Origin of the sequence: Amycolatopsis sp. WAC 01416 (assembly GCF_003947485.1) — a bacterium.
Classification (GTDB): Bacteria; Actinomycetota; Actinomycetes; order Mycobacteriales; family Pseudonocardiaceae; genus Amycolatopsis.
Genome location: NZ_QHHX01000018.1, coordinates 1 through 97,668, shown reverse-complemented (window position 1 = coordinate 97,668; position 97,668 = coordinate 1). Strand labels below are relative to the sequence as shown.

Genomic DNA, 97,668 nt, shown 5'->3' with positions numbered 1-97,668 from the left:
CACCGCTCCGCCGAATTCTCCGAAATCGACCACATCACCACCTGGGCCCGCAACGGCGGCACCGACCACCACAACTGCCACGCCACCTGCAAAATCCACAACCTCCTCAAAGAAGAACCCGGCTGGACCACCGAACCCACCGGCAACGGCGGCATGACCATCACCACCCCCACCGGCCGCACCTACACCACCACACCCGAACCACTCCACCACCCACGACCCGAACCAGAAGACGACACCCCACCCTTCTGAAGAGGGGTAAGGCAAAGGTGGTGTGATCGAGTCGGTGGCGTGAGTGGGGTCGCCAAGGAGACTGGCGCGCTCTTGACCATCCTTAAGGGACACCTGTCAGGCAACAGTGTCCCTTAAGGATGGTCAAGGCGCGGCCGGCTCCCGTGGCCAATCCAGAGCCACGCCACGACGGCCTCCTGCCTCCCTTGAAGCCATCGAAGGAGGCCTTCATTTGTGTGCCTACGTCTGACCTGCGGGTTGGCGGGTGGGTCGTGAGGTGATGTCACCACCAGGTCGATGGACGTCGCGCGTGATTGAAGGCGGAACTCGCGTGTTTAAACGCGGAACTCGCGTGATTGGAGGCCGATCTCGCCCGTGACCGGGTCCGCCGTGAGTTCCGCTTCCAATCACGCGAGTTCCGCGTCCAATCACGCGTGTCACGCCTAAGGCCACACGACGACCAAGGGGGGATCTCAGAGCGCGAGCCCCGAGTAGTGAGTAAGCAAATGCGGTGCCCCAAGAAGCCCTTCATCGGAGGCTCAGCTACACCATCTTTGCCTTACCAGTCAATAAAGCATGCCGCCCGACTTCGACGAAGGCTCCTCAGGAGGCGCCTTCGTGGCTCAGTCATGGCCATAGCGGCTTCGTCCACTTTGGAGCTCGCAATGAGTGCGGAACAAGCTGGCCGCCACGTTGCGCTGCGCTCGCGGCGGCATCACACTCCCCCGGCTTCGGTTGACACCCAGGCAGGTCACCACCCGCAAGGAGCCCGGCCTCGCCCCACGAAATCACTCGACCCGTGCGGCGATCTCCCGCGCGCAGGCCAAGGCTTCGTTCACTCCAGTGTCCACTTCGAAGTCGTAAACCACGCCTCGATGCACGACTTCGGCCTGCGCCTCCGCCATCCCCGTGACCCGATCCCCACGCGCCATCTCCCGCCCGGCGGCCACGACGCCGTCACACCGGACCCCGACCCACAGGACGGCGAGTCCGTCCAACGCGTCACGCCACCGCTGCTGCGACGCGGCCCCACCGAGGAACGCGTCGTCGATGATGACCCGGGCCCCGGCCCGGACCATTGCCGCGACACCGGTCATCCACGCGTTCTCGAGCCGCCGGAAACCGGATCCGACACTCACCCCACCGTCCGCGGCGAAGCCGATCCCGTCGTCCACCGTGGACGGCATGGCGTCGATCAAGGTATCCACGCCGAGGGTGAGCCATGGATCCGGCAACACCGCCTGCAGGCATCTGGCGATCCCGGACTTACCCGAACTGGAGCCGCCGTTCAGCACGATCACTGTCGTCACGCGAACACCTTAGACACCGGCAGGCGAGCCACGTCCGGGAATTCGGATACATCGGACGTCCACGGCAAAGGGCAGTATCCACCCAATTCTGAAATTCGCACGGAACTCGCTTTTCCCAAGGCCACCCGGACGGCCCAATACTTTCCTCGCAACGCCTACCGACTTCGGTAGGTTACAAAAACCCTTACCGCCGCCTAACTTGGTGAAACCGTTTCAACTCGAAGCGAACTCCCCGACGCAGGCCGAAGGGCGTATTCATGCGTATGTCCAAAATCGTCGCAACGGTGGCGAGCGCCGCCGCGGCGCTGACCCTTGCCGCCACCCCCGCCGCGAACGCGGGCCAGGACATCATCGGCGGCGGCACCGTGAGTTCCGCGCCGTGGGGCGCCCAGATCTACTGGGACGACGCCACCGCGTTCGGCGGCTTCAACTGCTCCGGCACGATCATCGCCCCGCAGTGGGTCCTCACCGCGAAGCACTGCCTCAACAAGCCCGGCATGCACGTCAAGGTCGGCGACGTCAACCTGAACCAGGGCACCGAGGCCGACGTCGACCAGCAGAAGGCGGCCCCGAGCGGCGACATCGCTCTGCTGCACCTCACCACCGCGGTCAGCGCGACGTACATGAAACTCGGCACCGCGAACCCGGCCAACGGCACCACGAACCAGATCTACGGCTGGGGGCGCACGCAGGGCGACAACCCGCCGTCGAGCGTCCTGAAGACGGCCAACGTCCGCATCACCGGCACCAGTAGCGACGCGTATGGCGGACAGGCCATCGCCAGCGTCGGCGTCAACGGTTCGGCCTGGCACGGCGACTCCGGCGGCCCGCAGCTTTCGAACGGCGTCCAGGTCGGTGTCTGCTCGACCGGCAGCAACTCCGGCACGAACCCGCAGGGCACCCAGAACTACGCCAGCGTCGCGGCGAGCCGCGACTGGATCCGCACCACCGCGGGAGTCTGACACCACTACGCGGCCGAGCCGGTCGCGAGTGGCGTTCCGGGTTCTATTTGAGGAGAAAGGCAAAGGTGTCGGGTCGCGGGGATTCGCTCGCGGACGCGGGGCGACCGTGTCGCGAAAGCCACTTTCGGGACCTCAGGCGTCGCGAAAGTGGCTTTCGCGACCCGCCACCTTGGCCTCCCCCCTCAATAACCGTCCCTACCACTCACGACCATCTCGCGTTCCCCTCGCTTGCCCGCCAGATCTCCGTTGCCTTGGCGCTCTCCTCCGCGGAGGCGCACGGCTTCGAGTTCGTCGGTCTCCGCCAGAAAGCGCCCGACCATCCAAAGTGGACACCGGCGCGCTCCCGCCCGGCTCACCCGAAACCAGCTGATCCCGAAGGAAGTCCCGACTGGACTTCGCGGAGGCTCACCGCAGCTGATGCATCGGCCGCCTCGTCCGGAGCGAAAGCGCCGACCCGGCGGCCACGACGGCGATGATCCCCGCGCCCGCGACCAGCGTCCAGAAATCGGGGTGCACGATGGACTGCCCGCGCTGAGCCTGCCAGGTGAGCAGCACCAGCAGCCCCGCGAAGCCCACCGAAGCGGTCCGGACCAGATTCCGCCGCACGAACTCCGATTCGAGCACCGGATACCGCCTGGCGAGCTTGAGCAGCCCGAAAGCGACCAGCGGCAGCACCTGGATCGCGTGGATGCCGAAGAAATGCGGGATCCGCAGGTCCCCGCCCACGGTGCTCCAGCCCAGCACCGGCAACCCCGGGCCGCCGTCGGGCACGCCGACCGCGTGGGCACCGACGATCGACGGCCGTTCGCCGGAGCGGAACTGGGTCAGCTGCTGTTCGTTCGGCCCGAACATCAGCAGCGCGATCCCGATGCCGGCGACGGACAACGCGGCGCCCGCACGCAACGCGGAGTTCATCGCCCGGTCGGGAAGACGTTGGAACAGCAGGAGAACCGCGATGGCCGCCGTCGCTCCCCATCCGGCGAAGGCACCGTTCGCGACCATGTTGTTGATCCACTGGTCGGCCGGGGTCGCCTGGTTGAAGTGGAGTGTCCTGCCGCGGACGATGACCTGCCAGAACAGCAGCGCCATGTCCATGCCAAGGCCGACCGCGAACACCGTCCCGAGCCACCAGCCGAGCCGTTTGCCCCGCGTGAGCTGCCCGATCAGCCAGGCAAGGGTCACCGCGTAGAGCCCCACGGAAATCGTGAACTTGAGCGGTTTGAGCCAGATGGGTGCGTTGACGAGGCTGCGATCGTCGAAAACGAGACCGCCGAGCGCGATCACCCCGAGCACCGCCATCGCCGCCGCCAAGATCATCAGCGGCCGATGCAGTACCGTCCTGGAACCCTTGTCCACCATGGATTCGAGGGTGCCGGGAGGCGCCGGTCCGGGCACTGGAGTACTCCCCCTGATCGATGGTGGGGAAGGCCCTACCGACGACCTGTGGGTAATAGTGCCGTCACCGCGACCGGCAGTTGTGCCGTTTGACCGGACTCCCCTGTTTTCTAGCGTGTCCTTCACAAGAGCAGACAGGGCGTCCCCTGGTGCTCACCGGGATTTCCAGCGAGATGAGAGGAGGTGGCCCATCAATGACCGGTACGGGATATCAGGCAGACGCAGCTGCGATGGCGCGCGCCGTCCAGGGGTTCGAGGAAACCGCGTCGAACGCCAAGACCACGATGGCCAGCTTGGAGAGCGAGCTGACCCAGACCCTGCACAACTACAAGGGTGACCAGGCGGTCGCGTTCTGGGATCTGCAGCGCCGTCTGCAGGAGAAGATGACCATCGCCGTGAACGAGCTCAACACGATGTCGCGCCTCGTGCACGAGAGCAACCGGAACTACAACTCGGGTGACGAGCAGGTCCGGGAAAGCCTGACCGGGGTCAGTGGAACCGTCGACCAGACCGTGTTCCACCGGCTCAACCCCTGATCCGCGAGAGGACCACCAATCATGGCTGACGTCGTCGAAATCAACTTCGCCGCGCTGCAGCACAGCTCGGCCTCGCTGGCCGCCAAGGCCAAGGCGCTCACGTCCCAGCTCGAACAGCTGCACACGAACCTGCAGCCGATCACCCAGACCTGGTACGCCTCCGGCAGCTCCGCCGGTGAAGCGGCCCGTGCGTCTGAAACCCGCCTGCGCCAGGCCACCGCGGACATCGTGGCGATCATCGCGCAGTTCGGTGGCAAGGTCGGCGACGCCCACGATCTCCAGCACAGCCTGGAGAACCGCAACCAGGGCCTGTTCGCCGGCTGATCCCCATCCGTCGGCCGGCCGGTGCTTTCACCCCCTCGGCACCGGCCGGCCGGCTTTGCGCGTTGTCGTCCCCTTGTCGGCGTGGCCGTTCACGAGAGAGCCGGGATCAATGCAAGACCAGTCGTACTACGTCCATCTGGAATCGCTGAAGGACTTCGTGCGGGAACTGGAGACCCAGATCCACGCGATGTCCAAGCCGAACGACTTCCTGCTGACCCTGAGCGAACAGCCGCTGCTGTTCGGCGAGTTCGGGGAGGCGGGTTCACTCAACAAGGCGCACCAGGCGGCCGTCGCCGAGATGCAGGGGCTGCTGGACCAGGTCAAGGGCGCGATCACCTTCGCGCAGGACGTCACCACGACCGTCGCCGACGGCTACGCGGCGGCCGACGATTCGGTGGCGGGCGACATGAACCACTCGAGTCAGCAGACCGGGTTGCTCGATCCGCTGCTCAACGTCCTCGGGGGTGTGCTGGGCGGTAACAGCGGCTCGAACGGCGGGGGGAACAAGGGATGACCGAGACCGCGCACACGAACTTCGCCGCGTACTCGCATCAGCAGCTCTACGCGATGCTGCAGTCGGGCGATCCGAACACGGCGCGTCACGCGGCCCACAAATGGCAGTCCACCGGCTCCGGCCTGTTCGAACAGGCCGAGAACCTGACCGGTGAGCTGAAGGACTTCTCCGGCAGCTGGACCGGCGGCGCCGCCGACAAGTACCACACGATGATCACCGACCTGGTCGGCGGCATCCGCAAGGTCGCCCAGACCGCGCACGCGATGAACAACCTCCTCGAAGACGCGGCGGACGCGCTGGTGAAGGCCAAGAAGGAGATGCCGCCGCCGGTAGCGGTGCCCGACGTCGCGCCCGCCGACCTCGCGCTGGCCGTCAATCCGCCGCTGCTGCCGCCGGATTCGTCGCAGGCGACGATCATCAACGCCGCGCAGCAACGGCAGCAGGCCATCGCGAACGTCGAAGCGCAGCAGCAGGCCGCGGGCGCGGCCAGCGCGGCGCACGGCAAGGCGATCGTGGTGATGACCCAGCTCGCGGGCGAGTACTCGACGGCGGAAGAGTCCATTCCGGCCTCGCCGAACGCCGTCACCCCGCCGCCGGTCACCGGTGGCGGCACCGCCCCTGGTGGCTCGGTCGGCAACAACATCGGCGGAACACCCGGTGTGGGTGTCGTGCCGGGCGACAACACGCATCCGCTGCCTTCGGACGGTTCCACGCCGCCCACCACCGGCCAGCCGGGCCAGGTCCCCAAGTCGAACCCGCTGTTCGGCGACATGTTCACCGCCGGTCTCGCCGCGGCCTCGGCCGCCGCGTTCGGCCGGTTCGGCTCGATCATGCCGCGGGTGCCGGGCTGGGCCAACGGCAAGAACCCCAAGGACGAGAAGAAGGACGGCGAGCTCGGCGGTGGCGGCGCCGGTGGGGCGGGCGCGACCGCGGGCGGGGCCGGTGGCGGCATCCCGATCGGCGGTGGCGGCGCGCCTTCGCTGGACGGCGGCGCGATCGGTGGCGGCGGGGTCTCAGGTCCCGGCGAGGTGCCGGCCGCGTTCTCCGGTCTGGCGGGCGACGGCGGCTCGGGCAGCGCGATGAGCGGGCTCGCCGGCGGGGCCGCCGGTGCGGCGGGCGCGGCGGCGGCCAAGGGCGCGATGCCGATGATGCCCATGATGCCGATGGGCATGGGCGCGGGCGGCGACATGGGTTCCGGACGGCGCATCCCGCCGTGGCTCGTGGAGACCGAGAACGTCTGGGGTCAGTCGTCCCCGGTCGCTCCCGCCGTACTCGGCGAAGAACCCGAACAGTACTGATCTTTTCCGACCAGGAGAGGCGGCTCGGTGATGGCATCCAGTGCGGGCGGTTACCGAGTCGCCCCCACCAGGCTCGAAGCGGCGGCGGCGGAACTCGAACAGCGTGCCGGCGTGCTCAAGACCGCGCAGACCGCGCTGGCGGGTGAGAACGTCCCCGCCGCCGCGTTCGGCCAGGTTTCCGCTTCCGGCGCGGCATCGGCGACGTACACCAAGACGATCAAGGACGTCGCGGGCAAACTCGACGGCCGGATCACCAAGGCGACGGTGATCCATCAAGGACTCACGTCCGCGGCGGGCGGTTACCGGCGCGCCGACGTCCAGGTCGCCGCTTCGTACCGGGCGCTCATGCCGGAGAACCCGTTGCCCAAGGCGGGGAATCCGGCGGGCGTCGGCGGCGCGGCCGACACCGGAACCTGGGCGACCGCGATCGCCGAGAACCGCACGAAGGTCACCGACGCGCTGACCTCCGAACGCGAGCGGCTCGCGAATCTCCTGGCACACGGCGGAAAAGCCGACGACATCGCGAACGCGCGCACCCGGATCGCGTTGTACGAGGACATCCTCGCCAACGACCGGCAGATCCTGCGGTTCGATCCTTCCGGCAACGGGCGGATCGCCGAACTGGTCGGCCGGATCGAACCGGGCACCCGCAACGTCGGGTTGTTCGTCCCCGGCGTCAACACCTCGTTCGACAACTTCCAGAGCTACGCCGACCTGGGCAAGAGCCTGGTCGCCGCGGACGCCACCGGGCGGACCGCGATGGTGGTCTGGGCCGACGGGGTCTTCCCGCAGAACGTCATCACCGAAGGGCCTGCCGCGCATTACGCGCAGACCATGGCGCCCGATCTCAAGGCGTTCGGCGACGAACTGCGCGGCCAGATCGACAGCCACGCCGGCCCGGGTGTCGTGGTCACCGCCGTCGGGCACAGCTACGGCGGCGCGACCGTGGGGCTCGCGGAGCAGCTCGGGCTCAGGGCCGATCAGGTGCTGCACGTCGAGTCCGCGGGTATGGGCCACGGGATCTGGAACCCGGACGACCTCCCGGCCAGCCAGGCCGGTGTGCAGCGATACTCCATGACGGCCCCCTTCGACCCGATCGTGGTCGCGCAGGGCAACGCGGGCCTCTTCGAATGGCTCGGCGCCGGGCACGGAGCAGACCCCGACCGCTTCCCCGGCGTCGTCGAACTGGAAACCGGCCGCGACGCGAACGGCGACCTGCAGTGGGGCTTCGACTCCCACAGCGGTGTTCTCAAGCCGGGTTCCGATTCGTGGAACAACATCTACGGTGTGATCACCGGCGGCGCGGTCACGCACGAAGGCTTCACCGGCGGCTCGCTGCGCGAGATGGCCATCGAAGGCGTGGGACGAGGCTTGTGAAGGGTTTGTCATGATCACCACGAACACCGCGCTCGACCCGCTGGCCGAGGACTTGGCTGCGGTCATCGACGGCGTCGCGGGCACCTTCGGCACCGCCGCGGAGCGCACCGTGGAAGGCGAACTGGACTGCGACCCGACTCAGCCGGGCCGGTCGCTGTGCTGGCAGTACGGCCTCCGTGTGGACGACGCGTCCGACGCGGTCCGCACCCTCGTCGACGTCGTCCTGCCCCTGATGGAAAACCAGGGCTGGCGGACACGCGACCGCAGCAACCCGCGTGAGCTGATCGCGCAGTTCAGCCGCGACGGCGCCGACTTCAACGTGCATGTCTCCCGCGTCGGCGACGGCGTGGCCATCGTGGGCTCGACGGCCTGCGTACCCGTCCCCTAAACCCAGGGGGTCGCGAAGACCTCGTGAGCGGTGGCGGTGTCCCCCAGTACACCGCTGCCGCTCACGAGGCGCGGAACCGTGACGGCTTCCAGCCCCGGCGTTTGCCCCGGCGGACCGCGGCCACCACCACGCCCGCCGCGATGGCGGCGGCCACCCCGGCGATGGCGAGAACACCGGAAACCTTGTCCGCGTTGGCTCGGGCGGGCGCGGCGGCGGGGACGACGAAGGTGTCCGGAGCGACGCTCGGCGGTCCTCCCGGGCCGGGTGTACCGGCCGGGATCGAGGCGGAAACGGCGGCGTAGGCGTCGATCGCGCCCCAGCCCCGCCGGGGATCGTGACCACCACCCGGACCACGGTGCGCGGTCAGCGTCAGCCGGGCGACGACCTGCTCCGGCGACAGCTCCGGGTGATACGCGCGCACGAGCGCGGCGACACCCGCGACATGCGCGGCGGCCAAGCTCGGGTCGCTCACCGGCCACCGGTGCGCCACCGTCCCGCCCGCGCCGGCGGAGGTGCTGACCAGTTCGGCACCGGGCGCGGAAATCCCCACGTAGGAACCGGATTCCGTCTGCACCGCCGCACCGGTCTGGTTCGTCGACCCCACGGCGAGCACCCCTGGCGTCGCGGTCGGGTAGGACGTCTGGCCCTGCTGTGTCCCCGCGGCGGGAGAGATGATCAGCGCGCCTTTCTCCCTCGCACGCGAGACGGCGCCGGTCAGCGCGGGACTGTCGGCGGCCGCGGGGACGGCGATCAGGATGATCCCGGCGCCGCGGTTCAGCGCGGTTTCGATGGCGGACGCGAGTTGCCCGGGATCGCCGCCGCCGTTCACCTGCGTGTAGCGGATCGGGAGGATCTTGGCGCCGGGCGCGATCCCGGTGAACGTCGTGGACGGATCCGGTTGCGCGCCGACGATCCCGGCGGCGATCGTGCCCCGGCCGTCGCAGTCGTCGGCCGTGGTGCCCTGGCCGCCGGCGAGCTGACCGGGCGCGAACTGGCCGTTGCCGCCGTCGACCCCGGTGCCGATCACCGCGACCAGCTGGCCGGTGCCGCGCGACAGCGGCCAGATCCGCACGGGGTCGATCAGCCGCTGCCCCCACGGAACGGCGGCGGTGTAGGTGCCCGTCGGATTCGCGCACTGCTCGGCGACCGCCGTCGCCGGGACTCCGATGCCGAGCGATGCCATGAAAGCGACGCATCCCGCGACGGCAGTTTTACCGGCAAAGCCCACCATTCCTCCAGGATTCCCTTGTCACACAAGGGAATCCTACTGCCGGGGATCAGCGCAGGTCCATCCCGAGGTCGAGCGCGGGTGAGGAATGGGTGAGCGCGCCGACGGCCAAGAAGTCCACACCGGACTCCGCGTACGCCCGCGCCACGTCCAGCCGCAAGCCGCCCGAGGATTCCAGCCGGGTCTTCGGCGAAACCTCGTCGCGCCTGTCGACGGCCTTCGCGCATTCGTCGGGCGTGAAGTTGTCCAGCAGCACCTCGTCGGCTCCCGCGGCGAGCGCCTCTTCCAACTGGTCGAGGTCGTCGACCTCGACCTCGCAGTGCAGTTCGGGCGCGTGCTCGCGGACGGCGGCGAGCGCCGCGGTCACCGAACCGGCCGCGACCACGTGGTTGTCCTTGATCAGCACGGCGTCACCGAGGCCGAGCCGGTGGTTCACCCCGCCGCCCGCGCGGACCGCGTACTTCTCCAGCAACCGCAGCCCGGGCAGCGTCTTGCGCGAATCCCTGACCCGGCAGCCTGTCCCCTCCAGGGCGTTCACCCAGGCGGCGGTCGCGGAGGCGATGCCGGACAGGTGACACAGCAGGTTCAACGCGGTGCGTTCGGCCGTGAGCAGGCCACGCACCGGACCGCGGAGCACCAGCGCGGGTTCGCCGGCGGTCAGCCGGTCGCCGTCGTCGCGGGCGGCCAGGATCTCCAGCTCCGAACCGAGCACGACGTCGAACACCGCCAGCGCCACCGGGATCCCGGCGACCACACCCGCCGTCCTCGGCGTGAGTTCGGCCAGCGCGGTCGCGGACTCGGGCACGGTGGCGTTCGTCGTCGCGTCGGGCCCGTACCGCAGATCCTCGGCCAAGGCCGTGGTGACGACGCGGTGCACATCGGGGACGTCGAGACCGTGATCGGCCAGCGCCTTGGTGACCCACGGGGAGAATTCGCTCATGCCACACCCTCCAAAGCGATCGGATCGGCCAGCACCGGCTGCCCGGACGGGCTGAGCCGGATGAGCTGGCCGCGTTGCCAGACGTTGTCGTCGCGTTCGGGGAAATCGGTCCGCACGTGGCAGCCGCGGGACTCCGTCCGGCGCGCGGCCGCCGCGACCAAGGCCTCCGCCACCAAGGTGAGCGCCGCGTCCTCCACGATCCGAGGAGTCCACAAAGGACTCTCGATCACCGAAAGATCCAGCACCGAACCGACGACCGAAAGCCCTTCGGCGTCGCGGCCGATCGCGGCGTAGCGGCTCATCGCGCGCTGCAGCGCGTCACGGTCGGCCACCGCGACCTTCGACGGGGGCAAAAGCACACCGCGGCGCGGGTCGGCCAGCAAGCCGGCGGCGAGATCGATGGCGACCGCTTCCGCCACCCGCTGCCCGACGACGAGTCCTTCGAGCAAACTGTTGGAGGCCAGGCGATTCGCGCCGTGCAGGCCGGTCCTCGCGACCTCGCCCGCCGCGTAGAGACCACGGACGCTCGACCGTCCGTCCACAGTGGTCACCACACCACCGCAGGCGAAATGCGCCGCCGGCGTGACCGGGATCGGGTCCTTCGCCGGATCCAGCCCGATCGCCGTGCACGCGGCGTGCACGGTCGGGAATCGCTTGGCGAACCCGGAGATCCCTGTCGCATCGAGGAAAACGTGGTCGTCGATACCGCCGGGCGCCCGCACCATACGGCGCGTGATCGCCGCCGACACGACGTCGCGGGGCGCGAGATCGCCGAGCGGATGCACTCCGCGCATGACGGAGGCGCCCGTCGCGTCGTGCAGGGTCGCGCCCTCCCCGCGCACCGCCTCGGTGACCAGCGGGAGGCGGCCGCGCGCGCCGGGCGTGAACAGGACCGTCGGGTGGAACTGGACGAACTCGACGTCCGCGACCTGCGCCCCCGCGCGCAACGCGAGCGCGAGCCCGTCCCCGGTGGCGATCTCCGGATTCGACGTCGCCTGGTAGAGCTGCCCCAGCCCGCCGCTGGCCAGCAGCACCGCCTGCGCCCGGACGACACCGGGCACACCGTTGTGGTCCAGGACGGTCACGCCGACGACCTCGCCCGCGGGTGTCCGGATCGCGTCGACGGCGATGTGGTGCTCCAGCACCGGGATCCGCCGGTCACCGGCCTTCGCGACCAGCGTCCGCTCGACCTCCGCGCCGGTCGCGTCGCCACCGGCGTGGATGACGCGGAACGCGCTGTGGCCACCTTCGCGCGTGCGCGCCAGTTCGTCACGGCCTTCGACGACCGGGTCGAAGCGGGCGCCCTCCGCCCGCAACCTGGCCACCGCGGCCGGGCCATCGGCGATGATCGAACGGACCGCGCTCTCGTCGCAGAGCCCGGCGCCCGCGGTGAGCGTGTCGGCAGCGTGTTCGCCGACCGAGTCGCCTCGCTCGTGCTCACCCTCCAGCACGACCGCGATCCCGCCCTGCGCCCAGCGGGTGTTCCCGTCGGAGACCGCCGCCTTGGTGACCACCAGGACGTGCAGCCCGAGCTCCCGTGCGCGCAGCGCGGCGGCGAGCCCGGCGACCCCGCTGCCGATCACCACGAGATCGGCGGCGGCCTCCCACGCCGGGTGGGTTTTCGCCTGAAGGGCGGTAACCGGGTCGGTCATTCTCCGCCGCCAGGCTGCCCGATCTCGATCATGCGCCGCACGGAAGCGCGGGCACGGGCGGCGGTCTCGACGTCGACGTGGACCTCGTCGGCGCCCTCGCGCAGCGACCGCAGCAGGGCGGCGGGCGTGATCATCTTCATGTACCGGCAGGACGCCCGGTCGTTCACGGCGCGGAAGTCGATCTCCGGCGCGGCCTTGCGCAGCTGGTGGATCATCCCGATCTCGGTGGCCACGAGCACCGACTTCGCCTTGGTGTCACGGGCGGCGTGGACCATGTCGCCGGTCGAGAGGATCTTGACCCGCTCGGGGGCGACCGCGCCCTCGCCCGCCAGGTACAGCGCCGACGTCGCGCAGCCGCATTCCGGGTGGATGAACAGGTCTGCGTCCGGGTTCTCCGCGGCCCGCTCGGCCAGCTCCGCGCCGTTGATCCCGGCGTGCACGTGGCACTCGCCCGCCCAGATGTGCATGTTCTCCCGGCCGGTCACCCGCTTGACGTGTGCGCCGAGAAACTGGTCCGGCAGGAACAGAACCTCCTGGTCGGCGGGGATGGAGGCGACCACGTCGACGGCGTTCGACGAGGTGCAGCAGATGTCGGTCTCCGCCTTGACCTCGGCCGTGGTGTTCACGTACGAGACGACGACGGCGCCGGGGTGCTCGGCCTTCCAGGCGCGCAGCTGGTCTCCGGTGATCGAGTCCGCGAGCGAGCAGCCCGCTCGCGCGTCCGGGATCAGGACCGTCTTCTCCGGCGCCAGGATCTTCGCCGTCTCGGCCATGAAGTGCACGCCGCAGAAGACGATGGTGGACGCGTCGCTGCTCGCCGCGATACGGCTGAGCGCGAGGGAATCGCCGGTGAAGTCGGCGATGTCCTGGATCTCGGGGACCTGGTAGTTGTGCGCGAGCAGGACGGCGTCGCGCTTGCGAGCGAGGCTCCGCACCTCCTCCGCCCAAGCGGCGTCGGCGACAACTCCGCCGTACGGGGTCAGGTCGTTGTGCAGGGTGCTCGTCATCGTTCTGGCCCTCCTGGACCTGTCTCCGGTTTTCGCCTTATAATCGAAAACCGTGCGAAGTCATCTTAACACCCAGACCCCCCTCGCCCACGAGGTTTTGGGAGCGGTCCTGCAAGTGCGCTCGGACACACTCCGGGTCCTGCTGTGGCGGCGCGCGCTCGATCCCCATCTGGGCCGCTGGTCTCTTCCCGGTGGAAGGCTTCGCCCGGATGAAGACGTCGAGGCGTCCATCCGGCGGCAGCTCGCGGAGAAGGTCGACGTACGCCAGTTGAAGCATGTGGAGCAACTGGCGGTCTTCAGCGCGCCGGACCGGGTGCCGGGCCCGCGCGTCGTCGCGACGGCGTTCCTCGGCCTCGTACCGTCCGATGTGGACCCCGAGATCCCGGAAGACACCGAATGGCACGACGTCTCCGCGCTGCCGCGGACGGCGTTCGACCACGAGTCCATCGTGCTGCGCGCGCGGGACCGGCTCCGCTCGAAGCTCTGCTACACGAATCTCGGGTTCGCGCTCGCCCCGGAAGAGTTCACCGTATCGGCGTTGCGGGGGCTGTACTCGGCTGCGCTGGGTTACCGGGTGTCCGCGACGAACCTGCAGCGTGTGCTGTCCCGGCGCGGACTGCTCCTGCCCACCGGGCACACCGCCCCGCCGGGTCGCAGCGGCGGCCGCCCGGCGGCGCTCTTCTCCTTCGCGGGCAAGGGGATGCAGATCACCGACCCGTTCGCGGTGTTCCGCCCGCCCGCCCGGAAGTGACCGTCCTGCGAAGTCCTCGCGGTCCCCGTACCTTGAACGGGTGACCGAGCCGAGCGAGGAGTCCACCGGGAAGGCGATCTTGCCGCTGTTCCCGCTACAGACCGTGCTTCTGCCCGGAACACACCTCCCGTTGCACATCTTCGAACCGCGGTACCGGCAGCTGATGGCGGACCTCGTCGGCGAGGTCGTCCCGGACCGCGAGTTCGGGGTGGTCGCGCTGCGTTCGGCGATGGTCCGGGAGGTCAGCGGGCCGGAGCACGTCCACGAAGTCGGCTGCAGCACGGTGCTGCGCGAGGCGAAACGGCTGCCGGACGGCAGATTCGACGTCGTCACCACCGCGCGGCGCCGGTTCCGGCTGCTCGAGATCGACCGCGTTTCCGCGCCGTACCTGATCGGCTCGGTCGAATGGGTGCCCGACGACCAGGTCGCGACGGTGCCCGGCGACACCGTGAACAGGCTCGCCGACGTCGCGAAGGCCGCGCACCGGCGCTACTGCGAATCCGCCTGGGACGCCGACGACTGGACCACCCCGCCCGAGGACGGCGACATCGCGGCCCTCGCCTACCGGCTCACCGCGGACTGTCTGCTCCCGCTGGAGGACCGGCAGCGCCTGCTGGAGGAGACCAACCCGCTGCGACGGCTGCGGATCGCGTGCCGGCTGCTGACGCGGGAGGCCGGGTTCCTCAGCACCCTCGGCGCGGTCCCGATGCCGCCGGGGGAACTCGGCGAGTACACCCGCCCGTCGAACCTGAACTGAGCCCCCTCAAGCGCTATGAAAGGTCCCTTCATTGCAAAATTTGCAATGAAGGGGCCTTTCATAGCACGCGCGAGACGCTACTTACCCGACTCCGGCGCCGACTCCTCGTCCGGACCGTTGCCCCCGCCGAACTTGCTCCATACCTTGCCCGCCGCACCGGACACCGCCTCGCCGACGTCACTGAACACCTTCGTCAGCGGGTCGGCCGAGCTGTTCCAGGAATCCTTGTACGACTTCGCGGCCGATTTCAGGTCGTCGGTCCAGGTGGACGACGGCGCGTCCGCGTCGCGGCGCGGGTACTCGCCGGCCAGGATCCCCCGGTAGTCCTCCGACGCGGCCCACTTCTGCAGTTGCGCGGCGCGCACGACGGCCAGCGGATGCGACATCGTCTCGACGTAGCGCAGCTTCAGGTAGCTGTCGCGGATGTCCTCGACCGACTCGTATTCCGCCGCCTGCTTCAGGAAGGCCGGGATGTCGATCTTCGACGGGTCGATCCCGCCCGCGACGAGGATCTGCGAGCGCAGCGCCGCCGTCGGGTCCTGCGAGCACAGCAGTCCGGCGCGGTCGCAGGACAGTTCGGCCTTGCGGTACCACTCGCGCAGCGCGGCGATGACGACGCGGATGCCGATCGCGCTCACCGGCGTCCACGACATCGACATCTGGAGATTGATCAGCCGCAGCAGGATCGTGCGGTACACCGCGTGCCCGGACAGCACGTGCCCCATCTCGTGCCCGATCACGAATCGCAGCGACGCGAGGTCCATCGCCTCGACGGCCGCGGTGTTGAGCACGATGAACGGCTCGTCCATGCCGATCGTCTGCGCGTTGACCTCGGGGCTGCGGGCGACGAACAGGTTCGGCACGCGGTCGAGGTCGAGTGTCTCGGCGCATTCGTTGCGCAGCTTGTCCAGCTCCGGATACTGCGTCGGCCCGACCCGGATTCCGGACGCGAGCGCCATGAGCCGCTCGCCGCGTTCGGCGTAGAAACCGGAAACCGCCTTCACGACCTGCGCGAATCCGGGAACCGCGCGCAAGGTGGCCAAGGCGCCACGGTCGACGGGGTGTTCGTAGGCGCGCGGGCTGATGCCCGGGAAGCGGACGGCGTTGTGCCGGGAAACCTCGATGTCGTCGGTCAAGAGTAAGCCCCCTAGAGAAGTTGCCGCCCACCCTAGAGGAAATTCGTCAGCCGAGACGGCGACCCAGGTCTTCCCGGCCGTTCCACGCGGTCAGCAGCGTGTAGACCAGCGTGGTCATCAGCGGCGCGGCGAGCATGATCCACGGGGATTCGATCTGCGGCGCCTTCGCGATGACGTCGCCGACGGCGGGCGTCGAGGCGATCTCGTAGCGGCCGTTGGCGAACGCGACCCCCATCGTCGTCCCCAGCCAGCCCGCGAGGGTCGCGCCGCCGGTCGCGGCGATCAGCACGACCGGGCCGCGGCGCTCCCGCAGCATCCAGGTCACGATGCCGATCAGCAGCCCGACGCCGAGCGCCAGGAAACCGTAGACGGCCAGGTCGTCGAAGCGGTGCCAGCTCTCCAGTTCCAGCGGGGCGAGGCCGCCGCGGTCGTTGATCACCCGCATCCGCTGGGGTGGCGCGAGCCGCGCCCACAGCCAGGCCAGCGGGAAGCCGAGCAGTCCCGCCGTGGACAGGACGCTCACCGCCGGCAGCAGGTCGGCCTTGACGACGACCTTGGGGAACGGGCGGCGCGGCCTCGGCAGCACGGGCACCGACCAGGGGTCGGGCACGCTGGAAGACAGGTGCGCCGGTTTACCGGTCGTCTCGCCCAACCCCGGACTCCTCCCTCGAACTGCTTGTGCAGAGCGTAACCAATGACGCCCCCAGCGCACGCGACCCGCCGCGCATCTCCCGCTATTCGTCATCCGGTTGCGGTAGTTGCGCGTGCAACTACCGCAACCGGATGACGAATAGCGGGCGGGTGGTCAGCCGGCGAGTTCACCATGACGGCTGCACTTGGCCGTCCAGCCCACCGGGGTGATCTGGACGACCATCCGCCGCGCGCAGTACGTGCAGTAGCGCGGCGGTTCGAGTGCCGTTCTCGGGTTGTGACAAGCGGGGTGTTCCGCGCCACCGTCGGACGGCTGTCCACAGTGGACGCAGAACGCGGGCGGGTCAGAGGACGTCACTGATCGCCTTCACCGGCATCTTCAGCTCGTCGAGCATCTCCAGGTCCGCGGTGGCCGGACGGCCGAGGTTGGTCAGGTAGTTGCCGACGATGATCGCGTTGATGCCGCCGAGCATGCCCTGCTTGGTGCCGAGGTCGCCGAAGGTCAGCTCACGGCCGCCGGAGAAGCGGAGCAGCGGGCGGGGCATCGCCAGCCGGAACGCGGCCACGGTGCGCAGCGCGTCCTTGCCCTCGACGATCTCGTATCCCTCGTACGGCGTACCCGGCTGCGGGATGAGGAAGTTCATCGTGCACTCGTCGGGGTTCAGCTCGGCCAGCTGCGCGGCGAACTCGGCGCGCTGCTCGATGCTCTCCCCCATGCCGATGATGCCGCCGCAGCAGACCTCCATGCCCGCCTCGCGGATCATGCGCAGGGTCTCCCAGCGCTCTTCCCACGTGTGCGTGGTGACGACGTTCGCGAAATGCGAGCGCGCGGTCTCCAGGTTGTGGTTGTAGCGGTGCACGCCCATCTCGACGAGCTCGTCGACCTGCTCCTGGGTGAGCATGCCGAGCGAGCAGGCGATCTGGATGTCGTTGCCGTCCTCGCGGATGGCCTTGATCCCCTCGCGGACCTGCGAGAGCAGCCGCTTGTCGGGGCCGCGGACGGCGGCGACGATGCAGAACTCGGTCGCGCCGGTCTCCGCGGTCTGGCGGGCGGCCTTGACCAGGCCGGGGATGTCCAGCCACGCCGAACGCACCGGCGTCGGGAACCGACCGGACTGCGAGCAGAAGTGGCAGTCCTCGGGGCAGCCGCCGGTCTTGAGGCTGATGATGCCCTCGACCTCGACCTCGGGGCCGCACCAGCGCATCCGGACCTCGTGGGCCAGCGCCAGCAGGTCGGTCAGGTGGTCGTCGTCGAGCCGCAGGACTTCGAGGATCTGCTCTTCGGCGAGTCCGACACCACGCTCGAGGACCTGGTCGCGCGCCACGGCGAGGATGTCGACGGTCTCCGGGGCTGTGGTCACGGGGCGGCTCCTGTTCGGGGTGGGGCGGTGAAGCAAAGGCACATCATCGTGCACGACCGGGCGCCTCGGCCACAGCGACGCAGGTCACTTCTGGGCCGACGCCTGGCCGACGAAGCATTCCGGGTCGAACTCCCCGCCGAACCACGGCGAGAGGCCTGCCCTGGCCTGGTCCGCGAACTCCTCGGGAGTGGCCGTGCCCAGCCCGGCGGGCAGCACGCCCAGCAGCGGGGCACCGGCGGCGACCGGCAGGTCACGCAGGTTCGACACCGCCGCCAGATCCGGCTCCTCCGGCCACGAGCCGATGATCACCCCGGCCACGGTGAGTCCGCGTTTGGTCGCGACCTCGGCGGTCAGCGCGGTCGCGTTGAGCGTGCCCAGCCCGGCCTCGGCCACGAGGATGACCAGCGCACCGAGTGACCACGCGACGTCGGCCAGCGTGGCCCCGGCGGCGTCGAACCGGACCAGCAGGCCGCCCGCGCCCTCGATCAGGGTGAGGTCGTGTTCGCCGTCGAGGTCGCTCGCCGCGGCGGCGATCTCACTCGGGCCGAGCGTCGGCAGTCCCGAGAGCCTGGCCGCCGCCTCCGGCGACAGCGGATCCGGGTATCTCCGCAGCTCACGGGTGGTGACCGGACCGGCGAGCCGGAGCACGTCGTCGAGATCACCCGGCTCGTCCGGGCCGACCCCGGTCTGCGCCGGTTTCAGCACGGCGACGCGTTGGCCCTGACCGGCGGCCAGCGCGGCGATGGCGGCGGTGGAGATCGTCTTGCCGACACCCGTACCGGTGCCGGTCATGACCAGCATGCTCACGTGCGATGAATGTAGTGGGTCGGTCTACAGGGAGGCTGAACGGGACCGTCAGCTCCCCTGTTCGGGTACGGCGGCGACGGCGCCGACCGGCGTGAACGCCGGGCTCTCGTCGTCCGACAGGTAGACCTGCGCCGCCCCGACGTCGAAGTACATCCCGGTCAGGTGCAGTTCGCCGCGTGCCTCCGCCTCGGCGATCAGCGGATAGTGGCGCAGGTGCTCCAGCTGCTGAAGCACGTTCTGTAGCGCCAGCCGGTCGACGTGCCTGTCCGGGCGTTCGCCGTCGAGGGTCACCGGGACGTCGCGACGCGCGCTCGGCTCGGCGTGCCGCAACCAGGACGCCAGCATCGGCGCGCCGTCGGGGGCGCCGGTGGCCAGCGCCTGCATCGCGCCGCAGCCGGAGTGCCCGCAGACCACGATCTCGCGCACCTTCAGCACGCCGACGGCGAACTCGACCGTGGCACCCATCGACGGGTCGGCCCGGCGAGCGGGCACCAGGTTGCCGATGTTGCGGACGGTGAACAGGTCACCGGGGCCGCTCGTGGTGATCATGTTCGGCACGATCCGCGCGTCGCCGCAGGTGATGAACAGGGTGTGCGGCGACTGGCCGCCTGCCAGCTTGCTGAGCGCGGGTTGCATGAGCGCGGCCGTGCGCCGCTGGAACTCGGTCGCCCCGCGCAGTGTCGGCCCGCCGCGCTGTCCGGGCACCTCGACGTCCTTCGCCTGCCAGTCGGACCACGGCGCGAGGAACCGCGGCACCGAACGCATCGCGGCCGTCCTGGTCAGCGTGGGATCGCCGGATTTGCCGTTGGCGAACCACGGATGCCCGATCTCGTCGACGGTCACCTGCCCACCGGAGCGTTCGTGCGCCTGCTGCCAGTTCGAAAGACTCTCGAAAGCGGCATGGTCGAGGTAGTCGACGACCAACTCCAGGGTCACCTTCGCGCCGTCGGGCACGGTCGCGAGCACGCGGCTGAGCCTCGGCACCGAGAGGAACGTCAGGACACCTTCGACGACGACGCGCCATTCGCCACCGTCGCGTTCGGCGTGAATCCCGGACCACACGGTGCGCCGCAGCATCAGCAGCACCGAAAGCGCGATACCGAGCAGCACGCCGGTGAGCAGGTCGAAGACGACGACACCGGCGAGTGTCACCACGTACAGCCCCAGATCACCGTGTTTGAGGACCTGCTTCATATGGCCGGGGTTGACCAGTTTCGCGCCGACGTGGACGAGCAAGCCCGCCAGCGCCGCGAGCGGGATGTTCTGGATCAGCCCGGCGAACACGGCGACGAACACCAGGATCCAGACGCCGTGCAGGATCGCGGACACCCGGGTGCGGGCGCCGGCGACGACGTTGGTGGAGCTGCGGACGATCACGCCGGTGACCGGGAGCCCGCCCAGCGCGCCGGAGGTCATGTTCGCGGCGCCTTGTCCGATCAGTTCGCGGTCGAGGTTCGACCGCGGTCCGGTGTGCATCTTGTCGACGGCGACGGCCGACAGGAGGCTTTCCACGCTGGCGATCAGCGCGATGGTGATGACCGCGACAGCGAACGCGCCCCAGCCCGCGTCCGGGAATTCGGGCGCGAAGCGGATGTTGAGCAGGTCACCCGGCAGGTCGACGCGGGGCAGGGTCATCCCGGTGGCGACGGACAGCACGGTCACCAGCGCGATCGCGGCGAGCGGACCGGGCACCTTGCGGACGGACGCGGGAAGCCGAGGCCACAGCAGCAGGATCCCGATGGTGAGCACGCCGATCAACGCGGCGGTGTCGTGGTGGCCGACGATCTGCGCCGGCAGTTCGGCGATGTTCTTGAGCGCCGAGCTCTGGGCCGTTCCGCCCAGTACGACATGGAGCTGGCCGAGGACGATCGTGACGCCGATACCGGCGAGCATGCCGTGGACGATGGCAGGCGAGATCGCGAGCGCCGCGCGGGCGATGCGGCTCAGCCCGAGCAGGATCTGGAGCGCGCCCGCGGCGACGGTGATCGCGCAGGTGGTCGCCCAGCCGAAGGTCGCGATGGTTTCGGCCATGATCACCGTCAACCCGGCCGCCGGACCACTGACCTGAAGCGGGGAGCCGCCGAGGGCTCCGGCGACCACACCTCCCACCACGGCGGCGATCAACCCCGCGACGATCGGCGCCCCCGACGCGAGAGCGATCCCGAGTGAAAGCGGCACGGCGACGAGGAACACCACCAGCGAGGCGGGCAGGTCGTGCCGGAGCACGGCGAGAGGTTTTTTGATGATCACCATCATGATCACCAGGTAACTGGTGAATTGTCCGATATGCACCACCTGATCGAGTGAATATCACCCTACCGTCGGGTGGCGTGGCCCACTTTCGGTCCGGCTTGTTGCCCGGAGATGTCCTCCGCGTTGCGAAAAGCCTTACGTACTCCCGAATCCTGGGATGTATCGGTCGGCCGCCCGGCCAACTCGACCGATGTCCGTGAAGGCCTCCTTGAGGGACCCTGGGTCCCTCAAGGAGGCCTTCACGGACTTCCGGAGGCTAAGAGCCGACCGGGGTCGTGGCCGAGGTGAACGACCGCGGCACCTCGTCGAGCAGGGACACGTTCGCCTCGCCGACGTCGAAGTACATACCCGTGAGCCGGAGTTCGCCACGCGCCAGCGCCGCGTCGACGACCGGATACGAGCGCAGGTTTTCCAGTTGCTGCACCACGTTGTGCAGGGCGAGCTGATCACTTTCGTGCGCGGGACGGGCACCGTCGAGCAGCACCGGTCCCTCCCTTTCCCTGCGCCGCAAGGTTTCCTCGCCGTGGCGTAGCCAGCCGGCGAGCTGCGTGAGCCCAGCGGGCGCGTCCCCGAGCAGCGCCTTCATCGCGCCGCAGCCGGAATGCCCGCACACCACCACTTCCCGCACCCGCAGCAGCCCGACGGCGTACTCGATCGCCGCCCCCACGGAGAAATCCGCGTCGGCACCGGCGTGCGGGACGAGGTTTCCGATGTTCCGCACGGTGAACAGGTCTCCCGGACCGCTGGTGGTGATCAGGTTCGGCACGATCCGCGCGTCGCCGCAGGTGATGAACAGGGTGTGCGGCCGCTGCCCGTTCGCCAGCCCGTCCCAGGTGCTCCGCAGCAGCGGCGCCGTCCGCCGCTGGAACTCCGAAGCACCACGGCACAACGGGACACTTCCGCCACGCTGACTCGGCAGTTCGAGGTGTTCGGCCTGCCATTGCGACCACGGCGCGAGCCAGCGCGGCACCACCCGTGACGCGACGCCGCGGCGCACGGTCGGCACGCCCGCCTTGCCGCGTCCGAACCACGGATGCCCGATCTCGTCGACGACCACGGTGCCCCCGGCGCGTTCGTATGCGCGCTGCCAGCCGCGCAGGCAGTCGAAAGCGGCGTGGTCGAGGTAGTCGACGAACAGTTCCAGCGTCACCTCGGAACGCCCGGGGACCGCGGCCAGCACGCTCGTGAGCCTTGGCACGGAAAGGAAAGTGAGCGCGCCTTCGATGACGACGCGGGTCCGCGGACCGTCCGGTTCGACGTGGATCCCGGAGAACAGCGTCCGGCGCAGCATCAGCGCGAGCGCCACCACGATCCCCGCGGCGACGCCGGTGAGCAGGTTGACGGCGACCGCGCCGAGCAGGGTCGCGAGGTAGACCGGCAGGTCGCCGTGGCGGCGGACCTCACGAAGATTGGTGAGGTTGACCAGTTTGGCGCCGACGTAGACGAGGAGACCGGCGAGCGCGGCGAGCGGGATCACCCGCAGCGCGCCCGCCAGGAACAGGCAGCAGCCGAGGATCCAGGCGCTGTGCAGGATCGCCGACATCCTGGTCCGGGCGCCCGCTTCGAAGTTGGTCATGGTGCGCACGACGACGCCGGTGACCGGGAATCCGCCGAGCGAACCGGCCGCGGCGTTCGCCAGGCCCTGTCCGATCAGTTCACGATTGAGGTCGGTGCGCGGCCCTTCTCGCAGTTTGTCGATGGCGACGGCGGAAAGCAGGCTCTCCAAGCTGGCGATGAGCGCGATGGAGAGGACGGCGGCGATGATCGCCGCCAAGGATCCGGACGGCACCTCGGGGACGAAACCCAGCCCCGGCAAGCCGTTCGGGAGGTCGACGCGCGGCAGGTCCATCCCGGCCGCGACGGAAAGGCCGGTCGCGAGCGCGACGGCGGCGAGCGGACCGGGGACGCGGCGCACCGAAGCCGGCATCCTGGTCCACGCCAGCAGGACGCCGACGGTGACGACGCCGATCAGCGCGGCCTGGTCGTGGTGCCCGACGATCCGGCCCGGCAGCGCGAGGATGTTCGCGATCGTGGAGCCTTGCGCCGCTCCGCCGAGCACGACGTGCAACTGGCCGAGGACGAGGATCAACCCGATCCCGGCGAGCAGGCCGTGCACGATGGCAGGCGAGATCACCAGCGTGGCGCGTGCGACGCGGCAGACGCCGAACACGATCTGGACCACACCCGCCGCGGCGGTCATCGCGCAGGTGGCCGCCCAGCCGAAGGTCGAGATGGTCTCCGCGATGACGATGGTCAGCGCGGCGGAAGGACCGCTGACTTGCAGGGCGGAGGCGCCGAAGAGGCTCGCGACGACTCCGCCGACGACGGCGGAGATGAGTCCGGCGAGCAAGGGGGCTCCGGCGGCGTGTGCGACGCCGAGCGAGAGCGGGACCGCCACGAGGAAGACGACGACCGAAGCCGGGAGGTCGTGGCGAAGGTTCTTCAGGAGGGTCGATGCGGGATTGCGGCGGCCCGGGGGCCCGGTGTCGTGCTCGTCACCAACGAAGTCGATCATGGGGGCAGGAAACCCGATCGTCGCGCAAAAGTCCGCTACGCAAAGGTTTCTCAGGTTTGCTTGTGCACCAGGGAACTAGGACGTAACACCTTTTTGCGACAAAGCACCCGAGACGGGTCTCGATCGGACTCGCCCGTTCGCCTTACCAAGATCAACTCATGACCACGCTCTGTACCGAGCGTGGCCTTCCCGGTTTCCTGTGGCCACGGTCACACTCTTTGGGTTGAATTTCGCCGTTTTTACGCTTTTCGTGCGGCCGAGACCATTGCGGAAGTGATCGCGGCGAGGTCGTCCGCCTCGGAGATGTAGGGCGGCATCGTGTAGATCAGGTTCCGGAACGGACGCAGCCAGACCCCGTTCTCCGTGAGGACCTCGGTCGCCACCGCCATGTCCACGGGATGGTCCAGTTCCACCACGCCGATGGCGCCGAGCACCCGCACGTCGGCGACCGAGGACAGTTCACGAGCCGGTTCGAGCCCGGCCTTCAGCGCGGCCTCGATCCGAGGAACGTCGGACTTCCAGCCGCCTTCGGCCAGGATCCCCAGCGACGCGTTGGCGACGGCCGAGGAAAGCGGATTCGCCATGAACGTCGGGCCGTGCGCCAGCACCGGCAGCTCACCGCGCGAGATCCCGTCGGCGATCTCCGGCGTGCACAGCGCCGCCGCCATCGTGAGGTAACCACCGGTCAGCGCCTTGCCGAGGCATAGGACGTCCGGCGTGACACCGGCGTGTTCGGCGGCGAACATCGTGCCGGTGCGGCCGAAACCGGTGGCGATCTCGTCGAAGATGAGCAGGACGTCGTTGGCCTCGGTGAGCTCGCGCAGCGCGCGCAGATACGCGGGCGGGTGGAACCGCATGCCGCCGGCGCCCTGTACGACCGGCTCGACGATGATCGCGGCCAGTTCGCCCGCGTGCCGTTCGATCTCGGTCGCGAGCAGGTCGAGGTACGCCGGATCCGGTTCGTCGGCGAAACCACCCGGCGGCTTGGGCAGGAACAGCTGGTCCGGCAGGATCCCGCGCCACAGGGCGTGCATCCCGCCCTCGGGGTCGCAGACGCTCATCGGCGTGAACGTGTCGCCGTGATAGCCGCCGCGCCAGGTCATCAGGCGCCGCTTTTCCTTGCGCCCCACCGACTGCCAGTACTGCAGGCACATCTTGACGGCGACCTCGACCGACACCGACCCCGAATCGCACAGGAAGACGTGCCGCAACCCGTCCGGGGCGAGGTCGACCAGGGTCTTCGCCAGCCTGATGGCCGGTTCGTGGGTGAGCCCGCCGAACATCACGTGACTCATCCGGCCCGCCTGCTCGGCCAGCGCCGCGTCCAGCACCGGGTTCCGGTAGCCGTGGATCGCCGCCCACCAGGACGACATGCCGTCGATCAGTTCGCGGCCGTCGTCGAGGGTGAGCCGGACCCCGCTCGCCTCGCGTACGAGCAGGGAATCGATCGTGCTCGGCATCGGCCCGTACGGGTGCCAGACGTGTTCCGCGTCGAGCGCGAGGAGTTCGGCGGCGTCCATCCGGCGACCCTACGACACACCCCGCTCAGCACAGGCGGACAGGGAGGGTTTCCAGGCCGTGGACCAGGGTGCTTTCCCGCCACCGCAAGGCTTCCGGAGCGGCGTCCAGGCTCAGGGCCGGGAACCGCTCCAGCAGTCCTCGCAGGGCGATCTCGGCCTCCAGGCGGGCCAGCGGGGCGCCGACGCAGTAGTGGATCCCGTGCCCGAACGCGAGATGCCCCGACGCCGGCCTCGTGACGTCCAGCCGGTGCGGGTCCTCGAACTTCGCGGCGTCCCGGTTCGCACCGAGCAGGGAGACGAGCACGAATTCGCCCGCCGGGATCTCGACGTCACCGATCTGGACGGGCTCGCGGGTGAACCGGATGGTCGCCAGGTGGATCGCGCCGTCGTAGCGCAGGAACTCCTCGACCGCCCCGGGCAGCAGGGCGGGATCGGCCTGGAGCGCGGCCAGCTGTCCCGGTTCACGAAGCAGCGCGAAAACGCTGTTCGCGATCAGGTTGACCGTCGTCTCGAACCCCGCCACCAGCAGCAGGAAGGCCATGGCCAGCAATTCGTCCGCGGACAGCGAATCGCCTTCGTCGCTGGCGTGGATCAGACCCGAAAGCAGGTCGTCGGCGGGTTCGGCGCGCTTCTCCTCGATGAGTTCGACGAGATACGCGTGCATCTTCGCCGCCGCGGCCTGGAGTTCCTCCGGCGTCGACCAGGCGACCATCGTGTTCGACCACTTCGCGAACGCCGGCCGGTCACCCGCGTGCACGCCGAGCAGTTCACAGATCACCCGGATCGGCAACGGAACGGCGAAGGCGGGCAGGAGGTCGACGCGTTCGGCGTCGCCGATGCCGTCCAGCAGTTCCGCGGTGATCTGCTCGATCCTCGGCCGCAGCCGGGAAACGGTGCGTGCGGTGAAGGCCTGGTTGACCAGTTTGCGCAGCCGCGTGTGGTCCGGCGGATCCGTGTTGAGCATATGCCCGCCGAGCGCGCGGACCGCGCTGTCGGCCGCGGATTCGAAGCCGTCGCGTTCGAAAAGCCGCCGGATGGCCGCCGGATCCTTGCCGACGCGGGAATCCGAGAGGATCGCGCGGGCCTCGGCGTATCCGGTGACGATCCAGACGTCCAGGCCACGCGGCATCCGGACCTTGCGGGCCGGGCCTTCCGCACGCAACAGCGCGGAGATCCGGTGTGGTTCCTGGACGAGATCCCCGGCCAGGTCGTGCACGTCGGTCGACTGCATCGGTACGCCTCCCCCGGCGCGCCGGTCAGCGTTCGGCCAGCGCGGCCACCACTCGCTCGGTCACTTCGGTCCAGTATGCCCGCTGTTCTTCGCGCTCGTCGGCGCCCGCGAGCCATTCCTGGTGGAAACGGAGCGTGGTCTTCTGTTCGGTGCCGCTCACCGTGATCTGCAGGGTCGAGTCGTGGTCCCAGTCCTTCGGCCGCCAGGTCAGGCGGAGTTTGTCGCCTTCGGAACGGCCGCGGATCTCGCCGGTGGTCCCGTTGGCCGTCTCGTACGCCGCACCCAGCTCACGACCGAGTTCGGCACCCGGGCCGAGCCAGATCCCCACACCCTCACGTCCGACCAGGAAGTCCCACACCTGCGTGCTGGTGTACGGCACGGTCTGGGAAACGCCTACCTGCCAACCACTTCCGGCTGTTTTGGCCGTTGCTTTCGCCACCGGGCCATCATCCCATCGGGTGTACCGTGCGACAGTCACCGGTCCGGGTGGAGGATCTCTTTCCGTGCGCTACCGTCCGATTTCTCCCGCTCTGCTCGTCTCGGAACTGACCGAACGCATCACGGCGATCACAGGCCGCCGCCGGATCGCGGTCGCCGTCGACGGCGCGGCCGGTGCGACCAACACCACAGAACTCGCCGACGCCCTGGTCGATCCCCTGCGGATCGCCGGTCACGCGGCGTTGCGGATCTCGGCGAAAGACTTCCTCCGCCCCGCCTCGCTGCGTTTCGAACGCGGCAAACAGGATCCGGACTCGCGCTACAGCGACTGGCTCGACCTCGGCGCCCTGCGCCGCGAGGTGCTCGACCCGCTCGCCGAGGACGGCAGCGGACTGGTCCTCCCGTCGCTGTGGGATCCGGTCCGCGATCGCGCCACCCGCGCCGAACGTGTCGAGCTGCCCGAAGGCGGTGTCGTCCTGCTGGACGGTGAGTTCCTCTTCGGCGCGGGGCTCGCTTTCGACCTGAGCGTGCACCTGTGGCTCTCGCCCGCCGCGCTCAAGCGGCGGGTGCCGGACGCATGGGCGCTCCCCGCCTACGAGCGCTACGAACGGGAAGTCGACCCGGCGGCGCTGTCCGACGTGGTGGTCCGCGTCGACGATCCGAAGCACCCGGCGCGCTACGAACCCTGACTCCTCAGCGCACGGCCGCGACGGGATCGCCGTCGAGCAGCCCGGAAAGCCTGCCCGCCATGGTGTCCCATCGCCAGTTCTCGCCGACCCATTCACGACCGGCGGCCCCCATGCGCCGCGCCCGCACCGGATCCGCCAGCAACGCGGCCAGCGTCTCTCGCAGCTGCTGCTCGTCGCGGCCGTCGACGACGTGCCCGGTGACCTCGTCCAGCACCGTTTCCGGCGCGCCCCCGGAATTCCCGGCGACGACCGGCAGCCCGGACGCCGAAGCCTCCAGGTACACGATGCCCAGGCCCTCGACGTCGAGTCCCTTCCCGCGCGTCCGCGCCGGCATCGCGAAGACGTCACCCGCGTTGTAGTGCGCGGGCAACTCCTTCCACGGCACCGATCCGGTGATGACGACGCTGTCCTCGACCCCCATCGCCTCGACGAGCCCGGTGAGCGTCTTGCGGTACGGGCCGCCGCCGACGAGCAGCAGCGCCACGTCCGGGATCCGCTTGCGGAGTTCGGGCAGGATCTTGATCAGCATGTCCTGGCCCTTGCGCGGCACCAGCCGCGAAACGCAGACGATCGTCGGACGGTCGCCGAGGCCGTGCCGCTCGCGGATTTCCTTGCCCGCGGCCGGGTCCGGCCGGTAGAGCGCGGTGTCGACACCGCACGGGAGCATCTCCAGCCCCGCCATCGGGCCGAAGGCGGCCGAAAACCGGGAGCGTGTGTACTTGCTGACGTAGGTGATCACGTCGACGGTGTCGCCGATCCGGCGCAACGCCTGCCGCGAACCCGGAAGCATCGACCAGCCGACCTCGTGGCCGTGTGTCGACGCCAGCACCCGGCGGGCGCCCGCGGCCCGCAGCGGCTGTCCGAGCAACGCCAGCGGCGCGGCCGCGCCGAACCAGACGGCCTCGCAGTCGCGGGCCCGCATGATCTCCTTCGCCCGCTTGAGCACGTCCGGTGTCGGCAGCATCAGGGACGTCGGATGGCGCACCACCTCGAACGGGGCGGCGGCGTCGAACTCGCCGTGCGAACCGGTGCTCGATTCCCAGGACGGGGCGTAGACGACGAGGTCGTCCGCGGGCAAGCGGGTGGCCAGCGAGTTCAGGTAGTTCTGGATGCCGCCGGGCCGGGGCGGGAAGTCGTTGGTCACCAGCAGGGTCCTCAGCACCTCTGCAGGCTACTTGGCCCTCCGCATGCGAAAGGGGCGGCACCGCTCGCGCGGTACCGCCCCATCCGGGTGTTCGATCAAGCGGTCGGGCGACGAGCCCCGACGTAGTTGTTCTGCAGCGGCGACACCTTGACGACGTCACCGGTGGTCGGCGCGTGCACCATCATGCCGTTGCCGACGTACATGCCGACGTGCGAGACCGGCGAGTTGTAGAACACCAGGTCGCCCGGCTGGAGCTGCGCCCTCTGCACCGGAGCGCCGAAGGTGGACTGCTGACGGCTCGACCGCGGCAGGGTGAGCCCGGCCTGCTTGTACGCCCACAGCATCAGACCCGAGCAGTCGAACGACGAGGGGCCGACGTCGCCCCAGCCGTACGGGCTGCCGAGCTTGCTCTTCGCCGCCGAGAGGGCCGCCGCCGCGGCGGGACCCGGAGCGGGCAGGTTCGGGAACGCGCCGCCCTTGTCCTTCTGGGCGTTGCGGTCCGAGGTGCTCAGGTTGCCGCTGGCCCGCTGAATCTCCTTGAGCTGGTCGTTCAGCGTCTTCTGGCGCGCCTCGATGTCCGTGGTCAGCTTGGCGGCCGTGTCACGAGCGGCGGTCGCCGTGTTCTGGGCGTCAGCCGCTTGCTTCGCCGCGGCCGCGGCCTGGGCGACGGCACCGCTCAGGTTGGTCAGGGCGGTGTTCTTGTTCGCGGCGAGGACCTCGAGCGCCGAGGAGCGCTCCAGGAAGTCCTGGGTCGACGCGCCCGACAGCAGCGACGACAGCTTGTTCAGCTGCACACCGCTGGTGAAGGAGGCACCGGCGAACTTGTTCACCTCGGCCTGGAACGTCTTCTCGTCACCGGCCGCCTTGACACCGAGGTCCTTGGCGGCGGCGGCGTCTGCCGTGGCCTTGTCGAGTTCTGCCTGCTTCGCGGCGAGATCGTCCTTCGCCTTGAGGAGGTCTTCGTTTGCCTTCTCCGCCTGTGCCGCGAGGTCGCGGTACTTGGCGAGAGCGTCCGAACCGGACGGGGGCTGTTGGAGGGCGGGGGCTGGGGCAGCAGTGGCAGCAGGCTGGGCGACCGTTACGGCGGTGATCACCGCGGCCGCGGCCAAAGCTCCTGACACCACGCGCTTGACTGGATGCGACTGCACGGTCGCGCGTGTCTCCTTTGCTGTCGGCCACCGACTCAGAACCCGGGACGAAGAGGTCGGGGGCCCTCTTCCGCGAAGCCGCGACGCCGACCGTGAGGCCCGCGCGGTTCCCCGCGTTCCCGCCGTCCGCCTGGCCGAGTGCTATCGCAACAGGTTTGGCGTACGGCTGGTTCTGGCGCAACTCCCCGACAAAGCTGCTTCAGTGGCGATCCCGTGTCGCCGTCTGGCGACGACTTCCGGCCACGAGATCTCGGACAGGTTACGAAACCACAGGCACCACGTCCACCATGGCAGGCGCAAAAACTCTCCGTGATGCGCCGAAACACCTTCGGACCAGCATGAGCGGAAAGGTGTGACAGGCGTTACATCCTGGGGCTGGTCACGACTACCTACCGTTCACCCGATCGGATCGACCACTCGTCGAATGCCCCGGTCGTGGCGTGTCTCAGGCGGATTTCCGGCGCTCCTGCCCCACGATTTCGACCATCCGGAGACGCGGGACCATCCCGGCTTCCGCGAGCGCGTCCACCGCCCTCCGCTCGTCGGCGTCCCATTCGAGCGCGGGCGGCGCGCCGAGAAGGACGCTGACGACACAGTCATGACATGCGTCACCGCGGACCGCGCACCGGTCGCAATCGATGACGAAGGTCTCTATATCCGCTATATCGGCGATGGCCTTGCCGTCCATCTCGACTCCTCACTTTCAGTGGTGAGGTGCACATTAAGAGCGACCACCGACAGTTTCGGCCTCGTGAGTGGCAAGGACGGTCATTGAGGGGTAAGGCGAGTGTCGTGCCGTCGAGCGACATGATCGCCGGGCGAGGAACGCTCACCGGAGTCAAGGGTGGCTTAGGTACCTACCGCCGGTGCGCGGGTGGCGGTTTCCCGTGATCGAACGGACGACACACGTGTCAGGAGGGACGACACGCGTGATTGGACGGTCGGTCACGTGACATCGCCGGTCAAGACTCACGAGGCCACGCCCTACCGCATGTCAGACCCGGCTGAGCCGCGACACCAGTACCGCGGACGGCACCGGATGCGCGCCCTTGCGCCGCACCGAGTCCGCCACCGCGCGGTCCGTGCTCGCGACCACCATCGGCCGTCCCGGCGGCTCGGCCGCGACCAGGGACCGGATGACGTCGTCCGCGAGGACGCCGCGTTCGGAGAACAGCACCCGAACCCCGCGCGGCACGGCCGCGGGCACGGAGAGCACGCCGGCGCCGTCGAACACCACGGTGACCTCGGCCGAAGTCCGCGCGGCGAGCGCGGAAAGCTGGTGGATCAGCCGGTCGCGCTGATCGGAAAGCGCCAGTTCCGGGTAGCCGGTCTTCGTGACGTTGTAGCCGTCGACGATCAGGTGCACGTTGGGCAGCGCGAGATGCCGGTCGAGCGCGGTGACGTCCTGGATCTTGCCGCCCGCCCCGAGGCCCGACGTCGCGCCGCGGACCATGTCCGCCGGGCGCTGGCCCCGCGCGCTCACCGAAAGCTCCCGGCGGAGCCCGCCGACGGCGCCTTCGATGGTGTCCAGAAGCAGCCCGAGCCTGACCTCGTCGGCCTGACGCGCCTCGCGGGCGGACTGACGGGCGATCTCGGCGTCGGTGACGGCCTTCTCCGCGCGCGTCCGCTCGGCCGCGACCCGCTGCTTCTCGCGGTCCAGCTGGGCCTTCAGTGCCTTGATCTCCACGGCGCTCTCGGCGCCGCCGCTCTCCAGTTCGGCGCGAGCCTCGGCGACCGCGTCCTTGGCCTGACGCAGCTGGACACCTTGCTCTCGCAAGCGCTTCAACAGTTTTTCGACCTCGGCCTCGCGTTCGCCCCGCGCGCCGCCGGCGATCTCCTTGGCCTCGCGCAACTCTTCGCGCAGCTGCGCCAGTTCGGCCTCGAGCCGCTGGTTGCGGGCCAGCGCGGCATCGCGTTCGGCGCGCAACGCCGTCTCCTCGGCGTTCTTCGCCACCAGCCGGACCCGTCCGGCCGCACCGGCCTCGCCAAGGAGCACGGCGGCGGCCGCGGCAGCGACGGAATCGGGGGCGTTCGGGTCGAGAGCGTCCTTGCGGTGGTCGCGCAGCCATTCGGTGACCGCGACCCGGAACTGCGAAGACTCCCCCAGCGCGGCGAGCAACGCCGCCCCGCCGAGTTTCGCGCGTTTCGCCGGGGCGAACTTCGCGACCGGGCGCAGCTGCCTCGGCACGTCGGCGACCGGCAGTTTGCCGACGGCGGCGGCCGCCAGCTCGGCGATCCGCTCCCGCACGGTCTCCGGCAAGGACGTCCAGCCTTCGGCCGGTACCTCTTCGGACGGCTCCTCCGCGCCCGCCGACGCCACGACACCCGAAGGACCACCGGTGGCGTCCTCGGGTGATTCGGGCTCTGCGGGCTGCGGTTGCATCGCTCCAGCGTAGGCCCCATGGCCTCGGGGCGCGCTGGATGGGACGGCGTGCGGCGTTCCCGGGATTGTCGGTGCCCACCCCTACTGTGCCCGACCATGGACACCGGACGGCGGCCCGGCGCGGCGCAACTCGCCTTCGACGAGCTCGGAACCCCTTTGCGGGACACCACTTTCGTCGTATTCGATCTGGAGACCACCGGGACGAAACCCGGTCCGGACGGGATCACCGAGATCGGCGCCGTCAAGGTCCGCGCGGGCGAGATCGTCGGCGAGTTCGCCACCTTCGTCAATCCGGGGATGCCGATCCCGCCGCAGATCGTCGAGCTCACCGGCATCACGAGCGCGATGGTCTACGACGCTCCCCGCATCGAGCGTGTGCTGCCCGCGTTCCTCGAGTTCATCTCCGGTGCCGTGCTGGTGGCGCACAACGCCCCCTTCGACACCGGTTTCATGCGTGCGGCCTGCGAGGGCCACGGCTACCGCTGGCCCAAGGCGGCCGTCGTGTGCACGGTCCGGCTCGCCCGCCGGGTCATCTCCCGCGACGAGACCCCCAGCTACCGGCTTTCCGCGCTGGCCGCGCTGTTCGGGGCGCGCACGACACCGAACCACCGTGCGCTCGCGGACGCGCGCGCCACCGTCGACGTCCTGCACGCACTGCTCGAACGCGTGGGCAACCTCGGCGTCCACACCCTCGAGGAGCTGCTGGACTACCTGCCCGAGGTGACGGCGGCCCAGCGCCGCAAACGGTCGCTGGCCGAGCACCTGCCGTCGAGGCCCGGCGTCTACCTGTTCCGCGGCCCGAGCGACGAGGTCCTCTACGTCGGGACGTCGTCCGACCTCCGCCGCCGGGTCCGGCAGTACTTCACCGGATCGGAGAGCCGAGGACGGATCCGGGAGATGGTCGCGCTGGCCGAGCGGGTCGACGCGGTCGAATGCGCGCACGCGCTGGAGGCCGCTGTCCGGGAGCTCCGGCTGATCGCCGCCCACCGGCCCATGTACAACCGCCGTTCCAAGAACCCACGGCACGCCTGGTGGGTCGCGCTGACCGAGGAGGCGTTCCCCCGCCTCTCGGTGGTCCGCATGCCGCGAGACGGGATGCTGGGGCCCTTTCGCACCCAGACCGACGCCCGCTCGGCCGCGGACACCCTCGCCGGCGCCTCGGGGCTGCGGACGTGCACCCAGCGGATCTCGGCCACCGCGCCGAACGGAACGCCCTGTGTCCTCGCCGAACTCGGACGCTGCGGAGCGCCGTGCGCCGGGCAGCAGACGATCGAGGCGTACCGGCCGAGTGTGCTGGCGGTGTCCGGGCTCATCGCCGGGACGGACGGACGTCCGCTGCGAGCCGCCGCCGAGCAACTCGCCCGGCTTTCCGCGGCGGAGCACTACGAACAGGCCGCCCAGCATCGCGATCAGCTGGCCGGGCTGATCCGCGCGGTCGGCCGGGCGCACCGGCAGGCGGCTCTCGCGGGCATCCCGGAATTGATCGCCGCCGGGCCGGACGGGAAAGGCGGCTGGGAACTGGCCGTGATCCGGTACGGCAGGCTCGCGTCGGCGGGTGTCGCACGACGCGGGGTACCGCCGATGCCGGTGGTCGAGATGCTCGTGGCCTCGGCGGAGACGGTCATCCCCGGCCCCGGCCCGCTCTTCGGCGCGATCCCGGAGGAGATCCAGATCCTCCTGCGCTGGCTGACCCGACCGGGTGTCCGGCTCGTGCGCACGACGCAGCCCTGGGCGGAGCCCGCCGCCGTGGCGGGCGGCTGGCAGGAGTGGCTCGACCTGGCGTCGAGCGCGACGGCACTCGAACGCGTGGCGGGCTAGGATTCCGGCACCGGATTCATTGACGTAGGAGGCGCTGTAGTGATCACCGCGATCGTGCTGATCCAGGTCGAGGCCGATGCCATCCCCGAGGCGGCACAGGCGATCGCGGACATCGAGGGGGTCCGCGAGGTCTACTCCTGCGCGGGCGACGTCGATCTGATCGCCTCGGTCCGCGTCGCGGCCCACGAGGATCTCGCGGATCTGATCCCGGCGAAGATCGGCAAGGTCCCCGGCGTGCTGAGCACGGTCACGCACATCGCGTTCCGCTCGTACTCGAAGGCCGACAGCGAGTCGGCGTTCGACATCGGCGTCGAAGGCGCCTGAGCCTCTCTCCCTGAAGCGCGTGCCCCGAAGTACATGAAGGCCCCCTTCCTTGCGTCAGGCGCAAGGAAGGGGGCCTTCATGTACTTCTTCCCGGGCTAGTGCCCGGAGGTGATCTCCTTGCGCTCCTGCGAAGGCTCGCCACCGATGTCGTCGACCTTGCCGTTGCCGTGCCCGTTGGACCGGGCGCGCTCCAGCGCGATCGTCTCCTCGACCGGGTCCGGGGACCAGGTCGAACCGGCGACGGCGTGCCCCGCCGAGCCGAGCTTGTTCATCTTCTTCGGTACCGACGCGCCCTGGTACTCGAGCGGGATCGCGTGGCCGTGGTCGTCCACCGGGCCGAGCGGCTGGTGGATCTCGATGAACTCACCGTGCGGCAGGCGCTTGATGATGCCGGTTTCGACACCGTGTTCGAGCACCTCGCGGTCGGCCCGCTGGAGGCCGAGGCAGATCCGGTAAGTGATGTAGTACGCGATCGGCGGCAGCAGCAGGACACCGATCCGGCCCGCCCACGTCGTCGCGTTCAGCGAGATGTCGAAGGCGAACGCGATGATGTCGTTGAAGCCCGACAGCATGATGACCGCGAAGAACGTCAGGGCCATGATGCCCAGCGAGGTCCGCACCGGGACGTCGCGCGGACGCTGCAGCAGGTTGTGGTGCGCGGTGTCCTTGGACAGCTTTCGCTCGATCCACGGATACATCACCAGCAGGCCGATCAGCAGTGGCATCCCGACCGCGCCGGGGAAGAACACCGCCGGGACCGTGTAGTTCCCGAGGTAGAGCTCCCACGCGGGCCAGATCCGCAGCATGCCGTCGGCCCAGGCCATGTACCAGTCCGGCTGCGAACCCGCCGAGACCTGCGCCGCGTTGTACGGGCCGATGTTCCAGATCGGGTTGATCTGGAAGAGGCCCGACATCAGCGCGATGACGCCGGTGACCAGCGCGAAGAACGCACCGCCCTTGAGCGCGAAGACCGGCATGATGCGGACGCCGACGACGTTGGTCTCCTTGCGGCGCACGCCGGGGAACTGCGTGTGCTTCTGGTACCAGACCAGCGCGAGGTGCGCGGCCACCAGACCGAGCATGATGCCCGGCAGCAGCAGGATGTGGATCGTGTACAGGCGCGGGATGATCTCGTTGCCGGGGAACTCCCCGCCGAACAGCGCCCAGTGGATCCAGGTGCCCATGACCGGCACCGAGAGCACGATGCCCGACAGGGTCGCGCGGATACCGGTACCGGAGAGCAGGTCGTCCGGGAGCGAGTAGCCGAAGAAGCCTTCGAACATGCCCAGGACCAGCAGCAGCGCACCGATGACCCAGTTCGCCTCACGCGGGCGGCGGAACGCGCCGGTGAAGAAGATCCGGAACATGTGCACCATCATCGAAGCCACGAAGATCAGCGCGGCCCAGTGGTGCAGCTGGCGGACGAACAGACCACCGCGGACGTCGAACGAGATGTCCAGCGTGGTCGCGAAGGCCCGCGACATCTCGACGCCCTGCAGGCCGGTGTAGCTGCCGTTGTAGACGACCTCCTCCATGGAGGGGTCGAAGAACAGCGTGAGATAGACACCCGACAGCAACAGGATGATGAAGCTGTAGAGCGCGATCTCGCCGAGCAGGAACGACCAGTGCGTCGGGAACACCTTGTTGAGCTGGTGCCGCATGCCCTTGGCCAGGTGATACCGGTCGTCGGCCCACTTCGCACCAGCGCCCGCGGCCTTCTCGACCGGGTTCGTCCCCTTCGTCGGGGTGGTGAGTGAACTCATGACTTACGCTCCCAAAAGGCCGGTCCGACGGCCTCGTTGAAGTCTCCGCGCGCGATCAGGTAGCCCTCAGAGTCCACTGTAATCGGAAGCTGGGCCAAAGGCCGGGTCGCCGGCCCGAAAATCGGCTTGGCGTAGTGGAGCGCGTCGAACTGGGACTGGTGGCAGGGGCAGAGGATGCGGTTGGTCCGCTGCTCGTACAGGGAGGTCGGGCAGCCGACGTGGCTGCAGATCTTCGTGTACGCGTAGTAGTCGCCGAAGTTGTAGTCCTCCTGGTTCGCCCGCTTGACGACCTTGGCGGCGTCGGTCGGGCGGAGGCGGATCAGCATGACCGGGTTGTCGACGCGTTTGAAGGCGGCCGACAGCGCGTGCTCGTCGTGCTCTTCGGACTTGCGGTACGGGAACACCGTCTCCATCGCGCCCGCGTCGAGGTCCTCGGCCTTGACCAGGGAGATCTCGTGCGGACGGCCGGTGTTGCGGCGCAGGTAGACGACCTCGTCCGGGAAGTTCTTCTTCCAGCCCGAGTGCCACAGGGAGTCGCGGTTCTCGGTGTCCTTCCACGGGTCCTTGATGAAGGACGCGACCGGCAGCGCCGCGACGGCGAGGCCGAGCACACCGGCACCGGCACCCGCGGACCGCTTGATCATCGAACGGCGCGCGATGGTGCTGCGGCTGCCCGAGTCGGCCAGCTGGGCGAGGATGGTGGCCTTGTCGACCTCTTTCGACCCGCCGTCCCCGCGCTCCTGGATCGAGACCTCGGCCGGGATGAACTTCTTGGTGTAGAGGACGGCGCCGACGCCGATGGCGAGCACGGCGACGCCGAGCGTGACACCGAGCAGCGGCGTGTACAGCGTGTACATGGTGTAGCCGGTCTTGCCCGGCTCCTTGTACTCGAACCAGTGCGGCCACGCGAGGAGGACCACGAACGCGAGGCCGGACAGCGCGGCCAGCACGAACCAGAGGGCGACAGCGCGCTCGGCGCGCTTCTCCGCCTTCGTCCCCTCGACCGGCCAGGGCGTCGGGTATTCGACGATCTCGACCCCGTCGAGCGCGGTACCCAGCTTGACCAGCTGGTCGCGATCCATGTCCGCCAATTCCGCCTCTGTCGGCGGCTTCGGCCCTTCGGCGCTCATGCCTTCGATCCAATCCACAACGTCACGCCGATCAGCGCGGCGATCCCGACGATCCACGCGATCGCGCCCTCCGAGGCCGGGCCAAGACCGCCGAGCGAGCTACCGCCAGGGGAGTTCTTCCCGTCACTAACGGATTTCACGAACGCGATGATGTCCTTCTTCTCCTCCGGCGAGAGCTGCCGGTCGGAGAACTTGGGCATGTTCTGCGGCCCGGTGAGCATCGCGGTGTAGATCTGCTCTTCCGTGGCCGGGTCCAGGTTCGGGGCGAACTTGCCCGAGGAGAGCGCGCCGCCGCGGCCGGTGAAGCCGTGGCAGGAGGCGCAGTTGAGGCGGAAGAGTTCGCTGCCGCGCGCGACGTCCTCGCCGCGCAGCGCGTCACCCTTCTCGGTGGGGCGCTGCGCGCCACCGCCGTTGGCCTGGATGTAGGCGCCCAGGGCGTTGATCTCGGCCTCGGACAGCTTCGGCGGCTTCCGCTGCGCCTGGGCTTCCTGGCGGACCGCCGGCATACGGCCGGTGGAGGTCTGGAAGTACACGGCCGCGTCGCCGATGCCGATGAGGCTCGGGCCACGGTCGGTGACACCTTCGAGCTTCGGCCCGTGACATTCGATACACGTGTTGTTGTAGAGCTTCTCGCCCTCGCGCAGGAGGGCGGATTCGCCCTGCGCCTGCGCGGTCTGCGGCTCCGGGGCGAAAACGGCGTACAACCCGCCCACGCTCAGCAGCGCGATCCCGAGCGCCAGCGCGCCGGCGAACCGCCTGCGTGCCTTCGACCGCTTGCGAAAGCGGCGCTCCGTGTTGTTCTTGCTGGAGGTCATCTTGCGGCAACCCTTGCTGTCAGTTCAGGCCGATAGGTCGTGGTGGCGGCTTCGTTCACGGAAGGATGTAGATCACCGCGAACAGGCCCACCCACACGATGTCGACGAAGTGCCAGTAGTACGACACGACGATCGCCGAGGTGGCCTGAGCCGGGGTGAACTTGCTCAGCTTGGTGCGGATGAGCAAGTACACGAACGCGATGAGCCCGCCGATGACGTGCAGGCCGTGGAACCCGGTCGCGAGGTAGAAGACCGTGCCGTACGCGCCGGACGGGATCGTCAGCCCCTCGTGGATCAGGTTGATGTATTCGTAACCCTGGCCGCCGACGAAGATCGCGCCCATGATCAACGTGATGATGTACCAGCGGCGGAGGCCGAACACATCACCCTTTTCGGCGGCGAACACACCGAACTGGCAGGTGAACGACGACGCCACGAGGATCACGGTGAACGGGATCGCCAGCGCGATGTTCAGGTGGAAGGGCTCACCGTGCAGCGGCGGCGGCCATTGGCCGGACGCGTTCTGCGCCTTCACGGTGAAGAACATGGCGAACAGTCCGGCGAAGAACATCAGTTCGCTGGACAGCCACACGATGGTGCCGACACTGACCATGTTCGGCCGGTTCAGCGAGTGGACCCGCTGGCTGATGGTGGGAGCTGCCGTTGTCACGCGTCGCATTATGTCCTCTCACGCACGGGGCCCGCCGGGTGGGTCCACGGCAAGTCGCGTGCGTGTCGGGTCACATCTGAACGAAAGTGGGAACAGGGCTACTCATGGGTTTACTAGATCGGCTTCGTGACCTGGTCAAGAAGCCGAAACTCCCAGGTCTGACCGTCGACACGCCCGGTGTGGAGATCGTCGCGGAGGCTTTCGATCCGGCCGAGGCGGATTCTTCGGTGCTGGCGAGATCACCCGCTTGGGTCGCCGATGCGCCCGCGATCCTGCGCCACCACTTGAAACTGCCGCCCGAAAAGGTGGCGGAGGCGACATCGATCCTCGCCCAGGACGGCTGGGAGCTGCGGGAACACGGGTCCGACGGCGGTTTCACCCTGACGCACGCGGTGCGCGTCCAGACCCTCGACGCGCTGCACTGCGCGCAAGAACGGTCACGGATGGCGGGCCTCGCGCAGCGGCTCGGCGGCGATTCGCTGGGCTGGGACGCACTCCAGCCGTCGGGGGCGGCCACGTGATGTCGGTCATGGCGGATAACATCGCGGGGTCGACATGACTAGACGAGGCGGAGGCGCGCTCATGGGCGAGCAGGCGATGCGGATCCTGGTGTTCAGCCACAAGGCGGAGGTGCGCGAGGCGATCATCAACGCCGTCGGCCGCAAGCCCGCCGCCGACCTCGGCCGGGTGGACTACACCGAGGCCTCCGGCATTTCCGAGGTCCTCGTCGAGATGGACGCGGGCAACGTGGACCTGGCCATCCTCGACGGCGAGGCGCAGCCGACGGGCGGCATCGGGCTGACCCGCCAGCTGAAGAACGAGATCGAGGATTGCCCCCCGATCGTGGTTTCGGTCCGGCGCAAGGACGACCGCTGGCTCGCGACCTGGTCGCAGGCCGACGCGGTGCTGGTCCACCCGCTCGACCCGCTGACCGCCGCCGAAACCGTCGCCGACGTGCTGCGCGCCCGCCGGGTGCCGGCCGTGCACGGCTGAGCCGATGAGCGCGGCCGCCAAGTGGTTGCCATCGGAAGTCCTTCGCGGGTATTCGGCGGATCCAGGTTTCCGCCGGGCGTGCGGCCGCGAGGTCCTCGTACCGGTGCTGTACTCGGATCTCGCGGCCCGTGCGTCCAGCGGGAAGCTGGGCCGTCGAGACCCCCGGAGGACTTCCGATGGTGACCACTAAGACCTGGCCGTCCCTGCTCAACCAGCTCATCGCGCGCGCGGATCTGTCCGAGGAGGACACCGCGTGGGCGATGGACCAGATCATGAGCGGGGCGGCGACGCCCTCCCAGATCGCCGGGTTCGCCGTCGCGCTGCGCGCGAAGGGTGAAACACCGGCGGAGATCTCCGGCATGGCCGACGCCATGCTGGCGCACGCCAAACGGGTGACGATCGACAGGCCGTCGGTGGACATCGTCGGCACCGGCGGCGACCGGTCCAATTCGGTCAACATCTCCACCATGGCCACGGTGGTGACGGCCGCGGCAGGCGCCCCGGTGGCCAAGCACGGCAACCGGAGCGCCTCGTCGAAGTCCGGCGCGGCCGACGTGCTGGAGGAACTGGGCGTCACCATCGACCTGCCGCCCGAGACCGTCCAGCGCAGCGTGAACGAACTGGGCATCGGCTTCTGCTTCGCGCCGAAGTTCCACCCCGCCCTGCGCCACGCCGGCCCGACGCGCGGCGAACTCGGCGTGCCGACGACGTTCAACCTGCTGGGCCCGCTCACCAACCCCGCGCAACCGCGCAGTTCGCTGATCGGCTGCGCGTACGCGGACAAGACCCGCGTGCTCGCCGAGGTGTTCGCGCGGCGCGGGATGACCGTGCTGCTCGTGCGCGGCGACGACGGGCTGGACGAGATCACGACCACGACCACGAGTTCGGTGTGGGTGGTGTCCGGCGGCGAGATCACCGAGCGGAGCTTCGACCCTGCGTCGCTGGGCATCGCCCGCGCGACCGCGGAGGACCTGCGCGGCGGCGACGCGGCGCACAACGCCGAGGTGTTCCGGCAGGTGATGGCCGGGAAGACCGGGCCGGTGCGGGACGCGGTACTGCTCAACTCGGCGGCCGCGCTGGCGGCCTTCGCCGGGTTCTCCGGATCGCTGGAAGACGATCTGGCCGCCGGGCTCGCGCGGGCGGCCTCGGCCGTCGATTCGGGCGCGGCGGCCGACCTGCTGAACCGGTGGATCGCCTTCGCCTGACAGGCCTCTCGCTCGACGGGAGACCGCGGTCAGCGAAGATCCTTGCGTTGACCACTCACGACGTGCAATGAAAGGCTCCTTCATTGCAAATTTTGCAATGAAGGAGCCTTTCATTGCACAGGCGACCGACTACGAAGCGGTACTGAACCGCGCCCGGTAAGCCGTAGGCGTCAGTCCCGTAGCCCGCCGAAGCTGCGTACGCAGGTTCGCAGCGGTACCGAACCCCGACGCCCGCGCCACCCGGTCCAGCCGCTGCTCCCCGCGCTCGATGAGCCGGCACGCCAGTGCGATCCGTTCGGTGGTGAGCCACGCCAGCGGCGTGGTCCCCAGTTCGGCACGGAACCGCCGGTGCAGCGTCGCCTGGCTGGCGGCCGCCCGCGCGGCGAGGTCGGCGACGGTGAGCGGGTGGTCCAGCCGTTCGCGCGCCCAGGCGAGCACCGGCGCCAGCGAGGTGTCCGGCACCGGCGGCAGCGGACGTTCGATGAATTGCCGCTGGCCACCGTCGCGATGCCCGGCGAACACCAGCCGCCTGCTCACCGCGTTGGCGATCTCGGCGCCGTGGTCGCGGCTGATCAGATGCAGGCCCAGATCGAGCGCGGCCGCGCTGCCCGCGGCGGTCAGGACGTCGCCGTCGTCGACGAAGAGGACGTCCGGCTCCAGCAGCACTTCGGGATACAGCTCGCGGAAGAGTCCCGCCCACTTCCAGTGGGTCGTCGCACGCCGTCCGTCCAGCACGCCCGCCCGCGCGAGGGTGAAGGCGCCGGTGCAGAAGCTCACCAGCCGGGCTCCCCGCGCGGCCGCGTCGCGGATGGCCGTCAGCACCGGGTCCCGGACCGGGCTCTCCGGATCGGGCCGGTTGGGCACGATCACCGTGTCGGCGGCCTCCACGGCTTCGAGCCCGGCGATGCCGGTCAGCGTGAACATCCCCTGGTGCATGCGCACGGACGGCTCGGCGGCGCACAGCGTGAGGCCGTACCAGGGGCGATCCAGTTCCGGCCGCCGCAGGCCGAAGAGCTCGGTCGCGACCCCCATTTCGAAGGGGTTGGACCCCTCGTCCACCAGGACGGCGACCTTGTGCGAGAAATCATGCGACATATGCGATTCCTAGCACTCACCGCTCCGGCGGTCCAGCGGCCAGGATCGGATCATGAGCAAGCAACCGATCGATTTGAAGACCGCGCTGGCCGGATTCGACGAGATCTGGAGCCCGCGGATCGTCGCGCACGTCAACGACTACGACGTCCGCCTCGCCAAGGTCGCCGGCGAGCACGTCTGGCACGTCCACGAGAACACCGACGAGTTCTTTCTCGTCCTCGACGGCACTTTGGACATCTCGCTGCGCGAAAACACGGGTGAACGGGTCGTCACGCTCCCCCGCGGCTCCGTGTTCGTCGTCCCGCGCGGCACTTTCCACAAACCGTCCTCAGTGGACGGTGCGTCGCTGTTGCTGTTCGAACCGACCGGAACACTCACCGTCGGCGACCAGCACGACGAGGTCCCCGACCACGTCCATGTCACCGTAGGGCAGGAGATCTCCTTCTCTTGAGGGGTAAGGCAAAGGCGGCGTGGTCGGTGCCGTGGGTCGTGAGTGGCGATTCGGGTTCTAACCCGAATCGCCACTCACGACCACCTCGCGCCTGACCTCCTCCTTCTAGCCCGCGGAAAACGTCCGGCGGTAAGCACTCGGGCTGGTCCCGCGCAGCTTGCCGAACTGATGCCGCAGTGCCGCCGCGGAGGCGTATCCACAGGCGACCGCGATGTCCTCAATGGACAGACGACCCTCCTCGAGAAGCGACTGCGCCCGATCGAGGCGGCGTTCGGTGAGCCACCGGTGCGGCGTCGTACCCGTGGCCGCCGAGAACCGGCGCAGGAACGTGCGCTCCCCCAATCCGCTGCGCCGGGCGAGTTCCGCGACGGTGAACGGCCGGTCCAGCCGCCGCTCGATCCATTCGAGCGCTTCGGCGAGCACGGTGTCGTCCGGCGCGGCGGTCTCGGGCACCGGCGCCTGCACGAACTGCGCCTGCCCGCCGACCCGGTGCGGCGCGGCGACCATCCGCCTGGCCAGCGTGGTGGCCGCGGCGACACCGCGCAGTTCCCGCACCAGATGCAGGCACAGATCGACGGCGGCGACGGTTCCCGCGCTGGTGAGGACGCCACCGTCGTCGACGTACAACGCCTTCGGGTCGACCTTCGCGGTCGGGAAGCGCGACCGGAACTCCTGCTCGTAGACCCAATGGACGGTGCAGTTACGCCCGTCGAGAAGCCCCGCGTAGCCGAGCGAGAAGACGCCCGCGCAGAAGCCCGCCACCCAGGCACCTCGGCTCGCCGCGTCGCGGAGGACCTCGAGCACCGGCTCCGGCGGGCTCGCGCTGCGCGGGGCGCAGGTCGGCACGATCAGCAGATCGGCCGACGCCGCGAAGTCCAGGCTCTCCAAGCCATCGAGCCCGAAGCCGGACCAGCTCAGGACGTTCTCGCCGCCGGGCGAGCAGACCGCGAAATCCCAGCCCTCGATGCCGTCGGCGCTGCGATCGGTGCCGAAGACCTCGCACGCGACGCCGAGTTCGAACGGTGAGACCTGGTCGGCGAGCACCACCGCGACCTTCTTCACATCCATCCGCGCAGTGTGTCACAAGTTTTGCGGTCGATGTCATCTCTGACACTGGTTGAACGCGGACGCGAGGGCGAAAGTGGTCGGCATGAACAAGAACAACCCCCTGCTGCAGTGGACGGCCGCGATGGCGCTGTCCGGCACGATCGGCGCCGTCGTCCTCGAAAGCGGCGCCGACGCGCCCGCCGTCGCGTTCGCCAGGAGCCTGGTCGGCGGCCTCCTGCTCCTGGTGTGGAGCGCCGCCCGGGGCTGGCTCCGCCCGTGGACACTCAGCCGCCGCGACCTGCTGCTCGCCGTCCTCGGCGGGCTGTTCCTGGTCGGGAACTGGGTGCTGCTGTTCGCCTCGTACGCGCTGTCGTCGATCTCGGTCAGCACCGTCGTGTACCACACGCAGCCGCTGATGCTGGTCGGTCTCGCCGCCGCGTTCCTCGGCGAGAAGATGGCGAAGAGTCAGCTGGTCCGGGCGCTGATCGCGTTCGGCGGGGTGGCGCTCATCTCCCTGTCGGCGCACGGTGCCGACGGCGAACCGGTACGACTGGCGGGGATCGCGCTCGCCCTCGGCGCGGCCGCCCTCTACGCCGGCGCCTCGTTCATCGCGAAGCAGCTCAAGCACCTGCGCCCGCACGTACTGGCGGCCGTCCAGCTGGTGACCGGGACGATCGTGCTCGCCCCCGCGCTGCTCGTCACGCCACTGCCAACGGACACCTCGGGGCTGCTGTGGCTGGTCCTGCTCGGAACCGTGCACACCGCGCTGATGTACGTCCTGATGTACGCGAGCATCGGCAAGCTGCCGACCACGACGGTGGCGCTGCTGTCCTACGTCTATCCGGTGGTCGCGGTGGTGGTGGACGTCCTCGCCTACGGGCACCGGCCGACGTGGCCGGAGATCGCGGGGATGCTGGCCGTCCTGGCGGCGGCGCTGGCGCCGAAGCGAGCGGCCAAGCCCGAAGCGAAGGAACCGCCGCTCCCCGCCCGCGTTTAGTCCTCTGAACGCGAAAACGGCGCCCAGCTCCACCAGGGAGCGGGCGCCGTTTCGGCGTCAGAAGGTCACTCGTGGTTCGGACCGGTGTGGTACTCGAACACCAGCCCGCCGATGGCGACGATCACCAGGCCCAGCGCGATGATGAGCAGCCAGATGTGGAAGAACGCGAGCGCGACACCGGTCAGCGCGGCGGCCGCCGCGAGACCGATCGGCCAGTAGCTGCCGGGGCTGAAGAAGCCCAGCTCGCCGGCGCCGTCGCTGATCTCGGCGTCTTCCCGGTCCTCCGGGCGCGGCTCGATGCGCCGCGCCACGAACTGCAGGTAGCTCCCGGCCAGGAAGGCCAGGCCACCGGTCAGGATCAGGGCCACCACACCGACCGGCTCGACGCCGTCCCGGGTCATCGTTCCGGTCATGTACGCGTAGATACCCGCCACGACGACGGAGAAGACCGCGACGAGGAAGAAAATCCGTCCTTCGACCTTCATGGACGTTGCCTCACTCCTGTTTCGGGCTCGAACAGCCGGGTCAGTTGGACGCGACCCGCGCGGTGCGGTCGGTGTTGAACGGGGTGGTGGTGACGGCGTAGGGCGAGCACAGGTCGCCGCAGTTCATCGCCGTCAGCGCCTCGGAAGCCGTGTTCGGCTTGCCGCTCTTCGGGTTCACCGTGCCGCGGAGCTGGATGTACTGCGCGTACTTGTCCGGCGACAGCGCCCTGACCTCGAAGTTCATCCCCGAGTGGTAGGTGCCGCACAGTTCCGCGCAGCGGCCGACGAACGAACCTTCCTTGTCGATCGAGTTCTGGAAGGTGAAGTCCTGGTTGTTCTTCTCCGGATCCGGCATGACGTCCCGCTTGAAGTGGAACTCCGGCACCCAGAAGGAGTGGATGACGTCGGCCGACCGCAGGTTGTACTGGATCGTCTTGTTCGTCGGCAGGACGAGCAGCGGGATCTCGGTCGAGCTGCCGACCGTGGTGATCTCGGGGTCGTCGTGGTTCTTGGAGTCGCTCTTGTACTTGAACTCCCAGTTCCACTGGAACGCGACGATGTCGACCGTGACGTCCGGGTTGTCCGTCTCGGCGAGCACGCGGTTCTCGGTGGTCGCGGTGAAGAAGAACAGCACGCAGACCATGATCGTCGGGACGACGACAGTGAAGAGCTCCAGCGGGATGTTGTACTGGAACTGACGGGGCAGTTCCTCTTCCGCGCCGTCGGCGGTCTTCTTCTTGCGGTGGAAGATCGCGGTCCAGAAGATCAGCGCCCAGACGATGACACCGACGACCAGCGCGGCGACGACCGTCCACGTCCACAGGGTGCGCATGTCGTGCGCCTGCGGGGTCACCCCGACAGGCCAGCCGAAGCGGAGGATCTCGTCCCCGGAACAGCCCGTCGCGGTCAGCATCACCAGCGCGGCCAGCGCTGCGACGCGACCAGCCCGCTTAACCGGGATGCGCTCTGGATTTCCCACTGCGCCTTGCCCTTTCACCCAGAGCCTCCTCGACCGATCTTCTTGTTCACGCGGAGCCTAGCCGAGTTACGGGGCCGCGCTGACCAAGGGGTGACCCCAACACGCGTATCCCCCACCACATCCGGGGGTACACGCCCACCGGCATACTGGGCCCTTCTCCCCGCTCGGCCAACAAGAGGTGTGTGAACTAGACGTGTGCGGCCTGCTTGGACTGATCTGTTCGACCGAAGCCGACGCTGCGAGCGCCCGTGACGCCGTCGACGCGGCCATGCGCTGCCAGCGGCACCGCGGCCCCGACGAGCACGACACCTGGGCCGACGCCGAGGTGGTCTACGGCTTCAACCGGCTGGCCTTCATCGACGTCGACCACGCCCACCAGCCGCTGATCTGGGGCCCGCCGGAGGCTCCCGAGCGCTACACGCTGAACTTCAACGGCGAGATCTACAACTACAAGGAGCTGCGCGACGAGCTGGCCGCCGAGCACGGTGCGAAGTTCGCCACAGAGGGCGACGGCGAGGCGATCGTCGCGGCGTACCACTACCTCGGCGACGACGCGGTGAAGAAGCTGCGCGGCATGTTCGCCTTCATGATCTGGGACTCCCAGGAGAAGGTCGTCTTCGGCGCGCGCGACCCGTTCGGCATCAAGCCGCTGTTCTACTCCGCCGGCCCCGGCAAGGTCGCCTTCTCAAGCGAGAAGAAGAGCCTGCTGGAGCTTTCGAGCGTGCTCGGCGTCGAGGAGAAGCTGGACAAGACGGCCCTGCAGCACTACCTGGTGCTGCAGTACGTGCCGGAGCCCGAGACTCTGCACACCGGGATCCGCCGCGTCGAGTCCGGCACGTCGTTCCGGCTGGTGCCGGGCGGCGACATCGAATTCACCCGCTACTTCCACCCGCAGTTCACCGCGAAGCCGGTCAACGGCCAGGCCGAAGCGGACGCGCTGTACGAGCGGATCGCCGACGTGATGCGCGACTCGGTCGGCAAGCACATGATCTCCGACCCGGACGTCACGGTCGGCGCGTTCCTCTCCGGCGGTATCGACTCGACCGCGACCGCGACGCTGGCGAAGGAGCACAACCCGAACCTCATCGCGTTCACCAGCGGCTTCGACCGCCAGGGCTACTCCGAGGTCGACGTCGCCGCCGAGACGGCCGCCGCGATCGGGGTGAAGCACGTGGTCCGGGTGGTGTCGGCCGAAGAGATGATGGAGGCGATGCCGCTGATCGTCTGGTATCTGGACGATCCGGTGGCCGACCCGGCGCTCGTACCGCTGTGGTTCATCGCCCGCGAAGCGCGTAAGCACGTCAAGGCCGTGCTGTCCGGCGAAGGCGCCGACGAGCTTTTCGGTGGCTACACCGTCTACAACGAGCCGATCTCGCTGGCGCCGTTCGAGAAGATCCCCGGCGGGGTGCGCAAGATCCTCGGAAAGGTCTCCACGAAGATCCCCGAGGGCACCCGCGGGAAAGATCTGCTGCGGCGGGGCGCGCTGCCGCTGGAGGACCGCTACTACGGCAACGCCCGCAACTTCCGCGACGAGCAGCTCCGGAAGGTGCTGCGCACCTACCAGGAAGGCGTCGGTTTCAAGGACGTCACCGCTCCCTGGTACCGGGTTTCCGAAGGCTGGGACCCGGTCGCTCGGATGCAGCACGTCGACCTGTTCACCTGGCTGCGCGGCGACATCCTGGTCAAGGCCGACAAGGTGACCATGGCGAACTCGCTGGAACTGCGCGTGCCGTTCCTCGACCCCGAGGTGTTCAAGGTCGCGGCGACCATCCCCGTCGACCAGAAGCTCACGCACGGGACCAGCAAGTACGCACTGCGCCAGGCGCTGGCGAAGATCATTCCCGGGCACGTGCTCAACCGGCGCAAGCTCGGCTTCCCGGTGCCGATCCGGCTGTGGCTGCGCGACGAGATGTACGACTGGGCCAAGGGCATCATCTCCGACTCCCGGACCGACGCGCTGATCGACAAGAAGGCCGCGCTGGCGCTGCTCGACGAGCACAAAGAGGGCCAGCACGACCGCAGCCGCCAGCTCTGGGCGCTGCTGATGTTCATGCTGTGGCACGGCATCTTCGTGGAGAACCGCATCAAGCCCGAGGTGCCGGAACCCGTCTACCCGGTGAAGCTCTAGTCACGACTTCGCGTGCCGGCCTTCACCGTTCGCGACGTGGAGGCCAGCATGGCGGGATGGACTTCGTCCTCGTTCATGGCACGTCGCAGAGCCCCGCGGGCTGGAACCGGGTGGCCAAGGTGCTCACCGCCGCCGGGCACCGCGCGATCGCCGTGGACCTGCTGACCCCGGCGGATCTGCCGATCGAGGGCTACGCGCAGCACGCGCGGGAGCAGTACGGCGGCGGACGGCCGGTCGTCGTGGCCCATTCCGGATCCGGCGTGCTGCTTCCCGCGATCGCCGAAGCGCTCGACGCGCGGGCGATGGTGTGGGTCGCCGCCTACATCCCCGATTTCGCGGGCGGGAAGAGCCTGCGAGACGAGGCCAGGACCGCACTCGAACCGGACTGGATCGGCGTCGACCCGACGGCCGACCCCGCGAAGGCGGCCGAGTTCCTCTTCCACGACTGCGATCCCGAGACCGAACGGCTGGCGCTGGAAAGCCTGCGACTGTTCAGCCCCGCCGTTCTCGCGACGCATCCCGCCGGGCCCGCGCCGGAGATCCCGTCGACGGTGATCGTCCCCACCCGGGACCGCACCCTGAAACCGGAGTGGATGCGCCGGGCCGCCCGGGACCGGCTCGGCGTGACCGCGATCGAGATCGACGCCGGGCACTGCCCCCACGTTTCGCGGCCCGCGGAAATCGCCGCCATCCTGACCCGACGCGTGTAGACCTCGGCCGCCTGCCAGGGCGAACACGCGTGACGGAAGACCGAACTCACGTGATCGGGGACGGAACTCGCCGCACCACGTGAGATCCGGCCTGAAACACACGAAATCCGGCTCCAGACACACGTGCCGCCGGATCCCGGCACGCTCACGAGCCTGGGAAGACACCCCAAGTGTATGAAGGGGCCCTTCGCTGCATCCGCTTGAGGGGTTATTGACGGGCAGGGCAAAGGTGACAGGTTGCGAAAGCCACTTTGGCAACGTTCAACGTTGCGAAAGTGGCTTTCGCAACGTTGGGGCAGGGGTGTGGTAGCGAAGAGGGGGTCTTCGCTACCACAGGTGCCGTCGCTGAAACCCATGGTCGAGATGCGTCGTGAAAGCCACTTTCGCGACGCCTGAGGTCCCGAAAGTGGCTTTCGCGATAGGCCAGCAGGTCCGTGAAGGCCTCCTTGAGGGACTCTGGGTCCCTCAAGGAGGCCTTCACGGACCTTCAAGCCAGGCTCAAGCTCACTCCGGCAGGATCGCCGCGATCTCCTCGGCGGACTCCGGGCCGAAGGCGTCCTTGAGGCGGCCCAGGACGTCAGCGCGGTCGAACGACCATTCCTGCGTGCCCACGGTTTCCAGCACCAGCACGGCGATCAGCGAGCCCAGCTGCGCCGAACGCTCCAGGCTGAGGCCGCCGTCGATACCGGCGATGAACCCGGCGCGGAAGCCGTCGCCGACGCCGGTCGGGTCGACCTTGCCGCGTTCCGGGACGGCGCCGATCTGCAGCGCGAGGCCGTCCTTGCCGATGATCTCGACGCCCTTCTCCCCGAGCGTCGTGATCCGCATGCCGACTCGGTCGAGGACGTCGGCCTCGGACCAGCCGGTCTTCTGGAGCAGCAGTTCCCATTCGTAGTCGTTGCTGAACAGGTACTTCGCGCCCTCGACGAAGGAACGCACCTGCGCGCCGTCCATCCGCGCCAGCTGTTGCGAGGGGTCGACGGCGAAGGTGTAGCCGCGCTGGCGGCATTCCTCGGCGTGCCGGACCATGCCTTCTGGGTCGTCCGGGCTGATCAGCACGAGCGACAGTTCACCGGCGTGCGCGGCGACGGGCGCCAGTTCGATGTTGCGGGATTCGGACATCGCACCGGCGTAGAAGGTGGCGATCTGGCAGAGGTCCTCGTCGGTGGTGCAGACGAAGCGGGCGGTGTGCGCGACCTCGGAGACCAGCACGCCGGCGGTGTCGACGCCGTGCCGTTCGAGCCACGAGCGGTAGTCGGCGAAGTCGGAGCCCACCGCGCCGACCAGGATGGGGCGCTTGCCGAGCACGCCGAGACCGAAGGCGATGTTCGCGCCGATCCCACCCCGCCGGACGACGAGATCATCGGCCAGGAAGCTCAGGGACACCCGGTGCAGCTGCTCGGCGATGAGCTGCTCGGCGAACCTGCCCGGGAAGTGCATGAGGTGATCGGTTGCGATACTGCCGGATACTGCGATCCTGGCGCTGTCTGCCACCGGTTCTCCTTGATCGGTCGGCCTCGCCGAGGCGAGGACGGCTAAGTTACCCGCAGGTCATGCCCCATACGGGTTGCTTCGAGCACGGCCATCAACACTACCGGTTGGTAGTGGTGTCCTACTCCACCATGAGTCATTAACTTGTCGTTCGTGACCACTTCCGCGTATCAGCTCGAGCCCGAATCGATCGGCGAACTCATCGCCGACTGTGCCGGTATCCCGTCGTCCCTCCAGGCCGAGAACCTGCCGCTGCCCCGGCAGATCGCCCCGCCGTGGACCGTGGACGAGCGGTGCCTCGCCCAGGTCGCCGATCTGGACGCCTACGTCTGATCCCGCTGCGGCATGAAGAGCCGCGGGCATGAAGAAGGGCCGCGACCTGGGTGAGGTTCGCGGCCCTTCTTCATGCCCGACGTGCGTCAGTGGAAGCTGTCGCCGCAGGCGCAGCTGCCGGTCGCGTTGGGGTTGTCGATCGTGAAGCCCTGCTTCTCGATCGAGTCGACGAAGTCGATCACGGCGCTCGTCACGTACGGCGCGCTCATCCGGTCGACGGCGACGCGGAGCCCGTCGAAGTCACGGAACAGGTCGCCGTCGAGCGTGCGCTCGTCGAAGAACAGCTGGTAACGGAGGCCGGCGCACCCACCGGGCTGGACGGCGATGCGCAGGTGCATGTCGTCGCGGCCCTCCTGCTCGAGCAGGGCCTTCGCCTTGACAGCGGCGGAGTCGGTCAACGTGACGCCGTGGGTCTCCTCGGCGGTTTCGGCCTGAGCTGCGGCTGCCTGCTCAGCGGTCGTCATGGTTCTCCCTCTGGTCGAACTCGCTGCGGGTACTCGTCTTGCACATGGTCCAACACGTCGGAGTCCCGATCTGTTCCCCTCCATGGTGACATATCGCTCGGCCTGGTGCGTGGCACCGTGACGCCCGCGACTACCCTGGTGGGGTGAGGTTCCTGCGCCGTAGCACCACAGACTCCGCCACGACGGACACCGAGACGCCCGGTAACGAGGCCGTCGAGGTCCAGGCCAAGGCGTACACGCCCGGAAAGGGCAAGGCCACACCCAAGCGGCGTGAGGCCGAGGCCAAGCGCCGCGGCCCGGTGGCGCCCCCGCCGACCACCATGCGGGAGGCGATGAAGCGGAACAAGGAACTCCGCAAGTCCGCGAAGGCCGACCCGGAGTACAAGGCGAAGCAGCGCAACGCCGCCAAGGAACGCCGCGAGCGGATGATGGCGGGCGAGGACAAGTACCTGCTCCCGCGCGACCGCGGCCCGGTCAAGGCGTACATCCGCGACCTGGTCGACTCGCGGCGCAACCTGCTCGGCCTGTTCATGCCGCTGGCGATCCTGGTGTTCGTCGCGCTGATCCTGCCGTACCCCGAGGTGCAGCGGTACGCGACGCTGCTGTGCACCGTGATGCTGCTCGGCATGATCGTCGAGGGTTTCCTGAGCGGGCGCCGGATCGCGAAGATGGTCCGCCTGAAGTTCCCGGACGAGACGGTCAAGGGCACCTCCGTCGGCTGGTACTCGTTCATCCGGGCCAGCCAGATCCGCAAGCTGCGGGTCCCCAAGCCGCGCGTGAAGCCCGGCGACAAGGTCTGATCAGGCGAAACCCAGGTCGTTAGCCTGCCTAACGGCCTGGGGTAGAGTCGCGCCCATGGAGTTTCGACGACTGGGCCGCAGCGGCCTCAATGTCAGTGAGATCTCGTACGGCAACTGGCTCACCCACGGGTCCCAGGTGGAGGAGGACCAGGCCCAGTCCTGCATCAAGGCGGCGCTCGACGTCGGCATCACGACCTTCGACACGGCCGACGCGTATGCGAACACGGCCGCCGAATCGGTGCTCGGCCGCGGACTGAAGGGCCTGCGCCGCGAAAGCCTGGAGATCTTCACCAAGGTCTACTGGCCGACCGGCCCGAAGGGTCCCAACGACCAGGGCCTCGGCCGCAAGCACATCATCGAGTCGGCGAACGCTTCGCTGAAGCGCCTCGACACCGACTACGTCGACCTCTACCAGGCGCACCGGTTCGACCGGACCGTCCCGCTCGAAGAGACCTTCCTCGCCTTCGCCGACCTGGTCCGCCAGGGCAAGGTGCTCTACGTCGGCGTCTCCGAGTGGACCGCCGAGCAGATCACCCAGGGCGCGGCGATCGCCCGCGAGCTGAAGGTGCCCCTCATCTCGAACCAGCCGCAGTACAACGCGCTGTGGCGGGTCATCGAGGCCCAGGTCATCCCGGCTTCCGAGCGTGAGGGCCTCAGCCAGATCGTCTGGTCGCCGATCGCGCAGGGCGTGCTCACCGGCAAGTACAAGCCCGGTCAGCCGCTGCCCGAGGGCTCCCGCGCGACCGACGACAAGGGCGGCGCCAACATGGTCGCCCGTTTCCTCAACGACGACGTCCTCGAGCGCGTCCAGCGGCTTCAGCCGATCGCGGACAAGGCGGGCCTGACGATGGCACAGCTGTCCGTGGCGTGGGTGCTGCAGAACCCGAACGTCGCCTCGGCCATCATCGGGGCCTCGCGGCCGGAGCAGGTGCACGAGAACGTCAAGGCGGCCGGCGTGAAGCTGGACGCGGATCTGCTCGCCGCGATCGACGAGGCCCTCGACGGCGTCACCGAGACCGACCCGACGCTGACCCGCTCCCCCTGATCCCCCCGCAATTAGTCACCTACTTGCGCACGCTTTTCCGCGCAAGTAGGTGACTAATTGCGTCAGTCGCCGTGCACCCGGGACTGGTACGCGATCTGACCGTCGAGGTCGAGGGCGTCGCCGGGGGCGCGCAAGGGATCGATTCCCAAGCCCCGCAACAACCTGCTCGCGCCGGCGACCCGGTCACCGGTCCGGCCGTCGAGCCGCTCCGGCCGGTGGCCGCGCTGGATCAGCAGGCCCTCGACGTCGTCGATCAGCCGGTACGGGTCGTAGACCTGCTGTTCAGGCATGACCACCACCGGGAATCCAGGTCTTCCCGGTGATCCGTTCGTAGACCTCGGTGTAGCGCTTGCGGGTCGCCTCGACGATCTCGTCCGGGATGGCGGGACCGGGCGGTGTCTTGTCCCAGCCGGTGGTCGTGGACCAGTCGCGGACGAACTGCTTGTCGAACGCGTGCTGCGTCCGTCCGGGCTCGTAGTCGTCGGCGGGCCAGAAACGCGACGAGTCCGAAGTGAGGACCTCGTCCCCGAGTGTCAGTACGCCGTCGGCGTCGAAGCCGAATTCGATCTTGGTGTCGGCGATGATGATGCCGTTCTTCGCCGCGTGCTCCGCGCCCTTGGTATAGACCTCGAGTGTCAGGTCGCGGATGCGGTCCGCGGTCTCCCTGCCGATGTCGTTCACGACGTCGGCAAAGGTCATGAACTCGTCGTGGCCGGTGTCGGAGATCTTCGTGGTGGGCGTGAAGATCGGCTCGGGCAGCTTGTCGGCCTCGACGAGACCGGCGGGCAGTTCGACCCCGGAGACCTTGCCGTCACGCTGGTATTCGCGCATTCCGAGACCGGTGAGATAGCCGCGCGCGATGCATTCGACCTGGATCATCTTCAGTGGCTTGCAGCGCGTGGCGCGCCCGGCGAATTCGGCGGGGACGTCGGTCGTGGAGAGGACGTGGTTCGGCACCACGTCGGCCAGCTTTTCGAACCACCAGGCGGAAAGCTGGTTCAGCAGGGCGCCCTTGTCCGGGATCGGGGTCGGCAGCGAGACGTCGTAGACCGAAACGCGATCCGACGCGACGAGCAGAATGTCGCCGTCGATTTCGTAAAGGTCCCGGACCTTACCCGCGTGAATGTGCTTCATGCCCCGTCCTCGATGTTGTATTCGTAAAAAATCCAGTGGTCCGGCAAGGCCGCCGATTCGCCGTACTCGAGTACGTCACCCTCGGCGGACAAGAACCTGTTGCGACTCAACAGAATCGCCGAACCTTCGGCCACGCCGAGTTCCGCCGCCTCCTCGGCACCCGCCAGCCCCGCGGCGTGCTGAGAATGAGTCGAAGCCAGAACGCGACCTGTCCGGTCCGCCACGTATTTGACCGTGCCTTCGACGATCCGCACCGGCTCGAACAGCAAAGGAGCCTTCGCCGCGACAGCGCCGTCGAACCACGAGACCGACGTCGACACCGGCCGGCCTTCGCCCGCATACGTGGTCCGTCGCCGACGGATCACCGGAGTACCTTCATCGATTCCGAGCGCGCCCGCCACCCGGTCCGGTGCGGGCAGAAGGCCTGCTTCGCGGATTTTCGCGTAGTGGCCCGATGGATAGACCTTGCCGGTTCGCGCGATCGAGATCGTCCGATCGTGCGCGGAGTGGTGCAGCGCCCTGGTCTGCACCACTGTCCCGATGCCGCGTTTCGCGCGGACCAGACCTTCGGCGCGGAGCGTCGAGAGCACCTTCATCGCCGTCGCCATCGCGACGTTCCAGTTCCTGGCGATCTCTCGCGCGGACGGGACCGTGTCGCCTTCCTTGAGCCTGCCCGAAACGATGTCGTCGCGAATGCTTCCCGCGATCTGGAGATACGGCGGTTCGGGTCGATCGACGGCGGGCAAGGTGACTCCTCACAAGGTCGCGCGGTGCGCACAAGCGTTCTAGCACACCAATGGGCGAGCACCAAGGATCCTGCTCACACCCCATTATTACGTACTAGTACACATTCTGGACGGTGCTCTAGTACACCTGTTACTCTCCGCAGAGTTCCCGAAACCCGTTAGGGGGCTCGATGAACCACCTGAGCATCGACGAACTGCTCGAAGAGCTTCGAAGACGCCGGTGGGTCGTCTACATCTTCGGTCCCCGGGAGGAACCGGAGGTCTGTGCCGCGGTGTTCCAGTGGGACACCTGCGCCGACGTCCTCATCCTCCGCGGCGAGGAACGGGCGAGCGCCTTCCGCGTCACCACCCTCGCCGACACGGACGTCTTCCGGCCTGCACTCGTCTCCTGGCAGTACCACTCGACGGCCGACTGGACCCTGCGCGCGGTGCTCACGATCCCGGCTCCCGGCGACGCCGCCGCGCCGATCCAGTTGCTGCAACCACATCCGGACTGCGTGATCCCGATGGAGGCGCGCCGGCCGGTCGCCGTCCTGCCCGCCATACCGACCAAGGCCGACCAGGGAGATCCCTAACCTCGGCCGATCACCTGCTCGGCGACAACGAGGTCGTGCGGGTAGGTGATCTTGAGGTTCTCCGCGCTGCCCGGAACCCACCGCACCGGCAGCGCGGAGAACCTTTCCATGCACGAAGACGTGTCCGTGCCGACGAAACCCTCACGCTCGGCCGTTTCGTACGCCTCGAGCAACGGGGCGGCGCGGAAACCCTGCGGTGTCTGCACGCGGATCGCGCCGGGCAGCGCGCCGGAAACGGTGTCGCCGTCCACGCGCACGATGTCGTCGGCCGCGATCCCGGGCACCGCTCCCCCGTACCGCCGGGTGTCGGCGAGGACGTCCGCGATCAGTTCCGGGGTGACGAGCGGACGAGCCGCGTCGTGCAGCAGTACCGCGTCGATCTCGCCGCTCTCGATACGGGAAGTCAAGTGGCGCAAGGCGTTCAGCTCCGAACCCTGGCGCGTCGCGCCGCCGTGGACGAGTTCGACCTCGCCCGGATGCGCGGCGAGCACCTCCCGCGCGAGTTCGGTGTCCTGCGGCCGGATGACCAGTACGAGCACGTCGATACCGGGCACGCGGGCGAAGGCGTCGAGAGACCACGCGACGACCCGTTTGCCCGCAACCGGCAGGTACACCTTGTTGAGCTTGGCGCCGACCCGGGTGCCCGCTCCGCTCGCGAGCACCACCCCGGCGGCCTTCGTTTGAGCCACAGGCAACTCTGGCACAGGCGGGTGGGTAGGTTGGGCGCGGCCACCGAAGCGATCCGAAGGGGCAGGGCGTTGGACGACGATATCCTCGAGTTCGCCGAAGTCGAGCAGCCTGATGAACACGCGCGCTCGGCGGCGATCGCCCTGCACTCGAAACTGATCAAACCGGCCGGGTCACTGGGCAGGCTCGAAGACCTGGGCGTGTGGGTCGCGGCCTGCCAGGGGCAGTCGCCGCCGCGTCCGTTCACCCGGCCACGGGTCGTGGTGTTCGCCGGAGACCACGGCATCGCCGCGAAGGGCGTCTCGGCGTACCCGGGCGAGGTCACCGCGCAGCTCGTCGGCAGCATGCTGACCGGAGGCGCGGCCATCAACGTGCTGGCGGCCTCGGCGGGCGCGAGCGTCCGCGTCGTCGACATGGCCGTCGACAGCGACGCCCCCGCCACGCGGTCGATCGGCGAGTTCAAGGTGCGGCGCGGGTCCGGCTCGATCGACGTCGAGGACGCGCTGACCGACGAGGAGGCGCGTGCCGCCGTCCGCGCGGGCCGGGCGATCGCCGACGCCGAGGTCGACGGCGGGGCCGATCTGCTCATCGCGGGCGACCTCGGGATCGGGAACAGCACCCCCGCCTCGGTACTGGTCGCGGCGCTGACCGGCAGCGAACCGGTGGCCGTCGTCGGCCGCGGCTCTGGTATCGACGACAACGCCTGGATGCGCAAGGCCGCGGCCGTCCGCGACGCGCTGCGGCGGGCGCGGACCGTGCTGGCCGACCCGGTCGCGCTGCTCCGCACCGCCGCCGGCGCCGACATCGCCGCGATGGCGGGATTCCTCGCGCAGGCTTCGCTCCGGAAGACGCCCGTGATCCTGGACGGCCTGGTGGCCTCCGCGGCCGCGCTGGTCGCCGAGGAACTCGTCCCCGGCGCCCGGCAGTGGTGGGCCGCCGGTCAGCGCGGCGGCGAACCCGCGCACGCGCTGGCGCTGGAGCACCTCGACCTGGAGCCGATCCTCGATCTGGACGTGCGCCTCGGCGAGGGGACGGGCGCGGTCGCGGCGCTGCCGCTGGTGTTCATGGCGACGCGGGTGCTCGCGGAGATGGCCACGCACGAGCAGGCCGGGGTGAGCGGGCCGCTGATCGAGGCCCCCGCCACCTGACGCTCTTCACGCCGCCGGGCCCACTCCGGGCTGCAATGAAGGACGCTTTCATAGCAAAATTTGCAATGAAAGCGTCCTTCATAGCATCGGCCGGGGCCGGGCGTGGCACAGGAAGGCATAAGTCCGTGAAGGAGGCCTTCACGGACTCGCCGGCCGGGCGGATCAGCCCAGCGGGTACATCCAGCCTTCCGGAGCGGGCCGGGTGCCCTCCTGGATCCCGGTCAGGGCGCCGCGCAGCTTCATCGTCAGCTCGCCGGGCTGCCCGCCCGCGACGGAAAACTCGCCGCTCGCGTGCTTCACGTGCCCGACCGGGGTGATGACCGCCGCGGTCCCGCAGGCGAACACCTCGGTCAGCTCGCCGGAAGCCGCCGCCTTCTCCCACTCGTCGGTGGAGACGCGCCGCTCCTCGACCTGGTGCCCGAAGGACTTCGCCAGCTCCAGCAGCGACTTGCGGGTCACGCCCGGCAGCAGCGAGCCGGTCAGTTCCGGGGTCACTACGCGGGCCTCGTCGCCGGAGCCGAAGACGAAGAACAGGTTCATCCCGCCCATCTCCTCGACCCAGCGCCGCTCGACGGCGTCGAGCCACACGACCTGGTCGCAGCCCTTCTCCACGGCCTGCGCCTGCGCGACGAAGGACGCCGCGTAGTTGCCGGCGCACTTCGCCTCACCGGTGCCGCCGGGGACGGCGCGCACGTACTCGGTCGAGAGCCACACGCTCACCGGCTTCACGCCACCGGAGAAGTACGAGCCCGCGGGCGAGCCGATCAGCGCGTAGAGGTACTCGTTCGCGGGCCGGTTGACGCCGAGCCCGGCTTCGGTGGAGATCATGAACGGCCGCAGGTACAGCGACTCGCCCGGCTTGGTCGGGACCCAGCGGGAGTCGACCGCGACGAGCTCGCGGATCGAGTCGAGGAAGACCTCCACCGGCAGCTGCGGCATGGCGAGGCGCTCGGCCGAGTTGCGGAACCGGATCGCGTTCGCGTCGGGCCGGAACGCGGCGATCGTGCCGTCCGGCTGGCGGTAGGCTTTGAGCCCCTCGAAGATGGCCTGGCCGTAGTGCAGCACGGAGGTCGCCGGGTCGAGCGTCAAGGGCGCGTACGGCCCGACTGTGGCGTCGTGCCAGCCCTGCTCGGCACTCCATTTCACGGTCACCATGTGGTCGGTGAAGTGCAGGCCGAAGCCGGGTGCGGCCAATACGTCCGCGACGCGTTCCGGGCTCGCGGGGCTCGGGTGCGGGAGGTGGGTGAACTGCGTCGAGGTCGTCATGACTAAGACGATAACGCTTGGTCGGACCCACGTTAGTCGGACGTCCGCATATCTTTACCTTCCGCGATCTGTCCGTCGGGACGAACACGCGGGGCCTCGCGCCCCTAGGATGGCGGCGTGACGCTAAACCCCATGCAGCCCACCCAGCCTGCCAAACCTGCCACCTCCGGCGCGGGGCCCGACATCAAGACGTTCGCGACCGCGGTACTGCTGACCTTCGGCACCGGCGTGCTGATGATGGACGGCTGGGCCCTGCTCGACAGCGGCTTCGGCGCGTTCCTCGGCCTGGTCGCCGGCGGTTTCGGCATCTTCTGGTGGAAAAGCATCCACGGCAAGGTGTTCCCGCGCGAGCTGTCCACCAAGTCGGTGGTCATCCTCACGGTGATCAACGTCGTGCTGGTGCTGCTCCTGCTCCTCCAGGTGAGCTAGAGCAACCCCTCGGGCAGGGCGGGCGCCGGCCAGTCCGGTTCCGGCCGGAAGTCGGTCCACGTCCCGTCGAAGGGGAAACGCCCGGCGTCCGCCAGTGCCCCGATCCGCTCGCCCTCGGCGCGCAGCCGCTCGAGCTGACCGGCGGTGATGCGGCCGGCGAGGACGGCCTCTTCCGCCTCGTCCTCGTCCTTCCACTGCCAGCGTCCGCCGGGCTGGACGGCGACGTCGAGGATGCCGTCGATCCGGTCGGGTCCGGACGGTGTGCGCCCCAGCGGGACCTCGAGGTTGACGTACCAGTTCAGGAAGCGGCCCTCGGCGTCGAAGAACCACCAGACCGACGACCATTCGTCGTCGGCGATGCGGCGCAGCGTCGAGGTGTCGCGCCAGAAGTCGGCCACCCGCACCCTCGGCACCCGGAACCGCTCCGCCAAGGGCGCCTCGCGGAAGAGCCGTCCGTCGGCGAGCCTGCTTCCGATGATCGGGGTGTCCGCGGGCAGCCAGCCGAGCAGCACGGTGCCGTCGTCGGCGAGGACGCGCAGCGGGTGGTGCTGGCCGATCGAGCCGTCCGGTCGCAGGAAGCGTTCGACGACCGTGTCGCCCGGGGTCCAGTGAGGATCACGCACGCCTTGCACGGTACCGACGGGCGCGGACCCGCAGAACCAGTTCGGCGAGCGTTCCCACTCCCGCGAGCCCGAGGGCCACGACCGGCCCAGCGAAGGCGGCCGCGACGGCCACGATCAGTCCACAAGCGAGTGTCGCCTTCGGACGTTCCGGGGAAAGCCGCTCCCGGCCGTCGGTGAAGGCGTCCACCGCGACGGGCACGGTCGCCACGGCGACCACCACGGTCAGCACCGGCAGCAGCGAGACCGCGTCGGCCGCGGCGAGGAGCTCGCGGAACGACGTCGCGGAGAGCCCCAGCCGGATCGGTCCGAGCTGGTAGAGGGCGACGGCGGTGATCGACACGGCCACGGCGCCCACCGCGGCCGCGCGGCCCGCGCCGGGACGGCGGGGCAGCAGGAACGGCAGCAACACCAGCACGGCGAGGCCGAGTCCTGGCACGGACGGCGGGTCCGGCGCGATGAACTGCGCCAGCGGCGGGATGCCGACGCAGATCGCGATCAGGGACACGGCCGCGGCCAGCGACAGGCCGGTGACCCAGCGGGCGGCGTAGTCACCGAGGCGGACACCCGCCAGGTCGGCGACGGCCACGACGACGGCGAACACCGCGGCGGCGGCTCCCGGCGCGGACGGGAAGAGGTACTGACCGAACGTCGTCGCGAGGACCAAGACCAGGCCCAGCCGCGAAACGGAGCTCGCGATCCGCTCGGGCCGGGTGTCGCCCACCGGTGGCAGCAGCGCCTCGGCCGCGACGGCGACCACGGCCGCGAACACGGCGGCGACGAGTACCCAGTAGTCCGCTCCGGAGGTGCCCACCGCCAGTGCGATGAGCAGCCCGCCCGCCAGCCGCACGCCGTCTCCCTTCCTTTACACCGAGTGACCCGGTCGGCCCCGCTGTTACCCCAGGTCCCGCTGTCATTAGCATGGCTCACGATCCAACCGGGCGACCGCCCGGTACCACCGCGAACGCGCGAGGAGCCAGAAGTGACCGTGCCGAAGCTTGCCCTGACCGAGAACGCCGAAGCGGCGCTTGCCAAGACGCGCGCCGACGTCGTCGTCATCGGAACCCTGCAGGGTGAGGACGGCCTGGCGCTCGCCGCCGGCGCCTCTGTCGCCGATGCCGCCTTCGACGGCAAGCTCGCCGAAGTCCTCGGCAGCCTCGGCGCGTCCGGCAAGGCCGACGAGGTCGTCAAGGTACCGACGCTGGGCAAGCTGCCCGCCGGTGTCGTACTGGCGGTCGGCCTCGGCAAGGCAGGCGCCGACGGCGTCACCGCCGAGCAGGTCCGCCGGGGCGCGGGTGCCGCCGCGCGGGCGCTGAACGGAACCGACCGCGCGTTCGTCACGCTGTCGGCGATCGACCTCCAGGCCGCCGTCGAGGGCACCGCGCTCGGCGCGTACTCCTTCACCGAGTACCGCTCCGAGAAGGGCGACGGCCCGCTCGCCAAGGCGGACTTCGTGAGCCCCGAAGAGGGCACCGCCAAGGACCACAAGGCGACGCTGAAGGCCGCCGGCCTGATCGCGGAGTCGGTGATCATCGCCCGCGACCTGATCAACACCCCGCCGAACGACCTGTTCCCGGCCTCCTTCGCCGACCGCGCGAAGACGCTGGCCGAGGCGAACAACCTCGACTTCGAGGTCCTCGACGAGAAGGCCCTCAAGCGCAAGGGCTTCGGCGGCATCCTCGGCGTCGGCGGCGGCTCGGCCCGCCAGCCGCGCCTGCTGCGCGTCGCCTACAAACCCGCGAAGGCGGCGAAGAAGGTCGCGCTGGTCGGCAAGGGCATCACCTTCGACTCGGGCGGCATCTCGATCAAGCCCGCCGCGAACATGGACCACATGACCTCGGACATGTCGGGCGCGGCCGCCGTGCTCGCCTCCGTGGTGCTGGCCGCGAAGCTGAAGTACCCGCTCGAGGTGGTCGCGCACATCCCGCTGGCGGAGAACCTGCCCTCGGCCACCTCGTACCGGCCGGGCGACGTGCTCAGCATGTACGGCGGCAAGACCGTCGAGGTGCTCAACACCGACGCCGAAGGCCGTCTCGTGCTGGCCGACGCGATCGTGCGCGCGGGCGAGGAGAACCCCGACTACCTGATCGAGACCTCGACCCTGACCGGCGCGCAGGTCGTCGCCCTCGGCAACCGTACCGCCGGCGTCATGGGCTCGGACGAGTTCCGCGACCGGATCGCCTCGATCGCGCAGGCGACCGGTGAAGGCGGCTGGGCGATGCCGCTGCCGGAGGAACTGCGCGCCGAGCTCGACTCGCGCCTCGCCGACCTGGCCAACGTCACCGGGCACCGCTGGGGCGGCATGCTCGCCGCGGGCATCTTCCTGCGCGAGTTCGTCACCGAGGGCCTGCCCTGGGCGCACATCGACATCGCGGGCCCGTCGTTCAACACCGCCGGGCCGTGGGGCTACACCGGCAAGGGCGGCACCGGCGTCCCGGTCCGCACCATCGCCGCGGTCCTCGCGGACATCGCCGCGAACGGCTGACCCTTTCCTGAAGTACATGAAGGACCCCTTCCTTGCGCCTAGGTACAGGAAGGGGTCCTTCATGTACTTCACGGCGCGGGCGGGAGCGGGAGCGGCGTGTCCACCGCCAGGTCGAACGCCAGCCCGCTGGAGCCCTCGCCCCTCCCGGCACCTCGCCGCGCGCTGAGCCAGACGACGGCGCGCCCGTCGTGCCAGCGTGTCCGGTTGTAGGCCAGGGTGACTCGCGTGCCCGCGCGGGTCACCTCCTCCTCGTGGACGAAGTACTGCGGTTTCCCACCGGCCGGGAGCTCGTCGAGCCCCACCCGGAGCAGGCTCGTGCGCGGCCGCACGGGTGTCGCGTCGACGACGCTCGGCATGGCCGCCCGCTGCAACCGGACCTCGCGGTTGTCTCCCGGTTCGTGCACCGCGATGAACGGGATCCAGTGCCCCGGCACGGAGTTCATCGCGACGTACGAGATCGGCGCGCGCGGCGGGTCTTCGGCGGCCTCGGCGGGAGCGGCGTCGTGCCGCCGCTGCCGGAACGTGGTGACCTCCGCGGCCGCCTCGCTTCCCCGGCGCGGTTCGCCGGCGGGCGTGCTCACGGTCTGTTCGATACCCCAGACGAGGTTCGCGTTCTCGTCGCGGATCAGCAGGACCTCTTCCAGCGCGGGCCCTTCGGTCACCTTCGGCACGCTCGGCGGGAGGAAGAGATCAGTGTCCGCCCGGACGTCCTCGGGGCCGAGGGTGTCCAGGGTGAACATCGACCAGCGTTTCCACTCCTCGTCGCGCCCGTCGCCCGCCGGGGTGATCCACTGCTTCTCCCCGAACACGTCGGTGACGAACAGTCCCTGGATCCTGGACAACGTGCCCGCCGGGAGGTCGCACGGCACCTGGTACCAGTCGTTGGAGAACACCAGGGCGAATTCGAGGAAGACCAGCCGCGCCAGGTCGGTGCTGTCCGGGCGGACGGCGGCGAAGTTGGTCTTCCCGTCCTCCTGCGCCCACCAGCGCGGCAACGGCATCCCGGAATAGCGGACCGGGGCGGGGAACACCGTCCGCGTGAGCGTCGGCTCCGGCGGTTTCGTCCCGCCGAGCGGATTCTTCGGGTCGACCGAAAAGGCGTGCCACTCCAGGGTTCCGCCGGGATATTCGGGGGCGGCCAGCTTCTTCTCCCCGCCCGGCGTCGAAGCGGCCACCGAGAACCGGTGCTCGAGCCTGCCCGGATCCCAGGTCGCGTCGGCCGCCGCCGGCTGGTCGATCAGTTTCTCGTACCAGATCACCAGGCGCTTTCCCAGTTTCCGCAGCGTCTGGCGGTGCAGGATCGCGCCGAGACCGAGCCCTTCGTCGGCGTCCCGTCCGGCTTTGAGGTGCTGGTAGAACAGGTAGCCGTCCATCCGGCGCCCGGAGATCGCCTGCATGGTCGCCCAGACCTCGGGATGCGCCAGCTTCGCGACGTCGTCCGCCCGCGCGGCGTCGGGCAGCGCGATGGGATACCGCTCGACGTAGAACTTCTTGAACCCCAGCACCTGGCCGAGCAGGCCCCCGGCGGAGTCCAGCAGCTTCAGCCAGTGGCGGCCGATCGCGAGCCGCAGATCGAACGCGACCTTCTCGCTCCCGGGGGTGCCGTACGCGAGCGGCAGCCGTCGCCGCTCCGCGACAGTCTCAAGTGGACGGTCGCCGGCCAGGTCCTGTGGTTGCCCCTGCGGTGCCCGGAACCGCGTGGGACGTGACGGTGAGACGGCGTAGGTCACGGTGACCGGGCTCCCCGCGTTCGCGCCGCGGAACTCGCCGAGCTGCCACTGCCGCGTGAGCATCCACAGAGGATCCCGGACCTCGGCGCGCAGCGCCCGGTCGAAGCCGACGGTGCGGGGCCTGCCCTCCAGCCTGGTGAACGACGGCGGTTCGGTCATGACGTGGCCTTCCGATGCGCGACGGCGGGGAGCAGCTGCCCCAGTTCGGTGTCCGCGAGGTGGTCCGGTTCGACCGCGCGGATCTTCGCCAGGCCGAAGGTTTCGGTGATCGCCTCGAGGAGCAGTTCCGGCGTCCAGTTCCCGCCAGGCTCCGGTTTCGGCGGGACGACGAGCAGCATGGTCTGCGGCGGTTCGGAATCCGGGCCGTCGTAGTGCAGCGCGATCCCGGTGGTCTCGCGGGCGGCGGGGATCACTTCGGTCCATTCGTCGAGCAGGAGCCCGCATTGGCTGTCGTTGCCCAGCGATGCCTTGTAGTGCGCGGTGTACAGCAGCCTGTCCTGGTCGAGTTGCTCGTCCACCTTGGCCGGGTCGAAGAATTCCATGGCCAGCCAGTGGTCGTTCTCGACGTACGGGAGCTGGACAGGGGTGAGTACCGGTTCCTCCCAGCCGAGGATCTCGGTGCCGAGCAGCCCGCCCGGGGCGAGCAACGCACCGGCCAGCTGCACCGTTTTCTCCCACAGCCGCGGCTTTTCACGGACCCGGGCCATGCCGTGCAGCCAGTCGTCCACCGGGAAGTCGCGGCCGTTCGGGTCGTCGATGTCGCCGGGCTTGAGGTGAGCGACCAGCTCCCGGCTGTCGGCGCGCGCGTCACGCCAGCGGTCGAGGACCTCTTCGGACGGCGTGAATTCGGGCACGACCAGGACGTCCTCGCCGAGCAACGCCTTGAGGACGTCGATGCCGGCCCGCACCCGGTCCGGCCCGGTCACGGCCTTGTCGCGGACCGCCAGCAGCTTCTCGGCGGTCTGCTTCCGGCCGCCCTCACCGATGAGCTCGGTTTCGAGCTTTCCCGCTCGTGCCAGCAGTTCCCGGCCGTAGGCGACGACCTGGTCTTCGAACGGCTTCAGCGAAAGGCCTGCCGGGTCGATGTCGGTGAGCGGCAGCTGCCGCGTCACAGCGGCGAGCAGTCCGCTCAAGGTCGGTTCCGACGTCTCCTTGAACTCGGCCAAGCGGTCGAGGCGGATCTCGAACCTCGTCCGCGCCTGACGCACCCGCACCCGCATCCGGAACGGCGTCAGCTCACGCGGTTCCGGCTTGGTGACGAGCAACCGCTCCGCCTGTTCGAGGATCCTGAACCGTTCACCGTCCGATGTGGACGAAGGCAGGGCTTCGTACCGGTCGAGCAGGAGGTTCGCGGCCGTGAGCGCGCGGCCCATCCTGGCCGCCACCCCGGCGACCGCGTCGAGAACGGCGGTGAACACACCACCACGCCACAGCGAAAGCTCACCCCAGCCGCTGACCACCACACCGAAGTCGCCCGCGGCCTTGGCCAGTTTCGCGTACCTGGCGAGGAAGTCGTCGATCTCGTCGAGGATTTCGCCGCCGTCCGGATAGTGCGCGCCGAGGTCGGTCAGGAATTCGGTCACATCGCCACCCAGGTCCGTCAGTGACTCCAGTACCGCGACCTGGCGTTCCCGGCTCAGCGACACGGCCTCGTCGGCGATGCTCTCGACCTTCGCGGTACCGGAGGCGGGGACGAAGTCGGTCGGCCGCAGCGGCCTGGCCGTCGTCAGCAGCGACCGCAGGGCACCGATGAGCGGGGACAGCTCGAAGAAGCCGACCTTGCGGGGAACCCTTCGCGTGTAGTGGATTTCGAGTTTCGCGTCCGGACGCGGACGCGACTTCTCGATGACCACGCCGAGGATCCGGTCGTCGAGGTCGGTCGCCTCCGCGTTCTCCGCCGGCGGAACCGCCCACAGCAGGTCGAGCCGCTGCAATCCGGCCTCGGCCTGGGTCACCACACGGCTCTCCGGCTCGGCCTCGTCCGGACGGGCGGGATCCTTCCAGGTGACCAGCGCGGCCACCTCGGACGGCGAGGGCAGCACGTCGTCGAGCCACTGGTCGACCGCCGGTTCCGCCCTGGCCCGCGGGTTGTTCCGCCCCAGCGGTGGCGCGCCGTGGTCGGGACCGAGGCCGGGGGTGAACTGCAACCCGAGCCGGTGGGTGAGCGTGGTCCCGCTGCGCGGCGTTTCGACCACCGCGGGCTCGGGCAGGACACCGCCCTTCGCGTAGGAGTCCAGCGTGGCGGCCGCGCGTTCGGTGTTGCCTTGCAGCACCTGGTGCGCGCCCTCGGCGACGACGAGGTCCGCCAGCGCGTCGTGCGCGTTCATCAGGGCGTCGACCTCGATGCCGATGTCCGCGAGTTCGCCGGGGTCGGTGACCTCGGGCAGACCTTTGATCTTGTACGGGTAGACCCGTTCGTCCTTCTTCAGGGTCTCCAGGTGGCGGATCAGGGCGAGACCGTCGACGACGTTGCCCGCGTCGACCTGTTCGATGCTCGTCGGCGCTCCCGGCCCCTCCGGCGGCGGAGCCGTTTCGGTGATCTTGTTCGCCGTCAAGGGAAAGTTCAGCCGGAGCCCGGCGATGATCTTGTCGAGCCCGATCCGCCGGTCGTGCAGCCCGCGTTCGAAGCGGTATCCCAGCAACGCGCCGGGCGACTGGCCCTGCCGCATCCCGTCCAGCAGCGACACCGCGACGCGGACCCGGTCCGAGCTCAGGTTCACCGCGAACGTGCTGTCCACGCGTTGCTTGCCGTTGGCGAGGAAACCCGCCCGCAGCACGGCCGCCGTCCGGGCGTGGGCGGGCGACGGCGCGTGGACGTAACCGCCGTTGTTCTCGTCGTACGGCAACGGCTCCGAGCCGAAGATCGCGGGCAGGCCGGGGGGAAGCGATTTCGTGGCCGGCGCCGGGCCGCGCGTGATGTTCTCCAGCCAGCCGTACGCCCCGAGGTGCAGGCCTCGTTTCGGCGCGCCACCGGCGGGGTCGCGGCGCAGCTCCGCCAGCCGCTCGTTGACCAGCCCGAGGCGCCAGGCGTCGAGCCGGTAGGTGGCGCAGTCGAGGTGCTCGGCGAACACCCGTTCCAGCCTGGCCGTCGGCAGGTCCGCGAGCAGGTCGACGGCGGCGAGTTGCTCGGACCGGTCGGCGGCGGGGCCCAGGAGCACGGCGTGCCGCGCGAGCAGGTACAGCAACGCGGCCGGCAGGACGTTGTCGGTGAAGCCCTCCTGTTCGCGCACCGTTTCGAGGTCGGTTCCGCCGTAGTGGGCCAGCCAGTCCAAGTAGTTTCCTTCCGGCGCGTACGACCGGATCTTGTCCACTTCGGACAGTGGCCGGTCGTCGACGACCGGGAGGCGCAGGAGCTCCGCTTCCTCCTCGAACACCTGCTTCAGGAGGTCGGGGTCGCCGTCGTGGTGCCCGAACCGGGCCAGCGTCGTGGTCAGTTCGGCGACCCATCGCGGATCTTCGAAGCTCTGGGTGTCGCGGCTGTGGTACTCGGCCGACGTCGGGTGCAGCGCGAGGATGTCGAGGAGCTTCTGGTGCGGGTCGCCGCCGGGCGAGTCGAGGTACTGGACCCGCCCGAGCGCGGCCTCCCAGTGCGCCGACACCTGCTTCAGCACCTCGTTCAGCGCCGCACGATGCGGTGCGGTGGCGGGAAAGGCGAGTTTGGTGAACACCGTCGTGGGCAAGATCCCGTACGGCTGCCTGCCGATCTTGACCACGGGTAGCGGGCCACGTCCGGAAACGTGTTCCAGGAAGAACTTCCGTGTCTGCGCGAGCTGTTCCTCGGTGAGCACGCCGTTGAGCAGCGCCGTGAGGTAGTGGCCCCAGGTGGCGGGCCACAGCGCGGTGTGCGCCGCCCGGGCGTCACGGCGGTCGGCGGCCTCGGCGTTCGGCACTCCGGCCAGTACCGCCGGGTCGATGCCGAGCAGTTCCGCGAACCACTCGCCGTCGGTCTTGGTCGTCCAGTCCTCGGCGGCCGCCGCGAACCCGGTCGCCGTCGCGAGCGCGGATTCGGCCTCGGTCTTCGGATCCTGACCCGCCGGCGCCTGCTCGGAGTTGTTCGTCGGCGTGCCCTGCGGGAGGAAGGCGAACCCGGCGGGCGTGCGGATCTGGTCGGCGAGCAGCCCACCCCAGTCCGACGCCGACTTCTCCGGGGTCGCCTGCTCACGGAGGCCGAGCACGACGAGCCTGTCGAGACCTTGTTCGAAGGACGTTTCCAGGCCGATCCGGATACCCATCCCGACGTCTTCGGCCGCCTTGAAGTCGGTCAGCCAGGCCAGCGCGTCCGGGATCCGCAGCGCACCGGTCACCTCGGTGACCTTGAGCTGCTTGTCCTTGTCGGTTCCCGGATCGGGGCTGACCGCGAGTTCGGCTTCGACCGGCCCACCGCTCGCGGCGAACACGCGGGTGCCGCCGACGTAACCGTATGCGGTGAACTTGTCCGGCAGCAGTTTCGCCGTCGCGGCCACGGTCCAGGACTCCTCCGCGATCTCGCCCGGTGGCAGCGGGGGGAGTTCCAGGAACGCCACAACCACCTTGCTGCCCGTCGTCGACGGCGCACTGTCCATACCGGACGGACGACGATCGCGGATCGTTTTCGCCCGCGCGGCCCCGACGGCGGCGATCAGCGCGATGTCGGCGTCCCGGACCTTCTCCTGGTCGCCGTGCGCACTCCAGACAGCGGTCCAGTACGTCACCGTCGGCGGGCGGTCTTCCGCCACGACAGGCCGCGGCGTGACGACGACGAGCACCGCCGTGCCGACGGGGACCCCGGTCGGCCGGTCGGCCGGATTGGCGGGTTCGTAGGTCCGCGCCAGCCAGGCCGCCCGTCCGGCGGGCACACGCGCGACGAATTGCCGCCACGCCGCCTGCTCGCCGGCCGGGGCGCCGCCGGAAGCCCAGAGGGTGGTCCGGTACGCGTCCAGCGCGGCGAGTTCGGCGCGGGTCGGTTTGGGCTCGAACTTGTCGACGGACCACTCGTCGGGGAACACCCGAACGAGCAGTTCTCGCCCCACGTACCGGGTTTCGACCCGCACCGGTCCGAGCAGCACCGGGAAATCAAGGTTGAGGTCGGGCATCCCGCAACATCTCCTGTGCGTGCACGGCCACCAGGACCGGTGCCTGGAAAAGGATGTAGGCGACGTCGGCGGCACTGACGCCGGGCGCCCACTCGGTGATGAACTCGTCGTCCTCTCGCTGCCGGATCTTTTCCTGGTCCTCTGTTTCGAGGAGCTCGTCGAGGTGGACCACGACCCCTCGATCGAACCGCACGAATCCGCTGCCGGGGTTCCCCGGATCGAGGTGCCCCCAGGTGGCGTCGTTCCAGACCTCGACTTCGGGCAGTTCGCCGGGCGGTGGTTCGTCCAGGCCGAATCGCGGGTCGCCGGGCCGTTCCTTGAGCACGAAGAACCAGCCGAGCCCGTCCGCACCGCCGGAACGGGCCTCTCGCTCGCTCAGTGGGAAGCCGAGCAGGTAGAGATCCGGGGAGACTTTGGCTTCGTAGACCGGAAGGCGTACCAGGTCGTCGCTCAGCGGGACGTTCGCCGGGACGGGCGCGATGGTGCGCTCGCCGGACATGTCCGGAGTGCCGTCCCGCTTCAGCGGCCAGACGGCCTTGTGCGCGTAGATCGAGACGTTGGGGTACTTCTTGAGCAGTTCGCCGCGGATCACCAGGACGAGGTCCTTCTCCTGCTTCTCACCCGGCTTCGGCGGCAGACGGCGGTGGTTGTTCTCGCCGAGCTTCGCGGTTTTGCCCCAGCGATGCAGCGGCGGGATGTCGTAGAGCCTTTCCCGCCACGCCTCCCGTGACTCGCCTGGCTGCAACACCACCGGCCGCGGGTCCCAGAACTGCCGGAACGGTGTCCCGCGCTGGTCGGTCGGGAACTCTCGCCAAAGCATTTCCCGCGCCATTTCGTGGTTGAGCCCGATCAGGTAGGACTCGATGAACTGACGGTTGTTCTCCAGCAGGGTGATCGAGTTCTCCGGCAGCAGCCCGATGTTGGGCACGAAGGTCTCGACCGAGAACTTGAGCAATTCCTCGTACATCGGCATGTCGAACACCGGGTAGGCGAGGATCTCGACCAGGTCCTTGCCGGTGTCCGCACCGATGGCGAGCCTCAGCCGCTCCGGCAGGTTCATCGACGCCACCAGGTTCTCCAGCACGGTCTTCTCCGCACGCAGACCGTCGAGCATGTCGTCGATCGTCTCGATCACGCCGAGCGCCTCATCGACGGGTTCGGCGGCCACGCGCCGGGCCATGCCGAACGAAGCGGTGGTGACCGGCGGCGCGACCTTGGGCCGCGCGGCGAAGACCTCCTCGCGGTCGATCCGGTCCACCAGCAGGTCGAACCGGTTCCCGTCCGTCAGCAACCGTTTGCGCAGCCTCGAACCCGGCCGGGTGATCCGGCGCATCGGCGCGGACATCGGCGCGGCGGCGACCCGGCTTCTGTCCACTTTGTACCCGACGGCGAACAGCTCCGGCTCGGCGTCTTCCGCCGCGGCCCTGGCGAACGCGGTCGTGGCTCGTTCGAGCACCCGCCCGTGCGCCGGTGCCGTCAGCGTCAGCGCCTTCGCAGGCACGGGCCCGTCGTCAAGCGCCGCCGTGCTGGGGGCGTACGGCTTGACATGCTTGCCGTGCAACGCGTTCCCGATCTGACGGCCCAGCTGCGCGGCCCGGATGAGCGCGTTCGCCCGCTGGATGTCGCCGAGCTGGTTCCACGCGGCGGCCATGAACTCCTCTTGCCGGGCCTGGACGACCTTCGTGCCGAACTGGGCGGCGACGCGGTGGCGCGGGTCGAGATTGAGCCGGTGCACCCAGTTGCGCAGTCGCTCGGCCTCCACCGGCTGCCCGTTCTCGGTCAGCAGGGTCTGGGTCAGCGCGGGCCAGCAGCCGTACAACGGCGGGGTGATCACCGGATCGGGCTCGTTCTCCACCGCGGAGACCCCAGCTTCGGCGTTCGCCTCCTGCGGCGGCTTCTTCCGGTACGCGTCGGCCAGATTGATGAATCCGGCCATCGCCCGCTGCCACTGGTTCGGGTACGGCGAGGCCTGTTCGGTGTGGTAGCCGTCCCAGTTCTCGTAGTCGTCGGGATGACCGTCGGTCTTGGGGAGCTGGAGTGCTCCACCGAGTTTCAGCACCCCGGACGGCCGGGTCGGGGTGGTGAGCTCGGGAAGGTCGTAGATCTTGCGGTGCGCGTCGAGGTCACGCCTGCCGACCGGGTCGTCGGCCTCGTAGGGCTTCAGCAGCCGTACGAGGAATTCGAAGTCGCCGACGGTGCTCGTCGTGAAGGACCAGCGGTGGTAGTACGGCAGCACGACATCGCCGGATCCGGTGCCCCAGCTCGGTTTCGTCGCGGACAGGTCGTCGGGAACAGGTTCACCGAGCCCGGCGAGCCTGCCCGCTTCGAACGCGGGCACCAGGAAGGCGTGGTAGGTCGTGCCGGGCTTCAGATGCCGCGGGCAGAGCACTCGCGAGCAGGCGCTGTCCGGTGCCTCGCGTAGCACCCGGGCCAGGTTTCCCAGCGTCCGCGCCATGTCCTCGCCTTCGACGGCGATCCTGCCGTCGAGTTCCCCGTTGACGTGGACGTGTGCCCAGGCGCCGAGTTCGCCCGGCGGTTGGAGCGCTTGCGGGTTCTTCACGGTGATGAACGGCAACGGCTTGTCCGGGACGAGGCCGTCCGCGAATTCGGCCGGGGTCTCGGACAGCACGACCAGCGCGAGCCACGGTGCCAGCCGTTTCGTCGTGTCGTCCGGTTTCGCGGGGCTGTAGCGCCAGGGGAAGTCCTCGTCATAGAACTCGATGTGGGCCAGGAAGTTCGGCTCGAAATTGGTGATGCCCGGCCTCGGCTCGGTGCGGGAGACGGCTCGCGGATCGACGCCGACGACGTCACCCGGCCCGTAGAGCTGCAGCGATTGGGTGAATTCGCGGAGCAGCGCGGGCTTTCCGTCCTCGATCGCGTCGCCGGTCAGTCTCAGTCCGATCGGGATGCTCGCGCGCGGCCCGACGGCGTCACCTGAGATCCGGGTGGTCAGCCCGGTCCGCAACCACGGCAGGAAGGAGTAGGCGTTCGCGCTCACGAACCGCCTCCGAACTTCTCGGAACTCTTCGTCAGCTCGGTCTTCTGCCCGGCCGCCGCCTGCCCGGACCGCGCGACGCCGCCGACGACGAGGACGGTGTTCCCGGCGGCGACGGCGGCGAAGCCCCACCGTCCTTCGACCAGCCCTGGCAACGGTTTCCACTCACCGGCCGCGTATCGCAGGGCGCTGCGGTAGCCGGCCTCGTTCGCGAGGTCGTCGGCGCCCCCGATGACGACGACGGCTCCCCCGTCGACCGCGACGGCCCGATGGAAGGCCAGGCCACCGGGCAGTGGTTTGGCGTCCTTCCACGAACCCGCCGCGCCGATCAGGTCGAACACTTCGGCGGTAGCACGCGCGAACGGGTCGAACGCGCCGTCTCCGGTCACTCCCGGCGCCTTGCCACCGGTGACCAGCACGGAGGTGGCGGACAGCGCCGTCGCCGTGTGGCCGCTGCGGGGATGGCGCATGGTCGCCGCGGGCGACCATCGCGAAGTGCCCGCCGCGGCTTCGGACTCGTAGAGCTCGCAAAAGGCCAGCGCCGGGTCTTCCGTCGTGCCGACCGGCACACTTCCGCCGCACACCAGGACTTTCTTGCCGAGGACCACCGCGATGTGGCCCGTGCGCGCGTCGGTCATCTCCCCCGCCGTCGCCCAGGATCCCGTGCCCGCCGGGTCGAACAGTTCGGCCGAGCGCAGCGCCACGGCCTTCCCGTCCGGCCGGAGCGTGCTGCCCCCGGCCACCAGTACCTTCCCGCCGACGAGCACCGCGCTGTGTCCCCAACGCGCCGTCTTCATCGGGGTCGCGACCGGCGTCCACTTGCCCGTCCCCGGGTCGAACAGCTCGGCCGTCGCGAGCGCGGGACCGCCGTCGGCGCTGATCCCGCCCGTGACGAGCGCTTTCCCGCCGGGCAACGGGGTCAGCGCGTGCAGTTGCCGCGCGGTGCCGAGGGTGAGGGGGTCCGACCACTTGGTCGTGTCGAAGTCGAAGACGGCGCTTTGTTTGACCCCTGCCGACAGCGCGTCCGAGCCTCCGGCGAAGAGCGCCTTCTTGCCGCCTTCGAGCAGAATCGGGCCGTCATGTTGACCCGCCCAGGTCACGGCCGCGAGATATTCGGGCGCGGTCGGTTCGGCCGCGAGCGTCGGACTGGTCATGGAAGCGGTCCCTTCCCTGGTCATGACAGGTAGATCTCGGCCGTCGCGGAAAGTTCGGCGGGTTCCGGCCCCGGCGCGGAGGCCCCGGCGCGGGTCAGGCCGCCCGCGACGAACACGCGGCCGTCGGCCAGGTCGACGGCCGCGAAGTCCCAGCGGCCGTCGGCGGGTGCGCCGGTCGCCCGCCAGGCGCCGGAGCCGGGGTCGAAGGCCACCGTGGCCCGGTAGCCCGCGGTCGCGCCGGGACGCCCGACGCCCCCGATCACGACCGCGCCGATCGGTGTGGCGACGCAGCGGTGCCCGCTCCGGCCGCCGCCGGGCAGATCGGCGACCCTGGCCCAGGTTCGGTCGACCGGGTGGTAGATCTCCGCCGTGGCAACACTTTCCGGCCGATACGGGAGCCCTCCGACGGCGTCGCCGCCGGTGACGAGCACGCGCCCGTCCGGCAACACGGTCGCCTGGTGTCCCTTGCGGGGAACGGCGAGGCCGCCGGTCGGGAGCCATTCCTTCGTGGCGAGGTCGTAGATCTCGCAGGTGGCCAGTGCCCGCTCGCCCTGCCCCGTCGGCACCGCACCACCGACGACGAGCACGCCCGTCACCTTCTTGGTCTTCTCGTCGGTGAGGAGGACGGCCCGATGGCCGGTGCGGGCGTCGGTCATCGGCAGGATCGGCGTCCACTGGAGGGTCCGGGGGTCCAGCAGCTCGGCCGAGGCCAGCGCCGCGCCCCGCGCCGAAACGCCCCCGGTGACGAGCACCTGGGCGCCGACCTGCGTCGCGGTGTGGCCGGACCGGGCGGTGGTCAGGTTCCCCGCGTCCGCCCAGGTCTTCGTGGCCGGGTCGAACACCTCGGCCGAGGCCAGCGGCGTGCCGTCCGCGCCTTGTCCGCCCGCCGCCACGACCCTTCCGTCGGCGAATCGCGCGGTGCCGTGCCGCAACCTGGCCGACTTCAACCGCGAGACCCCGGCTTCCCAGCTCACCGAGACCGGATCGAACAACGCCGTGGTGGTCACCGGTTTCCCGGCCGCGTCGGCGCCGCCGACGACGAGCACCTTGCCCGCGACGAGGCGAACCGCGTCGGCACCGGAAGCCGAAGACGGCGGCTCACCCGCGGACGACCACGTGCCCGGCTCGGTCACGCCCGCGCCTCCGGCCTCGGTGCGGCGCAGGACGTGCAGCTGCCCGGCGAGGCTCGCGTCGGCGACGATCCAGTCCGCCATCGCGTCGGCCGCGCTCGCCTCGCTCCGGAAGTTCGCCAGCGTCGACCCGGCCTTCGACGGCGGGAACGCCTGCAGGTTGTTACGGCGGTACGCGACGACGAAACGATCGCCGGTGACGAGCACCGTCTCGTCCGGCGTGAACGGCTGACGCAACCGGGTTTCGTGCTGGGACAACGGCGAACGCGCGGTGCTGCTGCCGTCGAGCAGCGTCCGGAACACCGCGGGCGGCGGGCTGTACAGCTTCGGCGCGGCGGGCGCCTTGGCCGCCATCCGGACCCGGCGACGGCGCATACCCAGCGTGGTCACCGTTTCCGGCCGCTCATTGTCCACTATGTACAGTTCGTACCTGGCGCTACGGCGGACCGCCCTCGGCGAGGCGATGGCGCCCTTTTCCGCGACCAGCTCCAGTCCGGCGTTCTGATCCTCGTAGGCGGCGCGGGAAAGCTTCGCCGCGTCGTCGGAATCCTGGAACTGCCCCATGGCGAACTTGTCACCGGTGATCGACGCCCGTTCCATCCCGCTGCCGGGGATCGGGACGACACCGAACCGTTTGCCGTCACTGGGCCGCTGCGCGCCGACGCGATCGATCCGGACGTCGAGCGGGATCGCGCGCTGATGGATGAACAGCGAGCCCAGCGGGTGCAGTACCGGATCGCCGGTCCCCGGCAGCTGCCGCAGGGTGACCAGTGGGTTGAACCCGCCGGCGGGCAGCCGGGTCCGCCAGCCCTCGGTTTTGCGGACCTCGTTCTCCAGCAGCCCGAGCACCGCCACCGGCGGCAGCGCCGTGTCGCGTTCCTCGCCCCAGGTGATGTCGAAGTCCGCCGAGATCTCGAAGAACAGCAACGAGATCGACCCGCGGCCGTGCGCGCGCCACGGCGTCGGCCCTTCCAGCTGGAAGTCGAGATCGATGCCGAACACGCCGACCCCGAACGCCTTCAGCGAGACACCCGCGGAAATCTGGATGATGAACGAGAACGGCGAGAACCGGAACAGCGCGTCGAAGGCGAGATGCCCCTCGATGCCGAACCCGCCGAAACCGAGGCGGAGTTCGGCCTTGGCGCCGAACTGGGCGGTGTTGCTGGTGACCGCGAAATAGCCGGAGACGCGGATCAGCCGTCCTGGTGCGTTGAGGATGTCGATGGACAGCCTCGGCGGTACCGGGAACGGTAGCGGCGGTGGCTTGAACGACGGGTGGAATCCGCCGACGCTGAGCACGAAGTCCGGGTTGTCGCTCCAGTCGACGAGCAGGCCCATCCCGCCCTCGATGGTCATCCACAGGATGCGCGAATCGAAGAGCTGGGCGTAGAACCACAGTCTCGACTTGTCGACCTGAAGCGCGCCGATGAAGTTGACCTGCAGTTTCAGCAGGGCGACGTCTTCACTGGGCAGCACGCATTTCAGCACCCCGAGGATCGCGACGTTACCCGGCGGGATCTCCACGATCACCCCGAGCGAGACGGTGACCAGCGCCGGTGTCCCCCAGCCGATCTTCGCCATCGGCCCGATCAGGAACCGGCCTTCCTCCGGCGGGAAGAACCGCCGGAGGTCGCTGATGATCCGCGGCGCGTTCGCGATGACGTCCTTGGGGAACATCACCGATTCGACGCCGCCGTTGACCACGCCGTCGAGCAGCGCGGCGAAGTCCATCCGCCGGTTGAGCCCGAGCACCCCGCCGACGCCGAGCAGCGTGAACCCGAACCCGAGCTGGATCCCGCCGCCCCCGAACTCGGTGGCGATCACGATCAGCAGCGAGAATCCCTCGGAACCGTCCGGCATCCGCGTGGTGATCAGCCCGATGGCCTTGAGCTCGACCAGCCCGGCGAACTCCAGCTCCAGCGCGCCCGCGTACTCCCCGCGATCCGGGTCGTAGTACAGGTATCCGCCGCCGGAGACGATCCCGGCGTCGACCGACAGCCCGACCCCCTTGGGCGGTTTGAACCCCAGCGACAGGTCGACCGGCCCGAGGTTGCCGTCGTTGCCGGGTTTGAAGGCGAGGTCGGCGGTGAGCCCGATCTGCTCCACCACCGCCGTGATCGGGCCGAGTCCGGCCTTGAACGTCGTCCCGAGACCGATCGGGATCCCGTCCCCCGACGGCGACGCGGAGATCGTGAATCCCTGGATCTCGAGCGGCCCCAGTTTGAGGTGCGCCGCGAAGTTCGCCTCGAGATTCGCCGAACCCCGGAAGTAGAACCCGTGCGCGTGCGAGATCCCGACGACGAGGTCGCCGCCGACGGTGAATCCGTCGCCCGGCAGGAGCTTCGCGATGAAGCCGTCGGCCCCGCCCGGTTTGAAGACGAACTCGAGCCCCTTGATCTCGAACTCGGCGAAAACGTCCACGCCGTCACTGATCCGGACGCCCCCGGTCGCGGCGATCTTGTGGAACTGCAGCCTCGTGCCGCCCTTCGAGCCGATCAGGAGAGTGGGCTCGGCCGCCTTGTCCCCGCGCTCGACGGTCACCTCGATGGCGCCGTCGACCTTGCCGGGTGAGTCCTTTTCGAAACCGACGACGGTCTCGATCCCTTGACCGGGACGGATCCGGAGGGCGATGCCGCCTTCGAAATCGAGCTCGCTCCGGATGAGAAGGGTGAGATCGTCGGTCAAGGGCAGTTCGGCCCCCAGGGTGCCGGTGAAGTACGGCAGCAGCGCCAATCCCGGCGGGACGCCGCCGGCTCCCGGTAGTTCGATCAGCCGGATTTCGGCCGCCAGCCGCCGGTTCTGGGCGAGGAGCCGTTCGAAAACGGTGCCCGTGACCGCCCTGACCAACGGTGCCGTCTGATCGTGCTCGACGTCCCGCAGTACCGCGGCGGTCTTCGACGGCAACGTCCGCACGTCGACGTCCACCCCGAGGCTCATCAGAAGGTTGTCGACCTGCGAAGCCAGCGCGGCGAAGTCGAAGTTCGCTTCCCCCCAGGCGAAAGCGTCCTTGAGCACCTGCCCCGGCTCGCCGAGCAACCGGGGAAGTGCGGCCGGATCGAAGGTGATGTGCGCGTACGGCGGGCGATTACCGGCCGCCGGCGCGTACTTTCCCTTGATCACACCGACACTGTGCAGCCCGAAACCGAGGGCGGGATGGTGGCGCCGCAGGTACGTGACGATCAGGAAGTCGAGCAGCTGCCCGGGGAACTTCTCCCGGAACCCGTCCACCCGCAAGGACTCCGGGATCGCCGAATCCGGCGCGGCGGCGATCCCGTTGACACCGGCGATGACGGCCTGCACCGCGCTGAGCACCCGGGCCACGGCATCGGGGTCGAACTCGGCTTCGACCCCGGAGGACGGGCTTCCACCGACGGTAAGGCCTCCGTCGCCGAGCAGGCCGCGCAGGGAATCCATGAGGGTGTCGAGCCCCGCCGTGAGTCCGGACAGCGCGGGTGGAACGGCATCCACCCGCCAGCCCAGCTTCTGCATGAAGACGATGAACGCCTCCGGCGAGCGCACGGCGTCACGCAGCGGGAGGGTGGCCTGCCCTATCTCGACGAGGACCTTCTCGAACATGCCCGGCCCGGCCATTTCACAGCTCCCCTGGATAGAAGGCGGCACTGAGAATCGCGTGATAGCCCGGGTCCACCCGGTTGACGATCAGCCATTTACAGACGTAACAGAAGGCACCGGCGTCTTGGCCGACCTCCGTCCAGAAGTTCCCCTCACCGATGTGGTTGCGCATCTTGCACGACCCGGAAGGCCGGTAGAAGCCACCGGAGAACTCGTTCCCGCCTTCGAAGAAGCCGATGGTCCTTGTCGAGTTGCAAGGTGGCGCGAACCCTTCGATGTCCTGGGGCTTGTCGTCCTTGTCCCGGACGTGCTCGTGGTCCTCGTCCAGGTTGATCGGGCCCTTCACCACGAAGATCCGCTCCTTCACCTTCGGGTGCACGATGGGAACCACCGCACCGTCCTGGTTCTTGAGCGGCACGTAGACCACGGACCCACGCGCGTACACGGGCAGCGGTGAGGCCGCCCCTGTCAGGACGAAGGTGCCTTTCGTCCGATCGACCGCGCTCACCTTCAGCCCGGCGAGGTGCTGACCGGTGGCGCTCGCCAAGGGAAGCTGCCGCCCCTGGAGGGTGATCGAGAAATTGCGCAGATGGACTTCGAGCCCGTCCTTTTCCGCCTGCTCCCATTTGCCGATGTAGCGAGGATCGATCGTCACCTTGATCCCGCCCGCGACATTCTCCGAAGGCACCTGAAGCTTCGCCGACAGGACCGCTCTCGGCAGTTCGAGCCATTTGATCTTCGTCGGATCGACCAGCCTGCCGGGGGCGGGCGAACTCGGGTCACGCAGGAATCCCAGCACCGTGAGGTTGTCGAAATCGGCATCGGTCGTCTGCGTGGCCGCCCGGCCGTCGCCGTTCGCCGACTCGTATTCGTCACCGAGGTTGAAACTGTGCCCGAACTCGTGTGCCACGACATTCGCGACGCCCGCGATGTCCGGCACCACCCCGGCCAGCGGGTCGCGGCGCCGCATCTCCCGTTTGTCGACGGTGTCCGCGTAGACGATCTGCAGCGTGCGCGCGCTGCCCATCGTCTGCGCGGCGGTGGTACGGGCGTCGATGTTCGACCCGCCCTGCAGGTCGTCGTAGCAGATCATGGCGACCAGGCCCCGGCTCGGTTTGAACTTCGTGGCGTCGGGCACCCAGTTCGGGCCGATGGGATGGAACGGCGCGAACCCGTATCGCAGACCGCCGAGGTACCGCATGAGCGAGCCGCCGGGATTCTCCCGGTTGCCCCCGTGGCGTTCCGGCGGGTGACGTCGCGGATCGAGGGTCAGCCCGCGGGTGTTGCCGAAGTCGTAGAACTCGTAGACCCTCGCGACGAAAGCGCTGAGCGCCGGTGACGGGGTGTCCGCGGGCGGCGGGGTCACCTGAGGGGTCGAAGACCCGAACGGCCGATCGCCGGCACGCCTGCCGAGATACATACCGAAGACCGTGTCGCGCGCGTGCAGGATCCCCGCCGCGTCGTGGGTCTTCCACCGGGCGATCAGCTGGCTGTCCACCAGGTTCGGGTCGAAATCCTTGAGGCTCTGCGTGATCCAGATCGACAGCGGGTCGAACCGGCTTTCGTTGTGCATCGGCAGGCCGACCCTGGCCACCAGTTGCTGCATCGTGTAGCTGGTTTCCTTCTCACCCGCTTTCCCGTTGAAAGGAATGGGGATCGCCTTGGAGAAATTCTCGTCCGTGACCCGGAAACCCGTGGTGAGATAATGCTCGCGCGAGGGCAGGAAAGCCTTGAAGATGTTGAAGCTCCCTTCGAGCATCGCGTACGGCTCATGCCTCGGCTTGTCGAAGATGTCCTGCACGGTCTTGGTGACGACTTCGTCGAACAGGGCGCGGTCGGCGGGGTCGTCGATGAACCCTTCCGGGATGAAGACGATGTCGGCCAGGTCATCCGCGTGCGCCACGTCGGGCGTCTGCACCGGGATCAGGTCCTGGCGGGTCTTCGCGTAGTCGACCACCCGCACCGGCAAGCCGTTCGTCACGCCGAGAAAAGCGCCTTTGATCCCCGTCGGCAGGGTGGGATCCACTGTTTCGGCGAGCCCGCGCAGACGGCCCTGCGGTGTTATCGCGAGCTTCGCCGCGTCGTCGGGAGTCAGCGTCACGTAGCCGTGCCCGGTGATGTCCCCGATTCGATCGGCGCCCGTGGCGTCGTCGCTGAACTTCGCGTAGAGCGACGGCTGCGCGTGCGCCACCCCCGGATTTCCCGGCCGATCCGGTTCGAACGCCGTGGTGATGGAGTCGTTGCCGAACCACCAGGACTCGGCGCGATCATGTACCTGCAGGCGACCGACCAGGTAGATCTCCCGCCAGCGCACCTGGAACAGGAAGACGCCCAGTTCCCTCGCGGTCACCAAGCCGGTCAGCGGGTCGACGGACGGGAGACCTTCCAGCCGCTTCCCGACCTCTTTGTGGGGCGCGAAGAAATCGAAGGCGCATTCCTTGGTGATGTCCGCGAGCGCGTAGCGATCGGGTTTGCCGTCGTCGAAGGTCAGTGCCTGGAAGGACACCCGGAGCGGAGGTGTTCCGGTCCGCGCGACGTGCAGGTCGCAGTGCGGGAAGAACACCATGCCGATGGAAGTGACGGCCATTCCCCACCCCTTTTGTCATCCACGCGCGGAGAACAACCGGATTCGGCGTCGCGGGAAATCCGGCGCGACGCCGTCCGGTCGATCCGGTCGATGCGGATGTCACCAGCGTGGCTGCCGAATGGAGCAGCCGTCAACGCATGGCACGATGAACTGCCCCATGAGGCGGCGGGCAGGGCGAACCCCGTTGTGGCAAGGTCGTTTCCGTGGACAGGGACGCGTATCTCGAAGGTGCGATAAACGATGTGCTGAGCGGTGAGGACGCGACGCTCGACGACCGGATCGCGCACGCGGCGCTGTTGTTCGCCGCGTCCGGGGCGATGGCGGAAGCCGACCGGCTGATCACGCATTGGCACGCGCTCACCGAACGTCCCGTCACCGCGCTCGTCCCGGGCGCCGTGCAGGCCCGCGCGTGGGCGATGCTCTTCGAGGCGTACGGCGCGCGGCCGGAATGGGCGGCCGCGCTGACTCCGCTCGATCTCGACGCCGAGGAACGCGCCCACGACGAGTACCTCGCCCGGCGAGTGTCCGATCTCGACGGTCTGCTCGGCGGCTCCCCGATCGGCGAGGTCGTCTCGCACCTCGGGCCATCGCGTCCGGACCGGTTACGCGACGCCGTCTCGCGCGGCGACCTCGACGCCTGGGCCGGGATCGCCTCGCGCCAGGGCCGCCCGGACGTCGCCGTGCTCGCCGCGACACGACGGCTCGCGCCGCGTCTAGCCGCCGGAGCCGACCCGCTCGGACTCGGCGAGTGGACGGGGCTGTGCGCAGGAGCGCTGGTCGCGGCGCTGTACGAGCGCTACCCGCCGGACACCGGATCGTGGCGCGAGATGATCGCGGGCATCCTCCGGCTGCGCGGCGGCGGCACCGTGCCCCCGGCGGCCTCGGCCAGGAACATCGACTCGGCCGAAGCACGCCTCGGACTCCGGCTGCCCGCTGATTACAGAGAGTTCCTGCTGACCTGCGACGGCCTGCCCGCCGACGTCGTCTTCCCCCGGCTTCTCGGGACGGCGGAACTCCGCGCGGAAGGCGGCGTCGTCGTGATCGCGGACCCGGCCGTCGTGCTGCTCACCGCCGCCGGGGAGCAGTGGCGGACGGTCGAGATCGACCCGGCTTTGGGCACGACCGTGCACCCGACGTTCCGGGCGCTGCTCGAGCGGCACCTGCTGTTGCTGGCACAGGCCTCGTGAGTGGTAAGGCAAAGGTGGCGTGGTCGGTACAGCTGGTCGTGAGTGGCGATTCGGGTTCTAACCCGAATCGCCACTCACGACCACTCAGGCTTCGCCGCGCTTCTTACGCTCGGTGTACTCCCGCATCCGCTTCGGGTAGCCGACCCGGGCGACCTCGTACACGGGGATGGACCGTTTGCGGCCGAACTGCTGCGCCGCGTCCAGGCTCTCGATCCGGCGCCTGGTCCACTCGCCGTCATGGGCGATGAGGACGACGGTGGTCTCCGTGACGTTGGTCTTGGGCTCCACATAGGCCTCGACACCGGTCCTCGAAGAGGCCCACTCCTCGAGATGCTTGAAGTCGTTTGAAGAGGCTTTCCGCAGCGTACCGGGCTTTTGCCCGCCTTTGGAGCGCCGGCGCAGCGAGTCGAACAGACCCACTCCGACCACCTCACTTCCCACTCGTGTCCGATGTCCATTATCCCGACTCGGGCGTGTGCTCCCCGTGGTGACCCACGCGGGCCGTGTCCCGTGGGTCACAGGACGCGGCCTAGGTCGCAGGCTCTCCACACGTAGTGACAAGATGGCAAGTGTCCGCGCGCGCGTATACCGCGCGAAGCGGCGCCAGAGCTCCACCCCTACCGCTTGCCGAGGAGTTATTGAAGTGACCGACACCTCCGCCGACCTTGTGATCCTGGGTGGCGGATCGGGCGGCTACGCCGCCGCGTTCCGCGCGGCCGAGCTGGGCCTTTCCGTCACCCTGATCGAAAAGGACAAGCTTGGCGGGACGTGCCTCCACCGAGGCTGCATCCCGACCAAGGCCCTCCTGCACGCGGCGGAGGTCGCCGACGAGACCCGCGACGCCGAGACCTTCGGTGTCAAGGCCGTGCTGGAAGGCATCGACATCGCCGGGGTCAACAAGTACAAGGACGGGATCGTCTCCCGCCTGTACAAGGGCCTCCAGGGCCTGGCCAAGGCGCACAAGGTGAACCTCGTCGAGGGCACCGGAACGTTCGTCGGCGGCACGACCGTCGAGGTCGAAGGCACCCGCTACACCGGCAAGAACGTCATCCTCGCCACCGGCTCGTACTCGAAGACGCTGCCCGGCCTCGAGCTGGGCGGCCGCATCATCGCGAGCGAGCAGGCGCTTTCGCTGGACTACATCCCGAAGAAGGTCATCGTCCTCGGCGGTGGTGTCATCGGTGTCGAATTCGCGTCCGTCTGGGCGTCCTTCGGCGTCGACGTCACCATCGTGGAGGCGCTGCCCCGCCTGGTCCCGAACGAGGACGAGTACGCGTCCAAGCAGCTCGAGCGCGCTTTCCGTCGTCGCAAGATCGGCTTCAAGACCGGTGTCCGGTTCACCGGCGCCAAGCAGGACGACAACGGTGTGAGCGTGTCGCTGGAGTCCGGCGAGACGCTGGAAGCCGACCTGCTGCTGGTCGCCGTCGGCCGCGGCCCGAACTCGGCCGGGCACGGGTACGAGGAGGCCGGCGTCAAGATGGAGCGCGGCTTCGTCCTCACCGACGACCGCCTGCGCACCAACCTGCCGAACGTCTACGCCGTCGGTGACATCGTCCCCGGCCTGCAGCTCGCGCACCGCGGGTTCCAGCAGGGCATCTTCGTCGCGGAAGAGATCGCCGGCCAGGAGCCGCGCGTGATCGACGAGAGCGGCATCCCGCGCGTCACCTACTCGCACCCCGAGGTCGCTTCGGTCGGGCTCACCGAGTCGCAGGCGAAGGAGAAGTACGGCTCCGAGGTCACCACCTTCACCTACGACCTCGGCGGCAACGGCAAGAGCCAGATCCTCAAGACCTCCGGTGGGGTCAAGCTGATCAAGGCTCCGGAAGGGCCGGTCGTCGGCGTGCACATGGTGGGCGACCGCGTCGGCGAGCTGATCGGCGAAGCACAGCTGATCTACAGCTGGGAGGCGTTCCCCGAGGACGTGGCTCCCCTCATCCACGCGCACCCCACCCAGACCGAGGCCCTCGGTGAAGCGTTCCTCGCCCTCGCGGGCAAGCCGCTGCACGTCCACAGCTGACGTCTCACCGTCGAAGAATCAGACCAAGCAAGACATATCAAGGGAGTCAGCGAACGATGGCCTACTCCGTCACGTTGCCGGAGCTCGGTGAGAGCGTCACCGAGGGCACCGTCACCCGGTGGTTGAAGCAGGAGGGCGACACCGTCGAGGTCGACGAGCCGTTGCTCGAGATCTCCACGGACAAGGTTGACACCGAGGTCCCGTCCCCGGTCGCCGGCAAGGTCGTGAAGATCAGCGCGCAGGAAGACGAGACCGTCGAGGTCGGCGGCGAGCTCGCCGTCATCGACGACGGGACCGGCGGGGTGCCGGAGTCCTCCGGTTCCGCCGAGCCCGCCGCCGAAGAGGCGCAGCCCGAGCCCGAGCCGGAGCCCGCGCAGGAGGAGGCCTCCGCGCCGTCCCAGCCGGACACCGCGCCGGCTTCGGGTGGTGAAGGCACCGAGGTGAAGCTGCCCGAGCTGGGCGAGAGCGTCACCGAGGGCACCGTCACCCGGTGGCTCAAGCAGGTCGGCGAGAGCGTCGAGGTCGACGAGCCGCTGCTCGAGATCTCCACGGACAAGGTCGACACCGAGGTCCCGTCCCCGGTCGCCGGCACCGTGCTGGAGATCCGCGCCGGTGAGGACGAGACCGTCGAGGTCGGCGGGGTGCTCGCGGTGATCGGTGCCGCCGGTTCCGCCCCGGCTCCGAAGGCCGAGCCCAAGCCGGAACCCAAGCCCGAGCCGAAGCCGGAACCCAAACCGGAACCGAAGCCCGAACCCAAGGCCGAAGCGGCTCCCGCGCCGAAGCCCGCCCCGGCTCCTCAGGCCGCCCCGGCTCCCAAGGCCGAGGCCCCGAAGCCGGCGGCGAGCAGCGACAACGGCTCGGACAACGCGCCGTACGTGACGCCGCTGGTCCGCAAGCTCGCTACGGAGCACGGCATCGACCTGTCGTCGCTGACCGGCAGCGGTGTCGGTGGCCGCATCCGCAAGCAGGACGTGCTCGCGGCCGCCGAGGCCAAGCAGAAGGCCGCCCAGGCTCCCGCCGCGCAGCCCGCTGCCGCCGCCCCGGCTCCCGCCGCCGCCCCGTCGGCTCCGCGCAAGGCCGCGGTTTCGCCGGAGCTCGCCGCTCTGCGCGGCACCGTGCAGAAGGCCAGCCGGATCCGTCAGATCACCGCCACGAAGACCCGCGAGTCGCTGCAGATCTCCGCGCAGCTCACGCAGGTCCACGAGGTGGACGTCACGAAGGTCGCCAAGCTGCGTCAGCGGGCGAAGGCTGCCTTCAAGGAGCGCGAGGGCGTCAACCTGACGTTCCTGCCGTTCTTCGCGAAGGCCACCGTCGAGGCGCTCAAGCAGCACCCGAACGTCAACGCGTCCTACAACGAGGACACGAAGGAGATCACCTACCACGGTGCGGTGCACCTGGGGATCGCGGTGGACACCGAAAAGGGTCTGCTGTCGGTGGTCATCCACGACGCGGGTGAGCTCAGCCTCGCCGGTCTCGCGCACCGCATCGCGGACCTCGCGGGCCGCGCGCGTTCGGGCCAGATCAAGCCGGACGAGCTGTCGGGCGGCACCTTCACGATCACGAACATCGGCTCCAACGGCGCCCTGTTCGACACGCCGATCATCGTGCAGCCGCAGTCCGGCATGCTCGGTACCGGCGCGGTCGTGAAGCGCCCGGTCGTGATCGCGGACGCCGACGGCAACGACACGATCGCCGTCCGGTCGATGGCGTTCCTGCCGCTGACCTACGACCACCGCCTGGTGGACGGGGCCGACGCGGGCCGCTTCGTCACGACGATCAAGCAGCGTCTGGAAGAGGGCAACTTCGAGGACGAGCTCGGTCTCTGATCCTCGGGTAGCCGATCAAGGCCCTCGTCCCGCTTCGGCGGGGCGGGGGCCTTCTTCTTTCTCTCCGCAATTCGTCACCTACTTGCGAGGGTTTGACAGGCCACCGGAACTCTAGTATTCCGGAATTACGGAAAACTAGAGGAAGGATGTCACCCATGCTGACGAGACGCCATCTGCTGGCCGGTGCCGCCGCGGGATCGGCGGCGTTGCTGCTGCCGGGAACCGCGAGCGCGGCCCAGCCGGACACGACGACCGCACAGGGCTGGCTCGACTGGATCGCCGCCCACCGCGGCGATGTCTCCGTCCTGATCGACGACGGCGCGGGACGCCGTACCGCGCGCGACGCCGACGCCCGGTGTGTGCTGGCCTCGTCCATCAAGGTCGTGCATCTCAGCGCGTACGCCGTCGCGGTCACCGAGGGCAGGCTCGACCCGAAGGAACAGATCCGGATGGGCGACTGGGACGCTCACCACCCCTTCGTCGCCGACGGCCGCGCGCATTTCCAGGCGCTCAATTGGCTGGGCGTCCCCTGCGACGACTTCGGTATCGCCAAGGACCCCGAACAGCGCGTCCCCCTGGCGAGGCTCGCCGAAGCGATGATCCTCTTCAGCGACAACGCAGCGACCGACTATCTCCGCATCCGCCTCGGCGATCCCGCCCTCCGGCGGGCGGCGGCGCGGGGCGGTTGGCCGAGGCCGGACACCCGTTCGCTGGGCGGCGAGGTCCTGATGCTGATGATGCCGGAGTACGCGCCCCCGCCCGGCAGCCCGGTCGGCGTCCGGCGGGCGATGGGCGACGCGGTCGCACGACGGTTCGTCCGCGAGCCGCGGTTCCGCGCCGAAGCCTTCGAGCGCTGGCCGGACATGCCGGGCACCTCCGATGCCCAGTGGCCGTGGATCAAAGGGCACGGCCAAGGCTCGGCGTCGGAACTGTTCTCGCTTCACCGCAGTATCGCGAAGGGCCTCTACACACCCGCGCGCGAGATCCTCGCGAAGCCGCTGGCGGACCGCGTACCGCCCGGAGCGAGCGAAGTGCTCTTCAAGGGCGGAAGCCTGCCGCGTTCGCTGACCATCGGTCTTTCCGTCCGTTGGCCGGGCGGACGATCGGGTACGGCCGCCGTCCTGCTCACCGGCGTGAGCGACCAGGATATGCAGAACGCCGTGCCGCTCATCGATCTCGTGCTCGCGGCGCTGTCCGACCCGGCGCGGTTCACCGCCCTGGAACGAGCGCTCCGCTGAGGCGACGGTATAGATAACCGGTATGAACGCTGAGTTCGCCGACCGGATCGCCGCACTGGAAGCACGGGTCGCCGCGCTCGAAAACCAGCACAGCGAGCACCAGGCCGAGCCCGCGGCGAGCCCCGGCGGCCTGGTCGGCTACCACGGCGAACTCACCGAGCCCCTCGAATTGAGCTGGGCGATCAACGTCACGCCCGGCCCGATGCTGGCGTTCGCGGACGGGCCGCGGGTCGAAGTGCTCGCGGCCCTGTCCAGCACCGCGCGAGTGGCGCTCGTGCGGACGCTGGCCGAGAAGGGCGCGCAGACCGCGCCCGCCCTGCAGGAAGCCGCCGAACTCGGGTCTCCCGGCCAGCTGTACCACCACCTCAAGGCGCTGACCGGCGCCGGAATCGTCGAGCAGGACAAACGCGGCAGTTACCGGCTCCGCCCCGCCGCGACGATCCCGGTGCTGGTGCTGCTCACCGCCGCCTCCGACGTCGCCGGGCAACTGAAGAACCTGAGCGTGCGACCGGATCGCGGATAGGACACGATCGGATCATGCGAGTTCTGATCGCGGGCGCGAGCGGACTGATCGGCACCTCCCTGACGACCCGGTTACGCCGATCCGGGCACGAAGTGGTCCGCCTTGTGCGCCGGGAGGAGCGGGCGGCCGACGAGCGCCGCTGGGATCCCCCGGCCGGGGAGATCGCCGACGGCGCGCTCGACGGGGTCGACGCCGTGGTGAACCTCGCGGGCGCGCCCCTGCTGCCGGGGCGCTGGAGCGCGGCCCGCAAACAGGTACTCCTCGACAGTCGGGTCGAACCGACCGAGGTACTCGCGGAAGCCGTCGCCGAGCACGGGATCCCCGTGCTGGTCAACGCCTCCGCCGTCGGCTATTACGGCGATCCCGGTCCCTCCATTGTGGACGAATCGAGTCCGGTCGGGCGCGGTTTCCTCGCCGGGCTCTGCACCGCGTGGGAGGGCGCCACCGAGAGCGCGGCCACCGCGGGTGCCCGGGTCGTCCGCGTCCGCACCGGGCTGGTGCTCGCGCGCGATGGCGGGCTCCTGGACGTCCTGCGGCCACTGTTCCGCTTGGGGCTCGGCGGGAAACTCGGCGGCGGCAAGCAGTACATGCCCTGGATCTCGCTCGACGACGAGGTCGGCGCGATCGTTTTCGCGCTGGAGAACGAATCTCTGTCCGGTCCCGTGAACCTCTGCGGACCGCAGCCCGCCACGAACGCCGCCTTCACGAAGACCTTGGCCCGCGCCGTGCACCGGCCGGCGATCTGGCAGGTGCCGGGTTTCGCCATGAAGATCGCCCTCGGGCAGGCGGCCGAGGAGATGGCGCTGTTCGGGCAGCGCGCCCTGCCCCGGGTACTGGAGGAGGCGGGTTACGCGTTCCGCCATCCGACCCTCGAGGACGCGCTGGCCGCCGCGACATGACCGTGCGGCGTGGCCTGTACACCCTCGCCGGAACGCTGCTGCTGATCGGTTTCGTCACCCTCGGGTTGTACGTCGACCAGCGGCCGCCGCCGGTGGACGTCGCCCTCGCCGACGCGTTCCGCGGCCAGCACACCCAGGCCTCCGGGCACGTGGCGGGTCTGGTCACGAACGTCCTCGGCCCGGTCCTCCCGTTCGCGCTCGGCGCGGTGCTGGCGGTGCTCGCCTGGCGCCGCCGGGACCTGACCGTGTTGTGCGTCAAACTGGCCGTCGTCCTGCTGTTGTGCCGGATGACCAGCTTGATCGCGAAACCGGTCTTCTACCGGGAACGGCCTCGCGAATTCCCCGATCTGAGCTATCCGAGCGGACACGTGGTCGCCGTCGCGTGCACCGGGTTCGTCGCGGTGCTGCTGTGCGCGTGGACCCGTCCGCATCTGGCGCGGCTCGCGATGACGATCGCCGCCGCGGCGACGGCGGTCGGTGCGCTCTGTCGCATCGTGCTGGGCGTGCATTGGCTGACCGACACCGCGGGATCCGTACTCGCCGTGGGCGGCGTCGGCCTGATTTCGGCGGCCGGGCTGGGCCTGCTCCCCCTGCCGGAAGACCCGGCGTAGTGTCGCTGACGTGAGCTCTTCGACCACGTCATGCCGCGCCTCCGCCGAGCCCGTCGACGTCCGCGAGATCGGGACGATCGACTACACCGAAGCCTGGGAACTCCAGCGAAAGCACGTGACAGCGCGTGCCGACGGTGATGGCCCGGACACCATGCTGCTGCTGGAGCACCCGTCGGTGTACACGGCGGGCAAGCGCACCGAAGCCGAGGACAGGCCGACTGACGGCACCCCGGTGATCGACGTCGACCGCGGCGGCAAGATCACCTGGCACGGGCCAGGTCAGCTGGTCGGGTACCCGATCATCAAACTCGCCGACCCGATCGACGTCGTGCACTACGTCCGGCGTCTCGAAGAGGCCCTGATCACCGTCTGCGATCAGCTCGGCGTGCACACCGGCCGGGTCGAGGGCCGCAGCGGCGTCTGGATCCCGGCCGACGACCGCGGCGTCGAGCGGAAGATCGCCGCGATCGGCATCCGCGTCCAGCGCGGCGTGACCATGCACGGTTTCGAGCTGAACTGCGACCCCGACCTCGGCGCCTTCGACAAGATCGTCCCGTGCGGCATCCGGGACGCGGGCGTCACTTCGCTTTCCTACGAGCTTGACCGCGAGGTCACCGTGGCTTCCGTGCTGCCGATGGCGCGCGAAGCCGTGCTCGCCGCGCTGGATGGCGACCTCCCGGTGAACGACGAGCGCTGGCTGCCGCGTCCCGAGGCACCCGCCGCCCCCGGCGTCACTTTCGCCCTGCAGAACTGACCCAAGTACATGAAGGCCCCCTTCACCGCGTCTAGCGCAATGAAGGGGGCCTTCACGTACTTCAGTCCAGCTGAGGAGCGACCTCGGAAGCGATCAGCTCGATCTGGTCCAGATCCGAAAGGTCCAGCAGCTGCAGGTAGAGCCGGGTGATCCCGGTCTTCTCGCGCCACTGCCCGATCTTCTCGACGACCTCCGACGGCGTCCCCGCGAGCCCGTTCTCCCGCAGCTCCGAAACCTCACGGCCGATCACGCCGGCGCGCTTGGCGACCTCGGCCTCGTCACGGCCGACGGCGACGACGAGCGCGGCCGAACGGAGGATCTCCTTGGGATCGCGGCCGATCTGGCGTGCGGCGTCGTCGACGCGGCCGAACTGCTCGGCGGCGAAGTCGGGCCCCACGAACGGCAGGTTGAACTCGTCGGCGTAGCGGGCGGCGAGCGCCGGGGTGCGCTTCTTGCCGCCACCGCCGATGATCACCGGCGGCCGGGGCCGCTGCGCGGGCTTGGGCAGGCCTGGCGAGCCGACGAGCTTGTAGTGCTCGCCGTCGAAGGAGAACGTCTCCCCCTCCGGCGTTTCCCACAGCCCGGTGACGACGGCGAGCTGCTCGGCGTACCGGTCGAAGCGCTCCTTGATCGGCGGCAGGTCGAGGCCGTACGCGGTGTGCTCGTCGTCGTACCAGCCCGATCCGAGGCCGAGCTCGACGCGGCCGCCGGACATCTGGTCCACCTGCGCGACCGAGATCGCCAGCACCGACGGATGCCGGAAGGTGGCGGCGGTGACGAGGGTGCCCAGCCGGACACGGCTGGTCTCACGGGCGAGACCCGCGAGGGTGATCCACGCGTCGGTCGGCCCGGGCAGGCCGGTCGCCGAACCCATCTTCAAGTAGTGATCGCTGCGGAAGAAGGCGTCGTAGCCCGCGTCCTCGGTGGCCTTGGCCACCCGGAGCAGGTCTTCGTAGCTGGCCCCCTGCTGGGGCTCGGTAAAGATCCTGAGGTCCACGAAGCCACCCTATAGACGGCTTCGTCAGCTCGCTTTCCCGTGCTCGGCGGGCGGAACCCGGCGGAATCCGACGAGCAGCCGCACCAGGACCTCCTCGACCTGGGCGCTGACCTTCTTCGGCTCCGGTGAACTCGCGATCTCGATGGCGGCGCTCGACAGCGCGCCGAACAGCAGCCGCGCGGTGACGTCCACCGGGACGTCGTCGACCTCGCCGACCTCGATGAGCGCCTGGATCCCGGTGCGGACCAGGCCGAAACTGCACCGTTCTTCCGCCTCGCGCCAGCGCTCCCAGCCCATCACCACCGGCGCCTCGTGGATCGCGATGCGCTGGTACGCCGGGTCGAGGCAGCTCTGCAGGAAGCCGCGAAGCCCCGACAGCGCCCGCTCCCACGGCGAGGCCGGGCCGTTCATGATCTTTTCGAGCCGGTCGAAGACCTGGCTCTCGACCGTGTCGAAGGCAGCCTCGAACAGCGCCTGCTTCCCACTGAAATGGTGGTAGAGCGCGCCCTTCGTCACCCTGGCCCGTTTGGCGATCTCGTCGAGAGACGTGCCGGCGTACCCGCGTTTGGTGAACAGCTCCACAGCACTCTCGACGAGTGCCGACCGGGTGGACTCGGAATAGTCCAGCCGCCTTGACCTCATTGTCGCCACCTTCACAACTTTACGCCGCCGGTCCCACTCCATACCCATGGTATGTTGGCTCCTGTCAGGTCCGTACCGGGAGTATGCCGCAAACCTGCGGTATGAACCGGGTCACGGAGGGGAGCCCATAATCATGAGCTGGAACGACTTCTACCAGCGGCGCGACATCCTCGAAGCCGCACTGCGCCAGGCGGGTCACCACCCGTCCGACGCGATCTCACTCGAAGCAATCCCTGGCGCCACCAAGTACTTCGCCACCGAGGACGAGCTCCTGCTCGCGCTTCGGTACAAGTGGAACCAGGTGTTCGCCGGTCACCTCCGCGCCGAGATGACCGATCCGGACTACGCCGACCAGGACCTCGCGCTCGACAGGGTCGAAGCCGTCACCCGCGCCTGGAACAGCGCCACCGCCGAGCACGAGACCCTCCGCGCCGTTCTCGACGCGGCCCTCGAACGGCGCCCCGCGCTGATCCCGTCGCACGAAGCCGAACTGCGCACTCTCGCGCTGACGGCGGGACTGGCCGACGGCAACGAACCGGCCGAAGAGATCACCAAGGTCGGCAGCGCGTTCGCCACCCTGCTCCGGCACGGACGGCACGCGAAACCCGCCCGCCGCCGCAGCCCCATGGGTCACCTGCTCCGGTTGCTCGCGCCGAGCGCCTGATCCGGCGTGGCGACGCTGCCGACGATGTAGTTAGGTACCGACATGGCTGCTCACGCGCGCTGGACCGAAGCCGACATCCCTGATCAGACCGGCCGGACCGTGTTCGTCACGGGGGCGAACTCGGGGCTCGGACTGCGCATGTCCGAGGTGCTCGCGGGCAAGGGGGCCCGCGTGCTGCTCGGCTGCCGGTCGCCGGAGCGCGGCGCCAAGGCGCTGGAGCAGGTTCGCGCGGCCGCGACCGGGGAAGCGCCCGAACTCGTCCGGCTGGACCTCGCCGATCTCGACTCGGTCCGCGAAGCCGTGAAGAAGGTCCAGGAACTGACTGGCGGCAAGCTCGACGTCCTGGTCAACAACGCGGGCGTGATGGCGACGCCGCGCGGTCACACCAAAGACGGCTTCGAGACCCAGTTCGGCACGAACCATCTCGGGCACGCGGTGCTGACCTGGCTGCTGATGCCGTCGCTGCGCGACGGCTCGGGAGCGCGTGTCGTGACCTTGTCGAGTGTCGCGGCGACAGGTGCGCGCATCGACGTCGCCGACCCGAACTTCGAACGCCGGATGTACAACCCGGGTTCGGCCTACGGCCAGTCGAAACTCTCCAATCAGGTGTTCGCGCTCGAACTCGACCGCAGGCTGCGCGCCGCGGGCGAGGACGTCGTCAGCGTCGCGGCACACCCCGGCTACACATGGACCGGACTCGGTTCGGGGATGGCCCGCTCCTACCGCAACCCGGTGGTGCGCGCGCTCGTCGGCGCGGGCAACCGGATCGGCGAGATCTTCATCGCGCAGAACGCCCGCCAGGGCACGCTGCCGCAGCTGTTCGCGGCGACCTCCCCCGAGGTCGAAGGCGGCGACTACATCGGCCCTCGCGGGCTCGGCGGACTTCGCGGCGCCCCGGTCAAGGTGCGTCCTCTGACGGCCGCGAGGAGCGAATCGCTCGGCGCCGCGTTGTGGGACGTGACCACCAAGTTGACGGGCGTCACCCCCGACCCCGCGTGAGCGGCGACCACTGCTCCGGCGGGCGTAGGGTGACGGAGTGAGTGCTGCCCCAGATGGCCGCAAGCTGTTGCGGCTCGAGGTCCGGAATTCCCAGACTCCCATCGAAAAGAAGCCGCCGTGGATCAAGACGCGCGCGCGGATGGGTCCGGAGTTCACCGAACTCAAAGGCCTGGTGCGCCGAGAAGGCCTGCACACCGTCTGCGAAGAAGCCGGTTGCCCCAACATCTACGAATGCTGGGAAGACCGTGAGGCGACGTTCCTGATCGGTGGCGACCAGTGCACTCGGCGCTGTGACTTCTGCCAGATCGACACCGGCAAGCCTGCCGAGCTGGACCGCACCGAGCCGCGCAAGGTCGCCGAAAGCGTCCAGGCGATGGGCCTGCGCTATTCGACCGTCACCGGTGTCGCGCGTGACGACCTCGAAGACGGCGGCGCGTGGCTGTACGCGGAGACCGTGCGCCAGATCCACGCGCTGAACCCGGGTACCGGCGTCGAGCTGTTGATCCCGGACTTCAACGCCGACCCCGACCAGCTGGCCGAAGTCTTCGGCTCCCGCCCCGAGGTGCTCGCGCACAACGTGGAGACGGTGCCCCGCATCTTCAAGCGGATCCGGCCTGGTTTCCGCTACGCGCGATCGCTCGAAGTGATCACGCGAGCTCGTGAGGCCGGTCTGGTGACGAAGTCGAACCTGATCCTCGGCATGGGCGAGACCCCCGAAGAGGTCGCGCCCGCGATGAAGGACCTGGTCGACGCCGGCTGCGAGATCCTGACGATCACCCAGTACCTGCGCCCCTCGCCTCGTCACCACCCGGTGGACCGGTGGGTGAAGCCCGAGGAGTTCGTCGAGCACTCGAACGCCGCCGAGGCGATGGGCTTCGCCGGCGTCATGGCCGGGCCGCTGGTCCGCTCGTCGTACCGCGCCGGTCGCCTTTTCGCCCAGACGAAGGCCCACCGCGGCGAGCCGCTGTCGGAGAACTTGGCCCATCTCGCCGCCGCAGGACCCGCCGCACAGGAAGCCAGCTCGCTGCTGGCACGGTGACTCCGGTCACCCTCTCCGCGACATCGCCACCCACCAGGTCACGAATCAGTAAAGTGACCTGGTGGCGTTGGTAACTGATCTTCTCAATTGGCTGCAGAGTCTCCCGGAACCGGGACTGGTCGCGGCGACCGGCGGACTGGTGTTCGCCGAATGCACCATCGGGCTCGGCTTCATCGCGCCCGGCGAGTCCGGGCTGCTGGTCGCGGCCACGACGGCGACGTCGGTCTCCCGGTTCCTGACCCTGTGGGCCGTCGTGACGGTCTGCGCCGCACTCGGCGACTCGCTCGGCTACGCGATCGGCAAACGCTTCGGCCCGCGCCTGCGTGAGACGAAGCTGATCCGCAAGTACGGCCTCGACGCCTGGGACAAGGCGACCGGCGTGCTCGAACGGCGAGGCGCGTGGGCGGTGTTCTTCGCGCGGTTCCTCCCGGTGATCCGCACGCTGACCCCGGCGGCGTCCGGGACATCGGGGCTGCCGTTCCGCAAGTTCCTGCTCGCCGGGGCGGCGGGCGCGGCCTGCTGGTCGGCCATCCACATCGGCATCGGCGCCGCCCTCGGCGAGGCCGCCAAGAAGGTCGAAGGCGTGCTCAACACCGGCGGCCTGGTGATCGTCGGGGTGCTGGTGGGTGTCGCCGTGTTCTTCCTGCTGCGCTACAAGAAGAAGAAGGCGCTCGCCGCCGTCACGGTCGAAGACGCCACTCCGGCGAAGGTCGGCGCGGAGGACTAGATTCCGGGCATGGCCGCCTTGAACCTGCCCCAGCCGATCGGTTTCGTCCTCGGCGGTGGAGGCAGTCTCGGCGCCATGCAGGTCGGGATGCTGCGGGCGCTCACCGAAAGAGGGATCGCGCCCGACCTCGTCGTCGGCACCTCGGTGGGTTCGCTGAACGCCGCCGTCCTCGCGCTCGAGGGTGAGGCAGGCGCCCGGCTCGATCGGATCTGGTCGCGGATGACGCGGCACGAGGCGTTCCCCGGCGGCGTGCTCAGCCAGGTGCGGACCCTGCGGCACAGCAAGACCAACCTGTTCCCCAACACCGGGCTCGCCGCGATCATCGACGAGCACATCGGCGAGGGCGTCCGGTTCGAGGATCTCGCGCTGCCGCTGGGCGTCGTCGCGACCGACGTCGACACCGCCGAACCGCTGCTCATCCGTTCCGGTCCCGTACTGGCGCCTCTGCTGGCCAGCTGCGCGATCCCGGGGATCTATCCGCCGGTGCCGTTCGGGGAGCGCATGCTCTACGACGGCGGCCTGGTCGCCAACGTGCCGATGCGCCAGGCACTCGCCATGGGCGCGAAGTCGCTCGTCGTCCTCGACTGTGCCTTCCCCGGCAAGATGCCCGGCACCCCGCAAACCTTCGCCGAGGTGATGATGTTCACCGCGATGATCAGCATGCGGAACCAGGCCGTACTGGAGGCGCCCATCGCCGCGGCCGAGGTACCCGTGGTCTACGTGCCGGGGCCGAAGCCGGTGCGCGTCAGTCCCCTGGACTTCAGCCACACCACGACACTCACCGCCGAGGCTTATGAGGCCGCGAAGACCTACTTGGGCGAATTGAGCGTCGATGGCCCCGGACTTTATGGTGCCCCGGGTCTCGTCGTGGCCTGACAGGCAACCATCCGGCATCGATCACGTCTTCTTCGTCGCGTAGTTTTGAAAGAGAACTTTCCGCTGATCGAGCGACGTAAAAAGAGAATCACATGTTTCCCAAGAAGACATTACTTTCGACGGCCGGAATACTCGCCGCAGTAGTGCTGTTCTCGGCCTGCTCACCCGCCGGCGACACTCCGAATTCAGCAGGCAGCAGTGCCGGATCGGAGGAAAGCCCGGTTTCGGTGACCATCGACCCGGCGGGCGGGACGAACGTCAATCCGGCGATCCCGGTGGTGGTCAAGGCCGAACACGGCAAGCTGATCGACGTCACCGTCAGCAACGCCGACAAGGGCAACCAGGTGAAGGGCGAACTGGCGGGCGACGGGCTCAGCTGGAAGACCACCGAGCCGCTCGGCTACGGCGGCACCTACAAGATCGTGGCGCACGCCCAGGGCACTGACGGGAAGCCCGTCGAGCAGCAGAGCAGGGTCTCCACGCTGAGCCCGAAGCAGCAGGCGAACCCGAACCTGATCCCGGCACCCGCCGCGGTCACGTCCGGTGGTGTCGGCGTCGGGCAGCCGATCGTGTTCGCCTTCGGCCAGCCGGTGAAGAACAAGGCCGAGGTGGAGAAGAAGCTGTCGGTGGAGTCCACGCCGAAGCAGGAGGGCTCCTGGTACTGGATCGACGACAAGAACGTCCACTACCGCCCCAAGGTGTACTGGCAGCCGGGGACGACGCTCAAGGTTTCGGCGATGATCTACGGCGTAGATTTCGGCAATGGCGTCTACGGCGCGACCGACCGCACGGAAACGTACAAAGTGCACGATTCCTGGGTCGCGAAAGCCGACGGCAACACCGAGCAGATGCAGATCTTCCACAACGGCACACTGGCGAAATCGATGCCCATTTCCATGGGCAAGGACGCTACGCCCACACATTTGGGCGCCCACGTCATTTCGGACAAACACGAGAACTACACGATGGACTCGTGCACCTATGGCGTCTGCCAGGGCCAGCCGGGGTACTACAAGGCGAACGAGAAGTGGTCGCTGCGGATCTCCAACGACGGCGAGTTCGTCCACGAGAACCCGAACAGCGTCGGCGCGCAGGGCAGCTCGAACGTGTCGCACGGCTGTATCAACCTCAACGCCGCGAACGCCCAGTGGTTCTACCAGAACATGGGGCTCGGCGACGTCGTCGAGGTGACCAACTCCGGCGGCCCGCAGCTGCCGGTCTGGGACCTCTACGGCGACTGGTCGAAGTCGTGGGCGGACTGGCAAGCGGGCAGCGCGCTCAACTAGAGGCATGATGAGCGGGTGACCAGCACCCTGAGCACCGCCCGCTCCCTCGTGGCCGGCGCCGGCCGGGTCGTCGCACTGACCGGCGCCGGGATCTCCACGGATTCGGGGATCCCCGACTTCCGCGGCCCGCAGGGCCTGTGGACCCGCGACCCGACCGCGGAGAAGATGTCGAACCTCCAGGCGTACCGAGAAAGTCGCGAGGTACGCGAACGCACGTGGCAGGCGCGGCTGGTGCACCCCGGCTGGGACGCGGCACCGAATGCCGCCCACTACGCGCTCGTGCGCCTGGCGCCGACGCATGTCGTCACCCAGAACATCGACCGGCTGCACCAGAAGGCGGGCTTCGCGCCGGAGCGGGTGCTGGAACTGCACGGCACGATGTTCGAGTCCGTCTGCCTGTCCTGTGACGATCACCAGGACATGCGCTCGACGCTGGAGCGGGTCCGAGCGGGCGAGGCCGACCCGCCCTGCCTGCTGTGCGGCGGCATCCTGAAGTCGGCCACCGTGTCGTTCGGCCAGCACCTGGACCAGAACCTGCTCCGAGCCGCGCGGACCGCCGTCTCCGAGAGCGACCTCCTGCTGGTGGCCGGGTCCTCGCTGAGCGTGCAGCCTGCCGCCTCACTGGTGAGCGTCGCTTCCCGGGCCGGCGCCGACGTGGTGATCTGCAACGGCTCCGAAACGCCCTACGACTCCATGGCTTCCGCCGTCGTCCGCGGCCCCCTCAGCGAAACCCTCCCCGCCCTAACCCCTTAACCCCCGCCGCGCTCCCCTCCACTCCCACCCCTCCACTCCCGCCCCTCCCCTCGCGTGTCCAGCCCCGTAACTCGCGTGATCAGGGCCGTAACTCATGTGTCCAACCCCGTGACTCCTCTATTCACGCGAGTTACGTTTCTACTCACGCGAGTTACGTCTCTGATCACGTGAGTTACGGGTTCAGTCACGGGTGTTCCGGTGTGGTCGCCTGTGTCCAGTCGCGTAACTCGCGTGATCAGGGCCGTAACTCGCGTGTCTGGACCCGACACTCGCGTGATTGAAGCCGGAACTCGTGTGATCCGGTGGACGGCACGTGTGATCAGGGGGACGACACGAGGTCGCGGAGGCCGCCATGCCGTGTCGTCCGCTGGATCACGTGTGTCGTCTGTCTGGTCACGGGTGTCCCGGGTTTCGGGTATGAAAAAAAGGTCTGGGACCTGGGAGAACTCGGGGTTCTCGACCAGGTCCCAGACCTTGTTCAATGTTAGTCCGGCGGTGTCCTACTCTCCCACAACCCTTCGGTTGCAGTACCATCGGCGCTGTCAGGCTTAGCTTCCGGGTTCGGAATGGGACCGGGCGTTTCCCTGACGCTATGACCACCGAAACACTG

The 97,668-nt window shown here is 69.1% G+C and carries 87 protein-coding genes, 1 rRNA gene and 1 pseudogene; 42 read left to right on the top strand and 47 right to left on the bottom strand.

The window, feature by feature from the left end:
* A pseudogene (locus DL990_RS40725) lies at nt 1-252 on the top strand (HNH endonuclease); the annotation flags it as partial.
* Nucleotides 253-1,019: 767 nt separating this feature from the next.
* Here DL990_RS40725 and cpt read toward each other — a convergent pair.
* Complete coding sequence (gene cpt / locus DL990_RS40720) at nt 1,020-1,541, bottom strand: chloramphenicol phosphotransferase CPT (protein ID WP_233620715.1); 522 nt, start codon at nt 1,539-1,541, stop codon at nt 1,020-1,022.
* 263 nt (nt 1,542-1,804) lie between these two features.
* Between cpt and DL990_RS40715 the strand changes: the two genes are divergently transcribed.
* Nucleotides 1,805-2,503, top strand: a complete 699-nt coding sequence (locus DL990_RS40715; protein WP_199746803.1) for a trypsin-like serine protease — start codon at nt 1,805-1,807, stop codon at nt 2,501-2,503.
* 405 nt (nt 2,504-2,908) lie between these two features.
* Here the strand turns inward: DL990_RS40715 and DL990_RS40710 are convergent, their stop codons facing one another.
* Complete coding sequence (locus DL990_RS40710) at nt 2,909-3,862, bottom strand: hypothetical protein (RefSeq protein ID WP_125801838.1); 954 nt, start codon at nt 3,860-3,862, stop codon at nt 2,909-2,911.
* A gap of 230 nt (nt 3,863-4,092) precedes the next feature.
* Between DL990_RS40710 and DL990_RS40705 the strand changes: the two genes are divergently transcribed.
* The 6 genes from DL990_RS40705 to DL990_RS40680 all read left to right on the top strand — a co-directional run bounded on the left by DL990_RS40705 (nt 4,093) and on the right by DL990_RS40680 (nt 8,335).
* The gene (locus tag DL990_RS40705; protein WP_125787887.1) at nt 4,093-4,434 is read left to right on the top strand and encodes a WXG100 family type VII secretion target; all 342 of its coding nucleotides are present in this window, start codon (nt 4,093-4,095) and stop codon (nt 4,432-4,434) included.
* Between the two features lie 21 nt (nt 4,435-4,455).
* A complete protein-coding gene (locus tag DL990_RS40700) occupies nt 4,456-4,758 on the top strand; it encodes a hypothetical protein (RefSeq protein WP_005155348.1) in 303 nt (100 codons plus the stop codon).
* A 109-nt stretch (nt 4,759-4,867) separates the two neighbouring features.
* Complete coding sequence (locus DL990_RS40695) at nt 4,868-5,272, top strand: hypothetical protein (protein ID WP_038510253.1); 405 nt, start codon at nt 4,868-4,870, stop codon at nt 5,270-5,272.
* Nucleotides 5,269-6,570, top strand: coding sequence for a WXG100 family type VII secretion target (locus DL990_RS40690; RefSeq protein ID WP_125787888.1), 1,302 nt, complete (start codon nt 5,269-5,271; stop codon nt 6,568-6,570). The genes DL990_RS40695 and DL990_RS40690 overlap by 4 nt, the downstream gene beginning before the upstream one ends.
* Nucleotides 6,571-6,600: 30 nt before the next feature.
* Nucleotides 6,601-7,947 carry an alpha/beta hydrolase gene (locus DL990_RS40685; protein ID WP_125801837.1) on the top strand — a complete coding sequence of 449 codons (1,347 nt, stop codon included), beginning with the start codon at nt 6,601-6,603 and terminating at the stop codon, nt 7,945-7,947.
* Between the two features lie 10 nt (nt 7,948-7,957).
* Complete coding sequence (locus DL990_RS40680) at nt 7,958-8,335, top strand: hypothetical protein (protein ID WP_125801836.1); 378 nt, start codon at nt 7,958-7,960, stop codon at nt 8,333-8,335.
* 61 nt (nt 8,336-8,396) lie between these two features.
* On the opposite strand, the gene DL990_RS40675 is transcribed toward DL990_RS40680, so the two are convergent.
* Genes DL990_RS40675 through nadA form a run of 4 tightly spaced genes read right to left on the bottom strand, consistent with a single transcriptional unit; the run spans nt 8,397 to nt 13,162 of the window.
* Complete coding sequence (locus DL990_RS40675; protein ID WP_125801835.1) at nt 8,397-9,566, bottom strand: S8 family serine peptidase; 1,170 nt, start codon at nt 9,564-9,566, stop codon at nt 8,397-8,399.
* 46 nt (nt 9,567-9,612) lie between these two features.
* Nucleotides 9,613-10,503, bottom strand: a complete 891-nt coding sequence (gene nadC / locus DL990_RS40670; RefSeq protein ID WP_125801834.1) for a carboxylating nicotinate-nucleotide diphosphorylase — start codon at nt 10,501-10,503, stop codon at nt 9,613-9,615.
* Nucleotides 10,500-12,155: an L-aspartate oxidase gene (locus tag DL990_RS40665; protein ID WP_125801833.1), complete on the bottom strand. Its 1,656-nt coding sequence runs from the start codon at nt 12,153-12,155 to the stop codon at nt 10,500-10,502. The genes nadC and DL990_RS40665 overlap by 4 nt, the downstream gene beginning before the upstream one ends.
* A complete protein-coding gene (nadA, locus tag DL990_RS40660) occupies nt 12,152-13,162 on the bottom strand; it encodes a quinolinate synthase NadA (protein WP_125787894.1) in 1,011 nt (336 codons plus the stop codon). The genes DL990_RS40665 and nadA overlap by 4 nt, the downstream gene beginning before the upstream one ends.
* 115 nt (nt 13,163-13,277) lie before the next feature.
* Here nadA and DL990_RS40655 point away from each other — a divergent pair, with 115 nt between their 5' ends.
* The gene (locus DL990_RS40655) at nt 13,278-13,913 is read left to right on the top strand and encodes an NUDIX domain-containing protein (protein ID WP_125787895.1); all 636 of its coding nucleotides are present in this window, start codon (nt 13,278-13,280) and stop codon (nt 13,911-13,913) included.
* Between the two features lie 40 nt (nt 13,914-13,953).
* A complete protein-coding gene (locus DL990_RS40650; RefSeq protein ID WP_125787896.1) occupies nt 13,954-14,670 on the top strand; it encodes an LON peptidase substrate-binding domain-containing protein in 717 nt (238 codons plus the stop codon).
* A 77-nt stretch (nt 14,671-14,747) separates the two neighbouring features.
* Here the strand turns inward: DL990_RS40650 and DL990_RS40645 are convergent, their stop codons facing one another.
* From DL990_RS40645 to DL990_RS40600, 10 genes are all read right to left on the bottom strand, one after another.
* Nucleotides 14,748-15,806 (bottom strand): M48 family metallopeptidase, encoded by a 1,059-nt coding sequence (locus DL990_RS40645; protein ID WP_125787897.1) that lies wholly within the window; start codon nt 15,804-15,806, stop codon nt 14,748-14,750.
* Nucleotides 15,807-15,852: 46 nt separating this feature from the next.
* Complete coding sequence (locus DL990_RS40640) at nt 15,853-16,458, bottom strand: DUF2567 domain-containing protein (protein ID WP_125801832.1); 606 nt, start codon at nt 16,456-16,458, stop codon at nt 15,853-15,855.
* Between the two features lie 153 nt (nt 16,459-16,611).
* Nucleotides 16,612-16,815 carry a hypothetical protein gene (locus tag DL990_RS40635; protein WP_125787899.1) on the bottom strand — a complete coding sequence of 68 codons (204 nt, stop codon included), beginning with the start codon at nt 16,813-16,815 and terminating at the stop codon, nt 16,612-16,614.
* The gene (bioB, locus tag DL990_RS40630) at nt 16,802-17,818 is read right to left on the bottom strand and encodes a biotin synthase BioB (RefSeq protein ID WP_125787900.1); all 1,017 of its coding nucleotides are present in this window, start codon (nt 17,816-17,818) and stop codon (nt 16,802-16,804) included. Before bioB ends, DL990_RS40635 begins: the two co-directional genes overlap by 14 nt.
* An 84-nt stretch (nt 17,819-17,902) precedes the next feature.
* Nucleotides 17,903-18,625, bottom strand: a complete 723-nt coding sequence (gene bioD / locus DL990_RS40625) for a dethiobiotin synthase (RefSeq protein ID WP_125801831.1) — start codon at nt 18,623-18,625, stop codon at nt 17,903-17,905.
* A gap of 48 nt (nt 18,626-18,673) precedes the next feature.
* Nucleotides 18,674-20,878, bottom strand: coding sequence for a bifunctional SulP family inorganic anion transporter/carbonic anhydrase (locus DL990_RS40620; protein WP_125787960.1), 2,205 nt, complete (start codon nt 20,876-20,878; stop codon nt 18,674-18,676).
* Between the two features lie 256 nt (nt 20,879-21,134).
* The gene (locus DL990_RS40615; RefSeq protein ID WP_125801830.1) at nt 21,135-23,393 is read right to left on the bottom strand and encodes a bifunctional SulP family inorganic anion transporter/carbonic anhydrase; all 2,259 of its coding nucleotides are present in this window, start codon (nt 23,391-23,393) and stop codon (nt 21,135-21,137) included.
* Nucleotides 23,394-23,632: 239 nt separating this feature from the next.
* Nucleotides 23,633-24,913 carry an adenosylmethionine--8-amino-7-oxononanoate transaminase gene (locus DL990_RS40610; RefSeq protein ID WP_125787903.1) on the bottom strand — a complete coding sequence of 427 codons (1,281 nt, stop codon included), beginning with the start codon at nt 24,911-24,913 and terminating at the stop codon, nt 23,633-23,635.
* Nucleotides 24,914-24,938: 25 nt separating this feature from the next.
* A complete protein-coding gene (locus DL990_RS40605) occupies nt 24,939-26,144 on the bottom strand; it encodes a cytochrome P450 (protein WP_125801829.1) in 1,206 nt (401 codons plus the stop codon).
* A gap of 25 nt (nt 26,145-26,169) precedes the next feature.
* On the bottom strand, nt 26,170-26,523 hold the full coding sequence (locus DL990_RS40600) for an SRPBCC domain-containing protein (protein ID WP_125801841.1): 354 nt from the start codon (nt 26,521-26,523) through the stop codon (nt 26,170-26,172).
* A gap of 124 nt (nt 26,524-26,647) precedes the next feature.
* Between DL990_RS40600 and DL990_RS40595 the strand changes: the two genes are divergently transcribed.
* On the top strand, nt 26,648-27,271 hold the full coding sequence (locus DL990_RS40595; protein ID WP_125787905.1) for a uridine kinase: 624 nt from the start codon (nt 26,648-26,650) through the stop codon (nt 27,269-27,271).
* Nucleotides 27,272-27,275: 4 nt separating this feature from the next.
* Here the strand turns inward: DL990_RS40595 and DL990_RS40590 are convergent, their stop codons facing one another.
* The 4 genes from DL990_RS40590 to DL990_RS40575 all read right to left on the bottom strand — a co-directional run bounded on the left by DL990_RS40590 (nt 27,276) and on the right by DL990_RS40575 (nt 31,946).
* Nucleotides 27,276-28,433: a glycosyltransferase family 4 protein gene (locus DL990_RS40590; protein WP_199746802.1), complete on the bottom strand. Its 1,158-nt coding sequence runs from the start codon at nt 28,431-28,433 to the stop codon at nt 27,276-27,278.
* 77 nt (nt 28,434-28,510) lie between these two features.
* A complete protein-coding gene (locus tag DL990_RS40585; RefSeq protein WP_199746801.1) occupies nt 28,511-29,563 on the bottom strand; it encodes an NlpC/P60 family protein in 1,053 nt (350 codons plus the stop codon).
* Between the two features lie 445 nt (nt 29,564-30,008).
* On the bottom strand, nt 30,009-30,251 hold the full coding sequence (locus DL990_RS40580) for a hypothetical protein (protein ID WP_125787906.1): 243 nt from the start codon (nt 30,249-30,251) through the stop codon (nt 30,009-30,011).
* Between the two features lie 306 nt (nt 30,252-30,557).
* Nucleotides 30,558-31,946 (bottom strand): NYN domain-containing protein, encoded by a 1,389-nt coding sequence (locus tag DL990_RS40575; protein ID WP_125787907.1) that lies wholly within the window; start codon nt 31,944-31,946, stop codon nt 30,558-30,560.
* 96 nt (nt 31,947-32,042) lie between these two features.
* On the opposite strand from DL990_RS40575, the gene DL990_RS40570 reads away from it, so the two are divergent.
* Entirely contained in the window at nt 32,043-33,764 is a 1,722-nt protein-coding gene (locus DL990_RS40570; RefSeq protein WP_125801828.1) for a DEDD exonuclease domain-containing protein, read from the top strand.
* A 39-nt stretch (nt 33,765-33,803) separates the two neighbouring features.
* The gene (locus tag DL990_RS40565) at nt 33,804-34,088 is read left to right on the top strand and encodes an Lrp/AsnC family transcriptional regulator (RefSeq protein ID WP_005154220.1); all 285 of its coding nucleotides are present in this window, start codon (nt 33,804-33,806) and stop codon (nt 34,086-34,088) included.
* A 95-nt stretch (nt 34,089-34,183) separates the two neighbouring features.
* Here the strand turns inward: DL990_RS40565 and DL990_RS40560 are convergent, their stop codons facing one another.
* Genes DL990_RS40560 through DL990_RS40545 form a run of 4 tightly spaced genes read right to left on the bottom strand, consistent with a single transcriptional unit; the run spans nt 34,184 to nt 38,475 of the window.
* Entirely contained in the window at nt 34,184-35,851 is a 1,668-nt protein-coding gene (locus DL990_RS40560; RefSeq protein WP_125787909.1) for a cytochrome bc complex cytochrome b subunit, read from the bottom strand.
* Nucleotides 35,848-36,981 (bottom strand): ubiquinol-cytochrome c reductase iron-sulfur subunit, encoded by a 1,134-nt coding sequence (locus DL990_RS40555; RefSeq protein ID WP_125787910.1) that lies wholly within the window; start codon nt 36,979-36,981, stop codon nt 35,848-35,850. Before DL990_RS40555 ends, DL990_RS40560 begins: the two co-directional genes overlap by 4 nt.
* Complete coding sequence (locus DL990_RS40550; protein ID WP_125787911.1) at nt 36,978-37,796, bottom strand: c-type cytochrome; 819 nt, start codon at nt 37,794-37,796, stop codon at nt 36,978-36,980. The genes DL990_RS40555 and DL990_RS40550 overlap by 4 nt, the downstream gene beginning before the upstream one ends.
* A gap of 55 nt (nt 37,797-37,851) precedes the next feature.
* Complete coding sequence (locus tag DL990_RS40545; RefSeq protein WP_125787912.1) at nt 37,852-38,475, bottom strand: heme-copper oxidase subunit III; 624 nt, start codon at nt 38,473-38,475, stop codon at nt 37,852-37,854.
* Nucleotides 38,476-38,570: 95 nt separating this feature from the next.
* Here DL990_RS40545 and DL990_RS40540 point away from each other — a divergent pair, with 95 nt between their 5' ends.
* The 3 genes from DL990_RS40540 to trpD all read left to right on the top strand — a co-directional run bounded on the left by DL990_RS40540 (nt 38,571) and on the right by trpD (nt 40,664).
* The gene (locus DL990_RS40540; RefSeq protein ID WP_125787913.1) at nt 38,571-38,987 is read left to right on the top strand and encodes a hypothetical protein; all 417 of its coding nucleotides are present in this window, start codon (nt 38,571-38,573) and stop codon (nt 38,985-38,987) included.
* Between the two features lie 61 nt (nt 38,988-39,048).
* Complete coding sequence (locus DL990_RS40535) at nt 39,049-39,459, top strand: hypothetical protein (RefSeq protein WP_125801840.1); 411 nt, start codon at nt 39,049-39,051, stop codon at nt 39,457-39,459.
* Between the two features lie 176 nt (nt 39,460-39,635).
* The gene (trpD, locus tag DL990_RS40530; protein ID WP_199746800.1) at nt 39,636-40,664 is read left to right on the top strand and encodes an anthranilate phosphoribosyltransferase; all 1,029 of its coding nucleotides are present in this window, start codon (nt 39,636-39,638) and stop codon (nt 40,662-40,664) included.
* Between the two features lie 129 nt (nt 40,665-40,793).
* Here the strand turns inward: trpD and DL990_RS40525 are convergent, their stop codons facing one another.
* Nucleotides 40,794-41,759, bottom strand: a complete 966-nt coding sequence (locus DL990_RS40525; RefSeq protein WP_125801827.1) for a helix-turn-helix domain-containing protein — start codon at nt 41,757-41,759, stop codon at nt 40,794-40,796.
* A 52-nt stretch (nt 41,760-41,811) separates the two neighbouring features.
* On the opposite strand from DL990_RS40525, the gene DL990_RS40520 reads away from it, so the two are divergent.
* Nucleotides 41,812-42,210, top strand: a complete 399-nt coding sequence (locus DL990_RS40520; RefSeq protein ID WP_125787915.1) for a cupin domain-containing protein — start codon at nt 41,812-41,814, stop codon at nt 42,208-42,210.
* 105 nt (nt 42,211-42,315) lie between these two features.
* Here the strand turns inward: DL990_RS40520 and DL990_RS40515 are convergent, their stop codons facing one another.
* Nucleotides 42,316-43,278: a GlxA family transcriptional regulator gene (locus tag DL990_RS40515; protein WP_125787916.1), complete on the bottom strand. Its 963-nt coding sequence runs from the start codon at nt 43,276-43,278 to the stop codon at nt 42,316-42,318.
* A gap of 82 nt (nt 43,279-43,360) precedes the next feature.
* Here DL990_RS40515 and DL990_RS40510 point away from each other — a divergent pair, with 82 nt between their 5' ends.
* The gene (locus DL990_RS40510; RefSeq protein WP_125801826.1) at nt 43,361-44,254 is read left to right on the top strand and encodes a DMT family transporter; all 894 of its coding nucleotides are present in this window, start codon (nt 43,361-43,363) and stop codon (nt 44,252-44,254) included.
* 65 nt (nt 44,255-44,319) lie between these two features.
* Here DL990_RS40510 and DL990_RS40505 read toward each other — a convergent pair whose 3' ends face one another.
* Entirely contained in the window at nt 44,320-44,739 is a 420-nt protein-coding gene (locus DL990_RS40505; RefSeq protein WP_125787918.1) for a cytochrome c oxidase subunit 4, read from the bottom strand.
* Nucleotides 44,740-44,779: 40 nt separating this feature from the next.
* A complete protein-coding gene (locus DL990_RS40500) occupies nt 44,780-45,718 on the bottom strand; it encodes a cytochrome c oxidase subunit II (protein WP_199746799.1) in 939 nt (312 codons plus the stop codon).
* A gap of 193 nt (nt 45,719-45,911) precedes the next feature.
* Between DL990_RS40500 and asnB the strand changes: the two genes are divergently transcribed.
* The gene (gene asnB, locus DL990_RS40495; protein WP_125801825.1) at nt 45,912-47,846 is read left to right on the top strand and encodes an asparagine synthase (glutamine-hydrolyzing); all 1,935 of its coding nucleotides are present in this window, start codon (nt 45,912-45,914) and stop codon (nt 47,844-47,846) included.
* 56 nt (nt 47,847-47,902) lie between these two features.
* Nucleotides 47,903-48,556, top strand: coding sequence for an alpha/beta fold hydrolase (locus tag DL990_RS40490; protein WP_125801824.1), 654 nt, complete (start codon nt 47,903-47,905; stop codon nt 48,554-48,556).
* Nucleotides 48,557-49,060: 504 nt separating this feature from the next.
* Here DL990_RS40490 and DL990_RS40485 read toward each other — a convergent pair.
* Nucleotides 49,061-50,050, bottom strand: coding sequence for a carbohydrate kinase family protein (locus DL990_RS40485; RefSeq protein ID WP_125787921.1), 990 nt, complete (start codon nt 50,048-50,050; stop codon nt 49,061-49,063).
* A 141-nt stretch (nt 50,051-50,191) separates the two neighbouring features.
* On the opposite strand from DL990_RS40485, the gene DL990_RS40480 reads away from it, so the two are divergent.
* Nucleotides 50,192-50,380: a hypothetical protein gene (locus DL990_RS40480; RefSeq protein ID WP_125787922.1), complete on the top strand. Its 189-nt coding sequence runs from the start codon at nt 50,192-50,194 to the stop codon at nt 50,378-50,380.
* 86 nt (nt 50,381-50,466) lie between these two features.
* Here the strand turns inward: DL990_RS40480 and DL990_RS40475 are convergent, their stop codons facing one another.
* The gene (locus DL990_RS40475) at nt 50,467-50,844 is read right to left on the bottom strand and encodes an iron-sulfur cluster assembly accessory protein (protein WP_125787923.1); all 378 of its coding nucleotides are present in this window, start codon (nt 50,842-50,844) and stop codon (nt 50,467-50,469) included.
* A gap of 143 nt (nt 50,845-50,987) precedes the next feature.
* On the opposite strand from DL990_RS40475, the gene DL990_RS40470 reads away from it, so the two are divergent.
* Together DL990_RS40470 and DL990_RS40465 are read left to right on the top strand one after the other, a co-directional pair.
* On the top strand, nt 50,988-51,644 hold the full coding sequence (locus DL990_RS40470) for a DUF3043 domain-containing protein (protein WP_125787924.1): 657 nt from the start codon (nt 50,988-50,990) through the stop codon (nt 51,642-51,644).
* Nucleotides 51,645-51,699: 55 nt separating this feature from the next.
* Nucleotides 51,700-52,689: an aldo/keto reductase family protein gene (locus DL990_RS40465; protein WP_125787925.1), complete on the top strand. Its 990-nt coding sequence runs from the start codon at nt 51,700-51,702 to the stop codon at nt 52,687-52,689.
* Between the two features lie 62 nt (nt 52,690-52,751).
* On the opposite strand, the gene DL990_RS40460 is transcribed toward DL990_RS40465, so the two are convergent.
* From DL990_RS40460 to DL990_RS40450, 3 genes are read right to left on the bottom strand one after another with little or no spacing between them, the layout of a single operon-like run.
* Nucleotides 52,752-52,979, bottom strand: a complete 228-nt coding sequence (locus tag DL990_RS40460; protein WP_039795309.1) for a hypothetical protein — start codon at nt 52,977-52,979, stop codon at nt 52,752-52,754.
* Nucleotides 52,972-53,823, bottom strand: coding sequence for a phosphoribosylaminoimidazolesuccinocarboxamide synthase (locus DL990_RS40455; RefSeq protein WP_125787926.1), 852 nt, complete (start codon nt 53,821-53,823; stop codon nt 52,972-52,974). Before DL990_RS40455 ends, DL990_RS40460 begins: the two co-directional genes overlap by 8 nt.
* Nucleotides 53,820-54,569: a GntR family transcriptional regulator gene (locus tag DL990_RS40450; protein ID WP_125787927.1), complete on the bottom strand. Its 750-nt coding sequence runs from the start codon at nt 54,567-54,569 to the stop codon at nt 53,820-53,822. Before DL990_RS40450 ends, DL990_RS40455 begins: the two co-directional genes overlap by 4 nt.
* A gap of 170 nt (nt 54,570-54,739) precedes the next feature.
* Between DL990_RS40450 and DL990_RS40445 the strand changes: the two genes are divergently transcribed.
* A complete protein-coding gene (locus tag DL990_RS40445) occupies nt 54,740-55,144 on the top strand; it encodes a hypothetical protein (protein ID WP_125787928.1) in 405 nt (134 codons plus the stop codon).
* Here DL990_RS40445 and DL990_RS40440 read toward each other — a convergent pair.
* Nucleotides 55,141-55,809 (bottom strand): 2-C-methyl-D-erythritol 4-phosphate cytidylyltransferase, encoded by a 669-nt coding sequence (locus DL990_RS40440; RefSeq protein ID WP_125801839.1) that lies wholly within the window; start codon nt 55,807-55,809, stop codon nt 55,141-55,143. The genes DL990_RS40445 and DL990_RS40440 overlap by 4 nt on opposite strands.
* A 93-nt stretch (nt 55,810-55,902) precedes the next feature.
* Between DL990_RS40440 and cobT the strand changes: the two genes are divergently transcribed.
* Nucleotides 55,903-56,979, top strand: coding sequence for a nicotinate-nucleotide--dimethylbenzimidazole phosphoribosyltransferase (gene cobT / locus DL990_RS40435; RefSeq protein WP_125787929.1), 1,077 nt, complete (start codon nt 55,903-55,905; stop codon nt 56,977-56,979).
* A gap of 162 nt (nt 56,980-57,141) precedes the next feature.
* Here cobT and DL990_RS40430 read toward each other — a convergent pair whose 3' ends face one another.
* On the bottom strand, nt 57,142-58,245 hold the full coding sequence (locus DL990_RS40430) for a branched-chain amino acid aminotransferase (RefSeq protein WP_125787930.1): 1,104 nt from the start codon (nt 58,243-58,245) through the stop codon (nt 57,142-57,144).
* A gap of 117 nt (nt 58,246-58,362) precedes the next feature.
* Here DL990_RS40430 and DL990_RS40425 point away from each other — a divergent pair, with 117 nt between their 5' ends.
* On the top strand, nt 58,363-58,674 hold the full coding sequence (locus tag DL990_RS40425; RefSeq protein WP_125787931.1) for a hypothetical protein: 312 nt from the start codon (nt 58,363-58,365) through the stop codon (nt 58,672-58,674).
* On the opposite strand, the gene DL990_RS40420 is transcribed toward DL990_RS40425, so the two are convergent.
* Nucleotides 58,671-59,297 (bottom strand): DUF402 domain-containing protein, encoded by a 627-nt coding sequence (locus tag DL990_RS40420; protein ID WP_125787932.1) that lies wholly within the window; start codon nt 59,295-59,297, stop codon nt 58,671-58,673. The two genes, DL990_RS40425 and DL990_RS40420, sit on opposite strands and share 4 nt — an antisense overlap.
* Nucleotides 59,290-60,144: a hypothetical protein gene (locus DL990_RS40415; protein ID WP_125801823.1), complete on the bottom strand. Its 855-nt coding sequence runs from the start codon at nt 60,142-60,144 to the stop codon at nt 59,290-59,292. Before DL990_RS40415 ends, DL990_RS40420 begins: the two co-directional genes overlap by 8 nt.
* Nucleotides 60,145-60,276: 132 nt before the next feature.
* On the opposite strand from DL990_RS40415, the gene DL990_RS40410 reads away from it, so the two are divergent.
* A complete protein-coding gene (locus DL990_RS40410; protein ID WP_125787934.1) occupies nt 60,277-61,779 on the top strand; it encodes a leucyl aminopeptidase in 1,503 nt (500 codons plus the stop codon).
* A 68-nt stretch (nt 61,780-61,847) separates the two neighbouring features.
* On the opposite strand, the gene DL990_RS40405 is transcribed toward DL990_RS40410, so the two are convergent.
* The 6 genes from DL990_RS40405 to DL990_RS40380 are packed head-to-tail and all read right to left on the bottom strand — an operon-like array spanning nt 61,848 to nt 80,020.
* Nucleotides 61,848-63,668 carry a hypothetical protein gene (locus DL990_RS40405; RefSeq protein WP_125801822.1) on the bottom strand — a complete coding sequence of 607 codons (1,821 nt, stop codon included), beginning with the start codon at nt 63,666-63,668 and terminating at the stop codon, nt 61,848-61,850.
* Nucleotides 63,665-68,581 carry a hypothetical protein gene (locus DL990_RS40400; protein ID WP_125801821.1) on the bottom strand — a complete coding sequence of 1,639 codons (4,917 nt, stop codon included), beginning with the start codon at nt 68,579-68,581 and terminating at the stop codon, nt 63,665-63,667. Before DL990_RS40400 ends, DL990_RS40405 begins: the two co-directional genes overlap by 4 nt.
* Nucleotides 68,562-71,579, bottom strand: a complete 3,018-nt coding sequence (locus DL990_RS40395; RefSeq protein WP_125801820.1) for a hypothetical protein — start codon at nt 71,577-71,579, stop codon at nt 68,562-68,564. The genes DL990_RS40400 and DL990_RS40395 overlap by 20 nt, the downstream gene beginning before the upstream one ends.
* Nucleotides 71,576-72,730 carry a kelch repeat-containing protein gene (locus tag DL990_RS40390; RefSeq protein ID WP_125801819.1) on the bottom strand — a complete coding sequence of 385 codons (1,155 nt, stop codon included), beginning with the start codon at nt 72,728-72,730 and terminating at the stop codon, nt 71,576-71,578. The genes DL990_RS40395 and DL990_RS40390 overlap by 4 nt, the downstream gene beginning before the upstream one ends.
* A 20-nt stretch (nt 72,731-72,750) precedes the next feature.
* Entirely contained in the window at nt 72,751-77,451 is a 4,701-nt protein-coding gene (locus DL990_RS40385) for a DUF6603 domain-containing protein (RefSeq protein WP_125801818.1), read from the bottom strand.
* A gap of 1 nt (nt 77,452) precedes the next feature.
* Complete coding sequence (locus tag DL990_RS40380; protein ID WP_125801817.1) at nt 77,453-80,020, bottom strand: M64 family metallopeptidase; 2,568 nt, start codon at nt 80,018-80,020, stop codon at nt 77,453-77,455.
* 203 nt (nt 80,021-80,223) lie between these two features.
* Here DL990_RS40380 and DL990_RS40375 point away from each other — a divergent pair, with 203 nt between their 5' ends.
* Nucleotides 80,224-81,207 (top strand): SMI1/KNR4 family protein, encoded by a 984-nt coding sequence (locus tag DL990_RS40375; protein ID WP_125801816.1) that lies wholly within the window; start codon nt 80,224-80,226, stop codon nt 81,205-81,207.
* Nucleotides 81,208-81,291: 84 nt separating this feature from the next.
* Here DL990_RS40375 and DL990_RS40370 read toward each other — a convergent pair whose 3' ends face one another.
* Nucleotides 81,292-81,636, bottom strand: a complete 345-nt coding sequence (locus DL990_RS40370) for an oxidoreductase (protein WP_125787941.1) — start codon at nt 81,634-81,636, stop codon at nt 81,292-81,294.
* 214 nt (nt 81,637-81,850) lie between these two features.
* Here DL990_RS40370 and lpdA point away from each other — a divergent pair, with 214 nt between their 5' ends.
* The 7 genes from lpdA to lipB all read left to right on the top strand — a co-directional run bounded on the left by lpdA (nt 81,851) and on the right by lipB (nt 89,075).
* The gene (gene lpdA, locus DL990_RS40365; RefSeq protein ID WP_125787942.1) at nt 81,851-83,224 is read left to right on the top strand and encodes a dihydrolipoyl dehydrogenase; all 1,374 of its coding nucleotides are present in this window, start codon (nt 81,851-81,853) and stop codon (nt 83,222-83,224) included.
* 56 nt (nt 83,225-83,280) lie between these two features.
* The gene (gene sucB / locus DL990_RS40360; RefSeq protein ID WP_125801815.1) at nt 83,281-85,050 is read left to right on the top strand and encodes a 2-oxoglutarate dehydrogenase, E2 component, dihydrolipoamide succinyltransferase; all 1,770 of its coding nucleotides are present in this window, start codon (nt 83,281-83,283) and stop codon (nt 85,048-85,050) included.
* 155 nt (nt 85,051-85,205) lie between these two features.
* Nucleotides 85,206-86,288, top strand: coding sequence for a serine hydrolase (locus DL990_RS40355; protein ID WP_125801814.1), 1,083 nt, complete (start codon nt 85,206-85,208; stop codon nt 86,286-86,288).
* A 22-nt stretch (nt 86,289-86,310) separates the two neighbouring features.
* Nucleotides 86,311-86,811 carry a helix-turn-helix transcriptional regulator gene (locus DL990_RS40350; RefSeq protein WP_125787945.1) on the top strand — a complete coding sequence of 167 codons (501 nt, stop codon included), beginning with the start codon at nt 86,311-86,313 and terminating at the stop codon, nt 86,809-86,811.
* Nucleotides 86,812-86,825: 14 nt separating this feature from the next.
* Nucleotides 86,826-87,710, top strand: coding sequence for a TIGR01777 family oxidoreductase (locus tag DL990_RS40345; RefSeq protein WP_125787946.1), 885 nt, complete (start codon nt 86,826-86,828; stop codon nt 87,708-87,710).
* Nucleotides 87,707-88,321, top strand: coding sequence for a phosphatase PAP2 family protein (locus DL990_RS40340; RefSeq protein ID WP_125787947.1), 615 nt, complete (start codon nt 87,707-87,709; stop codon nt 88,319-88,321). Before DL990_RS40345 ends, DL990_RS40340 begins: the two co-directional genes overlap by 4 nt.
* Before the next feature lie 10 nt (nt 88,322-88,331).
* Nucleotides 88,332-89,075, top strand: coding sequence for a lipoyl(octanoyl) transferase LipB (gene lipB / locus DL990_RS40335; protein ID WP_125787948.1), 744 nt, complete (start codon nt 88,332-88,334; stop codon nt 89,073-89,075).
* Between the two features lie 61 nt (nt 89,076-89,136).
* Here the strand turns inward: lipB and DL990_RS40330 are convergent, their stop codons facing one another.
* Together DL990_RS40330 and DL990_RS40325 are read right to left on the bottom strand one after the other, a co-directional pair.
* Nucleotides 89,137-90,072 carry an LLM class F420-dependent oxidoreductase gene (locus DL990_RS40330; protein ID WP_125787949.1) on the bottom strand — a complete coding sequence of 312 codons (936 nt, stop codon included), beginning with the start codon at nt 90,070-90,072 and terminating at the stop codon, nt 89,137-89,139.
* Nucleotides 90,073-90,096: 24 nt separating this feature from the next.
* Entirely contained in the window at nt 90,097-90,714 is a 618-nt protein-coding gene (locus DL990_RS40325) for a TetR/AcrR family transcriptional regulator (protein WP_125787950.1), read from the bottom strand.
* A gap of 133 nt (nt 90,715-90,847) precedes the next feature.
* Between DL990_RS40325 and DL990_RS40320 the strand changes: the two genes are divergently transcribed.
* The 7 genes from DL990_RS40320 (at nt 90,848) to DL990_RS40290 (ending at nt 97,058) form a co-directional block, all read left to right on the top strand.
* Nucleotides 90,848-91,378 (top strand): hypothetical protein, encoded by a 531-nt coding sequence (locus tag DL990_RS40320; RefSeq protein WP_125787951.1) that lies wholly within the window; start codon nt 90,848-90,850, stop codon nt 91,376-91,378.
* A gap of 42 nt (nt 91,379-91,420) precedes the next feature.
* A complete protein-coding gene (locus DL990_RS40315) occupies nt 91,421-92,377 on the top strand; it encodes an oxidoreductase (RefSeq protein ID WP_125801813.1) in 957 nt (318 codons plus the stop codon).
* A gap of 37 nt (nt 92,378-92,414) precedes the next feature.
* Nucleotides 92,415-93,416 carry a lipoyl synthase gene (lipA, locus tag DL990_RS40310; RefSeq protein ID WP_125801812.1) on the top strand — a complete coding sequence of 334 codons (1,002 nt, stop codon included), beginning with the start codon at nt 92,415-92,417 and terminating at the stop codon, nt 93,414-93,416.
* 61 nt (nt 93,417-93,477) lie between these two features.
* On the top strand, nt 93,478-94,143 hold the full coding sequence (locus DL990_RS40305) for a DedA family protein (RefSeq protein ID WP_125801811.1): 666 nt from the start codon (nt 93,478-93,480) through the stop codon (nt 94,141-94,143).
* Between the two features lie 9 nt (nt 94,144-94,152).
* A complete protein-coding gene (locus tag DL990_RS40300; protein WP_125787955.1) occupies nt 94,153-95,019 on the top strand; it encodes a patatin-like phospholipase family protein in 867 nt (288 codons plus the stop codon).
* A gap of 92 nt (nt 95,020-95,111) precedes the next feature.
* Complete coding sequence (locus DL990_RS40295) at nt 95,112-96,305, top strand: Ig-like domain-containing protein (RefSeq protein WP_125801810.1); 1,194 nt, start codon at nt 95,112-95,114, stop codon at nt 96,303-96,305.
* 15 nt (nt 96,306-96,320) lie between these two features.
* Entirely contained in the window at nt 96,321-97,058 is a 738-nt protein-coding gene (locus tag DL990_RS40290; protein WP_125801809.1) for a Sir2 family NAD-dependent protein deacetylase, read from the top strand.
* Nucleotides 97,059-97,545: 487 nt separating this feature from the next.
* Here DL990_RS40290 and rrf read toward each other — a convergent pair.
* Nucleotides 97,546-97,662: ribosomal RNA gene (rrf, locus tag DL990_RS40285) — 5S ribosomal RNA — on the bottom strand.
* Nucleotides 97,663-97,668: the final 6 nt, after the last annotated feature.

What these genes read in the sequence shown, in the direction of transcription:
- DL990_RS40545 (WP_125787912.1), bottom strand. Translation starts at nt 38,475, where the DNA reads ATGCGACGCGTGACAACGGCAGCTCCCACCATCAGCCAGCGGGTCCAC.
- DL990_RS40580 (WP_125787906.1), bottom strand. Translation starts at nt 30,251, where the DNA reads ATGGACGGCAAGGCCATCGCCGATATAGCGGATATAGAGACCTTCGTC.
- DL990_RS40620 (WP_125787960.1), bottom strand. Translation starts at nt 20,878, where the DNA reads ATGGTGATCATCAAAAAACCTCTCGCCGTGCTCCGGCACGACCTGCCC.
- DL990_RS40355 (WP_125801814.1), top strand. Translation starts at nt 85,206, where the DNA reads ATGCTGACGAGACGCCATCTGCTGGCCGGTGCCGCCGCGGGATCGGCG.
- DL990_RS40515 (WP_125787916.1), bottom strand. Translation starts at nt 43,278, where the DNA reads ATGGATGTGAAGAAGGTCGCGGTGGTGCTCGCCGACCAGGTCTCACCG.
- DL990_RS40685 (WP_125801837.1), top strand. Translation starts at nt 6,601, where the DNA reads ATGGCATCCAGTGCGGGCGGTTACCGAGTCGCCCCCACCAGGCTCGAA.
- DL990_RS40710 (WP_125801838.1), bottom strand. Translation starts at nt 3,862, where the DNA reads ATGGTGGACAAGGGTTCCAGGACGGTACTGCATCGGCCGCTGATGATC.
- DL990_RS40340 (WP_125787947.1), top strand. Translation starts at nt 87,707, where the DNA reads ATGACCGTGCGGCGTGGCCTGTACACCCTCGCCGGAACGCTGCTGCTG.
- DL990_RS40700 (WP_005155348.1), top strand. Translation starts at nt 4,456, where the DNA reads ATGGCTGACGTCGTCGAAATCAACTTCGCCGCGCTGCAGCACAGCTCG.
- sucB (WP_125801815.1), top strand. Translation starts at nt 83,281, where the DNA reads ATGGCCTACTCCGTCACGTTGCCGGAGCTCGGTGAGAGCGTCACCGAG.
- DL990_RS40570 (WP_125801828.1), top strand. Translation starts at nt 32,043, where the DNA reads ATGGACACCGGACGGCGGCCCGGCGCGGCGCAACTCGCCTTCGACGAG.
- DL990_RS40405 (WP_125801822.1), bottom strand. Translation starts at nt 63,668, where the DNA reads ATGACCGAACCGCCGTCGTTCACCAGGCTGGAGGGCAGGCCCCGCACC.
- DL990_RS40680 (WP_125801836.1), top strand. Translation starts at nt 7,958, where the DNA reads ATGATCACCACGAACACCGCGCTCGACCCGCTGGCCGAGGACTTGGCT.
- DL990_RS40455 (WP_125787926.1), bottom strand. Translation starts at nt 53,823, where the DNA reads ATGAAGCACATTCACGCGGGTAAGGTCCGGGACCTTTACGAAATCGAC.
- DL990_RS40615 (WP_125801830.1), bottom strand. Translation starts at nt 23,393, where the DNA reads ATGATCGACTTCGTTGGTGACGAGCACGACACCGGGCCCCCGGGCCGC.
- nadC (WP_125801834.1), bottom strand. Translation starts at nt 10,503, where the DNA reads ATGAGCGAATTCTCCCCGTGGGTCACCAAGGCGCTGGCCGATCACGGT.
- DL990_RS40610 (WP_125787903.1), bottom strand. Translation starts at nt 24,913, where the DNA reads ATGGACGCCGCCGAACTCCTCGCGCTCGACGCGGAACACGTCTGGCAC.
- DL990_RS40690 (WP_125787888.1), top strand. Translation starts at nt 5,269, where the DNA reads ATGACCGAGACCGCGCACACGAACTTCGCCGCGTACTCGCATCAGCAG.
- DL990_RS40535 (WP_125801840.1), top strand. Translation starts at nt 39,049, where the DNA reads ATGGGCGAGCAGGCGATGCGGATCCTGGTGTTCAGCCACAAGGCGGAG.
- DL990_RS40505 (WP_125787918.1), bottom strand. Translation starts at nt 44,739, where the DNA reads ATGAAGGTCGAAGGACGGATTTTCTTCCTCGTCGCGGTCTTCTCCGTC.
- DL990_RS40460 (WP_039795309.1), bottom strand. Translation starts at nt 52,979, where the DNA reads ATGCCTGAACAGCAGGTCTACGACCCGTACCGGCTGATCGACGACGTC.
- DL990_RS40320 (WP_125787951.1), top strand. Translation starts at nt 90,848, where the DNA reads ATGAGCTGGAACGACTTCTACCAGCGGCGCGACATCCTCGAAGCCGCA.
- DL990_RS40445 (WP_125787928.1), top strand. Translation starts at nt 54,740, where the DNA reads ATGAACCACCTGAGCATCGACGAACTGCTCGAAGAGCTTCGAAGACGC.
- DL990_RS40605 (WP_125801829.1), bottom strand. Translation starts at nt 26,144, where the DNA reads ATGCAGTCGACCGACGTGCACGACCTGGCCGGGGATCTCGTCCAGGAA.
- DL990_RS40345 (WP_125787946.1), top strand. Translation starts at nt 86,826, where the DNA reads ATGCGAGTTCTGATCGCGGGCGCGAGCGGACTGATCGGCACCTCCCTG.
- DL990_RS40675 (WP_125801835.1), bottom strand. Translation starts at nt 9,566, where the DNA reads ATGGTGGGCTTTGCCGGTAAAACTGCCGTCGCGGGATGCGTCGCTTTC.
- DL990_RS40665 (WP_125801833.1), bottom strand. Translation starts at nt 12,155, where the DNA reads ATGACCGACCCGGTTACCGCCCTTCAGGCGAAAACCCACCCGGCGTGG.
- DL990_RS40295 (WP_125801810.1), top strand. Translation starts at nt 95,112, where the DNA reads ATGTTTCCCAAGAAGACATTACTTTCGACGGCCGGAATACTCGCCGCA.
- DL990_RS40705 (WP_125787887.1), top strand. Translation starts at nt 4,093, where the DNA reads ATGACCGGTACGGGATATCAGGCAGACGCAGCTGCGATGGCGCGCGCC.
- DL990_RS40475 (WP_125787923.1), bottom strand. Translation starts at nt 50,844, where the DNA reads ATGACGACCGCTGAGCAGGCAGCCGCAGCTCAGGCCGAAACCGCCGAG.
- DL990_RS40325 (WP_125787950.1), bottom strand. Translation starts at nt 90,714, where the DNA reads ATGAGGTCAAGGCGGCTGGACTATTCCGAGTCCACCCGGTCGGCACTC.
- DL990_RS40300 (WP_125787955.1), top strand. Translation starts at nt 94,153, where the DNA reads ATGGCCGCCTTGAACCTGCCCCAGCCGATCGGTTTCGTCCTCGGCGGT.
- DL990_RS40550 (WP_125787911.1), bottom strand. Translation starts at nt 37,796, where the DNA reads ATGACCTCCAGCAAGAACAACACGGAGCGCCGCTTTCGCAAGCGGTCG.
- trpD (WP_199746800.1), top strand. Translation starts at nt 39,636, where the DNA reads ATGGTGACCACTAAGACCTGGCCGTCCCTGCTCAACCAGCTCATCGCG.
- DL990_RS40695 (WP_038510253.1), top strand. Translation starts at nt 4,868, where the DNA reads ATGCAAGACCAGTCGTACTACGTCCATCTGGAATCGCTGAAGGACTTC.
- DL990_RS40540 (WP_125787913.1), top strand. Translation starts at nt 38,571, where the DNA reads ATGGGTTTACTAGATCGGCTTCGTGACCTGGTCAAGAAGCCGAAACTC.
- DL990_RS40385 (WP_125801818.1), bottom strand. Translation starts at nt 77,451, where the DNA reads ATGGCCGGGCCGGGCATGTTCGAGAAGGTCCTCGTCGAGATAGGGCAG.
- DL990_RS40555 (WP_125787910.1), bottom strand. Translation starts at nt 36,981, where the DNA reads ATGAGCGCCGAAGGGCCGAAGCCGCCGACAGAGGCGGAATTGGCGGAC.
- DL990_RS40350 (WP_125787945.1), top strand. Translation starts at nt 86,311, where the DNA reads ATGAACGCTGAGTTCGCCGACCGGATCGCCGCACTGGAAGCACGGGTC.
- DL990_RS40490 (WP_125801824.1), top strand. Translation starts at nt 47,903, where the DNA reads ATGGACTTCGTCCTCGTTCATGGCACGTCGCAGAGCCCCGCGGGCTGG.
- DL990_RS40715 (WP_199746803.1), top strand. Translation starts at nt 1,805, where the DNA reads ATGTCCAAAATCGTCGCAACGGTGGCGAGCGCCGCCGCGGCGCTGACC.
- DL990_RS40430 (WP_125787930.1), bottom strand. Translation starts at nt 58,245, where the DNA reads ATGACGACCTCGACGCAGTTCACCCACCTCCCGCACCCGAGCCCCGCG.
- DL990_RS40465 (WP_125787925.1), top strand. Translation starts at nt 51,700, where the DNA reads ATGGAGTTTCGACGACTGGGCCGCAGCGGCCTCAATGTCAGTGAGATC.
- DL990_RS40510 (WP_125801826.1), top strand. Translation starts at nt 43,361, where the DNA reads ATGAACAAGAACAACCCCCTGCTGCAGTGGACGGCCGCGATGGCGCTG.
- DL990_RS40520 (WP_125787915.1), top strand. Translation starts at nt 41,812, where the DNA reads ATGAGCAAGCAACCGATCGATTTGAAGACCGCGCTGGCCGGATTCGAC.
- nadA (WP_125787894.1), bottom strand. Translation starts at nt 13,162, where the DNA reads ATGACGAGCACCCTGCACAACGACCTGACCCCGTACGGCGGAGTTGTC.
- DL990_RS40315 (WP_125801813.1), top strand. Translation starts at nt 91,421, where the DNA reads ATGGCTGCTCACGCGCGCTGGACCGAAGCCGACATCCCTGATCAGACC.
- DL990_RS40390 (WP_125801819.1), bottom strand. Translation starts at nt 72,730, where the DNA reads ATGACCAGTCCGACGCTCGCGGCCGAACCGACCGCGCCCGAATATCTC.
- DL990_RS40575 (WP_125787907.1), bottom strand. Translation starts at nt 31,946, where the DNA reads ATGCAACCGCAGCCCGCAGAGCCCGAATCACCCGAGGACGCCACCGGT.
- DL990_RS40380 (WP_125801817.1), bottom strand. Translation starts at nt 80,020, where the DNA reads ATGGCCGTCACTTCCATCGGCATGGTGTTCTTCCCGCACTGCGACCTG.
- DL990_RS40560 (WP_125787909.1), bottom strand. Translation starts at nt 35,851, where the DNA reads ATGAGTTCACTCACCACCCCGACGAAGGGGACGAACCCGGTCGAGAAG.
- DL990_RS40525 (WP_125801827.1), bottom strand. Translation starts at nt 41,759, where the DNA reads ATGTCGCATGATTTCTCGCACAAGGTCGCCGTCCTGGTGGACGAGGGG.
- DL990_RS40400 (WP_125801821.1), bottom strand. Translation starts at nt 68,581, where the DNA reads ATGCCCGACCTCAACCTTGATTTCCCGGTGCTGCTCGGACCGGTGCGG.